This window comes from Duganella rhizosphaerae (genome assembly GCF_040364205.1).
Classification (GTDB): Bacteria; Pseudomonadota; Gammaproteobacteria; order Burkholderiales; family Burkholderiaceae_D; genus Rugamonas; species Rugamonas rhizosphaerae.
Window position 1 is genome coordinate 341,871 of record NZ_BPWK01000001.1, and the last position, 113,010, is coordinate 454,880.

98 protein-coding genes, 9 tRNA genes and 1 pseudogene (2 of these 108 running past the window's edge) are annotated in these 113,010 nt (G+C 65.4%); 61 read left to right on the forward strand and 47 right to left on the reverse strand.

Annotated elements, in window-relative coordinates; genetic code table 11:
* The 3 genes in view from RUGAMON1_RS01520 to RUGAMON1_RS01530 are tightly spaced (at most 22 nt apart) and all read left to right on the forward strand, a layout consistent with a single transcriptional unit that may run on beyond the window.
* A protein-coding gene (locus RUGAMON1_RS01520) for a hypothetical protein (protein WP_445228839.1) crosses the window boundary here: on the forward strand, positions 1–635 show its 3' portion. 319 nt of this gene lie to the left of the window's left edge; 635 of the gene's 954 nt are visible here — the last part of the coding sequence; its start codon lies off the left edge, out of view; it ends in the stop codon at positions 633–635.
* Positions 636–657: 22 nt separating this feature from the next.
* The gene (locus RUGAMON1_RS01525) at positions 658–891 is read left to right on the forward strand and encodes a hypothetical protein (RefSeq protein ID WP_445228840.1); all 234 of its coding nucleotides are present in this window, start codon (positions 658–660) and stop codon (positions 889–891) included.
* Positions 888–1,682, forward strand: a complete 795-nt coding sequence (locus tag RUGAMON1_RS01530) for a hypothetical protein (protein WP_445228841.1) — start codon at positions 888–890, stop codon at positions 1,680–1,682. The genes RUGAMON1_RS01525 and RUGAMON1_RS01530 overlap by 4 nt, the downstream gene beginning before the upstream one ends.
* Here RUGAMON1_RS01530 and RUGAMON1_RS01535 read toward each other — a convergent pair.
* Positions 1,679–2,560, reverse strand: a complete 882-nt coding sequence (locus RUGAMON1_RS01535; RefSeq protein WP_445228842.1) for a helix-turn-helix transcriptional regulator — start codon at positions 2,558–2,560, stop codon at positions 1,679–1,681. The genes RUGAMON1_RS01530 and RUGAMON1_RS01535 overlap by 4 nt on opposite strands.
* A gap of 38 nt (positions 2,561–2,598) precedes the next feature.
* Positions 2,599–3,165 (reverse strand): hypothetical protein, encoded by a 567-nt coding sequence (locus RUGAMON1_RS01540; protein ID WP_445228843.1) that lies wholly within the window; start codon positions 3,163–3,165, stop codon positions 2,599–2,601.
* An 81-nt stretch (positions 3,166–3,246) separates the two neighbouring features.
* On the opposite strand from RUGAMON1_RS01540, the gene RUGAMON1_RS01545 reads away from it, so the two are divergent.
* On the forward strand, positions 3,247–3,450 hold the full coding sequence (locus RUGAMON1_RS01545; RefSeq protein ID WP_445228844.1) for a hypothetical protein: 204 nt from the start codon (positions 3,247–3,249) through the stop codon (positions 3,448–3,450).
* Here RUGAMON1_RS01545 and RUGAMON1_RS01550 read toward each other — a convergent pair.
* The 5 genes from RUGAMON1_RS01550 to RUGAMON1_RS01570 all read right to left on the reverse strand — a co-directional run bounded on the left by RUGAMON1_RS01550 (position 3,434) and on the right by RUGAMON1_RS01570 (position 11,388).
* A complete protein-coding gene (locus RUGAMON1_RS01550; RefSeq protein ID WP_445228845.1) occupies positions 3,434–6,853 on the reverse strand; it encodes a DUF4214 domain-containing protein in 3,420 nt (1,139 codons plus the stop codon). The genes RUGAMON1_RS01545 and RUGAMON1_RS01550 overlap by 17 nt on opposite strands.
* Positions 6,854–6,934: 81 nt before the next feature.
* The gene (locus RUGAMON1_RS01555; RefSeq protein ID WP_445228846.1) at positions 6,935–8,299 is read right to left on the reverse strand and encodes a diguanylate cyclase domain-containing protein; all 1,365 of its coding nucleotides are present in this window, start codon (positions 8,297–8,299) and stop codon (positions 6,935–6,937) included.
* A gap of 256 nt (positions 8,300–8,555) precedes the next feature.
* A complete protein-coding gene (locus RUGAMON1_RS01560) occupies positions 8,556–9,749 on the reverse strand; it encodes an aminotransferase-like domain-containing protein (protein ID WP_445228847.1) in 1,194 nt (397 codons plus the stop codon).
* Between the two features lie 100 nt (positions 9,750–9,849).
* Positions 9,850–10,311: a RidA family protein gene (locus RUGAMON1_RS01565; RefSeq protein ID WP_152803395.1), complete on the reverse strand. Its 462-nt coding sequence runs from the start codon at positions 10,309–10,311 to the stop codon at positions 9,850–9,852.
* A gap of 105 nt (positions 10,312–10,416) precedes the next feature.
* Positions 10,417–11,388, reverse strand: a complete 972-nt coding sequence (locus tag RUGAMON1_RS01570; RefSeq protein ID WP_445228848.1) for a DMT family transporter — start codon at positions 11,386–11,388, stop codon at positions 10,417–10,419.
* 118 nt (positions 11,389–11,506) lie between these two features.
* Here RUGAMON1_RS01570 and RUGAMON1_RS01575 point away from each other — a divergent pair, with 118 nt between their 5' ends.
* The 3 genes from RUGAMON1_RS01575 to RUGAMON1_RS01585 all read left to right on the forward strand — a co-directional run bounded on the left by RUGAMON1_RS01575 (position 11,507) and on the right by RUGAMON1_RS01585 (position 17,220).
* Positions 11,507–13,138 carry an aminotransferase-like domain-containing protein gene (locus tag RUGAMON1_RS01575; RefSeq protein WP_445228849.1) on the forward strand — a complete coding sequence of 544 codons (1,632 nt, stop codon included), beginning with the start codon at positions 11,507–11,509 and terminating at the stop codon, positions 13,136–13,138.
* A 68-nt stretch (positions 13,139–13,206) separates the two neighbouring features.
* Positions 13,207–15,126, forward strand: a complete 1,920-nt coding sequence (htpG, locus tag RUGAMON1_RS01580; protein ID WP_445228850.1) for a molecular chaperone HtpG — start codon at positions 13,207–13,209, stop codon at positions 15,124–15,126.
* A 72-nt stretch (positions 15,127–15,198) separates the two neighbouring features.
* A complete protein-coding gene (locus RUGAMON1_RS01585; RefSeq protein WP_445228851.1) occupies positions 15,199–17,220 on the forward strand; it encodes a CocE/NonD family hydrolase in 2,022 nt (673 codons plus the stop codon).
* On the opposite strand, the gene RUGAMON1_RS01590 is transcribed toward RUGAMON1_RS01585, so the two are convergent.
* The 5 genes from RUGAMON1_RS01590 to kynU form a co-directional block, all read right to left on the reverse strand.
* A complete protein-coding gene (locus RUGAMON1_RS01590; RefSeq protein ID WP_445228852.1) occupies positions 17,221–17,823 on the reverse strand; it encodes a CHRD domain-containing protein in 603 nt (200 codons plus the stop codon). It lies immediately after the preceding gene.
* Between the two features lie 62 nt (positions 17,824–17,885).
* On the reverse strand, positions 17,886–18,431 hold the full coding sequence (locus RUGAMON1_RS01595; protein WP_445228853.1) for an RBBP9/YdeN family alpha/beta hydrolase: 546 nt from the start codon (positions 18,429–18,431) through the stop codon (positions 17,886–17,888).
* Positions 18,432–18,529: 98 nt separating this feature from the next.
* Positions 18,530–19,150 carry a hypothetical protein gene (locus tag RUGAMON1_RS01600; RefSeq protein WP_445228854.1) on the reverse strand — a complete coding sequence of 207 codons (621 nt, stop codon included), beginning with the start codon at positions 19,148–19,150 and terminating at the stop codon, positions 18,530–18,532.
* Positions 19,151–19,311: 161 nt separating this feature from the next.
* The gene (kynA, locus tag RUGAMON1_RS01605; protein WP_445228855.1) at positions 19,312–20,187 is read right to left on the reverse strand and encodes a tryptophan 2,3-dioxygenase; all 876 of its coding nucleotides are present in this window, start codon (positions 20,185–20,187) and stop codon (positions 19,312–19,314) included.
* Positions 20,188–20,216: 29 nt separating this feature from the next.
* Positions 20,217–21,473, reverse strand: a complete 1,257-nt coding sequence (gene kynU, locus RUGAMON1_RS01610) for a kynureninase (RefSeq protein WP_445228856.1) — start codon at positions 21,471–21,473, stop codon at positions 20,217–20,219.
* 600 nt (positions 21,474–22,073) lie between these two features.
* Here kynU and flhD point away from each other — a divergent pair.
* The 17 genes from flhD (at position 22,074) to RUGAMON1_RS01695 (ending at position 37,028) form a co-directional block, all read left to right on the forward strand.
* Positions 22,074–22,391, forward strand: coding sequence for a flagellar transcriptional regulator FlhD (flhD, locus tag RUGAMON1_RS01615; RefSeq protein ID WP_020702278.1), 318 nt, complete (start codon positions 22,074–22,076; stop codon positions 22,389–22,391).
* A gap of 21 nt (positions 22,392–22,412) precedes the next feature.
* Positions 22,413–22,958 (forward strand): flagellar transcriptional regulator FlhC, encoded by a 546-nt coding sequence (flhC, locus tag RUGAMON1_RS01620; protein ID WP_332854820.1) that lies wholly within the window; start codon positions 22,413–22,415, stop codon positions 22,956–22,958.
* A complete protein-coding gene (locus tag RUGAMON1_RS01625; RefSeq protein WP_445228857.1) occupies positions 22,955–23,752 on the forward strand; it encodes a class I SAM-dependent methyltransferase in 798 nt (265 codons plus the stop codon). Before flhC ends, RUGAMON1_RS01625 begins: the two co-directional genes overlap by 4 nt.
* Positions 23,753–23,882: 130 nt before the next feature.
* Positions 23,883–24,743, forward strand: a complete 861-nt coding sequence (gene motA, locus RUGAMON1_RS01630; RefSeq protein ID WP_445228858.1) for a flagellar motor stator protein MotA — start codon at positions 23,883–23,885, stop codon at positions 24,741–24,743.
* Between the two features lie 45 nt (positions 24,744–24,788).
* The gene (motB, locus tag RUGAMON1_RS01635; protein ID WP_445228859.1) at positions 24,789–25,736 is read left to right on the forward strand and encodes a flagellar motor protein MotB; all 948 of its coding nucleotides are present in this window, start codon (positions 24,789–24,791) and stop codon (positions 25,734–25,736) included.
* Between the two features lie 45 nt (positions 25,737–25,781).
* Positions 25,782–26,330, forward strand: coding sequence for a chemotaxis protein (locus RUGAMON1_RS01640; protein WP_116988165.1), 549 nt, complete (start codon positions 25,782–25,784; stop codon positions 26,328–26,330).
* A gap of 65 nt (positions 26,331–26,395) precedes the next feature.
* Entirely contained in the window at positions 26,396–26,761 is a 366-nt protein-coding gene (locus RUGAMON1_RS01645; protein ID WP_026334355.1) for a response regulator, read from the forward strand.
* Between the two features lie 45 nt (positions 26,762–26,806).
* Positions 26,807–29,008 (forward strand): chemotaxis protein CheA, encoded by a 2,202-nt coding sequence (gene cheA / locus RUGAMON1_RS01650; protein WP_445228860.1) that lies wholly within the window; start codon positions 26,807–26,809, stop codon positions 29,006–29,008.
* Positions 29,009–29,027: 19 nt separating this feature from the next.
* Positions 29,028–29,516, forward strand: a complete 489-nt coding sequence (locus RUGAMON1_RS01655; protein ID WP_445228861.1) for a chemotaxis protein CheW — start codon at positions 29,028–29,030, stop codon at positions 29,514–29,516.
* Between the two features lie 124 nt (positions 29,517–29,640).
* Positions 29,641–31,362, forward strand: coding sequence for a methyl-accepting chemotaxis protein (locus RUGAMON1_RS01660; protein WP_445228862.1), 1,722 nt, complete (start codon positions 29,641–29,643; stop codon positions 31,360–31,362).
* Between the two features lie 72 nt (positions 31,363–31,434).
* Positions 31,435–32,304 carry a CheR family methyltransferase gene (locus RUGAMON1_RS01665; protein ID WP_445228863.1) on the forward strand — a complete coding sequence of 290 codons (870 nt, stop codon included), beginning with the start codon at positions 31,435–31,437 and terminating at the stop codon, positions 32,302–32,304.
* A 9-nt stretch (positions 32,305–32,313) separates the two neighbouring features.
* On the forward strand, positions 32,314–32,913 hold the full coding sequence (gene cheD / locus RUGAMON1_RS01670) for a chemoreceptor glutamine deamidase CheD (RefSeq protein WP_020702289.1): 600 nt from the start codon (positions 32,314–32,316) through the stop codon (positions 32,911–32,913).
* A gap of 49 nt (positions 32,914–32,962) precedes the next feature.
* On the forward strand, positions 32,963–34,042 hold the full coding sequence (locus tag RUGAMON1_RS01675; protein ID WP_445228864.1) for a protein-glutamate methylesterase/protein-glutamine glutaminase: 1,080 nt from the start codon (positions 32,963–32,965) through the stop codon (positions 34,040–34,042).
* A gap of 134 nt (positions 34,043–34,176) precedes the next feature.
* Positions 34,177–34,566: a chemotaxis response regulator CheY gene (gene cheY, locus RUGAMON1_RS01680; protein ID WP_008450066.1), complete on the forward strand. Its 390-nt coding sequence runs from the start codon at positions 34,177–34,179 to the stop codon at positions 34,564–34,566.
* Positions 34,566–35,213 carry a protein phosphatase CheZ gene (cheZ, locus tag RUGAMON1_RS01685; protein ID WP_445228865.1) on the forward strand — a complete coding sequence of 216 codons (648 nt, stop codon included), beginning with the start codon at positions 34,566–34,568 and terminating at the stop codon, positions 35,211–35,213. Before cheY ends, cheZ begins: the two co-directional genes overlap by 1 nt.
* A 45-nt stretch (positions 35,214–35,258) precedes the next feature.
* Positions 35,259–36,467 (forward strand): EAL and HDOD domain-containing protein, encoded by a 1,209-nt coding sequence (locus RUGAMON1_RS01690; RefSeq protein ID WP_445228866.1) that lies wholly within the window; start codon positions 35,259–35,261, stop codon positions 36,465–36,467.
* A gap of 63 nt (positions 36,468–36,530) precedes the next feature.
* Positions 36,531–37,028 (forward strand): hypothetical protein, encoded by a 498-nt coding sequence (locus RUGAMON1_RS01695; RefSeq protein ID WP_445228867.1) that lies wholly within the window; start codon positions 36,531–36,533, stop codon positions 37,026–37,028.
* Here RUGAMON1_RS01695 and panC read toward each other — a convergent pair.
* From panC to RUGAMON1_RS01715, 4 genes are all read right to left on the reverse strand, one after another.
* The gene (gene panC, locus RUGAMON1_RS01700; protein ID WP_116988173.1) at positions 37,025–37,864 is read right to left on the reverse strand and encodes a pantoate--beta-alanine ligase; all 840 of its coding nucleotides are present in this window, start codon (positions 37,862–37,864) and stop codon (positions 37,025–37,027) included. The genes RUGAMON1_RS01695 and panC overlap by 4 nt on opposite strands.
* Positions 37,865–37,913: 49 nt before the next feature.
* On the reverse strand, positions 37,914–38,804 hold the full coding sequence (locus RUGAMON1_RS01705; RefSeq protein ID WP_445228868.1) for a segregation and condensation protein A: 891 nt from the start codon (positions 38,802–38,804) through the stop codon (positions 37,914–37,916).
* 17 nt (positions 38,805–38,821) lie between these two features.
* Positions 38,822–39,031, reverse strand: coding sequence for a DUF3460 family protein (locus RUGAMON1_RS01710; RefSeq protein WP_008450053.1), 210 nt, complete (start codon positions 39,029–39,031; stop codon positions 38,822–38,824).
* Between the two features lie 90 nt (positions 39,032–39,121).
* Complete coding sequence (locus RUGAMON1_RS01715; RefSeq protein WP_445228869.1) at positions 39,122–39,955, reverse strand: acyl-CoA thioester hydrolase/BAAT C-terminal domain-containing protein; 834 nt, start codon at positions 39,953–39,955, stop codon at positions 39,122–39,124.
* A 104-nt stretch (positions 39,956–40,059) separates the two neighbouring features.
* On the opposite strand from RUGAMON1_RS01715, the gene RUGAMON1_RS01720 reads away from it, so the two are divergent.
* Together RUGAMON1_RS01720 and RUGAMON1_RS01725 are read left to right on the forward strand one after the other, a co-directional pair.
* Entirely contained in the window at positions 40,060–40,959 is a 900-nt protein-coding gene (locus RUGAMON1_RS01720; RefSeq protein ID WP_445229244.1) for a DMT family transporter, read from the forward strand.
* Between the two features lie 85 nt (positions 40,960–41,044).
* Positions 41,045–42,709, forward strand: a complete 1,665-nt coding sequence (locus RUGAMON1_RS01725; protein WP_445228870.1) for a hypothetical protein — start codon at positions 41,045–41,047, stop codon at positions 42,707–42,709.
* Here RUGAMON1_RS01725 and RUGAMON1_RS01730 read toward each other — a convergent pair.
* Entirely contained in the window at positions 42,687–43,592 is a 906-nt protein-coding gene (locus tag RUGAMON1_RS01730; protein WP_445228871.1) for a LysR family transcriptional regulator, read from the reverse strand. The two genes, RUGAMON1_RS01725 and RUGAMON1_RS01730, sit on opposite strands and share 23 nt — an antisense overlap.
* A gap of 122 nt (positions 43,593–43,714) precedes the next feature.
* On the opposite strand from RUGAMON1_RS01730, the gene RUGAMON1_RS01735 reads away from it, so the two are divergent.
* Both RUGAMON1_RS01735 and RUGAMON1_RS01740 read left to right on the forward strand, forming a co-directional pair.
* Positions 43,715–44,338: a glutathione S-transferase family protein gene (locus RUGAMON1_RS01735; protein ID WP_445228872.1), complete on the forward strand. Its 624-nt coding sequence runs from the start codon at positions 43,715–43,717 to the stop codon at positions 44,336–44,338.
* 12 nt (positions 44,339–44,350) lie between these two features.
* Positions 44,351–46,369: a 2Fe-2S iron-sulfur cluster-binding protein gene (locus tag RUGAMON1_RS01740; RefSeq protein WP_445228873.1), complete on the forward strand. Its 2,019-nt coding sequence runs from the start codon at positions 44,351–44,353 to the stop codon at positions 46,367–46,369.
* A gap of 4 nt (positions 46,370–46,373) precedes the next feature.
* Here the strand turns inward: RUGAMON1_RS01740 and RUGAMON1_RS01745 are convergent, their stop codons facing one another.
* Positions 46,374–48,110 carry an extracellular catalytic domain type 1 short-chain-length polyhydroxyalkanoate depolymerase gene (locus RUGAMON1_RS01745; RefSeq protein ID WP_445228874.1) on the reverse strand — a complete coding sequence of 579 codons (1,737 nt, stop codon included), beginning with the start codon at positions 48,108–48,110 and terminating at the stop codon, positions 46,374–46,376.
* Positions 48,111–48,225: 115 nt separating this feature from the next.
* A complete protein-coding gene (locus RUGAMON1_RS01750) occupies positions 48,226–49,161 on the reverse strand; it encodes a LysR family transcriptional regulator (RefSeq protein WP_116988181.1) in 936 nt (311 codons plus the stop codon).
* Positions 49,162–49,281: 120 nt separating this feature from the next.
* Between RUGAMON1_RS01750 and RUGAMON1_RS01755 the strand changes: the two genes are divergently transcribed.
* The 6 genes from RUGAMON1_RS01755 (at position 49,282) to RUGAMON1_RS01780 (ending at position 57,662) form a co-directional block, all read left to right on the forward strand.
* Positions 49,282–50,094, forward strand: coding sequence for a putative hydro-lyase (locus RUGAMON1_RS01755; protein WP_445228875.1), 813 nt, complete (start codon positions 49,282–49,284; stop codon positions 50,092–50,094).
* Between the two features lie 82 nt (positions 50,095–50,176).
* On the forward strand, positions 50,177–51,448 hold the full coding sequence (locus RUGAMON1_RS01760; protein WP_332854800.1) for an MFS transporter: 1,272 nt from the start codon (positions 50,177–50,179) through the stop codon (positions 51,446–51,448).
* Positions 51,449–51,479: 31 nt separating this feature from the next.
* On the forward strand, positions 51,480–55,115 hold the full coding sequence (locus tag RUGAMON1_RS01765) for a hydantoinase B/oxoprolinase family protein (protein WP_445228876.1): 3,636 nt from the start codon (positions 51,480–51,482) through the stop codon (positions 55,113–55,115).
* Between the two features lie 83 nt (positions 55,116–55,198).
* Positions 55,199–56,275 (forward strand): porin, encoded by a 1,077-nt coding sequence (locus tag RUGAMON1_RS01770; protein WP_445228877.1) that lies wholly within the window; start codon positions 55,199–55,201, stop codon positions 56,273–56,275.
* Between the two features lie 9 nt (positions 56,276–56,284).
* Positions 56,285–56,749: a cache domain-containing protein gene (locus RUGAMON1_RS01775; protein ID WP_445228878.1), complete on the forward strand. Its 465-nt coding sequence runs from the start codon at positions 56,285–56,287 to the stop codon at positions 56,747–56,749.
* 232 nt (positions 56,750–56,981) lie between these two features.
* Positions 56,982–57,662, forward strand: a complete 681-nt coding sequence (locus tag RUGAMON1_RS01780; RefSeq protein ID WP_445228879.1) for a PilZ domain-containing protein — start codon at positions 56,982–56,984, stop codon at positions 57,660–57,662.
* A gap of 4 nt (positions 57,663–57,666) precedes the next feature.
* Here the strand turns inward: RUGAMON1_RS01780 and RUGAMON1_RS01785 are convergent, their stop codons facing one another.
* Both RUGAMON1_RS01785 and metG read right to left on the reverse strand, forming a co-directional pair.
* Positions 57,667–58,146: a GNAT family N-acetyltransferase gene (locus RUGAMON1_RS01785; RefSeq protein ID WP_445228880.1), complete on the reverse strand. Its 480-nt coding sequence runs from the start codon at positions 58,144–58,146 to the stop codon at positions 57,667–57,669.
* A 10-nt stretch (positions 58,147–58,156) separates the two neighbouring features.
* A pseudogene (metG, locus tag RUGAMON1_RS01790) lies at positions 58,157–60,385 on the reverse strand (methionine--tRNA ligase); the annotation flags it as partial.
* A gap of 65 nt (positions 60,386–60,450) precedes the next feature.
* On the opposite strand from metG, the gene apbC reads away from it, so the two are divergent.
* From apbC to RUGAMON1_RS01850, 12 genes are all read left to right on the forward strand, one after another.
* Positions 60,451–61,539, forward strand: a complete 1,089-nt coding sequence (gene apbC, locus RUGAMON1_RS01795) for an iron-sulfur cluster carrier protein ApbC (protein ID WP_116988190.1) — start codon at positions 60,451–60,453, stop codon at positions 61,537–61,539.
* A gap of 28 nt (positions 61,540–61,567) precedes the next feature.
* On the forward strand, positions 61,568–61,960 hold the full coding sequence (locus RUGAMON1_RS01800) for a DUF4399 domain-containing protein (protein ID WP_445228881.1): 393 nt from the start codon (positions 61,568–61,570) through the stop codon (positions 61,958–61,960).
* 163 nt (positions 61,961–62,123) lie between these two features.
* On the forward strand, positions 62,124–62,516 hold the full coding sequence (locus tag RUGAMON1_RS01805) for a VOC family protein (RefSeq protein WP_445228882.1): 393 nt from the start codon (positions 62,124–62,126) through the stop codon (positions 62,514–62,516).
* 30 nt (positions 62,517–62,546) lie between these two features.
* Positions 62,547–63,956 carry a glutamate--tRNA ligase gene (gene gltX / locus RUGAMON1_RS01810; protein ID WP_445228883.1) on the forward strand — a complete coding sequence of 470 codons (1,410 nt, stop codon included), beginning with the start codon at positions 62,547–62,549 and terminating at the stop codon, positions 63,954–63,956.
* 84 nt (positions 63,957–64,040) lie between these two features.
* Positions 64,041–64,116 (forward strand) — tRNA-Ala (locus tag RUGAMON1_RS01815).
* A gap of 23 nt (positions 64,117–64,139) precedes the next feature.
* Positions 64,140–64,215: transfer RNA gene (locus RUGAMON1_RS01820), tRNA-Glu, on the forward strand.
* Between the two features lie 133 nt (positions 64,216–64,348).
* A tRNA-Ala gene (locus RUGAMON1_RS01825) sits at positions 64,349–64,424 on the forward strand.
* 41 nt (positions 64,425–64,465) lie between these two features.
* Positions 64,466–64,541: transfer RNA gene (locus RUGAMON1_RS01830), tRNA-Glu, on the forward strand.
* Positions 64,542–64,616: 75 nt separating this feature from the next.
* Positions 64,617–64,692 (forward strand) — tRNA-Ala (locus RUGAMON1_RS01835).
* A gap of 22 nt (positions 64,693–64,714) precedes the next feature.
* A tRNA-Glu gene (locus RUGAMON1_RS01840) sits at positions 64,715–64,790 on the forward strand.
* A 152-nt stretch (positions 64,791–64,942) separates the two neighbouring features.
* Positions 64,943–65,018, forward strand: a tRNA-Glu gene (locus RUGAMON1_RS01845).
* A 46-nt stretch (positions 65,019–65,064) separates the two neighbouring features.
* Positions 65,065–65,140 (forward strand) — tRNA-Glu (locus RUGAMON1_RS01850).
* A 68-nt stretch (positions 65,141–65,208) separates the two neighbouring features.
* Here the strand turns inward: RUGAMON1_RS01850 and RUGAMON1_RS01855 are convergent.
* The 3 genes from RUGAMON1_RS01855 to RUGAMON1_RS01865 form a co-directional block, all read right to left on the reverse strand.
* The gene (locus RUGAMON1_RS01855) at positions 65,209–67,245 is read right to left on the reverse strand and encodes a S8 family serine peptidase (protein WP_445228884.1); all 2,037 of its coding nucleotides are present in this window, start codon (positions 67,243–67,245) and stop codon (positions 65,209–65,211) included.
* An 11-nt stretch (positions 67,246–67,256) separates the two neighbouring features.
* Entirely contained in the window at positions 67,257–67,550 is a 294-nt protein-coding gene (locus RUGAMON1_RS01860) for a hypothetical protein (RefSeq protein ID WP_445228885.1), read from the reverse strand.
* A gap of 91 nt (positions 67,551–67,641) precedes the next feature.
* Positions 67,642–69,075 (reverse strand): hypothetical protein, encoded by a 1,434-nt coding sequence (locus RUGAMON1_RS01865; RefSeq protein ID WP_445228886.1) that lies wholly within the window; start codon positions 69,073–69,075, stop codon positions 67,642–67,644.
* Between the two features lie 165 nt (positions 69,076–69,240).
* Here RUGAMON1_RS01865 and earP point away from each other — a divergent pair, with 165 nt between their 5' ends.
* The 4 genes from earP to RUGAMON1_RS01885 all read left to right on the forward strand — a co-directional run bounded on the left by earP (position 69,241) and on the right by RUGAMON1_RS01885 (position 74,031).
* On the forward strand, positions 69,241–70,395 hold the full coding sequence (gene earP / locus RUGAMON1_RS01870) for an elongation factor P maturation arginine rhamnosyltransferase EarP (RefSeq protein WP_445228887.1): 1,155 nt from the start codon (positions 69,241–69,243) through the stop codon (positions 70,393–70,395).
* A gap of 132 nt (positions 70,396–70,527) precedes the next feature.
* Positions 70,528–71,103, forward strand: a complete 576-nt coding sequence (locus RUGAMON1_RS01875; protein WP_445228888.1) for an elongation factor P — start codon at positions 70,528–70,530, stop codon at positions 71,101–71,103.
* Between the two features lie 192 nt (positions 71,104–71,295).
* Positions 71,296–72,906, forward strand: coding sequence for an amidase (locus tag RUGAMON1_RS01880; RefSeq protein WP_445228889.1), 1,611 nt, complete (start codon positions 71,296–71,298; stop codon positions 72,904–72,906).
* A gap of 108 nt (positions 72,907–73,014) precedes the next feature.
* Positions 73,015–74,031: an alpha/beta fold hydrolase gene (locus tag RUGAMON1_RS01885; protein WP_445228890.1), complete on the forward strand. Its 1,017-nt coding sequence runs from the start codon at positions 73,015–73,017 to the stop codon at positions 74,029–74,031.
* On the opposite strand, the gene RUGAMON1_RS01890 is transcribed toward RUGAMON1_RS01885, so the two are convergent.
* The 8 genes from RUGAMON1_RS01890 to msrB are packed head-to-tail and all read right to left on the reverse strand — an operon-like array spanning position 74,024 to position 80,759.
* On the reverse strand, positions 74,024–74,773 hold the full coding sequence (locus RUGAMON1_RS01890; protein WP_445228891.1) for an ABC transporter ATP-binding protein: 750 nt from the start codon (positions 74,771–74,773) through the stop codon (positions 74,024–74,026). The genes RUGAMON1_RS01885 and RUGAMON1_RS01890 overlap by 8 nt on opposite strands.
* Positions 74,763–75,521: an ABC transporter permease gene (locus RUGAMON1_RS01895; protein WP_445228892.1), complete on the reverse strand. Its 759-nt coding sequence runs from the start codon at positions 75,519–75,521 to the stop codon at positions 74,763–74,765. Before RUGAMON1_RS01895 ends, RUGAMON1_RS01890 begins: the two co-directional genes overlap by 11 nt.
* Before the next feature lie 9 nt (positions 75,522–75,530).
* On the reverse strand, positions 75,531–75,989 hold the full coding sequence (locus tag RUGAMON1_RS01900) for a cupredoxin domain-containing protein (protein WP_445228893.1): 459 nt from the start codon (positions 75,987–75,989) through the stop codon (positions 75,531–75,533).
* Complete coding sequence (locus RUGAMON1_RS01905; RefSeq protein ID WP_445228894.1) at positions 75,986–76,546, reverse strand: SCO family protein; 561 nt, start codon at positions 76,544–76,546, stop codon at positions 75,986–75,988. The genes RUGAMON1_RS01900 and RUGAMON1_RS01905 overlap by 4 nt, the downstream gene beginning before the upstream one ends.
* A 32-nt stretch (positions 76,547–76,578) precedes the next feature.
* Positions 76,579–77,628, reverse strand: a complete 1,050-nt coding sequence (locus RUGAMON1_RS01910) for an ABC transporter substrate-binding protein (protein ID WP_445228895.1) — start codon at positions 77,626–77,628, stop codon at positions 76,579–76,581.
* Positions 77,629–77,675: 47 nt separating this feature from the next.
* The gene (gene msrA, locus RUGAMON1_RS01915; protein ID WP_445228896.1) at positions 77,676–78,389 is read right to left on the reverse strand and encodes a peptide-methionine (S)-S-oxide reductase MsrA; all 714 of its coding nucleotides are present in this window, start codon (positions 78,387–78,389) and stop codon (positions 77,676–77,678) included.
* A gap of 15 nt (positions 78,390–78,404) precedes the next feature.
* Positions 78,405–80,249 (reverse strand): cytochrome c biogenesis protein DipZ, encoded by a 1,845-nt coding sequence (locus RUGAMON1_RS01920; protein WP_445228897.1) that lies wholly within the window; start codon positions 80,247–80,249, stop codon positions 78,405–78,407.
* 15 nt (positions 80,250–80,264) lie between these two features.
* On the reverse strand, positions 80,265–80,759 hold the full coding sequence (gene msrB / locus RUGAMON1_RS01925) for a peptide-methionine (R)-S-oxide reductase MsrB (protein ID WP_445228898.1): 495 nt from the start codon (positions 80,757–80,759) through the stop codon (positions 80,265–80,267).
* 151 nt (positions 80,760–80,910) lie between these two features.
* Here msrB and RUGAMON1_RS01930 point away from each other — a divergent pair, with 151 nt between their 5' ends.
* Together RUGAMON1_RS01930 and RUGAMON1_RS01935 are read left to right on the forward strand one after the other, a co-directional pair.
* Positions 80,911–81,627, forward strand: coding sequence for a response regulator transcription factor (locus tag RUGAMON1_RS01930; protein ID WP_445228899.1), 717 nt, complete (start codon positions 80,911–80,913; stop codon positions 81,625–81,627).
* Entirely contained in the window at positions 81,624–83,123 is a 1,500-nt protein-coding gene (locus tag RUGAMON1_RS01935) for a sensor histidine kinase (RefSeq protein WP_445228900.1), read from the forward strand. Before RUGAMON1_RS01930 ends, RUGAMON1_RS01935 begins: the two co-directional genes overlap by 4 nt.
* Here the strand turns inward: RUGAMON1_RS01935 and RUGAMON1_RS01940 are convergent.
* Entirely contained in the window at positions 83,120–83,923 is an 804-nt protein-coding gene (locus RUGAMON1_RS01940; RefSeq protein WP_445228901.1) for an AraC family transcriptional regulator, read from the reverse strand. The genes RUGAMON1_RS01935 and RUGAMON1_RS01940 overlap by 4 nt on opposite strands.
* Before the next feature lie 62 nt (positions 83,924–83,985).
* Here RUGAMON1_RS01940 and RUGAMON1_RS01945 point away from each other — a divergent pair, with 62 nt between their 5' ends.
* Positions 83,986–85,191 carry an MFS transporter gene (locus RUGAMON1_RS01945; RefSeq protein ID WP_445228902.1) on the forward strand — a complete coding sequence of 402 codons (1,206 nt, stop codon included), beginning with the start codon at positions 83,986–83,988 and terminating at the stop codon, positions 85,189–85,191.
* A 5-nt stretch (positions 85,192–85,196) separates the two neighbouring features.
* Here the strand turns inward: RUGAMON1_RS01945 and dbpA are convergent, their stop codons facing one another.
* The 10 genes from dbpA to RUGAMON1_RS01995 all read right to left on the reverse strand — a co-directional run bounded on the left by dbpA (position 85,197) and on the right by RUGAMON1_RS01995 (position 92,971).
* Positions 85,197–86,615, reverse strand: a complete 1,419-nt coding sequence (gene dbpA, locus RUGAMON1_RS01950; protein ID WP_445228903.1) for an ATP-dependent RNA helicase DbpA — start codon at positions 86,613–86,615, stop codon at positions 85,197–85,199.
* A gap of 73 nt (positions 86,616–86,688) precedes the next feature.
* Positions 86,689–86,913, reverse strand: a complete 225-nt coding sequence (locus RUGAMON1_RS01955) for a hypothetical protein (RefSeq protein WP_008449983.1) — start codon at positions 86,911–86,913, stop codon at positions 86,689–86,691.
* Between the two features lie 78 nt (positions 86,914–86,991).
* On the reverse strand, positions 86,992–88,656 hold the full coding sequence (locus RUGAMON1_RS01960) for an acid phosphatase (RefSeq protein ID WP_445228904.1): 1,665 nt from the start codon (positions 88,654–88,656) through the stop codon (positions 86,992–86,994).
* 149 nt (positions 88,657–88,805) lie between these two features.
* Positions 88,806–88,882: transfer RNA gene (locus RUGAMON1_RS01965), tRNA-Met, on the reverse strand.
* 107 nt (positions 88,883–88,989) lie between these two features.
* Positions 88,990–89,208 carry a hypothetical protein gene (locus tag RUGAMON1_RS01970; RefSeq protein ID WP_445228905.1) on the reverse strand — a complete coding sequence of 73 codons (219 nt, stop codon included), beginning with the start codon at positions 89,206–89,208 and terminating at the stop codon, positions 88,990–88,992.
* Between the two features lie 110 nt (positions 89,209–89,318).
* Positions 89,319–89,726 (reverse strand): hypothetical protein, encoded by a 408-nt coding sequence (locus RUGAMON1_RS01975; protein ID WP_445228906.1) that lies wholly within the window; start codon positions 89,724–89,726, stop codon positions 89,319–89,321.
* 91 nt (positions 89,727–89,817) lie between these two features.
* Positions 89,818–90,987, reverse strand: coding sequence for a methyltransferase (locus RUGAMON1_RS01980; RefSeq protein ID WP_445228907.1), 1,170 nt, complete (start codon positions 90,985–90,987; stop codon positions 89,818–89,820).
* Positions 90,988–91,092: 105 nt separating this feature from the next.
* The gene (locus RUGAMON1_RS01985) at positions 91,093–92,028 is read right to left on the reverse strand and encodes a hypothetical protein (protein ID WP_445228908.1); all 936 of its coding nucleotides are present in this window, start codon (positions 92,026–92,028) and stop codon (positions 91,093–91,095) included.
* A 77-nt stretch (positions 92,029–92,105) separates the two neighbouring features.
* On the reverse strand, positions 92,106–92,315 hold the full coding sequence (locus RUGAMON1_RS01990) for a hypothetical protein (protein WP_008449977.1): 210 nt from the start codon (positions 92,313–92,315) through the stop codon (positions 92,106–92,108).
* Between the two features lie 41 nt (positions 92,316–92,356).
* Positions 92,357–92,971, reverse strand: a complete 615-nt coding sequence (locus RUGAMON1_RS01995; RefSeq protein WP_445228909.1) for a putative metalloprotease CJM1_0395 family protein — start codon at positions 92,969–92,971, stop codon at positions 92,357–92,359.
* A 147-nt stretch (positions 92,972–93,118) separates the two neighbouring features.
* Between RUGAMON1_RS01995 and RUGAMON1_RS02000 the strand changes: the two genes are divergently transcribed.
* A complete protein-coding gene (locus RUGAMON1_RS02000) occupies positions 93,119–93,274 on the forward strand; it encodes a hypothetical protein (protein ID WP_199538385.1) in 156 nt (51 codons plus the stop codon).
* Between the two features lie 4 nt (positions 93,275–93,278).
* Here the strand turns inward: RUGAMON1_RS02000 and RUGAMON1_RS02005 are convergent, their stop codons facing one another.
* The 4 genes from RUGAMON1_RS02005 to RUGAMON1_RS02020 form a co-directional block, all read right to left on the reverse strand.
* The gene (locus tag RUGAMON1_RS02005; RefSeq protein WP_445228910.1) at positions 93,279–94,400 is read right to left on the reverse strand and encodes a serine hydrolase domain-containing protein; all 1,122 of its coding nucleotides are present in this window, start codon (positions 94,398–94,400) and stop codon (positions 93,279–93,281) included.
* 62 nt (positions 94,401–94,462) lie between these two features.
* Positions 94,463–98,269, reverse strand: a complete 3,807-nt coding sequence (locus RUGAMON1_RS02010) for an AAA family ATPase (protein ID WP_445228911.1) — start codon at positions 98,267–98,269, stop codon at positions 94,463–94,465.
* A complete protein-coding gene (locus tag RUGAMON1_RS02015; protein WP_445228912.1) occupies positions 98,266–99,513 on the reverse strand; it encodes an exonuclease SbcCD subunit D C-terminal domain-containing protein in 1,248 nt (415 codons plus the stop codon). Before RUGAMON1_RS02015 ends, RUGAMON1_RS02010 begins: the two co-directional genes overlap by 4 nt.
* An 87-nt stretch (positions 99,514–99,600) precedes the next feature.
* Entirely contained in the window at positions 99,601–102,258 is a 2,658-nt protein-coding gene (locus tag RUGAMON1_RS02020; protein WP_445228913.1) for a diguanylate cyclase domain-containing protein, read from the reverse strand.
* A 144-nt stretch (positions 102,259–102,402) separates the two neighbouring features.
* Between RUGAMON1_RS02020 and RUGAMON1_RS02025 the strand changes: the two genes are divergently transcribed.
* From RUGAMON1_RS02025 to clpB, 7 genes are all read left to right on the forward strand, one after another.
* Positions 102,403–103,644, forward strand: a complete 1,242-nt coding sequence (locus RUGAMON1_RS02025) for a winged helix-turn-helix domain-containing protein (RefSeq protein ID WP_445228914.1) — start codon at positions 102,403–102,405, stop codon at positions 103,642–103,644.
* Between the two features lie 10 nt (positions 103,645–103,654).
* On the forward strand, positions 103,655–104,644 hold the full coding sequence (locus tag RUGAMON1_RS02030; RefSeq protein WP_445228915.1) for a DUF2804 domain-containing protein: 990 nt from the start codon (positions 103,655–103,657) through the stop codon (positions 104,642–104,644).
* A gap of 27 nt (positions 104,645–104,671) precedes the next feature.
* Positions 104,672–107,080, forward strand: a complete 2,409-nt coding sequence (locus RUGAMON1_RS02035) for a bifunctional acetate--CoA ligase family protein/GNAT family N-acetyltransferase (RefSeq protein WP_445228916.1) — start codon at positions 104,672–104,674, stop codon at positions 107,078–107,080.
* A gap of 151 nt (positions 107,081–107,231) precedes the next feature.
* Positions 107,232–107,957 (forward strand): hypothetical protein, encoded by a 726-nt coding sequence (locus RUGAMON1_RS02040; protein WP_445228917.1) that lies wholly within the window; start codon positions 107,232–107,234, stop codon positions 107,955–107,957.
* Positions 107,958–108,036: 79 nt separating this feature from the next.
* A complete protein-coding gene (locus tag RUGAMON1_RS02045) occupies positions 108,037–110,496 on the forward strand; it encodes a DUF349 domain-containing protein (protein ID WP_445228918.1) in 2,460 nt (819 codons plus the stop codon).
* On the forward strand, positions 110,493–110,969 hold the full coding sequence (locus RUGAMON1_RS02050; RefSeq protein ID WP_445228919.1) for a molybdenum cofactor biosynthesis protein MoaE: 477 nt from the start codon (positions 110,493–110,495) through the stop codon (positions 110,967–110,969). Before RUGAMON1_RS02045 ends, RUGAMON1_RS02050 begins: the two co-directional genes overlap by 4 nt.
* A gap of 100 nt (positions 110,970–111,069) precedes the next feature.
* Positions 111,070–113,010, forward strand: the 5' portion of a protein-coding gene (gene clpB, locus RUGAMON1_RS02055; RefSeq protein ID WP_445228920.1) for an ATP-dependent chaperone ClpB. 642 nt of this gene lie beyond the right edge of the window; 1,941 of the gene's 2,583 nt are visible here — the first part of the coding sequence; its start codon is at positions 111,070–111,072; the stop codon falls past the right edge of the window.

Consider the following 113,010-nt stretch of genomic DNA (forward strand, 5'->3'; position numbering starts at 1 on the left):
TCGAAGACGACTGGCTGCTGTTCGAGCGGCAGTTTTCCGCTGGCGGGAGCGGGGCCAGGCAGCCGCGCAACTTGAAGTCGGTCTCGGTGCGGGTCCGGCCCGACGCCACTAGTCACACTTTGAATTGCGCACCGCGCGGCGAGAGCAAACTGCGAACAGGCCGCGCGCCTGTCAGCTCGTTGGCGCTTACGCTGCCGCCCGGTTGGGAGCCATTGCTAATCGACCCATCTGCCAATGAGGCGCTGCGTTCGGCCGTCAACACCAGTCTTTTTATTGGCGCGTTTGTTCCGGCCGGTACCACCGAATCGCAGTCGAAACCAGTCCAGATGGTGCTCGTCCTCGACGACGTGCGCTATGGGCCGAATCCCATCCGGCCGAAGGATTTTGGCGTCGTCAAGAAGCGCTTCGCCTCCGAACTGGGCACCGTTAAGCTGACCTGCGACGAGCCGGACAGCGTATGCGCATTGCTGCGCGGGGCCAGCGGCAACGAGACATACACCGAACTACTCAACGTGAACGGACGCGTCGCGATGGTGATCAGTTCCATGGCGCGCGCACAAGATGACGCCTTGCCGGTATTACGCAGTTCTGCACAGGCCTTCATAGCGCGGCTTCGGGCCGACAATGCCAATTGACGCAACTTTAGGGAGCAATGAAATGCTAGTGCACATTTTTCGAGGTCCCGGTCGGGTGTTTGGCGTTACCGAGGACGAGAACGGGGCGAATCTGCCGGCAAAGTTTGCGCCGTGGGTTCGCTTCAAGCCGGTGGAGTTGAACCGCGATGTCGCGACCCCGGGGCTTGATGCGAACCAGTGTCTCGATGACATCGCGCAGCATGGGTTCCACATCACCGACGCGCATGTGCGCATCACAGACTCTGTCATCGCATGACGGGCAAAAATTCGTCCCGCTTCGAGACGCTCGGGCAATGGCACGATTTCTGGGCCTCGCTATTGCTATCAGCACCGGACAACTTCCGGGAATATGACACGCAGCAGAGCAAGTTTGTGCGCGTTGCCGACCAAAGCGAGGCGCTGACGGCTGCGTTCGATACCTTGCGGTCGGGGCTCCATTTCGCGGAGCGCAAGCTTAAAGACGACGCTCTGATGCGAATTATCCGCGAGCTTATTGAGATGTCGTTCGAGGCCTACTGCGCAGGCGAGGCGAAGATCGGTGCCCATACGCTGCAGGAATGTGAGGGGATGATCTGGACGGGACGCCAGTTCCCACCGAAATATGCAGTGGAGGCTGAGCGGCGCGCTTTCGGGGAAAATAAACGTTATGCAGGCGTGCGCATTTCTCCTTATCCCTTCGAAGGAAGCAGCAATGACCTCGGCAGCGCTCAGCGAGTCCTGCTCGAGATGGCCGAGAAACGATGCCGCCAATTCTTCATGGAAAAGAAGGTATTCAAATACTTTGCGTACGTCCGGCAAAACGACGCGGTTATTGCCGAGGTTGCCGCAGCTTCGAGAAAGAAGTTACTTCAAAGTCTGACTGAACGCGCCGCGCAGCACGACATTGACGGGGCCGTTGTTGCCGAACTCGTGGTGAGCGCGGTTAACGGACTCATTGTCTTCAACCTTCACCAGCGAGGGCATCCAAGAGTCGAGGCGATTTCGAAGACCAACAATTGGGCGTATGGCGACCTGCGTTTCCATCTGAACGACCCCACCATCTTTTAGCAGCGCTGCCGATATTCCGTCGGACTCATGCCTTCGGTCCGTCGGAACGCGGCGGCGAAGGCGGATGGGGTCTGGTAGCCGACCGCCAGGGCGACCTGGGTCAACGGCATCGAAGGATCGGCCATCAGGGCGCGGGCGCGCGCCATGCGCTGGGTTACCAGCCACTGGTGCGGCGTCAGGCCGGTGCTGCGGCGGAAGGCGGCGCAGAAGTAGAAGCGGGACAAGCCGACCAGCTGCGCCAGATCATCCAGCCGGACCTCTTCTTCGAGCCGCTCCTGTAAATATTCGGTCACGCGGCGGACCTGCCAGTTCGCCAGGCCGCCTTTGGCGCCCGGGCCTTCGGGCCGGCAGGTGGTCGAGTGGCCGCGCACCAGTTGCATGCACAGCAGGTCGATCGCCTGCTCGATAAACAGGCCGTTGCCGGTGTCGTCGCGGCAGGCTTCGGAAGAGAGGATCTCCAGCAAGGCACTGGCGGTGGGATCGGGTAGCGCCACCCGGTCCAGCAGCTGCACGGCGGGACCGCGATGGCCGGTCGCCTCGGCGCAGGCTTGCAGGCGGACGTCCGAAAAATAAACATGTGACACCTCGATGGCGCCGGCGATCATCCATGCGGCCTCGTGGCCGCTGGGGATCAGCGTGATCGACTTCTGCCGCGTGACGCATTGCTGGTAGCGGCCGCCGTCGCGCCATTCGATCCTGCGCGGCGCGCCGTAGTAGGTCATGACCACATGGTCCGCCATCGGCTCGACATGGGACGTGAAGCCACTGTGCGCCCAGCGTTCCGTGATGCAGGCGCCGCTGCCGCAGACGTCGGCGCGCAGGCGCGGGGCGACATCGAGTACGCGATTCATTTCCTGCATGGCGCTGCGGTCGAGCATGGCCTGATATCTCCATTGGCAATGACCGCGTAAGGATATCATTGTTTTACCCCGATCCAGCGCAGGCGCGACGCGGCACACGGCTCCAGCATCAGCAGCTCCGCCTGCGTATTCAGTGCGGCCTCGGTGGCGCACAGGGCCGGATGCAGGGCGGCCAGCGCCTGCATGTCCTGGACGATGCCTATCCAGGCGACGCAAGCGACGTCGACAGCCTGCAGCAGGCCCGCCTCCACCACGCCGGCGCCTCGGTAGCGGCCTACAAGTTCGTCCACGTGCCCGAAGTGGGCGCCGTGGAACAGGTGAACCAGCACCACGCCGCGAGTGCTGCGCGGTGCGTGCGGCGCGACGCTGGGCGGCAGGAGCGGGAGCGCGTACATGCTGTCCGGCGCCTGCAACAGCATCGTGCGTTCGGTTTCCGGCGTCCTTGCCTGCGCGATGCGCGCCTTCGTCATGGTCGGATAGGCCCGCAGTGACAGATGGTTGCCGTGCCGGCCGGCCTCGCGGAAGCAGCCGAGGGCTGCGCCGTTGTGGCAGGGCTGCAACCGTGGCGGACCACGGCGCAGCATGACCACGCCGCCGGTGTTAAACCGGGTTTTTTGTTCCATGCTGTGCTCCTGAATTGGGTGGAGGATTAGGTTGCGTGGAGATTTTCACGCTTCCCGGGCTACCCTGCTGTTCAGGAGTTGTTGGAATTATTCCGAAATTGCCGCGTCGGTGAGCTGGTCCAGTGGATGGGCCGCTGGGACGCGATCCTGTTGCCGCTGCCGGCGCTGGCGGGCGGCGTGCCGCCCGGGCGCAAGGCCCTGCGCGGCCATGGCCGAATCAGCGCATCAGCGGCGCAGGGCAGACTTGCCGACGCCGCGCCACGTCGACTTAACCGGCAAAAATGAAGGGGAAGCCCTGGCCGATCACCGGCAGTAGCGCCGCCTGATTTTCGGCGCTCTCGCTGAAGCCGTTCAGTACATCGGCGCGGTCTACGCCGTTGTGCAGAACATTGAGCCAGAATTCGAAGCCGCCCGGGTCGGGCGCGCGGTGCAGGATATTTTTGTACAGGTTGGTGGCGAAGTCGTGATCGCTGAGGTTGTCGCCATACAGTTGCTTGAATTCCGCGCTGATGAGGAAGCTATGTGCGACCTCTTTCTGCGAAATGCCCTTGTCCAACGCATTGATCCAGAAACCGACTCCGCCCAGATCCGGCGTGCGGTCGAACGCGGCCTGGTACAGCCGGTAGGCTTGGCCGCCATGGCCATCGATATCGAGCGCTAACGCATGATCGGGAAACAGCAATCGTTCGATGCCGGTCAGCGTGTCGCCAGTGGCGGCGCCATGTAGCGAGACGGTGGCCTGGCCTTTCTGCAGCGAGATGTCCAGCGGGCCCTTGCTATCGTCGTAGAACACCGTATCGATGCCGCTGCCGCCGTCGATTTTCTTGCCGGTCGCGCTGCCGGTGAACAGGTCGTTGCCGCCGCTGCCGGTCGCCGCCGGCGCCACCGTGGTAAAGCTGTAGCTGGCATGGCCTGCATAGCGGTTGCCGGCCAGGTCCAGCACGCTGCCCTGCGGCAGTGCCAGCGTGTAGGTCGTGCCGGGACGCAGGTTGATGTGCGGGTCGAGCTGCAGCGCGTTGCCGCTGGCGCCGAACAGCGCCGCGCCGCCGGCCGCGGTGACGGCCACGCCGTGGTCGTCGGTCAGCGTCAGGCCGGCGCCGGCCGCAATCGCTTCGTTGAAGGTCAGCGTGAGTTTGGGATGGAGCGCGACGCCGGTGGCGCCGCTGACGATGGATGCTGTGCTCAGCAGCGGGGCGGTGATGTCGCCCGATCCGAACGTGGCCTTGATTTCATAAGCGGCCGGCACCGGCTTGTCGGCCGGGGTGCCCAGCATCAGGTAGTAGTCGCCGGCTGCGCCCGCCGCGTAGCGTGTGACCGTATGGCCGGCATCGACGCTCTGGCTGATCGCTTGGATTGGGTCCAGGGTTTTGCCTGCGAACACGCTCAATGTTACCGCGCCGTCGGATGCGCCCAGGTCCACGGTGAGCACGCCGCTCTCGTCGACGTGCACCTTGAACGTATCGGTGTCGAAGAGGCTGCTATGGATCTGGCTCTTCACCAACTGGCCGAGGGCCAGCGCGCTGGCATATTCCCGTTGACCGCTGATGTCGTCGCCGGCAATTCCCAGTAACGCTTTCAGCGTGTAGCTGGCCGGCGCGGGCGCGGCGCCGGCATTGACGACCTTGACGTAGTAGTCGCCGTAGGCCCCGGACAGAAAGCCCAGGCGGAGTTCCTGCGGGACGCTGGCGTCGGCATACGAGCGCAGCGCCTTGCCGGCGCTGTCGACGATTTGCAGTGTCGGGCCATTGGCCTGTTGGTCAGCGGCGCCGCTCAGTTGTGGCGAGCTCAAATAGATAGAGAACGACTCGTCCGCATGCAGCGTGATTTTGAATACGTCGGAGGCGCCGGCCGATGCCAGTGTGCCCTGTACCTGTTGGCCGTAGGTGAGCGCGCCGGCATGGGCGTTATCGTTGTCAGGGACGGGGGCGGGGGCGGCGACCGCCTTGGTCAAGTGCAGCTGGTAGGTGCTGCCCTTGGCTTCGCTGGCGGAGGCCACTTCGATATAGTAGGTGCCGCTGGTGGCGGGCGTGTATTCTGGCAGCCTGGTATGCGGCGGCGGACCGGCGAAGTTCAGGGCGAAGCCGTTGGCGAGCTCGGTGCCGGACGCATTCTTCAGGCGCAGTTGGACGCTGCTGTCGGCTTCGAGGTCGACCACATAGGCGGTGCCGGCTTCCAGCGTGACCGCTATCCAGTCGCGGTCGCCGCCGCCCTGGCCCAGCATGCCCTTGATGGCGCCGCCCGCCGCCAGCACGCCGGTGGTGCTGGTGTCGGCGCTGTAGTCGTCGTCGGCGTCCAGACTGGTCTTGATCGAATAGCTGCTGTTGGCTGGCGTGTCGGTGTTGGAAGAAAACGCGGCGCTTGCCGCCAAGTAGTAAGTGCCGCTGGCGATTGGCGTCATGCCGAACGAGATGGCGCTGCCGCTGCCTTTGTGGACGACGGTGCCATCGGCTGCATACAGGGCCACCTGCACATTCGACGCGGTATCGGATGGCGCTGCGAACGCATAATTGAGGCCGGCGGTCAGCTCCAGCTTGACCATGTCGACATCGCGCGCCATTTGCAGCTTGCCGCTCATGGTGGCGCCGACGGCCAGCTTGGTGGCGGCGTCCCTGGTGTCGGCGTAGTCGTCCTCTGCGGCCTGGGCGCTGAGAGTGTAGGTGCGCGATCCGGTCTGCGGCGTCGCGTTGTTGGCGTCGCCGACGTCCAGCGTGTAGGTGCCGGTGCTCTTTGCCTTCATCGCAAACGAGAAGATCTTGGCCGTGCTGCTGATGGCGCCGTAGTCAAAGGCGTTGTTGCCGGCGGGGTCGCGCAGCAGCAGGCTGGCCGAGTGGCCGCCGGCGACGACGCCGGTATTCTGGATAATCACCGAGTAGATCGTGCCGGCCACCATGTCCAACGTGAACCGGTCGACGTCGCCGTCGTATTGCAGCGCGCCTTTGGCCGGTCGGTCCACCGCCAGGTGGCCCGGCTGGCTGTCGTTGCCGCTGTAGTCGTCGACCAGCGTGGTCGCGCTGGCGGTGTAGGCGCCGGAGCCGTGCGCGGTCACGGCGACGTAGAAGTCGGCGTCGGTGGCAGATTCGATCACGCCGGCGTTGGTAGGCAGAAGCTTGCCGTTGGCGTCGTAGGCTTGCACCGAGCCGTAGCTTCGGTTGTCGTCGCCGTTGGCCTTGATCTGGTAGTGCTGGCCGGCTTCGGCGTGGAATTTGAACCAGTCGACATCGTCGGCGCGCTCGAACACGCCGCGGCCCGGGACGCCGGTGCTGATGACGCCGGTGGTGGCGGTGCTGGCCGGCAGATCGTCGGCGGCCGGATAGCTGGCCGACACGGTGTAGCTGCCGCTGAGGTAGCCGGTGAGGCTGGCTTCCAGATAGTAGACGCCGCTGACCGTGGGCGTGAACTGCGTGAGCGGCGGCAGGTAGTAGCGGGCGGAGCCCAAGCTCGCTTGCGCCTCGCCGGCGCTGTTGAAGAGGTTCAACGACGAATACGAATAGTCCGCCAATGTACCCGCGCCATCGGCCTTGCCGGTGAGCGTGAATAAATAGGTGGTGCCGGCCTGGAGCGAGATCTTGAACCAGTCCCGGTCGTGCGTCACGTAGCCGCCGCTTGGGGCCTCGAAATTCCCGGTGGCGGAGCCGCCGGCGGTCAAGAGGCCGGTGGTGCTGGTGTCGGAGCTGTAGTCGTCGGTCATGCGGGGTCGGCGGAAGGGGCGGACCGGCATTGTAACAATATTTCCAAATGGAAAACTATCCGATTATCACCCGCCGCCCGGCTAGCGCATCACCAGCGCCTTGACCGCCTCCATCGCGGCGCTGCCGGTCTGGGTGGCCTGCACCTGGTTGCGGCCGCCTTCCTTGGCGACGTACATGGCGCGGTCGGCGGCGACGAACAGCGATTCGGTGTTGTCGAGCTGGTGCGGGGTGATGGTGGCCACGCCGATGCTCACCGTCAGCCAGGCCGAGGTGGTCGAGCGCGGGTGCGGGATTTGCAGCGATTCGACATGGGCGCGGATCGATTCGGCCAGCAGGTAGGCCGAGTCGCCGTCGGTTTCGGCGAACAGCAGCACGAATTCCTCGCCGCCGTAGCGCGCCGCCAGGTCGGTCGGGCGCAGCGCGTGCGAGGCGATCGCCTGCGCCACCTGCTGCAGGCAGGCGTCGCCGGCCGGATGGCCCAGGGTGTCGTTGTACAGCTTGAAGTGGTCGACGTCGAGCACCACCAGCGACAAGGGCTGGGCGCTGCGCATGGCGCGCTGCCATTCCTTTTCGAGGAAGGTGTCGAAGTGGCGGCGGTTGGCGATCTTGGTCAGCGGGTCGACCATGGCGGCCCGTTGCAGCGCGTCTTCCGACTGCTTATGGTGGGTGATGTCGTGCAGCAGGCCGATGAACAGCGGCTGGCGCAGATACATCGGCGTCAGGGTCAGGTCCATGCACACCGAGCTGCCATTGCGGTGGCGGATGATCACTTCGCGCGTGCCGTGGCTGTGCGCCGTCTCGGGCGCGGCGGCGTAGCGGTCGAAGTAGTCCAGGTATTCCTGCGCCACCAGGGGGTTGAGCAGGTCGCCGATGGCGCGCCCGGCCAGTTCGTGTTCCTGGTAGCCCAGGTATTTGTCGCAGGCCGGGTTGGTGAACTGGATGCGGCCGTCCGCCTCGATGATCAGCAGGCCCTCGGCCATGTTGTTGACGATGGTGCGCAGGCGCTCGGCCTGTTCCTCCTGGGTCTCGCTCTTGCTGCGGATGTGCAGCTGGGTGCGCACGCGGGCGCACACTTCGGCCATGCGCAGCGGCTTGCCGATGTAGTCGACCGCGCCGATGTCGAAGCCGGCCACCACGTCCTCGGTCTCGGTGCGGGCGCTCATGAAGATGACCGGGATGCGCTGGGTGGCGGCGTGGCTTTTCAGCTGGCGGCAGGTCTCGAAGCCGTCCATGCCGGGCATCATGACGTCGAGCAGGATCAGGTCGGGATGGACCCGGCGGGCGATCTTCAGCGCCCGCTCGCCGGAGGTGGCGACGAAGGTCTGGTAGCCCTGCTGGACCATCAGCTTGCGCAGTGCGCTCAGGTTCTCCGGCGCGTCGTCCACTATGAGTATCGCGGCATCGCGCCGCGTGGCAAGGATGGGATGGGGAACTGGGGTGAACAAAGGCTGGCCTGATCTGAAAGTGACTATCCGTTCAAATCATAACGCTTCAGCTCGGCTGCGGGTGAAAAAAAATCCGCTGTTATTTGAGGATTTCTTCGGAAGTGACGGGGATGCCACACCAACGGGGCACTGGCCCGCTTATTGTTGATGGGATGTTACTGCTTGGCCCGGTTTTCGTTACTTTTGGTGATAAAGTTGGCGCGGGGATGTGGGCGGCGAGCGCCGCCCACGAAGGTACGATGACTTGTGCGATGACTTAGATCTTGGCGGCGATCAGCTTGCCCAGGATCTCGATGCCGGTGCGGATGCGGTCCGGCGCCACGGTGACGAAGGACAGGCGCAGCGTGTTGGTTTCCGGTTCGTTGGCGTAGAACGGCGAACCCGGCACGAAGGCGACCTTCTGGGCGATCGCTTCGTCCAGCAGCTTCATGGCGTCGATGTGCTTGGGCAGCGTGACCCAGATGAACATGCCGCCTTCCGGCTTGGTCCACTCGACGCCGGCCGGGAAGTGCTGGGCCATCGCGTCCAGCATGACCTGGCACTGGTCGCCGTACAGGGTGCGGATTTTCGGGATGTGGCGGCCCAGGAAGCCGTCCTTGATCACTTCGTGCACGACCATCTGGGTCAGCTGCGAGGTGTGCAGGTCGGCGGCCTGCTTGGCCAGCTCCAGGCGGCGCACCAGCGGCAGCGGGGCGACCACGTAGCCCAGGCGGATGCCGGGGGTCAGCACCTTGGAGAAGGAGCCCATGTAGATCACGCCGTCCGGGTTCATCGCCACCATCTTCGGCAGCGGGTCGCCCTTGTAGCTCAGGGCGCCGTACGGATCGTCCTCGATCAGCGGCAGGCCGTGGCGGGCGCAGGTTTCCACCAGCTCCAGGCGGCGCTCGACGGACAGGGTGCGGCCGGTCGGGTTCTGGAAGTTCGGCAGCGCGTACAGCAGGCGCGCGCCCTGGGCGACGGCGTCCAGCGACGACGGCACCAGGCCGTGTTCGTCGGTGGCGACCGATTTGAATTCAGGACGGTAGACCGAGAACGCTTGCAGCGCGCCCAGGTAGGACGGCGTCTCGACCAGCACGCGGCTGCCTTCGTCGATCAGCACTTTGCCCAGCAGGTCCAGCGCTTGCTGGGAACCGGAGGTCATCAGCACCTGTTCCGGCACGATTTTGGCGCCGTTGGTCGACAGCGAATCGGCGATCCACTGGCGCAGCGGCAGGTAGCCGTCGGTCGGGCCGTATTGCAGGGCGACCTTGCCGTTTTCGCTGAGCACCTTGTCGAAGGCGGCCTTCATTTCGTCGATCGGGAAGGTCAGCGGCGATGGCAGGCCGCCGGCGAAGGAGATGATCTCCGGTTGCTGGGTGATCTTCAGGATCTCGCGGATGAACGACGATTGCAGCTGGTCGGCGCGTTCGGAGAAGCGCCACTGGATCGGATTAGGGTTTTCGATTTTCATACATGTCTCACTAGAGGATGCCGGCGCTGCCGGCTATTCAACAAGCTCGCTTGTGGCGTGCTCTTATAAAAGGAACGACCCCGGATAAGAGGCCGCCCGCTTACGCGACTTCCGCGATCAGTTCGATTTCGACGCAGGCGCCAAGCGGGATTTGTGCGACACCAAAGGCCGAGCGGGCGTGCTTGCCGGCTTCGCCGAAGACTTCGCCCAGCAGCTCGGAGGCGCCGTTGGTGACCAGGTGCTGTTCGGTAAATTCAGCCGTGGAGTTCACCAGGCTCATGACCTTGACGATGCGCTTGACGCGGGTCAGGTCGCCGCCGACGGCCGCCTGCAGCGTGCCCATCAGGTCGACGGCGATGGCGCGCGCGGCGGCCTTGCCTTCGGCGGTGTCGATGTTCTTGCCCAGCTGGCCGACCCACACGCTGCCGTCGGCGCGCTTGGCGATATGACCCGACAGGAACACCAGGTTGCCGGTTTGGGCGTACATGACGTAGGCGGCGGCCGGGGTGGCGGGTGCGGCCAGGGTGATATCGAGCGCTTTCAGTTTTTCGTAGACAGACATGTGGTTATCCAAAAAGTAAGGGGAATGCGTTAGGCTAAGACCGATATTGTACGTCAGCGGCAGGGCGTGCCCACAAACGCGGCAAAATCAAGATAGTCTACGGTTTTAGCCCCGTTTTACCTGCATTTTGCGGCCGGCACCCACCACGGCGATGACGGCAATTGCAAAAACGACAGTGGGCCATTCCAGCGCCTCGCCCAAAACCACCGCCGCGCCGAGCAGCGACAGGAAGGGCTGGACCAGCTGCACCTGGCCGACCCGGGCCACGCCGCCCAGCGCCATGCCGCGGTACCAGAAGAAGAAGCCGATGAACATCGAGAACACCGAGACGTAGGCGAAGCCGGTCCAGGCGGCGGCGCCGGCGGCGGCCAGCTGCGGGCCTTCCTGCCAGCACAGCCAGCCCACCAGCGGCAGCAGCAGCGGCGCCGACAGCACCAGCGCCCAGCAGATGGTGTGCTGGCCGCCCAAGGTTTGCGACAGGCGGCCGCCGGCGGCGTAGCCCATGGCGGCCAAGAGCACGGCCAGGAAGATCGCCAGGTCGGCCAGGTGCAGGCTGCCGCCGCTCTGGCCCAGCGCGAAGCCGACCACCAGCGCCGAGCCCACGCTGGCCATGATCCAGAAGCCGGCCGACGGTTTCTCGCCGGCCAGCAGGGCGCCGAAGACGGCGGTGGCCAGCGGCAGGATGCCGACCAGCACGGCGCCGTGGGCGGCCGGCAGGCTGCGCATGGCGATCGAGGTCAGCCACGGGAAGCCGATGATGCAGCCGATCGCCACCATCGCCAGCGGCAGCAGGGCGGAGCGCGGCGGCAGCGGCGCGCGCTTCCAGGCCAGCCAGCCGCCGGCCAGTACGGCGGCCACCAGCGCGCGGCCGAGGGCGACGAAGGTGGGGGACAGGCCCGCACTGAGGCCAGTACCGTGGCTGAGCTGCGCGCCGCCGACCGCCAGCCGCGTGAACGGCAAGGTCAGGCTGAAGATGGCGACCGCGATCAGGCCAAGCAGCATGCCGGTGGTTTCGTCGCTCAGCCCCGGGCGGGTGGCGATGGTGACGGCGGCGGATGGCGGGGCGCTGTGGGTCATGCGGGTCTCCGGTGGCGTTATCAATATGGTTATAAGCGGTATGGATGTATGCTACGTGACAAAACCAGTACAGTGCCAGTACACTTGCACACATAATTTCTCATACTGTGACGGTAAAATGACCAATACACGTTCGCGCACTTCACTCTTGGGCGCCGCCGCGTCGGCTGCGGCGGAGGCGGTGGCCGATGCGCTGGCGGCGGCCGACGCGCGCGCGGCGGCCAAGGCGGCTGCGGCGCCGGGACCGGCCGTGACGTCGGTGGCCGTCGCGCCATCGAAGGCTGCGAAGACGGGGACGATGGTGGGGCTGCTGTCGCGCGAGTCGGGCGAGACGCTGATCGACCAGATCGTACGCTCGGTGACGGCGCGCATCGACGACCGCCTGCTGCGCGGCGGCGCGCGCATGCCGTCGATCCGCGCGTTCGCGGCGGCGCACGGCGTATCGGCGTTCACGGTGGTGGCGTCGTACGACAAGCTGGTGGCCTCGGGCTACCTGGAGTCGCGCCGGGGCGCCGGCTTCTTCGTGCGCGAGCCGGCGGCGATGGAGTTGAACCTGGCGCAGCGGCGTCCGGGCGCGCGGCGCCGCTCGGCGGAAGGGGAGCGCGAACACCCCGGCGCCAAGCCGATCGACGTGGTCTGGCTGGTGCGCAATATGTTCCGCCAGATGCCGTACGGGCAGATGCCGGGCACCGGCGTGCTGCCGCCGGACTGGCTGGACGGCGCCGCCATCGCCAACGCGCTGCGTTCGGTCAGCCGGCAGCACCCCAACCTGCTGGTCAGCTACGGCGTGCCGCAGGGCTTCCTGCCGCTGCGCCAGCAGTTGCAGCTGAAGTTCGCCGAGATGGAGATCGCCGCCGCGCCCGAGCAGATCGTCACCACGGCCGGCGTGACGCAGGCGCTGGACCTGGTGGCGCGCGAGTTCACGCGGCCGGGCGACACCATCTTCGTCGACGATCCGGCCTGGTTCCTGATGTTCGGCTCCTTCGCGGCGCTGGGCGCCAAGGTGGTGGGCATACCGCGCCTGGCCGACGGCCCGGACATCGCGCAGCTGGCGGAGCTGGCGGCGCTGCACAAGCCCAAGCTGTACATCATCAATTCGGTGCTGCACAACCCCAGTTCGACTTCGCTGTCGGCGGCCAAGGCCTTCCAGGTGCTGCGGCTGGCCGAGGAGCACGATTTCATCATCGTCGAGGACGACATCTATTGCGACCTGCATCCGGGCAGCGCGGTGCAGCCGGCCACGCGGCTGGCGGCGCTGGACCAGCTGCAAAGGGTGATCTACCTGGGCGGCTTTTCGAAGACGATGGCGGCCAACCTGCGGGTGGGCTATATCGCGGCGTCGCCGGAACGGGCCGAGCGCCTGGCCGACCGCAAGATGCTGACCATGCTGACCACCAGCGATATCGGCGAGCGGGTGGTGTACAAGGTGCTGTCGGAGGGCTTGTTCCGCAAGCACACGGACCGGGTGCGCGCGCGGCTGGACGCGATCCGCGCCAAGACCATCCGCCAGATGGAGCGGGTCGGATTGAAGGTGGATGTGGCGCCGCCGGCCGGGATGTTTGTCTGGGTCGATGCCGGCTGCGACACCAATGTGCTGACCGAAAAGGCGATGGCGCACAACATGCTGCTGGCGCCGGGCAGCCTGTTCTCGCCCAAGCAGCTGCCGTCGACCCGCATGCGGCTGAACGTGGCGGCGGTGCAGGAGCCGGCGGTGTGGCGTTTCTTTGAACGGGAGTTGGGGCGCTCTTGAAAACTCTCTTATAATCCCCACTTTCGTCAGACCCTTGCATCAACCACAAGACTATTAAGGCTCTTAAAATGGCAGACAACGACAAGCAAACCCTGGGTTTCCAGGCCGAAGTGAAACAGCTGCTACAGCTGATGATCCACTCGCTGTACTCGAACAAAGAGATTTTCCTGCGCGAGCTGATTTCGAACGCGTCCGACGCGTCCGACAAGCTGCGCTTCGAGGCGATCAACAACGACGCCCTGTACGGCAACGACCATGAACTGAAGATCAAGGTATCGTTCGACAAGGCCGCGCGCACCATCACCATTTCCGACAACGGCATCGGCATGAGCCGGGACGAGGCGATCTCGCACCTGGGCACCATCGCCAAATCGGGCACCAAGGAATTCTTCGGCAAGCTGTCGGGCGACCAGCAGCAGGACGCGGCCCTGATCGGCCAGTTCGGCGTGGGCTTCTACTCGGGCTTCATCGTCGCCGACAAGATCACCGTCGAGACGCGCCGCGCCGGCGCCGCCGCCTCCGAAGGCGTGCGCTGGGAATCGGCCGGCGAGGGCGATTACTCGGTCGAGCAGATCGAGAAGACCGGCCGCGGCACCGACATCATCCTGCACCTGCGCGAAGGCGAGGACGAGCTGCTGTCGTCGTGGAAGATCAAGTCCATCATCCGCAAGTACTCGGACCACATCTCGCTGCCGATCGTGATGGCGAAGGAAGAGTGGGACGAGGAGAAGAAGGAAACCGTCGTCAAGGACGAACTGGAAACCATCAACCAGGCCAGCGCGCTGTGGGCCCGCAACAAGGCCGACATCACGCCGGAGCAGTACGAGGAATTCTACAAGCACGTGTCGCACGACTTCCAGGCGCCGCTGACGCATACGCACAACCGCGTCGAAGGCCGCAGCGAGTACACGCAGCTGCTGTACATTCCGGCCAAGGCGCCGTTCGACCTGTGGGACCGCAACAAGCGCGGCGGCATCAAGCTGTACGTCAAGCGCGTGTTCATCATGGACGACGCCGAGCAGCTGATGCCGGCCTACCTGCGCATGGTCAAGGGCGTCATCGATTCGGCCGACCTGCCGCTGAACGTGTCGCGCGAGATCCTGCAGGAGTCGCGCGATGTGAAGGTGATCCGCGACGGCTCGACCAAGCGCGTGATCGGCATGCTGGAGGAGCTGGCGAACGCCGACGAGCAGGAGAAGAAGGACAAGTACGTCACCTTCTGGAAGGAATTCGGCCAGGTGCTGAAAGAGGGCATCGGCGAGGACGCGACCAACAAGGACCGCCTGGCCAAGCTCCTGCGCTTCGCGTCGACCGCCAACGACAACGACGAGCAGAGCGTCTCGCTGGAGCAGTATGTGGCGCGCCTGAAGGAAGGCCAGGACAAGATCTACTACGTCACGGCCGACAACTACGTCGCCGCGAAGAACTCGCCGCACCTGGAGATCTTCCGCAAGAAGGGCGTGGAAGTGCTGCTGCTGACCGACCGCGTGGACGAGTGGATGCTGTCCTTCCTGACCGAGTTCGAAGGCAAGGAGCTGGTGTCGGTGGCCAAGGGCGGCCTGGACCTGGGCGCGCTGGAAGACGAGGCCGAGAAGAAGGAGCACGAAGAGACCGAGACCTCGTACAAGGATTTGGTCGGCAAGATGAAGGAAGCCTTGGCGGACAAGGCCAAGGACGTGCGCGTGACGTTCCGCCTGACCGATTCGCCGGCCTGCCTGGTGGCGGACGAGCATGAGCTGTCGGGCAACCTGCTGCGCATGCTGAAGGCCGCCGGCCAAAGTGCGCCGGAGTCCAAGCCTATCCTGGAGATCAACCCGAACCACCCGCTGGTGACGCGCCTGAAGTACGAGGAAGCGGGCAGCGCCTTCAGCGACTGGGCCAACATCCTGTTCGACCAGGCTTTGCTGGCCGAGGGCGGTTCGCTGAGCGATCCGGCCACCTTCGTCAAGCGCCTGAATGAAATGCTGTTGAGCGGCGCGAGCAAGTAAAGTAAGTTGGTAGGACCCGTCCCGGGAGTTGTGCTATTTTTAGGTTTCACTGGCACAATTCCCGGGATACATATGAACAAGATCGTATTGGCGCTGACGGGCGCCTTTGTTTTATCCGCGCAGGCCGTCCTGGCCCAGAATACGCTGCCGGCATCGACGCCGGGCGTCGCGGCCACACCCCTGTATCCCGCATTGCCGAGTGAGACGCCTGATGAGTTCAAGGCGCCGATCGACGGGCTCGACTACGTCAAGCGCAGCGTGATGGTGCCTATGCGCGATGGCGTCAAGCTCAATACCGTGGTCATCGTGCCGCGCAAGGCGCGCAACGCGCCCATCCTGCTGACCCGCACGCCCTACAACGCGGCCGAGCTGACCAGCCACAACGAGAGCTCGCAGATGGAGTCCATCCTGCAGGGCTATGACAATGCGGCCGACGTCATCGCCGAGGGCGGCTATATCCGCGTGGTGCAGGATGTGCGCGGCAAGTACGGCTCCGAGGGCGACTACGTGATGAACCGGCCGCTGAGCGGCAGCGCGCTCAATCCGACGCCGGTCGACCATGCCACCGATACCTGGGACACCATCGATTGGCTGGTCAAGAATATTCCCGAGACTAACGGCAAGGTCGGCATCATCGGCATTTCCTACGACGGCTTCCTGCCGCTGATGGCGCTGGTCAATCCGCATCCGGCGCTGAAGGTGGCGGTGCCGATGAACCCGATGGTGGACGGCTGGCGCGGCGACGACTGGTTCCACAACGGCGCGTTCCGGCAGATCAACCTGTCGTACGTGCTGGAGCAGGTGGTCACGCGGCGCAACGAGGCCAAGTGGTACAGCAGCCATTTCGACGATTACGATACCTTCATCCGCGCCGGGTCGGCGGGCGAGCTGGCGCGCCAGCGCGGGCTGGAGCAGAGCGGCTTCTGGCGCAAGATTGTCGCGCATCCGGCCTACGACGCGTTCTGGAGCGCGCAGGCGATGGACAGGATCCTGGCCCGCCAGCCGGTGACGGTGCCGACCTTGCTGGTGCACAGCCTGTGGGACGCCGAGGATATCTATGGCGCCATCGCGGTGTACAAGGCGATCAAGCCGCTGGACAAGGACAACAAGGTGTTTCTGGTGCTGGGGCCGTGGAACCATGGCGGCGGCATCGGCGACGGCAGCCGGCTGGGCGCGCTGCGCTTCAACAGCGACACGGCGCTGCACTTCCGGCAGGAGATACTGCGGCCGTTCCTGGACCGCTATCTGAAGGACGATGCGCCGGCGGGCGCGCCGGTGGCCGCGCAGTCGAGCGCCATCGCGCCGGTGTCGGCGTTCGAGACCGGCACCAACAAGTGGCGTTCGCTCAATAGCTGGCCGAGCGGCTGCGTCAGCGGCTGCGCGATCGCGCCGGCCAGCTTGAAGCTGGCGGCCAATGGCCGGCTGAGCCTGACCAACGAGGCGTCGCGGCCGGCCTCGGCGCCGGCGCAGCGCAGCGCGTTCGACGAGTATGTGTCCGATCCGGCCAAGCCGGTGCCGTACCGCGCGCGGCCGATCGCGCCGTACGGCTACGACGAGGCCAAGGGCCAGACCTGGCCGCGCTGGCTGGTCGACGACCAGCGCGAGGCGTCGGGCCGCACCGATGTGCTGAGCTACACGACCGAGGTGCTGACGGCGCCGGTGAAGATCAGCGGCGAGCCGGTGGCGCACCTGCTGGCCTCGACCAGCGGCAGCGATGCGGACTGGGTGGTCAAGCTGATCGACGTCTACCCGGACCAGGTGGCGGCGCAGCCGGAGATGGGCGGCTACCAGCTGATGGTGTCGGCCGACATCTTCCGCGGCCGTTACCGCGAAAGCCTGGAGACGGCCAGGCCGATCGCGGCCAACACGGCCTTGCCCTACACCTTCGCCATGCCGACCGCGAACCACGTGTTCCTGCCGGGCCACCGCATCATGGTGCAGGTGCAGTCCAGCTGGTTCCCGCTGTATGACCGCAACCCGCAGACCTTTGTGCCGAATATCTTCTACGCCCAGCCGTCCGACTACAGGAAGGCGACCCAGCGCGTCTACCACGACAGTTATATCGAGCTGCCGCTGGTTGGCGCGGCGCGCTAGCTAGCTCCGGCGGCGGCGCCGCGCCATCAGCAGCACGGCCGGCACGCCCAGGCCCAGCATGCCGAACATGGCTGGTTCGGGCACCGGCGGGGTCGTCGACGTCAGGAAGCCGCGTATTTCTCCGCCGGGATAGAGGCTGCTGTGGATGTTGAGATAGGCTTCGCCGCTGGCCAGGCCGGCGGCGAAGGCCGATTCGGCGCCGGCCGTGGTGCCGCCGTGGCTGCTGACGAAGGCCGGGTTCCAGCTGGCCATCAGCGAGGTGTCGTAGGTGTGGGCGTAGGCGCCGCTGGTCACGCCCAGCGGGAAGCCGCCGAGGGTCGGCGTTTCCGTGGCGATGCCTGCGATGCCGGCGCCCGGCGTGGCGGTGCAGCAGTGGATGTGCGAGGCGGTGGTGGTGCCGAGCAGGCCACCGAAGGCGACGTCCACTTCAAGGACGTGGGTCGTGGCGTCGAACTTGACGAACGCCGCGCCCATGCCGGTTGAGCTGTTGGGGGGGGATTCCTTCGGGCCGGTGAGGATGGCCGAATAGTTGGCGGCACTGGCCGTCACGACGGTGAGCAGCAAGCCCGTGGCTGCCGCGCAATTGCGGATACGCTGGTTCATTTTTCTTCCCTCCTTGGTGCGTGATGCAAAGGTTAGAGGGCCGGACCCGCGCCAGAGTTCCGTCAGCGTTGCAGCCTGGCGCAGAAATTGAGCAGCATTTGCTCGCCTTCGGGCCAGGGGCCGTAGCCGGCGTCGCCGTTGATGTGGCCCGCATCGCCGATCTCGACGTAGTCGCTGCCCCAGGCCTGCGCGAACTGGCGGGCGCGTTGCGGCGTGACGTAGCGGTCGTCGCTGCTGGCGATCACCAGGCTGGGGAAGGGCAGGCGCTCCAGCAGCATGGGCTGGAAGCCGGTGGTGCAGTCGGGGTAGCTGGGGGCGTCGGTGTCGCTGGGGGCGACCAGGAAGGCGCCGGCGATTTTCAGCGGCGAGCCGGAGGCGGCCCAGCGGCCCACCAGCGAGCAGCTCAGGCTGTGCGCGGCCAGCACCGGCGGGCGTTTGCACCGGGCGATGGCGGCTTCCAGGTCGGCCACCCAATCGTCGCGGTCGGGCGTTTCCCAGTCGCGGTGCGGCACGCGGAACCAGTTCGGGTGCCTGCCTTCCCACTGCGTTTGCCAGTGGGCGGGGCCGGAGTTCCACAGGCCGGCCAGGGTCAGTACTTCGTAGTCCATGCTTGATCCTTGCTGAATAAGTTGGGGTTTATCTTACTTCAGCGCGGCGGGAATATTTTGCTGGCGACGGCAGTTTGCGCAGGCGTGGACAATCGTCTTCAATCGAAAGCGACGTCTTCAAGGCGGAAGCGGTATTTTCTGCGCTCGGGCTCAGTCCAGCCTTGGCCGGGGGCGGTGTTGCGAGGCGGGGGCGGTGACGATGGGGCAGCCTCAGGCGGCGCTGCGCACGGCGCGCTGGCAATGAGTGAGGGCGGCGCGGCCGCTGGAACGCCGGCGACTGCGGGCATGGGCGGCGGCGGTGGCGCTGTGGCTCGCGCCAGTTCGCGGCGGCGCACGCCGGCCAATTTCCAGTGCTTTTCACCGGGCATGCGAATGGAGATGTCTTGCCATGCGTTGCGCACGCTGTCGGCGTAGCCGCTGGCGAATTGGTTGGGCGAGACGGCGCGGCCTTTGTACATGATGCGGTCGCCTTCGACGATGGCGTATTCATGGTCGCCGCGGTAGGCCATGCGCAGCCAGGTGCCTTCGGGCAGAAACAGCGTTTTCCATTGGTAGCCGTGTGGAACGGCTGGCGGCGTGTCGTTTGAGCTCGCGAGCCAGAGCCGGATCGCAGCATCGACTGCTTCGGCCGGATCGATGGATGCGCCGGTCTCGCGCAGCCGCTCCATCAGCGCCAGCAGGGTGGAGGGGGAGACATTCACACTCACTGTAGCAACCATGCTGCTCTCCTTGCTGAAACCTACTGAATTCTGCTTCCATTTACTGAATTAGACAGCGGCAGCCCAAGGAAGTTCAATTCAGTAGAATTCAGTAAAAAATTCAGCAGGTTTGCTAGAAGGAGAGTGGGGGGACACCCATGGTGTGTATTCCCGCGGCAATCTCAGAGGGCGGTGCGCAGGGCGAACAGTTCGGGGAACAGCACCACGTCGAGCATCTTGCGCAGGTAGCTGACGCCGGCCGTGCCGCCGGTGCCGGTTTTGAAGCCGATGATGCGCTCGACCGTGGTGACGTGGCGGAAGCGCCAGAAGCGGAACGCGGTCTCCAGGTCGACCAGCTTCTCGGCCAGTTCGTACAGCGCCCAGTGGCGGGACGGGTCGCGGTAGACCTCCAGCCATGCGTCCTTGACGGACTCGTCGGCGGCGGTCGGCTGGGTCCAGTCGGCGTTGAGGCGTTCGGCGGAAACCGGCAGGCCGTTGCGGGCCAGCAGCTTGATCGCCTCGTCGTACACCGATGGTTGGCGCAGCGCCTTGTCCAGCACGGCAAAGGCGTCCGGCGCGGTGGTGTGGACGTTGAGCAGGGCGGCGTTCTTGTTGCCGAGGATGAATTCGATCTCGCGGTACTGGTAGGACTGGAAGCCGGACGACGCGCCCAGGTAGGGGCGGATGGCGGTGTATTCAGGCGGCGTCATCGTGGCGAGCACATCCCATGCGTGCACCAGCTGGTCCATGATGCGGGCCACGCGGGCCAGCATCTTGAAGGCGGGCGCCAGATCGTCCGATTGCAGGTGGGCGCGCACTGCGTGCATTTCGTGCAGCATCAGCTTCATCCACAGTTCGCTGGTCTGGTGCTGGACGATGAACAGCATCTCGTTGTGGTTGGGCGACAGCGGATGCTGGGCGGTGAGGATCTGGTCCAGGCCCAGATAGTCGCCGTAGCTCATCTTGTTGCTGAAGTCCATTTGCGCGCCGTGCCATTGGGTATCGGCGCCGGCGGCGGCGTGCATCGGGCAGCCGGTGGTTTCTTTGGAATCGCTCATATCGTTTATCTCGTTATTAAGTCACGCATTCAGGTCACGGCGTCGCGCTTGGCGTCGACGTTGTAGTCCTTGCGGTCCAGGATGTCGCGCAGGATGTCCACCGCGTCCCAGACATCGGCATAGCTGGTGTACAGCGGCGTGAAGCCGAAGCGCATGATGGCCGGTTCGCGATAGTCGCCGATGACGCCGCGCGCGATCAGCGCCGACATCACCGCATAGCCGTGCGGATGGGTGAAGCTGACCTGGCTGCCGCGGCGCGCATGCTCGCGCGGCGTAACCAGACCCAGCGGGTGAGCGGCGCAGCGCTGCTCGACCAGCTCGATGAACAGGTCGGTCAGGGCCAGCGACTTGGCGCGGATGGCGGTCATGGTGGTCTGGCCGAACACGTCCAGGCCGCACTCGACCATGGCCAGCGACACCACCGGCTGGGTGCCGCACAGCGCGCGGCCGATGCCGTCGGTGGGGGCGAAGTCGGGCGCCATGGCGAACGGCGCGGCGTGGCCCCACCAGCCCGACAGCGGCTGGCGGAAGCGCGCCTGGTGCTTGCGCGGCACCCAGATGAAGGCCGGCGAGCCGGGGCCGCCGTTCAGGTATTTATAAGTGCAGCCCACGGCCAGGTCGGCGCCGTCGGCGTTGAGGTCGACCGGCACCGCGCCGGCCGAATGCGCCAGATCCCAGACGACCAGCGCGCCGGCGGCGTGGGCGAGGGCGCTGGTGGCGCGCATGTCGTGCTGGTAGCCGGTGCGGTAGTTGACGTGGGTGAGCATGACGACGGCGGTGTCGGCGCCGATGGCGGCCGGCAGTTCTTCCACGCTGTCGACCAGCTTGACGGTGTAGCCGCGTTCCAGCCAGCCGCTCAGGCCCTGGGCCATATAGATATCGGTGGGGAAGTTGGAGCGTTCGGTGACGATCACGCGGCGCCCGGCCGTGGCCGGGGACGGGTCGGCGGCCTGCATGTGCAGCGCGGCGGCCAGCGCCTTGAACAGGTTGACCGAGGTGGTGTCGGTGACCACCACTTCGTCGTCGGCGCCGCCGATCAGCGGCGCCAGGCGGTTGCCGAGCCGCTTGGGCAGGTCGAACCAGCCGGCGCTGTTCCAGCTGCGGATCAAATCATGGCCCCATTCCTGGGCGATCACCTGCTGGGCGCGGGCCAGCGCGGCCTTGGGGCGGGCGCCTAAAGAGTTGCCATCCAGATAAATCACATTGGGGGGCAGGTCGAACTGGTCGCGCAGGGCGGCGAGCGGATCTTGCGCGTCGCGGCCCAGGCAGTCGTTGCGAGTTGTCATTATGTAACTTTCTTGCAAGGGTGGTGGAATGCTTTAGGCTTCAATAAGTTGCCAGTGTAACCCGAAAAACCGGGGTCTGACCCCGTACGGGGTCAGACCCCAGGCGGGCGGGGTGGCCGCAAACCCGCATGTTTGCTGGCTTTACGGCTTTTTTTAAATTATTTTCGATTTTTTCAAAAAAACCCTAAAGTTCCCGCAAACGCTGCCGTTACCAGTTTCATGATGAGCGGAAAAGCGCCATCGGGTAGCAAGTTGAAGTCGAAAATAATTCAAATTATTTTCACCGGAACCCTAAAGTTCCTGGAATTGCTGCCGTAACTGGGTTAGATGTAGCAAAAAAGAGTCGCTGAACTGCACTATTTTTCGTTTCATGACAGGACTTTTTTGAAGATCTTGGACCTTACAAAGCCTGCGCCGCAAGGGCGTGGATGAGCGATCTGCGAGTGTTTGTCAGACAAACACCGACGGGTCGTGTCCGCTATTTCCGGACGGAAAATACGGAGAACCTCCTCTACTCGTATTTTTGTTGCTCCCGCAGAATGTATCTCACTGGAAACGCAATTGTGTTCCGCAGTGCAGATAACGGACTAGGAGATGGAAATGACCGCTAACGATATGATGGCTGAAATTCGCGACGCCAACCTGAGCTACCTGATGTTGGCCCAGCAGATGATACGCGCCGACAAAGTCACCGCGATCTTCCGCCTTGGCATCGCCGCCGACATCGCCGAGCTGATCGAAGGCATGAGCAACGCGCAAATCCTGAAACTGGCAGGCGGCAACATGATGCTGGCCCGCTTCCGCTTCGACGACAGCGCCATCCTGTCGATGCTGACCAACTACAATAAAGACCGCGTGCTGGCCCAGTCGCACGCCGCCATCCTGATGGCCGGCCAGGCCGTCGAAGAAATCGCCTGATCACCCAGCCGGAGCCGGATCATGTCCAAGAAAAGCGTAGTGACGGAAGCCCAGGAAATCCAGCTGGCCATCGAACTGATCCAGCTGGGCGCGCGCCTGCAGCTGCTGGAGTCCGAAGTGTCGCTGTCGCGCGAGCGCCTGCTCAAGCTGTACAAGGAGCTGAAGGGGGTGTCGCCGCCGAAGGGCATGCTGCCGTTCTCCACCGACTGGTTCCTGACCTGGCAGCCGAACATCCACTCCTCGCTGTTCATCAATATTCATCGTTTCCTGACCGAGCACGCCGGCGCCACCGGCATCGAGGCGGTCATGAAAGCCTACAAGCTGTACCTGGAGCAAATGCCGCCGGAGGCGGGCGAGGAGCCGCTGCTGTCGCTGACGCGCGCCTGGACGCTGGTGCGCTTCTTCAGCGGCAAGATGCTGGAACTGGCGCCGTGCGGCAAGTGCCAGGGCAAGTTCGTGGTCAACTGCATGGACCTGAACGGCAGCTATGTCTGCGGCCTGTGCCACATGCCTTCGCGCGCCGGCAAGACCAAGAAGGCGCGCGACGCCGACGCCCTGGCCGCGTGAGCCGGCCCGGCCCCGACCCCTACCTGAAGCGCATCGCCCGCGCGCCCGCCGTGCGGGCGCTGCTGATCCAATGCGGCGCCGCGCCGCTGACGCTGGCCATCATTTATCTGATGGCCAGTTGCCGTTTACCGGTCGGCTATTGGAGCGTGGCCGTGGTGCAGGGCCTGCTGGCGGCCGGCCTGACCTGGAGGCTGGGCCTGGCCGTGTGGTGGCGCGCGATCCAGCTGCTGTTCCCGTCCGCCTTGCTGGCCGCGCAGGCGCTGCAGCTGCCGCCGTGGCTGTTCCTGGCCGTGTTCCTGGTGCTGCTGGGCTGGTATTGGTCGACTTTTCGTACGCAAGTGCCGTATTACCCGTCCAACCCGGCGGTGTGGGATGCGGTACGTCAAATCCTGCCGCCGCCGGCGGCCGACGGCCGGCCGCTGCGCGTGATCGACATCGGCAGCGGCCTGGGCGGGCTGGTGCTGTACCTGGCGCGCCAGCGGCCGGACGCCGAGTGCAGCGGCATCGAGCTGGCGCCGCTGCCGTGGCTGGCGAGCCGGCTGCGCGCCGCCGCCAGCGGCAGCCGCGCCCGCTTTACGCTGGGCGACTACGAACGGCTCGACTTCGGCCGCTACGACCTGGTGTTCGCCTACCTGTCGCCGGCCGCGATGGCCGGCCTGTGGCGCAAGGCGGCGGCCGAGATGCGGCCCGGCGCCATGCTGGCCAGCTACGAATTCGCTATCGACGCCCGTGCGCCCGACCGGACCATCCGCGCCACAGAGGCTGAGGATGCCCTCTACATATGGTACTTTTAAGCATCATTTCGCGTTATTCTCTTGCCCGCTCCCCCCTAGTCACGCTATTGTAGTTCTACATGTAAATTTATTGAAATCGGGCGATTGTTAGCTTGCCGCCGGCCGATTTCATACCGGGGAGTCAGGGCGCTTGTTAGTCATAATTGGATATGTAGTGGTCTGCGTCGGCGTGTTCGGTGGCTTCGCCCTGAACGGCGGGCATCTGGCCGCGCTGTTGCAGCCGCTGGAATTGCTGATGATCGGCGGCGGCGCGCTGGGCGCCTTCCTGGTCGGCAACAACGCCAAGGCGATCAAGGCCACGCTGGCCGCGGTGCCGACCCTGTTCAAGGGCTCGCGCTACACCAAGGACTTGTACATGGAGCTGATGTCGCTGCTGTTCGACGTGCTCTCCAAGGTGCGCAAGGAAGGCTTGATGTCGATCGAAGGCGACATCGACAGCCCGGAGCAGAGCCCGCTGTTCAGCAAGTACCCCAGCGTGCTGCAGGATCATCACATCGTCGAATTCATGACCGATTATCTGCGCCTGATGGTGTCGGGCAATATGGATGCGTTCCAGATCGAGAACCTGATGGACAACGAGATCGAGACCCACCACCACGAACACGCGGTGCCGGCGCACGCGCTGGCCAAGCTGGGCGACGGCATGCCGGCCTTCGGCATCGTGGCGGCGGTGATGGGCGTGGTGCATACGATGGAGTCGGTGGGCTTGCCGCCGGCCGAGCTGGGCATCCTGATCGCGCACGCGCTGGTCGGCACCTTCCTCGGCATCCTGCTGGCCTACGGCTTCGTCGGTCCGCTGGCCAGCCTGCTGGAACAAAAACTCGACGAGTCGACCAAGATGTACCAGTGCGTCAAGGTCACCTTGCTGGCCAGCCTGAACGGCTACGCGCCGGCGCTGGCGGTGGAGTTCGGCCGCAAGGTCTTGTACTCGACCGAGCGCCCCAGCTTTGCCGAGCTGGAAGACCACATCAAGAAATCGAAGGCCAAGTGAGCGCGCGCATGACAGGCGGCGCCCGCGCAACCATAAGGAATCGCCATGGCTGAAGAAGGCTTGCGGCCGATTATCGTCAAGCGCATCAAGAAGGGCGGCGGCGGCCACCATGGCGGCGCCTGGAAGATCGCGTACGCCGACTTCGTGACGGCGATGATGGCCTTCTTCCTGCTGATGTGGCTGCTCGGCTCGACCACCAAGGGCGACCTCAACGGCATCTCCGAATACTTCAAGACGCCGCTCAAGGTGGCGCTGCAGGGCGGCTCGGGCAGCGGCGACAGCTCCTCGGTGATTCCCGGCGGCGGCAAGGACCTGACCCGGCGCGACGGCCAGGTCAAGGCCAGCGACGACCCGGTGATCAAGAAAACCTTCAACCTGACCGCCGCCAAGGCCGCGCTGGAGGCCGAGGAAAACCAGCGCCTGAAGGCGCTCAAGGAAAAGATCGAGGCCAAGATCGAGGCCAACCCGCTGCTGAAGAAGTACAAGGAGCAGCTGCTGCTCGACATCACCAGCGAAGGCTTGCGGATCCAGATCGTCGACGAGCAGAACCGCCCGATGTTCGCGCTGGCCAAGGCCGAGCTGCAACCGTACACGCGCGACATCCTGCACGAGATCGGTTTCGTGCTGAACGACGTGCCCAACCGGATCGGCCTGTCCGGCCACACCGACTCGACGCCCTACCTGAGCGACGCCGGCTACAGCAACTGGGAACTGTCGGCCGACCGCGCCAACGCCTCGCGGCGCGAGCTGATCGCCGGCGGCATGGCCGACAGCAAGGTGCTGCGGGTGGTCGGGCTGGCCTCGGCCGCGCACCTGGACAAGGCCGACCCGTTCAACCCGATCAACCGCCGCATCAGCATCATCGTGATGAACAAGCGCACCGAGGAAAACGTGATGCGCGACGGCGCCCGCCAGCTGGACGTCGGCGCCGAAGCGGAGGCGGCCGCCGCGGCGGCTGCGCCGGCGCCGGCCGGCCCGCCGGTGCGCAAATAGGCGGGTGTACCAAGCAGGGAAGACCAGCGGAACAACGAGACTGTTATGACGAGAAAAAAAATCCTGGGCTCACATGTAAAACGCCTGCTGTCGGGCGTGTCTGACCACGGGCGCAAGCATTTGACCGAAGTCGAGACCGATCTGATCCAGACCGGCCTGCTGCTGGAGGAGGCGATCGAAAAGCTGTCCTTCAACTTCATGGCCATCCATCAGGCGGTCGAGGCCGAGCAAGCCACCATCCAGCTGCTGCTCGAGGGCGGCACCGCCACGCCCGAGCAGCGCAGCCAGCTCGAAGCGCTGCAGGGCCAGGTGGGCGGCTATGTCAACGCCGCCATCACCAGCCTGCAATTCCAGGACATGACCAGCCAGCTGCTCGACCGCACCCTGAAGCGGGTCACCGGCCTGCGCGAATTCCTCGGCACGCTGGGCGCGCACGGCGCCGAGATGCTGCCCGAGAGCGACAACGAGGAAATCGTCGCGCTGCTGGGCAAGGTCAGCATGGCGCTGGCGATCCAGAGCCTGGAGCTGCGCAGCGTGCTGCGCAAGGCCGTCAGCCAACAACACCTGGAGAGCGGCGACATCGAATTATTCTGAACGCCGCAACCTGCCGATTGATACAAACGGGGCCCGTGTCCCGCATTTAATGAGTGAGAGCAAAGATGGCCAAGACAATACTTGCAGTTGATGATTCCAGTTCCCTGCGCCAGATGGTGGCCTTCAGCCTGAAGGCGGCCGGCTACCTGGTGGTGGAAGCGGTGGACGGCCAGGACGGGCTGGAAAAAGCCAAGCTGCAAAGCGTCGACCTGGTGCTGACCGACCAGAACATGCCGCGCATGGACGGCTTGCAGCTGATCAAGCTGCTGCGCGAACTGCCGACCTACCAGAAGACCCCCATCCTGATGCTGACCACCGAATCGTCCGACGAGATGAAAGCCAAGGGCCGCGCCGCCGGCGCCAACGGCTGGCTGGTCAAGCCTTTCGATCCCCAGCGGCTCATCGAGGTAGTGAAGAAGGTCATCGGCTGATAAGGCGCATGCAATGAAGCTGAGCGAAACTTACGGAGTATCCCCATGACCATCGATATAAGCCAGTTCTTCCAGGTCTTTTTCGATGAGGCCGAGGAGCTGCTGGCTGAAATGGAGCGCCTGCTGCTGGCGGTCGACGTCGCGCAGCCGGACGCCGAAGACCTCAACGCGATCTTCCGCACCGCCCATTCCGTCAAGGGCGGCGCCTCCACGTTCGGCGTGACCGACATGACCGAGGTCACCCACATCCTCGAGACCCTGCTCGACCGCGTGCGCAAGGGCGAGATGGCGCTGACCTCGGAGCATGTGGACGCCTTCCTGGCGGCCAAGGACATCCTCAAGATGCAGCTCGACGGCCACCGCCACGGCAGCACGGTCGACCAGGATGCGGTCGGCGACGTGCGCATGATGCTGCAGTCGCTGGCGCAGGACGTGCCGCTGGCGGCCATGGCCGCCGTGGCGCCGTCGTTCCACGCGGCCGAGACCAGGGCGGTCGACCACAGCGGCGGACGGCGCTACCGGCTGGAACTGCCGGCCATGGTGCACCGCGAAGTGACCGCGCTGGGCGCCGAGCTGGGCCTGATGGGCCATGTGGCGATCACGCCGCTCGACCGCGACCGCAACGCCATGGTGGTCACCACCCACGAGAGCCTGGACGACATCATCGCCATCTGCTCCTTCGTGCTGAACCCGGACGACATGGTGGTGACCGAACTGCCGGCGCTGGACGCCAAGCAGGCCAAGCTGGAAAACGCCGAGCGCTCCAAGGTCGAGAAGGACTTGGGCTACGGCTTCTTCGACGAGGCCGAGCTGCACCCGGCCGCCGCCGGCGGGACGGACGGCTACGGCTTCTTCCAGCCGCTCGACGAGATCCGCGCGGCCGCCCAGGCCGGCAGCGAGGACGCGCAGGGCTATGGCTTCTTCCAGCCGGTCGAGCAGATCCGCGCCGCCGCCGGCATCGTCATCGAGGCGCCGGCCGCGCAGCAGCAGGCCGCCGAAGAGGAAAAGAAAGCCGCTAAGAAGGAAGAGAAGGGCGGCGGCGGGGCTGGCCCCGGCGCCGAATCGTCGTCGATCCGCGTGTCGATCGAAAAGGTCGACCAGCTGATCAACCTGGTGGGCGAGCTGGTCATCACGCAGGCGATGATCGAGCAGCGCGTCGACACGCTCGACCCGATGGTGCACGAGCGCTTATTGAACAGCGTCAGCCAGCTGACCCGCAACACCCGCGACCTGCAGGAAGCGGTGATGTCGATCCGCATGATGCCGATGGACTTCGTGTTCTCGCGCTTCCCGCGCATGGTGCGCGACCTCGCGGCCAAGCTGGGCAAGAAGGTCGACTTCATCACCAACGGCGCCGCGACCGAACTGGACAAGGGGCTGATCGAGCGCATCGTCGACCCGCTGACCCACCTGGTGCGCAACTCGATCGACCACGGCATCGAGATGCCTGAGGTGCGCCGCGCCGGCGGCAAGAGCGACGCCGGCCGATTGTTCCTGTCGGCCTCCCACCAGGGCGGCAACATCATCATCGAAGTGTCCGACGACGGCGGCGGCCTGAACCGGGAGCGCATCCTCGCCAAGGCCGAGCAGAACGGCCTGCCGCTGCACGAGAACATGAGCGACGCCGAGGTCTGGCAACTGATCTTCGCGCCCGGCTTCTCGACCGCCGAGCAGGTGACCGACGTCTCCGGCCGCGGCGTCGGCATGGACGTCGTCAAGAGGAATATCACGGCGATGGGCGGGGTGGTCGACATCCGCTCGGCCAAGGGCTTCGGCACCACCATCTCGATCTCGCTGCCGCTGACGCTGGCGATCCTGGACGGCATGTCGATCCGGGTCGGCGAGGAGGTCTACATCCTGCCGCTGGGCTTTGTCATCGAATCGCTGCAGCCGGCGCCGGAAGACGTCAAGGAAATCTCCGGCAAGGGCCGGGTCATCAAGGTGCGCGGCGAATACCTGCCGCTGGTGCCGCTGTACCAGATGTTCGGCATCGCCCCGCGCTTCACCGACCCCTGCCAGGGCATCGTGGTCATCATCGAGACCGACGGCCGCAAGGCCGGCCTGTTCATCGACGACCTGGTCGGCCAGCAGCAGGTGGTGGTCAAGAACCTGGAATCGAATTACCGCAAGGTGGCCGGCATCTCCGGCGCCACCATCCTGGGCGACGGCGGCGTGTCGCTGATCCTCGACGTCGCCGCCCTGATACGCTCATCCCGTCAGCTCGCTGACGAACAGATTTTTAGCTAATCCCACCAAGGAAACCATCATGGCAGACGTACTAACCAGCGGGGCCAACGAGATCGCCGGCCACGAATACCTGGCCTTCACGCTGGGGTCGGAGGAATACGGCATCGACATCCTCAAGGTGCAGGAAATCCGCGGTTACGAAACGGTGACCCGGATCGCCAACGCCCCCGCCTTCATCAAGGGCGTGATCAACCTGCGCGGCATCATCATCCCGGTGGTCGACATGCGCATCAAGTTCAATCTCGGCGAGCCGGTGTACGACCAGTTCACCGTGGTCATCATCCTCAACATCGGCGGCCGCATCGTCGGCATGGTGGTCGACTCGGTGTCGGACGTGACCACGCTCACGCCCGAGCAGGTCAAGCCGGCGCCGGAGATGGGCACCGCCTTCAGTTCCGACTACATGATTGGACTGGGCACCATTGATGAGCGTATGCTGATCCTGGTGAACATCGACAAGCTGATGTCGAGCGCCGAGATGGGCTTGATGGAACAGATCGCGGCCTAAGCAACGCCGCGGCACCGGAGCACGGCAGCGCCCAACAGAGTGCGCGCCTACAACTACACGATAACGGGGTCCGCAGGCAGTACCCGGCGGACAATAGAACAGACAGCATAGGGGAGAAAACACCATGAATTTACGCGACTTCAAAATTGGCGCACGGCTGCGCATCGGCTTCGGCAGCATTCTGCTGATCCTGGTGGCGATGGTCCTGATGACCAATTACCTGAACTACAGCAACAAGAGCAAGCTGACCAAGGGCCTGGAGCTGTCGACCGCCAAGAACCTGCAGGCCGGCGCGATGAAGAGCTCGATGCTCGAGACCGGCATCGCCATGCGCAACATCGGCCTGCAATCGGACGTCAGCCTGATGCAGAAGGAAGAGCAGAAGGTCAAGGACCAGCGCGCCCGCTACGACAAGGCGCTGGCCGACCTCAAGGCGCTCGGCCTGAACGACGCCGAGAAGAAGGCGCTGGCCGACATCGCCGCGCTGGACGCCGACGTCGACAAAGCCTTCAAGGAAGCCATCGGCCAGGTGCTGGCGTTCAACAGCGAAGGCGCGGCCAAGGTGATTTCCGGCCGCATCGATCCGCTCAACCAGCAGACCCTGACCCTGATTAACAAGCTGGTCGACATGCAGCAGGCCAACGCCAAGGACGTGATGGATGGTTCCGTCACCGCCGACCGCAGCCTGATGATGGTGTTGTTCGTGCTCGGCGCGGTCGCCGTGGCGCTGGGCATCCTGTGCGCGGCCGTCATCACCCGTTCGATCACCGTGCCGCTGTCGGGCGCGGTCGAGGTGGCGCAGAAGGTCGCGGCCGGCGAGCTGACCTCGCAGGTGTTCGTCGAAGGCAAGGACGAGACCAGCGAGCTGCTGCAGGCGCTCAAGGACATGAACGACAGCCTGGCCAAGACCGTCGGCGACGTCCGCAACGGCACCGAGCTGATCTCGACGGCCTCGCAGGAAATCGCCTCCGGCAACGCCGACCTGTCGGCGCGCACCGAGTCGCAGGCCAGCTCGCTGGAGGAGACCGCCTCGTCGATGGAGGAGCTGACCTCCACCGTCAAGCAGAACGCCGACAACGCCCGCCAGGCCAACCAGCTGGCCGTGACCGCCTCGTCGGTGGCGGAAAAGGGCGGCACCGTGGTGTCGCAGGTGGTCGAGACCATGGGCTCGATCAAGGCCAGCTCCAGCAAGATCGTCGACATCATCGGCGTCATCGACGGCATCGCCTTCCAGACCAACATCCTGGCGCTGAACGCCGCCGTCGAGGCGGCGCGCGCCGGCGAGCAGGGCCGCGGCTTCGCGGTGGTCGCCTCCGAGGTGCGCAACCTGGCGCAGCGCTCGGCCGGCGCCGCCAAGGAAATCAAGGAACTGATCGGCGACTCGGTCAACAAGGTCGACGCCGGCAGCAAGCTGGTCGACGAGGCCGGCCAGACCATGGACCTGATCGTCACGTCGATCCGCCAGGTGGCCGACATCATGGGCGAGATCACCGCCGCCACCCAGGAGCAGAGCAACGGCATCGAGGAAGTCAACCAGGCCATCACCCAGATGGACGAGATGACCCAGCAGAACGCCGCGCTGGTGGAAGAGGCGGCCGCGGCCGCCGAGAGCATGCAGGAACAGGCCGAGCTGCTGGCGCAGGCGGTCAGCATCTTCAAGCTGAACCAGGACGACACCCGCCGTCCGGCCGCCCGCGCGGCCGCCCCGGCGCCGCGTCCGGCGCCGGCGGTGAGCGCCCGTCCGGCCGCCCCTGCGCGTCCGGCGGTGGCCGCCGCCAAGCCGGCCGCGCCCAAGAAGCTGGCCAGCGCCGCGCCGTCCGCCGGCGAGGAGTGGGAAGAGTTTTAAGCAGTCCGCAGCAAGGCGGCGCCCGCGGCGCCGTCGCAGGCATTGTTAGCTTTAAATGAAGGAATACAGAACATGCCGCAAACCAAAGACACCGTCAAAGAGTTTGATTTCAACGCCAAGGACTTCGAACGCGTCCGCGGCCTGATCTACAAACGGGCCGGCATCTCGCTGGCCGACAGCAAGCAGGAGATGGTGTACAGCCGCCTGGCGCGGCGTTTGCGCGCCACCGGCATCGGCTCGTTCGGCAAGTACCTCGACGACCTCGAGGCCGGCCGCCTGGGCGAGGAATGGGAGTCGTTCACCAACGCGCTGACCACCAACCTGACCTCGTTCTTCCGCGAGGCGCACCACTTTCCGCTGCTGGCCGAACACGTCAAGCACAAGCGCGAGCCCATCACCATCTGGTGCTCGGCCAGCTCGACCGGCGAAGAGCCGTACTCGATCGCCATGACCGTGTGCGAGGCGTTCAACACGCTCACGCCCAACTGCCACATCATCGCCACCGACATCGACACCAATGTGCTGGCCACGGCCGCCAACGGCGTCTACACCATGGACCGGCTGGACAAGATGTCGCCCGAGCGCTCGCGCCGCTTTTTCCTCAAGGGCAAGGGCGACCGCGAGGGCATGGCCCGCGTGCGGCCCGAGCTGCGCAACATGATCACCTTCAAGCCGCTCAACCTGCTGGCCGACAGCTGGCCGCTGAGCGGCCAGTTCGACGTGATCTTTTGCCGCAACGTCATGATTTACTTCGACAAAGCCACCCAGCGTAAAATACTGTCCCGCTTTGTCCCGCTGATGAAACCGGACGCCTTGCTGTTCGCGGGCCATTCGGAGAATTTCCTCTACGTGTCGGAGTCGCTCAAACTACGCGGCAAGACGGTGTATGAGCTGGACGAACAACACCGTGGCGCTGCCCTCAAAGCAACGCAACGCACATGAGAGTAAAACATGGACCTCGAACAATTTGCCACGAACGTATATTTCGATAGAACGTTCGACTGCGAAGCCGCCAAGATCCTGCCGGGCGAGTATTACTTCACCAACAAGGACATGTTGATCGTCACCGTGCTCGGGTCGTGCGTGTCGGCCTGCATCCGCGACCGCGTCACCGGCCTGGGCGGCATGAACCACTTCATGCTGCCCGACGGCGGCAGCGACACCAACAGCCCGGTGTCGGCCTCGGCCCGCTACGGCACCTACGCGATGGAAATCCTGATCAACGATTTGCTCAAGGCCGGCGCCAAGCGCGAGAACATGGAGGCCAAGGTGTTCGGCGGCGGCGCGGTGCTCAAGGGTTTCACCGCCATCAACGTCGGCGAACGCAACGCCGCCTTCGTGCTGAACTTCCTCAAGGTCGAGAAAATCCGCGTGGTGGCCGAAGACTTGAACGACATCCACCCGCGCAAGGTGTATTTCTTCCCGCGCAGCGGCAAGGTGCTGGTCAAGAAGCTGATGCAGACCCACAACGACACGCTGGCCAAGCGCGAGATCGAGTACGCCAGCCGCCTGAAGAAGGCGCCGGTGGGCGGCGAGATCGACCTGTTTTAATCCGTTTTGAGAGTGTAGTCAGGGCCTTTTGCCCGGAAAGTAGCGTTTTATGAAGATCAAAGTCCTGATCGTCGACGACTCCGCGCTGATCCGCAGCGTGATGAGCGAGATCATCAACAGCCAGCCCGACATGGAAGTGGTGGGCGTGGCCCCCGATCCGCTGGTCGCGCGCGAGCTGATCAAGCAAACCAACCCCGACGTGCTGACCCTGGACGTCGAGATGCCGAAGATGGACGGCCTGGATTTCCTGGAAAAGCTGATGCGGCTGCGGCCGATGCCGGTGGTGATGGTGTCCTCGCTGACCGAGCGCGGCTCGGAGATCACCATGCGCGCGCTGGAACTGGGCGCGGTCGACTTCGTCACCAAGCCGAAGATCTCGATCCAGGCCGGCATGCGCGAGTACACCGAGCTGATCACCGACAAGATCCGCGCCGCCTCCAAGGCGCGCGTGCGGGCCCGCACCCTGCCGCAGCCGGGCGCCGACGGCCAGGCTGGGCAAACCCAGCTGCCGCAGCTGCGCAATCCGCTGACCTCGTCGGAAAAACTGATCATCATCGGCGCCTCCACCGGCGGCACCGAGGCGATCCGCGAATTCCTGATGCAGATGCCGTCCGACTGCCCCGGCATCCTGATCACCCAGCACATGCCGGAAGGCTTTACCCGCTCGTTCGCCAAGCGCCTCGATTCGCTGTGCAAGATCTCGGTGCAGGAAGCGGCCGGCAACGAGCGGGTGCTGCCCGGCCACGCCTACATCGCGCCCGGCCACTCGCACCTGTACCTGACCCGCAGCGGCGCCAACTACATGACCAAGATCGACCAGGCCGAGCCGGTCAACCGCCACCGGCCCTCGGTCGACGTGCTGTTCCGTTCGGCCGCCCAGTGCGCCGGCAAGAACGCGGTCGGCGTGATCCTGACCGGCATGGGCAAGGACGGCGCGGCCGGCATGCTGGAGATGAAGGGGGCGGGAGCGTATAATTTCGCCCAGGACGAGGCCAGTTGCGTGGTGTTCGGCATGCCGCGCGAGGCGATCGCCATCGGCGCCGCCCACGAAGTGGGGGCCTTGCAAGCCTTGCCCGGCATGGTGCTGGGCTACCTGGCGGCCCACGGCATGCGCGCATTGAGGGTTTAAAAAGGTTTAAATCGCCAAGTGTGACGTTTTACTGCTACTTTGTTCGCCTTAAAGCAACGAAAATGCTATCCTACAACTTGCTGGCACGTAGAACTTATTAACAACCACCGCGTAGAGAAACAACGGAGTAATTCATGGCTGATCCAAAGATGAAATTTTTAGTCGTTGACGATTTTTCGACGATGCGCCGCATTGTCCGGAATCTGTTAAAAGAACTGGGTTATGCCAATGTCGACGAGGCGGAAGACGGCGTGATGGCGCTGGCCAAGCTGCGCGCCGAATCGTTCGACTTCGTCGTGTCCGACTGGAACATGCCGAATATGGACGGTCTGACGATGTTGCAGAACATTCGTGCCGATCCCGCGCTGGCCAAGCTGCCGGTGCTGATGGTGACCGCCGAAGCCAAGAAGGAAAACATCATCGCGGCGGCCCAGGCCGGCGCCAACGGCTACGTGGTCAAGCCGTTCACCGCTGCCACGCTGGATGAAAAGCTGAACAAGATCTTCGAGAAGCTCGGAGCTTGATGATGGTTGAGCAACAAAGCGGCGCCATCGCGGCTGCGGTGGAGCCGAATGAAGAGTTTTTGTCGCGCATCGGTCACATGACGCGCGCCTTGCATGAAAGCCTGCGCGGCCTGGGCCTGGATAAATTGATCGAGAAGGCGGCGTCGGACATCCCGGACGCCCGCGATCGGCTCGACTACGTGGCGCGCCTGAGCGAAGACGCGGCGCAGAAAGTGTTGAACGCCACCGACGCCGCCAGTCCCTTGCAGGACCAGATCGCCGGCGACGCCAAGCAATTGAGCGCTTCGTGGAACGGCCTGCTGGCGGCCGGCGCCTCGGACGAACAGTGGCGCGCGCTGGCGCAGCAGACCGTCGCCGCGCTGGACGGCGCATCGGCCGGGACCTCGCAGACCAAGGCGCATCTGATGGACATCATGATGGCGCAGGACTTCCAGGACCTGACCGGACAGGTGATCAAGAAGGTCACCTCGATCGCGCAAAACCTCGAAAAGCAGCTGGTGCAGATGCTGATCGACTTTGCGCCCGAACAGATGAAGAAGGAAATCGACAACGGCTTGCTGAACGGACCGCAAATCGATCCGACCCGCGAGAACGTGGTGGCTGACCAGGAGCAGGTGGACGACTTGCTGGATAGTCTGGGCTTCTGATCTGTACCGGCCCGTTCGCCGCGGGCCTACTCCGATACGAGCATCATGCATCAAACCAATTTCCTCGTCCGTGAGCCGCTGCTCGATCCCAAGCAGCGTGTGGTTGGGTATGAACTCTGCTGGCAGCGGCAGGGCGCGGCCCCGTCCACGCCGGCCGAGCTGGAAGCGCTGGTGGCCTTCGTCGCCGGCCAGATGGTCGACGGCGACGACAACTGGCTGCTGCGCGACAAAACCCTGTTCCTCGAAGCGGTGCCGGCCATGCTGTCGACCGACGCGCTGCACCAGCTGCCGCCGGAACGCACCGTCCTGTCGATCAAAACCTCCGAACTGGCCCAGCCCGACACCTTGAGCGCCGTGCAAGCCTTGCGCGCCGGCGGCGTCGGCATCCTGCTGCGCGAGGCCGACCTGGCGCGCATCGGCGCCCGCCTGCCGACCATCGCCTCGTATGTGGAAGTGCGCTTTTCCGGCGCCGACGTCGGCAGCCAGGCGCGCGCCTACGCGGCGCTGAAGCAGTCGACGGTGGCCATGGTGGCGCGCCCGGTCAGCAACTGGGCCGACTTCGACGCTTGCGCCGCGCTCGGCCTGAACGCCTTCGTCGGCAAGCTGCACCTGACGCCGCGCCCCAGCAGCGACAGCAAGGGCATGAACCCGGCCCAGACCATCATCATGCAGCTGATGCAGATGGTGCGCCAGAACGCCGACCTGCCGCAGCTGGAGGCGGTGCTCAAGCGCGACGCCACGCTGTCCTACAAGCTGCTGCGCTTCATCAACTCGGCCGGCTTCGGCGCCGGGCGCGAGATCCAGTCGCTCAAGCAGGCGCTGACCCTGCTGGGCTACACGCCGCTGTACCGCTGGCTGACCCTGCTGCTGGCCACGGCCAGCACCTCGGGCTATTCGCCGGTGCTGCTGGAGACGGCGGTGGTGCGCGGCCGCCTGGCCGAGCTGCTGGCGCTGGCGGCGCTGGGCAAGGGCGAGGCGGAAAACGTCTTCGTGGCAGGCATGTTCTCGCTGCTGGACCGGCTGCTGGGCATCGCCATGCAGGAGGTGCTGGCCAACATCCAGCTGTCCGACGACGTGGTCGCCGCGCTGCTGACGCGCAGCGGCAAGTACGGGCCGTATCTGGCGCTGGCCGAGGCCTGCGAACTCAATTCCGACCTGGTGGCCTCGCTGGCCGCGTCGCTCAAGCTAAGCCCGGAAGACGTCAACAAAGCCCACCTGTCGGCGTTGGCCTGGGCGCAAAACGTCGCCGCCTGACCGGCCTCAAGCGGCGCCCGTGCGGGCGTTGACAGGGCGGGACGGCGGGCGGATTATCGGCTTATGAACTCCAATTCCGACAAAGACTATATCGACGCCAAGGTGGAGAGTTACGACGCCAGGCTGGCTGCTGCCGATAGCAAGGTGGACACCAAGTTCGGCGCGGTCGACACCAAGTTCGGCGCTGTCGACGCCCGCTTCGGCGCTGTCGATGCCCGCTTCGACGCTGTCAACGCCCGCTTCGACGCCACCGACGCCAAGCTTGAAGCCATCATAGCGATGATGGTGGAGATGCGCGCTGCGCTGGAAGCCAGGATCGAAAGCGCCTTTGAACGGGCTACTTCGCAGATGGTCAAATGGATGGTGGGTGTGCTGGCTGCGGGGATCACCATCGTTGTCACCGTGATGAGCTTCGTGCTGAACAACGCGATTCCCAAGGCGCAGCCTGCCGCGCCGGTTGTGGCGCCGGCTGCCGCCGTGCCAGCCGTCATTATCCAGGTCACGCCGCAGGGCGTCAGCGTATTGCCGGTGGCGCCTGCGGCCCCGCCGCCTAAACCTTAAATCTCCAGATTGTCGATCAAGCGGGTCGAGCCCAGCTTGGCGGCCGCCAGCACCACCAGCGGCGTGCCTTGCGCCAGGTCGCCGGCGCTCGGCGGTTGCAGGTCGATGCGGCGGCGGATCGAGATGTAGTCCGGCTGCCAGCCGCGCTGGGCCAGGTCGTCCATCGCCTTGTGCTCCAGCTGGAACACGTCCAGGTGGCCGGCGCGCACTTCGGCCGCGACCGAGTTCAGGCTCTGGTACAGGGCCGGCGCCTCGGCGCGCTCGGCCGGCGACAGATACATATTGCGCGACGACAGCGCCAGGCCGTCGTCGGCGCGGTAGGTCTCGGCGGCGATGATCTCGGTCGGCAGCGCGAACTGGCGGCTCATGTTACGCACGATCATCAGCTGCTGGTAATCCTTCTTGCCGAACACCGCCACGCGCGGCTGCACGCAGGAGAACAGCTTGAGCACCACGGTGGTGACGCCGGTGAAGAAGCCGGGACGGAACTCGCCCTCCAGCGTGTTGCCCAGGTCGTCGGGCGGACGCACGCGGAATTCCTGCGGCTCCGGATACAGGTCTTTCTCGGTCGGCGCGAACAGCACGTACACGCCTTCCTTCTCCAGCTTCTCGACGTCGGCCTGGAAGGTGCGCGGGTATTTGTCGAAGTCTTCGTTCGGGCCGAACTGCAGGCGGTTGACGAAGATCGACGCCACCACCGGGTCGCCGTGCTTGCGCGCCAGGCGCATCAGCGACAGGTGGCCCTCGTGCAAATTGCCCATGGTCGGGACGAAAGCGGTGCGCAGTTGGCCGCTGAGTTGGTCGCGCAGTTCTTCTATGGAGGTGACGATTTTCATGACGTGCTCGCTGTGGGCGTAATGGGAATAGGGTGGGTGCGGTGGGGGCTCAGGCCGGCGAGTACGCCAGCCGCACGTAGATCGGCGCGAACGGCTCGGCCTGGGTAATCTCGATCAGCGTTTCCTTGGCCAGCTCCAGCAGCGCGACGAAGTTCACCACCACCACCGGCACGCCGCCGGCGATGTCGAACAGGTCGGCGAACTCGACGAAGCGGCTCGACTGCAGGCGCCGCAGGATGCCGGTCATGTGCTCGCGCACCGACAGTTCCTCGCGGCTGATCTTGTGGTGCTGGGTCAGCTTGGCGCGCTTCATCACGTCCAGCCAGGCTTGCTGCAAATCGATGGCCTCGACCTCCGGCCAGGCCGGCACCAGGCTTTGCTCGATGAAGATCTGGGTGCGGACGAAGTCGCGGTCCAGCTGCGGAATCGTGTTCAGGTCGTAGGCGGCCAGCTTGATTTGCTCGTATTCCAGCAGGCGGCGCACCAGCTCGGCGCGCGGATCGTCGCTCTCGATGTCGAGCTCGGACTGGCGCTGCGGCAGCAGCATGCGCGACTTGATCTCGATCAGCATGGCCGCCATCAGCAGGTACTCGGCGGCCAGCTCCAGGTTGGACAGGCGGATCTGGTCGACATATTTCAGGTACTGCAGCGTCAGCTGCGCCATCGGGATGTCGAGGATGTTGAAGTTTTGCTTGCGGATCAGGTAGAGCAGCAGGTCGAGCGGGCCTTCGAAGGCGTCGAGGAAGATTTCCAGCGCGTCGGGCGGGATGTACAGGTCGTTGGGCATCTTCAGCAGCGGCTCGCCGTACAGGCGGGCGAGGGCGGCGACTTCGGTGGGCGCGACCTCCGGCGGCAGCTGCACCGACGGCAGTGCCATCGCCTCGGCGATGCCGTCGTCGGCCACAGTCGGCTGGGCTTCAGCCGTATCGTCTGGCAACATCCTTGCCGCCCCGGTGCTTAGACTTTGTTCTGATAAACGTAGGCTTGTTGCTTGATGGCCGATTTCAGCTGGCGCTCCTGCTCATCGAGCGACACCGGCGGACGATCCCACAGCAGGGCGCGGCCCTGTTGCTGGCCAGCTTCCATGCCCGGATTCTTTTCCTTCAGCGCCTTGATGAACAGGGTGTGCTCGGATTCGTACATCGAATGTTGTTTGGAGAGTTTCATATTTTCTAAGTGGGTGGATCAGCAAGGCGTATTTTACCGCGCCGCGGCGGCCGGCGGTAATTCTATCGTTGGCCGCCGCGCCCGCCCGGGCTACAAGGTGTGCAAAAAGTGGTCGATAATGCTTTGCTTGATGTGCGGCGCCAACTCCTGGCTGAAACCATGGCCGGTCGGGTAGGTGTCGTGCGTCACCGCGTGCGGGAAGCGCTGCTCCTTCAAATAAGCCACGATATCGTTGGACATCTGGAATGACGGCCATATCTGGTCGTTTTGCGCCGAAATCAGCAGGATAGGGCCGTTGATCCTTTCCACCGCGATGAGTGCCTGCCGCACCACTTGCTGCTGCTCCAGCGCCGCCAGGAAGCGGCCGATCTGGGGCAGCTTCTCGTCCTGCGCGGGACTCATGGCCGGGATATCCTTGCCCCGCCAGGTCCAGGCCGACTTGGGCAGGGTACGGCCGTACCATGCCACCGAGCTGGGCGTGGTCGCCACCACCGACTTGATGCGTTTGTCCATGGACGCCACCAGCAGGGCCGCTTCGGCGCCGCGCGAGCCGCCGACGAAGCCGATGCGCGTGGCGTCCACTTCGGGCAGCGTCTGCAGGAAGTCCAGCGCGCTGATGAAATATTCCAGCGGGATCTGGTCCAGCGTGGCCGGCAGCCCCGATTCCTTGAAATAGGCCAGGCCCAGCACGGCGATGCCGTGCGGTGCCATCATCTGGCCGTTGGCGTCGCCGGTGCCCAGCCCGCCCTCGGAACCGCCGATCGCCACGACGACCGGGACTTTGGCGGGTGTCTTGGGCAGGTAGAGATGGGCCACCAGGTCATGGTAGGCGACCTGTCTCACTTCATATTCGTAGCTGGCGGCGCGCGCTGTCCCGAAAAAAGATACATACAGTATCAAAATGCCCATCACTATGCGTTGCATCGCGTTCCCCGGTATGATTATGTGCCTTGGCAAATCGGCAAGGCGCCATGCTAGCAGTGCGTCGGCATGGCGACAACTCATTCCTCAACAACTCTCCACCATCGATGACCCAGCGCCTGACGCCCCGCACCGTATTCCTGCTGACCCTGCCGCCGCTGCTGTGGGCCGGCAATTCCATCGTCGGCCGGCTGGTGCACGACCAGCTGCCGCCGGTGCTGCTCAACTTCCTGCGTTGGGCGCTGGCCGGCGCCATCCTGCTGCCGCTGGCCGGGCCGGTGTTCGGGCGCGCGGCGGGCATGTGGCGCTACTGGAAGCAGTATGCGCTGCTGGGTCTGCTGGGCATCGGCCTGTACAACACCTTGCAGTACATGGCGCTGCAAACCTCGACCCCGATCAACGTCACCCTGGTGGCCTCCGGCATGCCGGTGTGGATGATGCTGACCGGCTGGCTGTTCTTCGGCGTGCCGGTCGGCCGGCGCCAGGTGGCCGGCGCCGTGCTGTCGATCGCCGGCGTGCTGCTGGTGCTGGCGCGCGGCGAGTGGGCGCATCTGCTGGCGCTGCGGCTGGTGGCGGGCGACCTGTTCATGATCCTGGCCACCATCGCCTGGTCGCTGTACAGCTGGCTGCTGACGCGCGCCCGCGAGCCGGCCGCGCTGCGCGCCGACTGGGCCGGCTTCCTGCTGGCGCAGGTGGCGTTCGGCGTGCTGTGGTCGGGCGGTTTCGCGCTGGGCGAGCAGGCGCTGGGCGCGATGCCGGTGCAATGGAGCTGGTCCCTGGCGGCGGCGCTGGCCTATGTGGCGGTCGGCCCGGGCGTGATCGCGTTCCGCTGCTGGGGCGCGGGCGTGCAGGCGGCGGGACCGTCGATCGGCGCCTTCTTCGTCAACCTGACGCCCTTGTTCACGGCCGTGTTGTCGGCCGCCTTCCTGGGCGAAGCCCCGCACGGTTACCACGTGGCGGCGTTCGCGCTGATCGTCGGCGGCATCGTGGTGTCGGCGCGGCGCTAACGCAAGAAATATTGACCAGGCGTAACAAGCAGCAAAACCTGCCGCCGTACACTGCAGCTTCGCCATCACTCAGCGGAGCGACACCATGCGGCTCACCCCATTCAAACCAAGCGGCATTCTGGCCGCGGCGGCCCTGATCGCCGCCGCGCAGCCGTGGCAAGCGGCGCGAGCCGTCGATTCCAGCGTACGGGACGCGCTCGCGCCCGGCTTGCTGGGTCTCTATCCCAGCGACCGTTTCAGGCTGGCGACCGGCCGTTGCCAGGACTGCGCGGCGCCCGGACAGGCGCTGTGGTACTTCAGCGACGACATGATCGCCGTGGCCAAGGCCGATGGCGCCGGCTATGCGCCCCGGCTGCGGGCCCAGGAAGACGTCAAGGCCTGGCTGGCCGCAGGCGGCGGGCAGGCGCGCGACCAGACGCCGCCGCTGGTATGGATAGGATCGCCCCATGTGGCCGAGGGGCGGCTGGAGCCGGACGCGCGGCTGACACGCCCAAGCGCCGCCGCACCGCTGAACGTCGAGTTCACGCCCAGGCTGTCGTCCAACCGTTCGTATGCGGATCGCAGCAGCCTGGCGTTTTTTGCCGGCGGCGAGGTCAAGGCCCGCGGCGCGCTGACCGAGGAACGCTTCGTGATGCGCACGCTGTGGCCCAAGCGTTACGCGCTCGGCGCGGCGGCGCCCAGCCAGCCGCTGGCCGCTGGCGAGACCGTCGAAAGCCTGGTCCGCGCCCAGCACGGCGGCGCCACCGCGCCATACGCCAGCCGGACCCTGTGGCGCCGCGACGGCGGCCGCGCGCCCTTGCCGCTGGCGGGCAAGCCGGTGCTGGCCTTCATGCTCAACGGCGCGCAGGGCGACGACGATGAATCCTATGGCGGCCACTTTGCCGTCGCCACCGGCCGCTTCGGCGCCGCCGGCGAGTGGGACAACTGGCTGGTGAACAATTTCTACAGCCTGGCATCGATCAGCGAAAAGGGCATCGTCGCCTCGATTCTGCCGATGGACGCCTACATGGGCGACCTCAACAGCGGCCAGGCCTGGTACCGCCCGTCCTACATGCTGGTGGCGGTGCTGAAGGACCAGCGCGCGCCGGCCTTGTACCAGGAAGCGATAGCCCGGGTGTTCAACCACTTCTACCGGCAGGATTTCCATTACCGCCACGCCAGCACCAACTGCGCGGGCATCAACGTCGAAACCCTGCGCACGCTGGGCTGGAACATTCCGCGCCTGGGCGGCGAAAGCCCGCTGAAAGCGGCGGTGGCCTTGCCGTACATGGCGTTGAAGGAAGTCAGCCTGGCAAGCGGCCAAAGCGCCTACGACTACCTGAAGACCGAGCGCACCGAGTTGCTGCCCTTCGTCGCCTTCAACACCATCGCCGACGACCTGCTCAAACGCCTGGCGGCGCCGGGCAGGGCGGCTGGCGGCACGCTGGAGGCGCAACTGAGCGAGGACCTGGAGGCGCTGCTGTTCGTGCGGATACCGCAGTTCCCGTCGTCGCGCGCCTTCGGCCACGATCCGGTGTTGTCGCTGCGCGAATACCAGCAGCGCGCGCCGGCCAACCGCGCGGACTGGCAGATCGTGCCGGTGGCCCCGCGCGTGCTGCCGGCGGCGTTCACGGATGGCGCCGCGCCCAGCGAGCGCAAGCCGCCGTCGGTGATCGCGACCTGGCTCTGGTTCGGCTTTGCGGCGGTGCTGGCGATGGTGTTGTTGACAGCTTGCCGCCGCTGGCGGGCTAGTCGCCGGCCGCCAGCTTGAGTGCGTCGATGAACACGCGCACCTTTTGCGGCAGGTGCGGCGTGGCCGGGAACACGGCGTGGATGTCGCCCTCCGGCAGCGACCAGTCCGGCAGCAGCCGCACCAGCCGGCCGTCCGCCAGGTCCTCCCGCACCGAAAACCAGGTCGCCCGCAGCACGCCGTCGCCGGCCAGCGCGGCGGCGCGGCAGGCGGGCGCGGTGTTGGTCGAGAACACGATGTTGCGCATCCGGACTTCGTTGTGCCGGCCGGCGCCGTCCACCAGCGTGAAGGTGTTGGGCTGGCGCAGCACCGTCAGCGAGATGTAGGGCAGCGGCGCCAGCGCCTGCGGATGGTCCGGCATGCCGTGTCGCGCCACGAAGTCCGGGCTGGCGACCAGCAGGCGCACCATGCGGCCGACGCGCGCCGCCATGTAGCCCGAATCGGCCAGCTTGCCCAGCCGCACCGTCACGTCGATGCCTTCGGCGATCAGGTCGATCAGGCTGTCGCCGCACACCAGTTCCACCTTCAGCGCCGGATAGCGCAGCCGCAATTGCGACAGCACCGGCGCCACCACCATCACGCCGTAGTCGATCGGCGCGGCCACCCGCAGCGTGCCCTGCGGGACTGCGCGGCCGCTGCGGGCCTGCTCGATGGCCAGCTCGGCCTGCTGCAACAGCTGGCGGCTGGCGTCGTAGAAGTCGCGCCCGGCCTCGGTCAGCGACAGCTTGCGGGTCGAGCGCAGCAACAGCCCGACGCCGACCTCGGCCTCCAGCAACTGTATGTGCTTGCTGACCATGGATTTGGCCAGCCCCAGGCGCTCGGCGGCGGCCGTCAGCGAGCCGGCGTCCACCACGGCGACGAAAGTGATCAGGCGGTTCAGGTTGACGGTGCTTAAATCGGCCATGGCGGGTGCGGGAGAGTAATTGTCCACCTAGAGTGAACTTAGTATCCGGTTTTGTCCAGCTTATCAGCACGATTGCAGCTGAATATACTGGCCGGACCATCCATCGTCACAGGACATCCATCATGAAGTTATACGGCTCCCCCCTTTCCGGCCACACCCACCGCGTGCGCCTGTTTCTCAGCCTGCTGAACTTGCCGTACGAATTCGTCCAGCTCGACATGCGGGCCGGCGAGAACCGCACGCCCGCGCATCTGGCGCGCAGCCCCTTCGGCGAAATACCGGTACTGGAAGACGGCGACCTGACCTTGCCCGATTCGACCGCGATCCTGGTCTACCTGGCCTTGAAATACGACGACAGCGGCCGCTGGCTGCCGCGCGAACCGGTGGCGGCGGCCACGGCGCAGCGCTGGCTGTCCAACGCCTCGGGCAAGATCGCCTACGGCCCGTGCGTGGCGCGGCTGGTGGTGGCGTTCGGCATGCCGTTCGATCACGAGCGTGCCAAGAGCATCGCGGTGCGGCTGTTTGACGCGATGGAGGTGGAGCTGGCCGGCCGTCGCTTTGCGCTGGGCGAGCAGCCCAGCATCGCCGACGTCGCCGCCTTCAGCTACATCGAGCATGCGCCGGAAGGCGGCGTGTCGCTCAAGCCGTATCCGAACATCCGCGCCTGGCTGGGCAATGTGCGCGCCTTGCCCGGCTTTGTGCCGATGACCGCCACGGCATGCGGCCTGGCGCCCGAAACCTACTGAACGGAGGCCATCATGAGCGCCACCCCATTCCATGCGGGCGAACTGGCGATCCAGCAGCGGGTGGGCGTGCGCGAGCAGATGGCCGGCGCCGGCGCGGCCGGTGTGCGCGACTACATGCCGGACCAGCATCGCCAGTTCTTCGGCGAGCTGCCGCTGTTCTTCATCGGCGCGCTCGATGGCGCGGGGCAGCCGTGGGCCACCATGCTGGTCAACGACGCGGGATTCGTCTCGACGCCGGATGCGCGCACGCTGCACATCGACGGCGGCATGCTGGCCGGCGATCCGCTGCAAGGCCAGCTGCGCGAGGGCGCCCATATCGGCGGGCTGGGACTGGTGCCGACCACGCGGCGGCGCAACCGCGTCAACGGCGTGATCGCGGCGATCGACGAGGGCGGCATGCGGGTGGCGGTCACGCAGAGCTTCGGCAACTGCCCGCAGTACATCCAGGACCGGGTGCAGACGCCGGTGCCTGCCGTGCCCGTACCGCAGGTGCTGCGGGCCGCCGTGTTAAGCGCGCATGACCGCGAGCTGATCGCCCGCGCCGACACCTTCTTCATCGCCAGCGCCAACCTGGAGACCGAGGCCGGACGGGGCGTCGATGTCTCGCATCGGGGCGGCCGGCCCGGCTTCGTGCGGGTGGACGACGAGCGCACGCTGACGTCACCCGAATTCGTCGGCAACTTCTTCTTCAACACCATGGGCAACCTGCTCGGCTATCCGCGCGCGGGCTTGCTGTTCATCGACTTCGAACGCGGCGACATGCTGCATGTGGCGGTGGAGGCGGAGATCATCTGGGAAGGCGCGCAGCTGCGGGCCTTTGCCGGCGCCGAGCAGCTGCTGCGCTTCCACGTGCGCGAAGTGGTGCGCAATGTGGGCGCGCTGCCGTTCCGCTGGAGCGCGCCCAAGCCGGCCGCGCAAGTGGCGCGCACCGGCGTGTGGGAGGAGGCGGACCGCGTGCTGCAAGCGGCCGCGCTGACCAGCGCCTGGCGTCCGTACACCGTCACCGAGGTGGTGCGGGAGAGCTCCACGGTGCAATCGTTCCATCTGGAGCCGGCCGACGGCATGGGCGTCGCCGCGCATGTGCCGGGCCAGTTCATCTCGCTGCGCGCACCGGTGGACGGCGCGCCGCGCATCCGCAGCTACACCCTGTCCGACGCGCCGAACGGCCGCAGCTACCGCATCAGCGTCAAACGCGACGGCGCCGTATCCGGCTGGCTGCACGATAATCTGGCGCCTGGCGCGCGCATCGAGCTGCTGGGGCCTGGCGGTGATTTCACCTTCGAGCAAGGCACGCGGCGGCCCGCCGTGCTGCTGTCGGCCGGCATCGGCATCACGCCGATGATCGCCATGCTGAACGGCTTGCTGGTGAACGGCAGCCGCACGCGGCATCGCCATCCCATCCACTTCTTCCACGGCGCCCGCAGCCGCGACGAGCACGCGTTTGCCGAACGCCTGCAAACGCTGGCGGCGGGTCATCGCAACCTCAACGTCCACATACGCTACAGCGGTGGCGAGGCCGAGGCCTGCGACATCGTCAACTGGCATGCCAGCAGCGGCCGCATCGACCTGGATTGGTTGAAGACGCAACTACCGTTCGACGACTACGATTTCTACCTGTGCGGTCCGGCGGCGTTCATGCAGCAGATGTACGACGGCCTGCGCAGCCTGAACATCGCCGACGCGCGCATACGCTTCGAGGCCTTCGGTCCGGCCAGCGTGCGGCGCGACGCGGCAGTTGCCACCAGCGCGGCCAAGCCGGCCGGCCCGCCGGTACCGGTGCAGTTCGCGCGCTCGGGCATGTCGGCGCTATGGGACGGCAGCGCAGGCAGCCTGCTGGAGCTGGCTGAAGCCAAGGGCGTGCCGGTTGAATCGAGCTGCCGCTCGGGCCAGTGCGGCGCGTGCGCGGCCGGCCTGCTGTCCGGCGCCGTCGAATACACGCGCACCTGCGGCGCCGAGGTCGCGGCGGGGCAGGTGCTGATGTGCTCCGCCATCCCCGCCGCCGGCAGCGCGCCTGTCGTGCTGGCGCTGTGACGCATCAGGGGCAGGCGCCGATCACGTAGTAGCCGGCCGCCGTCTGCGCCAGTAAGGTGATGAAGAACAGATTGTTCAGTCCCATGTTCTGGTTGGAGCCGTTGGCCAGTGCATAGCCGCCGCTGTCGTGCGCGCGTCCCGCATGCACATGGGCGTAGTTGCTGGCGCTGACGGCGGTGCAGGTCCACGCCGATGCGGTGGTGACGTTGATCGCCGGCGACAGCGCACTCTCGCCCGAAGCGCCGACCGCCGACACCGCGAAGCTGTAGCCGGTGCTGGCCGCCAGCCCGCCGGCGGTGTAGCTGGTGGTGCCTAGCGGCGACGCGGTCAGCTTGGCGCCGTTGCGATACACGTTGTAGCCGGTGGCGCCGCTGACGGCGTTCCAGCTCAGCGCCACGGCGCTGGCGGTCGGCGTGCCCGCGCTCAAGCCGGTCGGCGGCGGCAGCACCGGCGCGCTGCCGACCAGGAATTGCGCGAGAGGGCAGCCGGTCGAGACCTGGCCCAGCGTGTCGGTGGCGCTGACGCTGCCGGTGTAGTAGCCGCTGGCGACGTTGTAGCTCTTGCTGAAGCTGGCGCCGCTGCCGGCCGCCGCATCGTTGATCGCGGTCGGACCGTTCAGCTGCACCGCGTAGCTGGCCACGCTGCCGCTGGCCGTGGCCGCGCCGCTGATGGTGACGCCGCTGTTGCTGACCACCGTGGTGCCGCAGGACGTCATCACCGGCCCCGGCGTCGCCGAAGCGCGCAGATTATTCTTGAACCAGAAATCCATGACGAAGGCCGGGTAGTTGACCCTGGTGCTGTCGACATAATTGGTGTTCTGGCCGCCGCTGCCGGCCGGCCATGCATGGCCCATGCCGCTCACCGTGATCTCGTGCGTGCGCAGCTTGCCGTTGCTGTCGGTGTAGGGCACGTTGCTGCCGCCGCCAGCCACCGCGACCGCGGCGCCCTTGCTGTAGCTGCCGCCGTAGGCCAGGCGCATGCCGGCCGTGTCGATCGGGCCGTAGCCCTGCGCCACCGTGAAGTCCGAAGTGCCCCAGACGGCGCCGGCGATCTGCGTGGCGAAGGCGCCGGCGTTGGCGCCCGCCATGGCCTTGCACTGGTTGCCGGCCGTGGTGGCGGTATAGCCGGAGGGCACGGCGCCGATCTGCAAGGTGGTGGTGCCCGGCGGCGGCCCGGCGTTGATGCCGACGCCGGCGAAGACGTCCGGCGCCAGGCAGCCCAGCACCATGGTCTCGCCGCCGCCGGACGACAGGCCCGTCACATACACCTGCTTGGGATCGATGGCGTACTGCGGATCGTTGACGAAGCGGCTCACCAGGTCGAGCAGGACGGCGTCGTGGCCTGCGGCGCTGCGGTTGTGAGTGGTGTTGGCGTAGTCCCAGCAGTGGTTGTTGTAGACATTGCCGGTGGCGTTGGGCGCCAGGATCACGGCGCCGTATTGATCGGCCATCGCCTTCCAGTTGAAGCCACCGTCGCCGCCGCTGTTGATTACGTCGCCGCCGGCCGTTTGCAGGCAGCCGTGCAGCACCAGCACCAGCGCGCGCTTGCCGCCCAGCGTGGGCTGCGAGGCGGGCCAGTAGAAATAGCCGGTGAGATTGCCGCCGTTGACGCTGTCGGCGGCCCAGGTCTGCTGCGCGCTCCACGTGCCGGGACCGGCCGTCACCGCCTGCGCCAGGCAGGCCGCCAGCAGGATCGTACAGACGAATGCGTGCGACACCAATCGCTTGATGTTGATTGCCATGATAGTCTCCGTTGTTGTTTGTGGGTGCGCCGGCGGCAGGAAAATAGTAGATCAAATCAGCGCGCGCACGCGCACCCCAGTATTTTTACTGTTGCGCAATCATCGGGACAGGCGCTCAGCCCAGCGACTTGATGTAGCGGGGATCGATCTGCGCGCAGTAGCCGGCGCAGGCCTGGCGGGCGGCGTTGGCGGCCGCGTGCACTAGCATCTCGGCATTGGAGTGGAAGCACATCGAGACGATGATGGCCGGCGGCTCCGGCTGCACCGGCAGTTCGATGAACTCGCCGTTCTTGAGCGCGTCCACCACGAACAGGCTGGGGATGGCGGCCACGCCGTAGCCGTCCTTCACCAGCTGGACGATGGCCGCCACCGACGGCGAGCAGGTGATGCGGGTCTGCTCCAGCGGCACCATCGCCAGGTTGGCCATCTTGCTGACGATTTCCTCGATCATGCGCTGCGGCGCCGTGCCGCGCCCGAAGGTCAGGATGGGCAGGGCCAGCAGGCGCTGGTTCAGGCCTTCCTTGCGCGTATCGATCAGGCCCTTGCGGGCGATCCAGTGCAGCGGATACACGGCCAGCGCCTCGGAGACGATGTCGCTGCTTTCGACGCCCTCGACCTGGATCACCAGATCGAGCTCGCGCGCGCGCAGGCGCCGCTCCAGCACATTGCTCATGTCGACCGTCAGGTCCACTTCCAGCTCCGGGTACATGGTGTTCAACTCGCGGATGTACTGCGCCAGCCAGCTGTGCACCACCGATTCGATCACGCCCACCCGCAGGCGGCCGCGGATCGCGCTGTCCTTCTGTGCCGCCGCCATCAGCCGGCGCGTGGCGTCGACCACCGCCTTGGCGTGGGCCAGCAGGTATTCGGCGTTGGCGGTGAGGCGGAAGTCCTTGCTGGCGCGGTCGATCAATTCCGTTTGCAGCTCTTCCTCCAGCGTCTTGATGCGCAGCGAGATGGCGGCCGGCGTGGCGTGCAGCGCCCGGGCGGTGGCGCGGAAGCTGCGCAATTGGGCGAGGGTGACGAAAGTCTCCAGGAATCGGGTGTTCATGGCAAACAAGAATACCTTAACCCGACGCACCAAGATAGCGCAGAGTGGTAAGAAAAACTATACAACAACAGCAAAAATAACTAGATGGCGTGTAGGGTTATTCAAGTTTATTCTTAACTCATGCAAGTTATTCATGATTTGAACAACGAGACCAGCGCCATGAACCCACTCGAATTACGACACAAAGTACGCAGCGGCGAATTCCGCCTGCCGACCGCCGGCTATTGCGGCCCCTACGCCCAGGCCAACCTGGTGATCCTGCCGCAGGCGCATGCCGACGAGTTCCTGCGCTTCTGCCAGCGCAACCCGCGCGCCTGCCCGCTGCTGGCGGTGGGCGAGCCTGGCCAGTGGAACGTGCCGCGCCTCGGCGCCGACATGGACCTGCGCAGCGACATCCCGGGCTACAACATCTATCGCGGCGGCCAGCTGGCGTCGCAAACCTACTCGCTGCACGACGTCTGGCGCGACGACCTGGTGGTGTTCGCGATCGGCTGCTCGTTCTCGTTCGAGCAGATGCTGATCGAGGCCGGCATCAAGCTGCGCCACATCGAGCAACGCCGCAACGTCGCCATGTACCGCACCAATATCCGCAACCAGAGCGCCGGCCCGTTCGGCGGCGAGATGGTGGTGTCGATGCGGCCGATGAAGGCCGCCGACGCCATCCGCGCGATCCAGATCACCAGCCGCTATCCGGCGGTGCACGGCGCGCCGGTGCACCTGGGCGACCCGTCGCTGATCGGCATCGCCGACATCGCGCGGCCCGAATACGGCGATCCGGTCGAGATCATGCCGGACGAAATACCGGTCTTCTGGGCATGCGGCGTGACGCCGCAGGAAGCCATCCGCCACGCGCGCCTGCCGCTGGCGATCACCCACCAGCCGGGCTACATGCTGGTGACCGACATACTGAATTCATCTTTAGCAGCGTTCTGATTTAAAACCAAAGTAGCGCCCGCGACGGACCCGCACAGCGCGTCCGCAGGGGAGCGCTACGCCTGACAAAAAGGGGACCACCATGAATACCAGAGCACTATCAACCACACAGCCGGAGGGATTTTTCTCCTGGTTCCACGCCTTGACCGGCAAGGAGCGCCGCACCTTCTGGAGCTGCAAGATCGGCTACGCGCTCGACGCCATGGACACGCAATTCCTCAGCTTCGTGATCCCGACGCTGATCGCCACCTGGGGCCTGTCCAAGGGCGACGCCGGCTTGATCGGCACCGTCACCTTGCTGACCTCCGCCGCCGGCGGCTGGATCGCCGGCATCCTGTCGGACCGCATCGGCCGCGTCAAGACGCTGCAACTGACCATCCTGTGGTTCGCCTTCTTCACCGTGCTGTGCGGACTGGCGCAGAACTTCAACCAGCTGCTGCTGGCGCGTGGCCTGATGGGCTTCGGCATGGGCGGCGAGTGGACCGCCGGCGCCATCCTGATCGGTGAGGTAATCCGCGCCAAGGACCGCGGCAAGGCGGTCGGCATGGTGCAGGCGGGATGGGCGATCGGCTGGGGCGTGTCGGCGCTGCTGTATGCGCTGATGTTCTCGCTGCTGCCGCCTGAATGGGCATGGCGCTCGCTGTTCCTGCTGGGGATACTGCCGGCGTTGTTCGTGATCTTCATCCGCCGCTTCGTCGACGAGCCGGAAGTGTTCGTGGAACAGCAGAAGAAGGTGGCGCCGGAGGACCGCGCCTCGTTCGCCCAGATCTTCGCACCGAAGATGCTGAGCACCACGCTGCGCGCCGTGCTGTTGACCACCGGCGCCCAGGGCGGCTACTACGCCATCACCACCTGGCTGCCGACCTTCCTCAAGACCGAGCGCCACCTGACGGTGCTGGGCACCGGCGGCTACCTGGCGATGGTGATCGTCGGCTCCTACGTGGGCTACATCGTCAGCGCCTTCCTGACCGACTACCTGGGCCGCAAGAAGAACTTTATCCTGTTCGCCACCGGCTCGCTGTGCATCGCCCTGGCCTACACCCGCTTGCCGGTGACGGATGGCGTGATGCTGTTCCTCGGCTTCCCGCTGGGCTTCTGCGTATCGGGCGTCTTCAGCGGCATGGGCGCCTTCCTGACCGAGTTGTTCCCGACTTCGATCCGCGGCTCGGGGCAGGGCTTCAGCTACAACATGGGCCGCGCCATCGGCTCGCTGTTCCCGCTGATGATAGGCCTGAGCAGCCAGTCGATGGCGCTGGGCGAGGCGATCGGCGTGTTCGCCGGCACCGCCTACGGCGTGATGATCCTGGCCGCGCTGACGCTGCCCGAGACCGCCGGCAAACAACTTGAATCCTGATACAGCTAACAGCAACAGCAGAGGTTACACCATGAAAAACGACATCCCCGCTCAACAACTTCGCTGGCAGTTCTGGGTCGATCGCGGCGGCACCTTCACCGACATCGTCGCGCGCCGCCCGGACGGCAAGCTGGTCACGCACAAGCTGCTGTCCGAATACCCGGAGCGCTACGACGACGCCGTCACGCAAGGCATGCGCGACCTGCTCGGGCTGAAGACGGGCGATCCGCTGCCGGCCGACCAGATCGAAGTGATCAAGATGGGCACCACCGTCGCCACCAACGCGCTGCTGGAGCGCAAGGGCGCGCGCACCGCGCTGGCCATCACGCGCGGCTTCGCCGACCAGCTGCGCATCGGCTACCAGGACCGGCCGGACATCTTCGCCATGCGCATCGAGCTGCCGGACCTGATCTACGAGGAAGTGATCGAGATCGACGAACGCATCGGCGCACGCGGCGAGGTGCTGCAGGCGCCGGATGAAGCGGCGTTGCGCGGCCAGTTCGTCGCGGTGCGCGCCAAGGGCATCGACGCCATCGCCATCGTGTTGATGCACGCCTACCGCTATCCTCAGCACGAGCAGCGGCTGCGGGCGCTGGCCGAGGAGGCGGGCTTCACGCAGATCTCCGTCAGCCACCAGGTCAGCCCCTTGATGAAGATCGTCGGCCGTGGCGACACCACGGTGGTGGACGCCTACCTGTCGCCGGTGCTGCGCGACTACGTGTCGCGGGTCTCGGCCGATACGGGCGACGTGCGCATCATGTTCATGCAGTCCAACGGCGGCCTGACCGACGCCGGCCGCTTCCAGGGCAAGGATGCGATCCTGTCCGGCCCCGCCGGCGGCATCGTCGGCGCGGTCAAGAGCTGTGAGGCGATCGGCCTGAAACAGGTGATCGGCTTCGACATGGGCGGCACCTCGACCGACGTCGCCCACTACGACGGCGCCTACGAGCGCGTGTTCGAGACCGTGGTGGCCGGCGTGCGGGTGCGCGCGCCGATGATGCACATCCATACCGTGGCGGCGGGCGGCGGCTCGATCTGCAGCTTCGAGAACGGCCGCTTCAAGGTCGGGCCGGAATCGGCCGGCGCCAACCCTGGCCCGGCCAGCTACCGCAAGGGCGGTCCGCTGACCGTCACCGACTGCAACGTGATGCTGGGCCGTATCCAGCCGGAGCACTTCCCGCGCGTGTTCGGCCCGAACGGCGACCAGCCGCTGGACCGCGACGTGGTGGTGCGCGCCTTCGGCGAACTATCCGAGAAGATCGCCCGCGAAACCGGCACCCGCTTGTCGCCGTCCGCCGTGGCCGACGGTTTCCTGGCGGTGGCGGTCGATAACATGGCGCAGGCGATCAAGTCGATCTCGGTGGAGCGCGGCTATGACGTCAGCCGCTACGCCATGTGCTGCTTCGGCGGCGCCGGCGGCCAGCATGCCTGCCGCGTGGCCGACGTGCTGGGCATGACCAAGATCGTGATCCACCCGTTCGCCGGCGTGCTGTCCGCATTCGGCATGGGCCTGGCCGACATCCGCGCCATGCGCGAAGGTGCGGTCGAACAGCCGCTCAGCGACGCCACGCTGGCCGAGCTGGGACCGCAACTGGTGGCGCTGGCGCGCGACGCCGCCACCGAACTGCTGGAGCAGCAGGTGGCGCAGGAAGACATCCGCGTCGAACTTTGCGCGCGGCTGAAATATCAGGACAGCGATTCCGCCTTCGTCATCCCGCTGGCCAGCATGGCCGAGATGAGCGAGGCCTTTGCGGCGCTGTATCGCGGCCGTTTCGGCTTCGTCATGGAAGGCCAGCCGCTGGTGATCGAATCGGTATCGGCCGAAGCGATCGGCGCCGGCGATGGCGCCGACTTCGTCATCGAAGTGCCGGCCGGCGGCGGCGCGGATTCGCCAGGCCGCGTCTACAGCTATGTCGACGGCCAGACCGTGCCGATCGCGCTGCACGTGCGCGCCGAGCTGCCGGTGGGCAGCCGCGTCGCCGGTCCGGCGCTGATCCGCGAGGAGATCGCCACCACCGTGGTGGACGCCGGCTGGAGCGCGCGCGTCCTGCCCGACCACTCGCTGCTGCTGGAGCGCAGCGTGGCCGCCGGCAGCGCGCACAAGATGACCACCGCCGTGCATCCGATCCACCTGGAGATCTTCAATAATTTGTTCATGGCGATCGCCAAGCAGATGGGCACCACGCTGGAGAACACCGCCTACTCGGTCAACATGAAGGAGCGGCTGGACTTCTCCTGCGCCATCTTCGACCGCGAGGGCAACCTGATCGCCAACGCGCCGCACATCCCGGTCCATCTGGGCTCGATGAGCGACAGCGTGCTGTGCGTGATCCGCCAGCACGCGGCGACGATGGCGCCGGGCGACGCCTATGTGCTCAACGTGCCCTACAACGGCGGCACCCACCTGCCGGACATCACCATCGTCTGCCCGGTGTATGGCGACGCCGGCGCGCCGCCGTTCGCCGTGCGGCCGGAGCCGCTGTTCTACGTCGCCGCGCGCGGCCACCACGGCGACGTCGGCGGCATCACGCCCGGCTCCATGCCGCCGAACAGCACCAGCATCCTGGAGGAGGGCGTCCTGCTCGACAACATCAAGATCGTCGACAAGGGCGTATTCCTCGAGCCGCTGGTGCGCGAGCTGTTCGGCGCCGGCCCCTGGCCGAGCCGCAATATCGACCAGAACATCGCCGACCTGATCGCCCAGCTGGGCGCCTGCGAGACCGGCGCCAATGAACTGCTGAAGGCCACCGCCTGCTACGGCGAAGGCGTGGTGCTGGCCTACATGCAGCACGTGCAGGACAACGCCGAAGCGGCGGTGCGCAAAGCCATCGGCGGCCTGCGCGACGCCAGCTTCGCCTACGAGATGGACGACGGTGCGATGTTGAAGGTGAAGCTGACCATCGACCATGCCAGCCGCAGCGCCACGGTGGACTTCACCGGCACCAGCGAGCAGCGGCCGACCAACTTCAACGCGCCGCTGTCGGTCTGCAAGGCGGCCGTGCTGTACGTGTTCCGCACGCTGATCGACAGCGACATTCCGATGAACGAGGGCGTGCTCAAGCCGCTCAAGCTGATCATCCCGGAAGGCTCGATGCTCAACCCGCGCTACCCGGCGGCGGTAGTGGCTGGCAATGTGGAAGTGTCGCAATATGTCACAGATGCGCTGTACGGCGCCCTGGGCGTGATGTCGGCGTCGCAGGGAACGATGAATAATTTCACCTTCGGTAATGCCGAGCACCAGTACTATGAGACTATTGCCGGAGGCTCCGGCGCGGGACCTGGCTTCGACGGCACGGCCGCCGTGCAGACCCACATGACCAACTCGCGCATGACCGATCCGGAGGTGCTGGAGTGGCGCTTTCCGGTGCTGGTGGAAACCCACGCGATCCGTCGCGGCAGTGGCGGCGAGGGTGCGCAACGGGGCGGCGATGGCGCCTTGCGCCGCATCCGCTTCCTGGAGGCGATGACGGCCAACATCCTGGCCGGCCACCGCCGCATCGCGCCGTTCGGGCTGGAGGGCGCGATGCCCGGAGCGCTGGGCCGCAACTGGGTCGAGCGCGGCGACGGCACGGTGGAGGAGTTCGGCGCCACGCACACCGCCGAGATGCAGGCAGGCGACGTGTTCGCCATCGAAACGCCGGGCGGCGGCGGCTTCGGAATCAAATAAACGATATAAACGCCAAGCAGGCGGGATAGCCAGGGCTCGTTATCCCGCCTCCAACATCAGAGCCTGTACAACTGGGGACAACAATGAATAAAACTATGTTTGCGCTGGCGCTGAGCGCATTGGCCGGTACGGCTGCGGCCCAATCGAACGTGACGGTGTACGGCATCGTCGACATGGCGGTGGTGCGCGAAAGCGGCGGCGTCGGCGCGGCCGCTTCCAGCACCAAGCTGACCAGCGGCGTCGAGTCGGGCTCGCGCCTGGGCTTCAAAGGGACCGAGGATCTGGGCGACGGCTTGTCCGCCATCTTCCTGCTGGAGAACGGCTTCCAGGCCGACACCGGCGCGATGGGGCAGGGCGGTTTGCTGTTCGGCCGCCAGGCCTACGTCGGCTTGCAGAGCAAGACCGCCGGTACGCTGACCCTGGGCCGCCAGTACACGCCGCAGTATCTGGCGGTGGCGGCGGTCGATCCCTTCGGCTCCGGCACGGCGGGCGACACCAAGAACCTGATGGCCTCCACCGGCAATAGCGCCAGCCGCATGGACAATGCGGTCAAGTACGCGTCGCCGGTGGTCAACGGCTTCAATGCGGAACTGGTCTACGGCGTCGGCGAAGTGGCGGGCGACAGCACGGCGCAGCGCCAGTTCGGCGGCGCGGTCGCCTACACCAGCGGCCCGCTGGTGGTGCGACTCGCGCATCACAACCGGAATAACGATACGGCCACCGTCAAGAACAACAGCAGCGCGAAAAACACCGTGCTGACGGCGCTGTACGATTTCGGCGTGGCGAAGGCGCACTTTGCCTACGGCGTCGACAAGGGCTTGAACAGCGCCTTGCCGCGCAACCTGAACAACCCGTTCGGCTACGCCGTGGCGCCGACGCCGTCCATCGACAGCAGCGTGGTGCTGCTGGGCGTGACGGTGCCGCAAGGGATGGGCACGTGGCTGGCCTCCTACATCCGCAAGAACGACAAGACCAGCTTCAACCAGGATGCGCAGCAGCTGGCGGCGGGCTATCGCTACTATTTGTCGAAGCGCACGGACTTGTATGGGGTGTATGCTTACATCCGCAACAAGAACGGCGCCGGCTACACGGTCGGCAGCGCGATCGAAGGCGGTACCGGCAATCGCGGCCTCAATCTCGGCATTCGTCACGTTTTCTAAGGAGCGGTCATGAAAAAACTATTCGCGGGTATGTTGGCTGGGCTGATGATGTTTGCGGCGCTGGGTGCGAGCGCGGCGGAGAAGGGGACGGCCGATGAAGCGGTGGCGATGGTCAAGAAAGCCGCCGAGTTCATGAAAAAGAACGGCAAGGAAAAGGCGCTGGCCGAGTTCAATAATCCCAAGGGGCAGTTCATTCAGAAGGACCTGTACATCTTCGCCTTCGGCGCCAATGGCGATGGCGTCGAACTGGCCAACGGCGCCAACATCAAGCTGGTCGGCAAGAACGTGCTGGAGATGAAGGATGCCGATGGCAAGTTCCTGATCAAGGACATCCTGGCGCTGGGCATGAGCAAGGAAGGCAAGGGCTGGGTCGATTACAAATGGCCCAACCCAAGCACCGGCACCGTCGACGGCAAACGCACCTACGTCGAGCGCGTGGACGACGTCGTGATCGGTTGTGGTATTTACAAGTAAAAATGGCTGGCGGGAGTGGGTTGTTTCCACTCCTATATTTCAAAATGTAAAAAATAGGTTGCAATGGAGCAATTCACAAACTATGATGAAGTCATAAAGAGACCCAGATAACGTCTACATCATAGGTGGTGATATGCTACTCACTGAGCACACTGCCGTCACGATCCGCAGAGGACCGCCACGGCCACAAGACGCGATAGCCCAGATCCCAGCCGCCGCGAATTCGTATGACATGACGACCGAGGACGATATCGGCGATGCATTCACTTCCCTGGCCGCGAGCGGCGATGCGATCTCGATGTACGTGAGCGGTGTCCGCGAGCCGGTGCTTGGACGCATACTGTCAGTCGATCCCGAGAACCCGCATTTCGTGATGGAATTGAACGAAGGCTCGACCCTGCCGCCTGGCAAAGTCACCTTTGTCACCGTCCTGAGCAACGCCAAGATTCAATTTCGCCTGACGGATCCGGATTGGAACTCGCTTCCCGGCCAGCCGCAGCTGATCCCGATGAAATTCCCGGAAACCTGCGCGGTGCTGAACCGGCGCACATTCGAACGCGTGGAGACACCGCTCGGTGTCACCTTCATGGCCTCGTTCGAGGTGAACGGCAAGATGTACGAGCTGCCCATCTACGATTTCGCGCAAGGCGGCATGGGCCTGCGCTGCACCAAGAGCGCGACCAAGGGTTTGCTCAAGGGCCGCAAGCTGGTGGAGGTGCGGCTGGAACTGGAGACGGAATCGGAGTCGGAATCCGTGGTCGTCGCGGAAATGGAAATCCGGGTCACGCGCGCCGTGCGCTCCTTCCTGCTGGGCGAACAGCTGCATGTCGGCTGCATGTTCACCCAGGTGTCGCCGGAGGCGGAAGCCGATATTAAGACCCTGCTCAAGCACGTCATCCACGCCTCGGCGTAGCGGTTTAGTACTTGAGCGAACGCCGCATCACCAGCGGCGGCGGTTCCATCGGATTGGCGTGGGAGTATTCAAGCTCTTCAGCCAGTTCGAATTCGAAGGCGGTGTAGAAGTCGATCAGCTTGGGTTGGTCGCCGCGCACGGCCAGCCGCACTTCCTCCACGCCGCTCGCCAGGCCGTGATGGATCACCGCCTCCAGCAGATGCTGCGACAGATTGCCGCCCCGGTACTGCGGCAGCACGCCCATGCGGCAGATCTCCCACACATCCGGCTCCGCATCGAGCGGCAGCCAGCGCACCGAACCGACCGGCTGTTCATCGACCAGCAAAACAAAACCGCCGCCATCGCGCAGGTGTTCTGCAACGAGGACGGCGGTTTCGCGGTGGCCGCTGGAAGTGACGCTGACCTTGCCGGCCCACGCGGCGCGCGTGAGGTCGGCAATCAGCTTGGCATCGTCATTCCTTGCTTCCCGAACCACGATGTTCATCGGCCGGCCCTTAGCGGATGCGCATGCCTGGCTCAGCGCCCGGCCATGGGTTGAGGATGTAGATGCCCGGATTGGCTTTCTCGTCCTTGGCCGAGCCGGCCAGCACCATGCCTTCGGACACGCCGAACTTCATCTTGCGCGGCGCCAGGTTGGCGACCATCACGGTCAGCTTGCCGACCAGCTCTTCCGGCTGGTACATGGACTTGATGCCGGAGAAGACGTTGCGCAGGCGGCCTTCGCCCACGTCCAGGGTCAGGCGCAGCAGCTTGTCCGAACCGTCGACGTGTTCGCAGTTGACGATCTTGGCCACGCGCAGGTCGATCTTGACGAAGTCGTCGATGCTGATCTGCGGCGCCAGGTCTTCCACGCCTTCCGGCATCGGCAACGCAGGCGCGACAGGCGCGGCGGCTTGCTTGACCGGCTTGGCGGCCGGCGCTGGCGCCGCTGCGGCGGCTTGCTGCGCCGGCGCGTCGAACAGGTCCTCGATCATCTTCGCATCGACGCGCGTCATCAGGTGCGCGTAGGCGCCGATGGTGCGGCCCAGCATCGCGCTCGACACCACGCCGCTGGCGACGTCGGTATCGGCCCACACCAACTGATCGTCGTTGAGGAACTTGGATACGTTGGCGGCCACGCCCGGCAGCACCGGCGACAGCAGGATGGTCAGCTGGCGGAACAGGATCAGCGCGGTGGTGCAGACGTCGTGCAACTCGGCCAGTTTGGCGTCGTCCTTGGCCAGGATCCACGGCTTGTTCTCGTCGACGTACTGATTGGTGATGTCGGCGATCTCCATGATCTCGCGCAGCGCCTTGCCGAACTCGCGCGCCTCGAAATTGGCGGCGATGCTGGCCTGGCGCTCGACGCCGTCAGCGGTGATCAGCGCGCGCTTGATCCAGCCCTGCGCGCCGTCGGACAGCGACGACGCCAGCTTGCCGTCGAACTTCTTGGCGATGAAGCCGGCGCAGCGCGAAGCGATGTTGACGTACTTGCCGATCAAGTCGCTGTTGACGCGGGCCACGAAGTCGTCGCCGGTGAAGTCCAGGTCTTCCACCTTGGAGTTCAGCTTGAAGGCGATGTAGTAGCGCAGCCATTCCGGGTTCATGCCCAGGTTCAGGTAGCGCAGCGGCGAGATGCCGGTGCCGCGCGACTTCGACATCTTCTCGTTGTTGACGGTCAGGTGGCCGTGCACGTTGACCTTGAGCTTGTCGATCACCGGGTGGCCGGCGAAGTTCAGCATGGCCGGCCAGAACAGCAGGTGGAAGGAGACGATGTCCTTGCCGATGAAGTGGATCTGTTCGGTGCCCGGGTCTTGCAGCAGGGCCTCGTAGTCGATGCCCTTTTTCTCGCAGTAGTTCTTCAGGCTGGCCAGGTAGCCGACCGGCGCGTCCAGCCAGACGTAGAAGAACTTGCCCGGCGCGTCAGGAATCGGGATGCCGAAGTAGGGCGCGTCGCGCGAGATATCCCAGTCGGCCAGCTTTTCGCCGGCTTCGCCCAGCCATTCGCTGACCTTGTTGACCATTTCCGGCTGCAGGCGGCCAGGCGTGTTCAGCCAGTCCTTGAGGAACTGGTAGCAGCGCGGGTCGGACAGCTTGAAGAAGTACTGCTCCGAATCCTTGAGGATGGGCGTGGCGTTGGTGAACACCGAGAACGGGTTGATCAGCTCGGTCGGCTGGTAGGCCGCGCCGCACACTTCGCAGTTGTCGCCGTACTGGTCCTTGGCGTGGCAGGTCGGGCACTCGCCCTTGATGTTGCGGTCCGCCAGGAACATGCCTTTGACCGGGTCGTAGAAGCGCGGCACGATCTTGGTCTGGATCAGGCCGTTGTCGCGCAGCTTGCGGTAGATGCCCTGCGACAGTTCGACGTTTTCCGGCGAATCGGTCGAATACCAGTTGTCAAAGGCGATATGGAAACCGTCCAGGTACTGGGCGCGGCCGGCGGCGATCTTGGCCACGAATTCCTGCGGCGTGATGCCTTCCTTTTCGGCGGCGATCATGATCGGCGTGCCGTGGGTGTCGTCGGCGCCGACAAAGTGCACCACCCGTTGTTCCCCGCTCGCGCCGTCGCGCTGCATTCGCTGGAACCGGACCCAGATGTCGGCCTGGATGTACTCCATCATGTGGCCAATATGGAAAGCGGCGTTAGCGTAGGGCAGGGCAGTGGTGACGAACAGCTTGCGGGTCATGGTTGATGCACTTTGTGGGTGGAAAAAGAACATTTTAACAGTGGAAGCCGCAACTGCACACGTCTGAGGGGTTTTCTGTCGCTATGCGCTAGAATGAGGGCACATTTTACGGAGAGAGTTACATGAGCATCACAGTAGAAGACGTCAAAGCCGCGCTGTCCCAAATCGTTGACCCAAATACAACGAAAGACTATGTGTCCGGCAAGGCCGTGAAGAATTTGAAGGTCGAGGGCGGCGATATCTCCCTCGATATCGAGCTGGGCTACCCGGCCAAGAGCCAGTTCGACGCCATCCGCGCCAGCGTCATCGCCGCCCTGCGCGTGCTGCCGGGCGCCGGTAATGTCAGCGTCAACGTGCACAGCAAGGTGATCTCGCACACCGTGCAGCGCGGCCTGAAACTGATGCCCAACGTGAAGAACATCATCGCCGTGGCCTCCGGCAAGGGCGGCGTGGGCAAATCGACCACCGCCGTCAACCTGGCGCTGGCGCTGGCCGCCGAGGGCGCCTCGGTCGGCCTGCTGGACGCCGACATCTACGGCCCGTCGCAGCCGATGATGCTGGGCGTGTCCGGCCGTCCTGAAACCAAGGACGGCAAGACCATGGAGCCGCTGGAAAACTACGGCGTGCAAGTGTCGTCGATCGGCTTCCTGATCGACCCGGACGAGCCGATGGTGTGGCGCGGCCCGATGGTCACGCAGGCGCTGCAGCAGCTGCTGGAGCAGACCAACTGGCGCGACCTCGACTACCTGATCGTCGACATGCCGCCCGGCACCGGCGATATCCAGCTGACGCTATCGCAAAAGGTGCCGGTCACCGGCGCCGTCATCGTCACCACGCCGCAGGACATCGCGCTGCTGGACGCGCGCAAGGGCCTGAAGATGTTCGAGAAGGTCGGCATTCCGATCCTCGGCATCGTCGAGAACATGAGCACCCACATCTGCTCCAACTGCGGCCATGCGGAGGAAATCTTCGGCGCCGGCGGCGGCGCCAAGATGTGCAAGGACTTCAACGTCGAGTTCCTCGGCGCCTTGCCGCTGACCTTGTCCATCCGCGAGCAGGCCGATTCCGGCAAGCCGACCGTGGTGGCCGAGCCGGACGGCCAGGTGGCAGCCATCTACAAGGACATCGCCCGCAAGATTGCAGTACAGGTGGCTGAAAAGGCCAAAGATATGACCAGCAAGTTCCCCAGCATTGTTATTAAGAATGACTAACTAAGACGACTAAACCGGAGATCACTTCATGATGAAAAACCTTGTAGCCGCAGCAGCCTTCCTGGCCCTGAGCGCCAGCGCCTTCGCCCAGCAATCGGTCTCGTTTGTCGAGCCGGCCGACGGCGCCACCGTCACCAGCCCGTTCAAGGTCAAGTTCGCCGTCACCGGCATGGAAGTCAAGCCGGCCGGCGACATGACGGCCAACACCGGCCACCACCATTTGCTGATCAACGCCGCGCCGGTCAAAGCGGGCGAAGTGGTGCCTGCCGATGAGCACCACATTCACTTCGGCAAGGGCCAGACCGAGACCGAAGTCAAGCTGGCGCCCGGCACTTACGTGTTGTCGATGCAGTTCGCCAACGGCCTGCACCAGTCCTACGGTCCGGGTATGAGCAAGGACATCAAGATCACCGTCAAGTAAGGAAAAAGCGAATAGTCATTTCGCGCGTTTCCTGATCTAAGCCGTAAGTCTTTGTTTTTACTCCGGCTATTCGCCGCGGCGCAGCTGTGCCGCGGCGAATAGCCGGCGCCCGGCAGGTTCCGTATTCTGTGGTCTCCACCAACCCACGCAACCGGAGTCCACCATGCGTTTAAACCACCTGAGTTTCCCCTCCAACGACGTCGCCGCCAGCGTCGCCTTCTTCGAGCGCCAGCTGGGCTGCCGGGTCGAACTGGCCGGCCCGACCAGCATCCTCAAGCGCGACGGCTTCGACATCGTCATCGAAGACTGCGGCGACCGCAGCACCGTCTGGCCGCACAACTTCCACCTCGGCTTCGAGCTGCCCAGCGCCGACGAGGTGCGCGCCTTGCACGCCCGATTCAAGGAGGAGGGCGTGACGATGAAAACCGAGGTCTTCTATCACGAGCGCGGCTCGCGCTTCTTCTGTGTAGCGCCGGGCGGGCTGCTATTTGAGATCAACACCCGCGCCGATGCGGAAGAGCGCTATCGCCGCACCTTCGCCGACGCGGTAAAATAGCTTCTTTTACACATAAGCACTCCTACTTCGATGACTACTGCACCAGCCAAGCCAGTCCGTACCCGTTTCGCACCGAGCCCGACCGGCTACCTCCACCTGGGCGGCGCCCGCACGGCGCTGTACTCCTGGGCCTACGCCCGTCACTTCGGCGGCACCTTCGTGCTGCGCATCGAAGACACCGACCTCGAGCGTTCGACCCCGGAAGCGGTGCAAGCCATCATCGAAGGCATGCAGTGGCTGGGCCTGAGCCACGACGAAGGCCCGTTCTACCAGATGCAGCGCATGGACCGCTACCGCGAAGTGGTGGCGCAGATGCTGGAGGCGGGCACCGCCTATCATTGCTACTCGTCGCCGGAAGAAGTCGAGGCGATGCGCGAGCGCATGCGCGAAGCCGGCGAGAAGCCGCGCTACGACGGCACCTGGCGTCCGGAGCCGGGCAAGACCCTGCCGGCCATCCCGGCCGACCGCAAGCCGGTGGTGCGCTTCAAGAACCCGCTGGACGGCGAAGTGACGTGGGACGATTTCGTCAAAGGCACCATCACCATCGGCAACAAGGAACTGGACGACCTGGTCATCGCCCGTCCGGATGGCACGCCGACCTATAACTTCTGCGTGGCGGTCGACGACTGGGACATGGAAATCAGCCACGTGCTGCGCGGCGACGACCACGTCAACAACACGCCGCGCCAGATCAACATCCTGCGCGCCATTGGCGCGCCGCTGCCGCTGTACGGCCACCTGCCGATGATCCTCGGCGCCGACGGCCAGAAGATGTCCAAGCGTAAGGACGCCGTCAACGTCATGGACTATCCGGCGCAAGGCTATCTGCCGGAAGCGATCCTGAACTACCTGGCGCGCCTGGGCTGGAGCCACGGCGATGACGAAGTGTTTTCGATGGAGCAGGTGTGCGCCTGGTTCGACGGCACCCACCTGTCCAACTCGGCCGCGCAGTTCAACATCGAAAAACTGAACTGGCTCAACAACCACTATATCAAGCAGGCCGACAACGAACGCCTGGCCGCGCTGGCCCAGCCGCGCATGCTGGCCGCCGGCGCCGTGTTCGACGGCGCGCCTGCGTTGCCGGCCGTGCTGGCGCTGATGAAGGAGCGCGTCAACACCGTCAACGAACTGGCCGACGCCGCCATGCTGTTCTACCGCGCGCCGCAGCCGGACGCCGCGCTGCTGGCCCAGCACCTGACCGACGCCGTCAAGCCGGCGCTGGCGCAGTTCGCCGAACGCTGCGCCACGGTGGAGTGGACCAAGGAAGCGCTGGCCGCGATGATCAAGGAAGTATTGGCCGCCAACACGCTGAAGATGCCGCAGATGGCCATGCCGCTGCGTTTGATCGTCACCGGCCAGCTGCAAACCCCGGCCATCGACGCCGTGTTGCAGATCTTCGGCCGCGAGGCGATTGTGGCGCGCCTGGCGAAATTTCTCTGATTCTGACTTGAATCCTGAGCAAAGTTGCAAAAGGGTATTTGCATAGCGCGTCTTCTTTGCTATACTCTTGTTTCTGCAGCAAACGGGGGTATAGCTCAGCTGGGAGAGCGCTTGCATGGCATGCAAGAGGTCAGCGGTTCGATCCCGCTTACCTCCACCACGTTGCAGAATTGGTTGTTCGCAGTCCCCATCGTCTAGAGGCCTAGGACATCACCCTTTCACGGTGAGTACGGGGGTTCGAATCCCCCTGGGGACGCCAAGGTTGTAATGCGTTGTAGATGTTGTAGTTGACGTTGTTTGTACTGATTTGTTTGATGTTTGGCTTTACGCTGGATAGATACAAGTAGTGAAAACAAAAGTCGCGCAAGCGGCTTTTATTATTTCTGCGCCCGGGGGGTATAGCTCAGCTGGGAGAGCGCTTGCATGGCATGCAAGAGGTCAGCGGTTCGATCCCGCTTACCTCCACCACTGCGCGGAGATGATAGCGATTGTGTTACCGTAGTTCCGAGGTCCCCATCGTCTAGAGGCCTAGGACATCACCCTTTCACGGTGAGTACAGGGGTTCGAATCCCCTTGGGGACGCCAGCTTTGCCAGGCTGATGAGAGCAGTAAAAGTAGTACCTGCAGCACCGTAGTACGACAGAAGACTTTCTGCGCCCGGGGGGTATAGCTCAGCTGGGAGAGCGCTTGCATGGCATGCAAGAGGTCAGCGGTTCGATCCCGCTTACCTCCACCATTAGCGCAGGAAGCACCGACATGTCCCCATCGTCTAGAGGCCTAGGACATCACCCTTTCACGGTGAGTACGGGGGTTCGAATCCCCCTGGGGACGCCAGCATTGCAAAAGCCGCCTTGAGCGGCTTTTTTGTTTTTGCGCTTGTTGCAGCCGTGTTGCAAGCTCGACTATGTTTCGACTTTTTCCCGTAAAAACAAGGGTTTGCTATTGCCAAGCGCGATAGAGACTGCTATGATTCGCGCCTTGGAAAAGTCCCCATCGTCTAGAGGCCTAGGACATCACCCTTTCACGGTGAGTACGGGGGTTCGAATCCCCCTGGGGACGCCACAGGATTTTTCCAAAACGTAGCACCGGCCAGTACGGACAGATTTCTGTCCCCATCGTCTAGAGGCCTAGGACATCACCCTTTCACGGTGAGTACAGGGGTTCGAATCCCCTTGGGGACGCCAGATACGCAGCGAGTAAATAAAAAGTATATGCAAAAAGCCGCCTTGTGCGGCTTTTTGCATTTCCGGAGCTACCACATGATGGGGTTGTACGGCTGCGGCAGCGGGAAACGGCCCACGTGCAGCTGCGGCCATTGCGTGCCGTAGGCGGCCATCTGCGCCGCCCGCGCCACATCCAGCCCCAGCGGATCGTAGACCGCGCCACCGCCCATCAAGTTGCTCATTGCGCCACCCAGCGCGCCACCGATGGCCCCGCCCAGCTGCGGCGACGCCATCAGCGGCGACATCACGCCGGCCTGCTGCGGCGCCACCTGCGCCGGCTGCTGGTTGACCTGCGTCTGCAAGCCCACCGCCACCAGCACGTCCGGCAAGCCGAAACCGGTGCGGCTCTGGTCGGCCAGGCTGACCCGGTGCGCGCTGGCGCGGATGATCTGGAACAGCCGCTCGACCCGCTCGGCCCCGCGCGCCTTGTACTGCGGCGACTGGAAGTCCGGATGGTGCGCCAGCGTCAGCGCCGCCAGTCCGGTCACGTGCGGCGTCGCCATCGAGGTGCCGTCCCAGGCCGCGAAATTATTCGGCGGCACGCAGGAGGTGATCGCCACCCCTGGCGCGCACACCGCCACCTGCGGTCCGAAGCAGCTGAACTTGGCCGTGAAATAACCGTAGGCGTCGACATTCTGGTCCAGCGTCTGCGCGTGATAGCTGTCGGCCGGGAACTCGTCGAGCTTGCCCACCGCCGCCACCGCCAGCACGTTGGGCGACGAGGCCGGGTACTGCACCGCGCCGCCCGAATTGCCGGCCGCGACGATGCAGGCGATGCCGGCCCGCTTGGCGCGCACGATCTGCTGCTCCAGCGCTTCCGACACCTCGGCGCCGCCCAGGCTCAGGTTGACCACGTCGATCTGCTTGTCGATGCAGTATTCCAGCGCATCGATCAATTGGCTGATCTGGCCGCCGGGGAACAGCTTGCAGGCATGCACCTCGGCGTCCGGCGCAAAGCCGCGGATGCCGGAGGCGATGTCGGCCGCCGCGATCACGCCGGCGCAGTGCGAGCCGTGGCCCAGCGTGTCCTGGTCCCAGCTGTCGGGATCGGTCTTCTTGTTGAGTACGTCGAAGCCGGCCTTGATGCCGCGCAGGTTGGCGTGGGTGGTGGCCGCGCCCGAATCGACGATGGCGATCTTGATGCCCTGGCCGCGGTAGTTGCCCGGCAGCTGATCGAGCCGCATCGCCTTCTGGCCCCAGCCGTAGGCGCGCTGGCGCGGGAAGCCGGCCAGCGACGGCCAGTCCGACAGCGCCCGCAGCGCCACCACGTTGGTCTCGTCGGTGCTGATGTCGGGGTCGCGCTGGTAGAAGCTCCAGTAATCGGACTTGGGCTTGACGTACAGGCCGCGCACCGATTCACGGGTTTCGCCGAACAGCGACAGGGTGACCTGGCCGTTGGCGTCCGTCACGCCGCTGGCCGGCAGCATGCTGCCGAACAGCGACACTTCCGCGTCGGCCTGCGGCGCGCCATCCTTGCCGATCACGTTGATGACTGCGTTGAGCACGGGGCCGGCGCCGGCCGGCATCACGCCGGTCACCATCGACGGTTGGCGCGGCGACGCGTCCATCAGGGTCAGATGCTGGTCGCTCTCCACCAGCAGCCGGCCTTGGCCTTGTTGATGCAGTATGGTGGCTTTCTGTTCTGTCATGCGCGCCACCAGCACGCCCTGCGAGCCGCCCATGCCATCGGCCAGCGCGCCGAGCACCGATTTGGGGCCGACCGTGTCGATCACCTCGATGTCGGTGCTGCTGCGCAGCGCCTGTTCCAGCGCCGAGAATTGCAGCGGCTGGAAACTCATCGCCTGCAAGCCGTCCGGCTGGCGCGGCGCGATCACATACTGTTTCTTGCGCGCGGTGACTGTGCGGCCGCCGCCGTCGGTACGTTTGCCGGGATCGCCGGCGGCGCTGGGCGCCGCGTCGCTGGCGGCAGAGGCCGGGCCGTTGCCGCTGGCGCCTGAAGCGCGCGCCGAGCGGCCTGGGTTTTCCGTGGAGCTGGCGGATTCGCTGCTACCGGAGAGCGTGGGATCCGGTAGAGACGAGGCGCCGTCGTTAGGGGTTTTGGCCATGGACTTTCCTTTCAAATCGGGTCGGCCTGCGCGTCGTCGAATAGCGACAGCGGCTGGTCCGGTTCTATCGTCAATTGGTGGGAGGGTGTGGCGGTGCTGCGGAAATGCAGCTCCAGCACGCGGGCTTTGTCGGGACTGATTTCAACCACCGCCGTATGTGGCTGGTCGCGCGGACCGATGACGTCGACCAGATTGATCTCGGGATCGACATCGGCCAGCGCTAGAAAATCGGCCAGCGGCGCGCCGTCGGTGGCGTGGATCAGATACCTGGACTTCTTGGCTTGCGCGCCTTGCGCTTCTAACATGGAGATCTCCTTAAAAAGTGCAGCGCCCTCCGCGGCCGCCGCCGCTGGAGGGCAGGGGGCGACGCCGCCCTGTCGGCGTCTCAGCGCGTGATCAGTGCAGCAGTTGACCACCGTACAGCGCGGTGTTGCCGGCGTTGGCCATTTGCGCCTGCTGCGTGAGCTGGGCCAGTTGCGCTTGCTGCGCCTGCTGCTGTTGCTGTTGTTGCAGTTGCTGTTGCAGCTGTTGTTGTGCGTAGGCCGCAGTTACCGGGTCGGCGGCGAACGGCAGCATGCCGCCCAGTTGCCCGGCGATGCCGCCGATGGTGTTGCCCAGTCCTGCATTGCCGAAGGCGCCGCCGATCGCGCCGCCCAGCGGCTGCGCCACGCTCTTGATGATGTTGCCGAACCAGCCCTGTGGCGCCAGGCCTTGCAGCTGCGCGTCCTGTGCTTGTTGCGCATAGGCTTGCGTCACCGGATCGACGGCGAATGGCAGCATGCTGGCGATATTGGGGCTCGAGTAACCGATGCCGGGGCTGCCGATGGGCCGGCTGAAGATGGGTGGGCTGATGATGCCGGTGTTGGCGCGGTTGCGCAGCAGATCGTTGAAGAAGCCCTGCGGCGCCAGGCCTTGCGCTTGCAGCTGCGCCGCCTGCTGTGCATAGGCCTGCGTCACCGGATCGGCCGAGAAGGGCAGCATGCCGCCCAGTTGGCCGGCGATGCCGCCGATGGTGTTGCCCAGGCCGGCGTTACCGAAAGCGCCGCCGATGGCGCCGCCCAGCGGTTGCGCCACGCTCTTGATGATATTGCCGAACCAGCCCTGCGGCGCCAGGCCTTGCGCTTGCAGCTGTTGAAGCTGGGCTGCCTGCTGCGCATAGGCTTGCGCCACCGGATCGGCCGAGAAGGGCAGCATGCCGCCCAGCTGGCCGGCGATGCCGCCGATGGTGTTGCCCAGTCCCGCATTGCCGAAGGCGCCGCCGATCGCGCCGCCCAGCGGCTGCGCGACGCTCTTGATGATGTTGCCGAACCAGCCTTGCGGCGCCAGGCCTTGTGCTTGCAGCTGTTGTAGTTGTTGGAGCTGCGCCGCTTGCTGGGCGTAAGCTTGCTGCACCGGATCGGCCGCGAACGGCAGCATGCCGCCCAGCTGGCCGGCGATGCCGCCGATGGTGTTGCCCAGGCCGGCGTTACCGAAAGCGCCGCCGATGGCGCCGCCGAGCGGTTGCGCCACGCTCTTGATGATGTTGCCGAACCAGCCCTGTGGTGCGAGCTGGGCCTGTTGCAGTTGCTGCAGTTGCTGTTGTTGTGCTTGTTGTGCGTAGGCGGCGGTCACAGGGTCGACGCCCAGTGGCAGGAAGGAGCCGCCGATGCCGCCGGCCGCCTGGCCGATCTGGCTGCCGAGATGGGAATTGCCGAACAGCCCGCCGATACCGCGCCCGATCAGGCCGCCCAGCGGTGCGCCCAGCAAGCTGCCGAAGAAACCTTGCGGCGCCAGGCCGCCCAGTTGTTGCGGTGCTAGTTGTTGTCCATAGTATTGTTGATACTCGTTCATGACATCTCCTTGTTGTGGTTGCTATTGCCCAGCGCTGTCCATGTGCCGCGTGGACCTGCGCTGGAAGGGATTGGACTGGGCCAGCGGGTGGAAGTTTTGGTATTCTTGGTGGCCCTCGCACGTTAATCAGGTATCATCCAGCCTCACTTTTTTTCCCGGCCTGTCATGAAGAAATTCCGCCGTCTCGATCTGTTCTGCCGTGTCGTCGACAACTACGGCGACATCGGCATCTGCTGGCGCCTGGCGCGCCAGCTGCGGCGCGAGCACGACATCGCGGTCACGCTGTGGGTCGACGACCTGGCCAGCTTCCGCCGAATCTGCCCCGAGGTCGACATCGCCGCCGACCGCCAGCAGCTCGACGGCGTGCAGGTGCGCCACTGGCGCGACCAGGACGGCGTCTACACGCCGGCCGACGTGGCCGACATCGTCATCGAATTCTTCGCGGTCGACATCCCGCCCGGCTACATCGAGGCGATGGCGCAGTGCGAGCCGCGCCCGGTATGGTTCAACCTGGAAGGGCTGACGGCCGAGGAGTGGGTCGAGGGCTGCCATCGCCTGACGTCGCCGCATCCGCGCCTGTCGTTGACCAAGCATTTCTTCTTCCCCGGCTTCACCGACAAGACCGGCGGCCTGCTGCGCGAAGCCGAGTTGGAGCAGCAGCGTGCCGAGTTCCAGTCCTCGCCGGCGGCGATGGCGCAGTTCCTGGCGCGCTTCGGCGTCACGCCGGCCGAGCTGGCGGCCACCAAGGTCTCGCTGTTCTGCTACCCGCACGCGCCGGTCTCGGCGCTGCTGGACGTCTGGCGCCAGGGCGACCAAGCCGTCACCTGCCTGGTGCCGGAAGGCGTGGCGGCCGAGACGGTGCAAGCCTTCCTTGGTGCGGAGGCCAAGGCCGGCGCCAGCGCCACCGACGGCGCGCTGACCTTGCGCGTGCTGCCCTTCGTGCCGCAGCCGGACTACGACAAGCTGCTGTGGGCCTGCGACCTGAACTTCGTGCGCGGCGAGGATTCCTTCGTGCGCGCGCAGTGGGCCGGCAAGCCCTTCGTCTGGCACATCTACCCGCAGGACGAAGACCTGCACCACAAAAAACTGCGCGCCTTCCTGCAGCGCTACGCCGTCGGGCTCGACGCGCTGGCCGAATTTTCGCTGCGCTGGAACGGCGCGCCGACGGCGGGCGAGGGCAGCGGCTGGCCGACGCTGTGGCAAGCGTTCGCGCGCCAGATGCCGGCGATGCAGGCGCGCGCCGGCCAGTGGCAGGCGCAAATGCAGGCCAACGGCGACCTGGCCGCCAATCTGATGGCATTCGCCGCCACGCTGAGATAGGCGGTGCGGGAAAAACAAGGTATAATGCCGGGTTAATCTCTAGCGCATTTTTACCCGATCAACCGTGAGCTTTGGGCGTTCAGCCTGGCGACAGATGATTTTTACGCAACCTACTTTTTACGTACACTCTCTATGAAACCTGCAAAAGAAATTCGTGTTGGCAACATCATCATGGTTGACAGCAAGCCTATGATCGTTCTGCGCTCCGACGTCAACGGTTCGAGCCGCACGGGCTTCACGTACAAATGGAAGATGAAGAATCTTCTGACCAACACCCCAATGGAAAACGTGTTCCGCGGCGACGACAAGTTCGACGTGGTGGTTCTGGACAAGAAGCCAGTGACCTACTCGTACTTCGCCGATCCGCTGTACGTGTTTATGGACAGCGACTACGAGCAATACGAAATCGAAGAAGAAAACCTGGGCGAAGCGCTGAACTACCTGAAAGACGGTATGGAATGCGAAGCCGTGTTCTACGACGGCAAAGCGATCTCGGTTGAGCTGCCAACCACCATCGCCCGCCAGGTCGTGTACTCGGAGCCTGCGGTCAAGGGCAACACTTCGGGCAACGTCCTGAAAGAAGCCAAGATCGAAAACGCCATCGAAGCCCACCGCCACACCGTGCAAGTGCCGCTGTTCGTGAGCCAGGACGACGTCATCGAAATCGACACCCGTACCAACGAATACAAGCGTATCGTTCGTAACTAATCGGTTTTAGTGCTAAAAAAGCACGCCAGCGCATGTTAAACACATGCCGGCGTGCTTTTTTTATTGGAAGTTAGTAATTATTTGCTGATTTGTAATAATTTTTGTGGTGTAGGTGGCAACACGCTGATATATTTATGTGACGCAACAAATAGTGCGCATTGGTGATCAGTTCAAACCACTCACGAGGATGGCATGGATCGCAGGGAATTCGTTCGGATCGGCGTGGCCGCAGGGGCCATGGCGGGCAGCAGCAACCGGGTGCTGGCGGCGCCGGCCGGTGCGGCCTCCAAGCTCGGCCCCGGCGGCATCCTCGATGCCGGCGTCTGGGAACAGCAGCAGATGATGGAGGCCGGCAAGCTGACCTCGCATTCGCTGACCTCGCAATACCTGGCCCGCATCAAGACCATCGACAAGGCCGGACCCCGCCTCAACGCCATCATCGAAATCAATCCCGAAGCGCTGAAGATCGCGCTGGACATGGACCGCGAGCGCAAGCTCAAGCGCGTGCGCGGCCCGCTGCACGGCATCCCCGTCCTCCTCAAAGACAACATCGCCACCGGCGACCGCATGAGCACCACCGCCGGCTCGCTGGCGCTGAACGGCATCCGCGCCGCGCGCGACGCCCACGTCGCCGCCCAGTTGCGCGCGGCCGGCGCCGTCATCATCGGCAAGACCAACCTGAGTGAATGGGCCAATATGCGCTCGACGCATTCGGTCAGCGGCTGGAGCGGGCGCGGCGGACTGACCTTGAATCCGTATTCGCTGGACCGCAATTGCAGCGGCTCCAGCTCCGGCTCGGGCGCGGCGATCGCCGCCGGCCTGGCCACGCTGGCGGTCGGCACCGAGACCGACGGCTCGATCGTCTCGCCGGCCTCGATCTGCGGCCTGGTCGGCATCAAGCCGACGCTGGGACTGGTCAGCCGCAGCGGCATCATTCCGATCGCCCACTCGCAGGACACGGCCGGCCCGATGGCGCGCAGCGTCGCCGACGCCGCCCTGATGCTGGCCGCGATGACCGGCGTCGACGCCAGGGATCCGGTCACGCAAGAGGGCGCCGGCAAGGCCGGTGACTACCGCGCCGCGCTGGAGAAGGGCGGCTTGAAGGGCAAGCGCATCGGCGTGGCCCGCAACTTCTTTGGCAGCAACGACGAGCTGGACGCGGTGATCGAAAAAGCGCTGCTGGACCTGAAGGCGCAGGGCGCGATCCTGGTCGACACCGAAGTGCCCAACGTCAGCAAATACGGCGACAGCGAGACCGAAGTGCTGCTGTACGAATTCAAGGCCGACCTGGCGGCCTACCTGAAGGAGTACGCGCCGCATGCGTCGGTGTCCAACATGGCCGACGTCATCGCCTTCAACCAGAAAAACCACCAGCAAGAGCTGCCGTACTTCGGCCAGGAATACCTGGAGCGTGCGCAGGCCAAGGGCGATCTCGACACCCCGGCCTACCGCGACGCGCTGGCCAACAACCAGCGCTACTCGCGCGCCGAAGGCATCGACCAGGTGATGCGCGAGCACCAGCTCGACGCGCTGGTGGCGCCGACCGGCGGCCCCGCCTGGCTGACCGACTTCATCAACGGCGACCATTTCGGCGGCAGCTTCTCGTCGCCGGCGGCGGTGGCGGGCTACCCGCACATCACGGTGCCGGCCGGGTATGTGCACGGCCTGCCGGTGGGTTTGTCGTTCGTCGGCGCCGCCTACAGCGAAGCCACGCTGATCCGCATGGCCTACTGCTACGAACAGGCGACGCTACATCGCCGCGCCCCGCAATTCCCCGCCAGCGTCTCCCTTGCCGTCCGCTAAAAGAGGGTCAGATCTGACATTCGGACACGTGCACAGCTGTAGTAAATTTGATAAGCTTGAGCCCGTGTCCGAATGTCAGATCTGACCCCATTTTTTAGGATGAACTGAATGACCCAACCTTTGTTTCGTCTTGCACTGCTGGCGCTGGCCGCCGGTGCGGTTTCCCCTGTATTGGCGGCTTCCGCCGCGAAGAGCGATGGCGGCCGTGCGTTTGCCAAGCCGCAGCAGTTGATCGATGTCGGCGGCCGTAAGATGAATTTGCATTGCAGCGGCGAGGGCGCCACCACCGTGTTGTTCGACTCGCCGTCCGGCGACGCTGGCTGGGCGTGGTTCAAGGTGCAGCCGGAAGTGGCCAAGCATACGCGCGCCTGCGTGTTCGACCGCGCCGGCTACGGCTTCAGCGAGCCCGCTACGCGCCCGAACACGTCCGAAAACGTGGCCGAGGATTTGCACAAGCTGTTGGCCGGCGCCGGCGTCAAGCCGCCGTATATCCTGGTCGGTAATTCGCTCGGCGGCGCCAACGTGCAGGTCTACACCTATCGCTATCCGGACGAGGTCAAAGGCCTGGTGCTGGTCGAAGCGCAGCATGAGGACGAAACCGCGCGTCTCGACAAGGCCACCGATGGCAAGATCAAGCAGATCTACGGCATGGTCGAGCAGCAGAACCAGTACTGCCTGGCCGCCGCCAGCAAAGGCAAGGGCATCGCCGCCGGCAGCGAGCAGCAGAAGAACTGCATCGGCGATCCGTCGACCTTCTTCGGCCCTGCGCTTGGCCCGGTGGTGCTGGCGCACGAGCGCAAGCCGGCCTACTGGCGCACCACGGTGGCGGAATGGAATGCGATGAAGGATAGCGACGAGCAGTTGCGCGCCTTGCGCCGCCCGCTCGGCGACCTGCCGCTGGTGGTGCTGACGCGCGGCGTGAGCCCGTATGCGGTGCCCAACCAGCCGCAAAGCGCGCTGAATAAAGCGATGGAGGACGAGAACGTCGCGATTCAGAAGCAGATGGCCGCACTGTCCACGCGCGGCACGCAGCGCATCGTGGCCGGCGCCGGCCACGGGATTCAGGCCGACAAGCCTGAAGCCGTGACCGAGGCCGTGCTGGAAGTGCTCAAGCAGGTCAAATAGTCACGCCCAGTTCGCGCAGGATCTGTTCCTTCATCTCCTGGAATTCGGGGCGGGACAGCTTGCGCGGATGCGGATGCGGCACGTCGAACGACGCCTGTATCCGCGTCGGACGCGGCGACAGCACCAGGATGCGGTCCGCCATGAACAGCGCTTCCTCCACATCGTGCGTAATCAGGATGACCGTGTGGCGTTCCTCGGAAAGGATGCGCAGCAGTTCGGTGCGCATCTTCAGGTTCATCAACGCATCCAGCGCGGAGAAGGGCTCGTCCATGTACAGGATCTCCGGCTTGACGACAAAGGCCCGCGCCAGCTCCACCCGTTTCAGCATGCCGCCCGACAGTTCGTGCGGATAGCTGTTCTCGAAACCCTTCAAGCCCACCATCTCGGCATAGTGATCGGCCAGCGCCGATTTGTCGCCATGGCCGTTGCCGGTCAGGCCGAACATCAGGTTCTGCTGCACCGTCAGCCACGGGAACACCGAGCCATGCTGCGAGATCGCGATGCCTTTGGGGCTGGGCCCGCGCCGCACCATGCCGTCGATGCGCACTTCGCCCTCGCTGGGCTGCTCGAAGCCGGCGATGATCTTCATCAGCGTCGACTTGCCGCAGCCGGAAGGCCCGACGATGGCGACGAATTCGCCATCCTTCACGTCCAGGCTGACGCCGCCGACCACCGCCAGCTCCTTGAAGTTTTTCTTGATATCGTTGACGACGATTTTGGCGTCCATAGTTTTAGCGTCCATAGCGCCACCTTACCGATTTGAGGCCTTCGAGTTTGCGCATCACCGCGTCCAGTATCAAGCCGATGATGCCGATGATGATCATGCCGGCGATGACCAGGTCATAGCGGTTGCCGGCGTTGCGCGAGTCCATGATCAGGTAGCCCAGGCCGGAGCGCAGCGCGATCATCTCGGCCGCCACCACCACCAGCCACGCCACGCCCAGCGCGATGCGCATGCCGACGATAATCTCCGGCAGCACCGCGGGAATGATCACCTGCCGGAACAGCGTAGTCTTCGAGACGCCGAAGTTCTCCGCCGCCCGCAGGTAGCGCCGTTCGATGGTGTGCACGCCGGACGCCGTCTGCACGATCATCGGGAACACGGCGGCGATGAAGATCAGGAAGATCGGCGACACGTTGCCGACGCCGAACCACAGGATCGCCAGCGGTATCCAGGCAATCGGCGAGATCGGCCGCAGGATCTGGAAGATGGGGTTGAGCGTGATGTAGGCGCCGTCCACGCGGCCCATCCACAGCCCCATCGGTATGGCGACCAGCGCCGCCAGCCCGAAGCCGGTGCCGACGCGGAACAGCGAGGCGCCGATATGCTCCCACAGCGTGCCGTCTTCGGCCAGTTCCAGCGTGCCGGTCACCACTTGCAGCGGCGTGGGGAAGATCACGCTCTCGGTCTGCACCACGACGATCCACCACAGGGCGATCAGCGTGGCCAGCACCGCCAGCGGCGGCAGGATTTTCTTGAGTTTTTCCATAACGTCCAATCAGGTAGAAAACAGATGCGGCGCGCGCGCCCAGGCGCGCAGGGCGCGCCACTTCAGGCGCGGCCAGCCGGCGGTTGGCATGGCGTCGACCACCACCCGCATTTGCCCGCTGGCGTGTGCGGTGCAGGCGAAGTCGTTGACGGAGACGGTTTCGAACGGCAGCCGGAAGCTCTGGCCCGGCATGATCAGCACCGGCCCGAAAATCTGCGGCACGCTGTCCTTGTTGCGCAGCAGGAGCACGTCGTTCGCGCCGTGCGTCAGATGGATCTCGGAAGGCAGGATCTCCACCTTGTCGCCGGCCATGCGGCGCGCCCAGGTGCCGTTGGGGATTTCAAACAGCTCGTCGCGCGAGGGCAGGGCGAGCGGCGCCAGCGCGGCCCACGCGCAAAATGCCACTAGGCCGGCGGCGGCAAGACCCAGCGCGATGGCGGCCGGTTTGTATAGACGCAGCGTACTCAATTCTTCAACAGCAGCGTGGCGTCGTGCACCACATCGGCGGCGGTGCGTCCGAACGGCAGCAACGCGCGCAAGCTTCCCTTGCGGTCGACGAAGTACAGGTACGAGGAATGGCCGACGATGTAATCGGTCTTGCTACCGTCGATCATTTTTTTGGTGGCGGTGATGCCGTAGTCCTGGCGCACGCGCGCCATTTGCTGCGGCGTGCCGGTGGCGCCGATGAAGGTCGGATCGAAAGCGCGCAGGTAGTTCCGCATGCGCTCGGGCGTATCGCGCTCGGGATCGACGGTGACGTAGATGACCTGCAGCTGGCTGGCCTGCGCGCCCATCTGCCGGCGCGCCTCCGCCAGCATCCCCAGCGACACCGGGCAAACATCCACGCACGACGTGTAGCCGAATTCCAGCAGCACCAGCTTGCCGCGGTACTGGCTCAGTTTCAGTTCCTTGCCGTCCGAGCCGCGCACCGTGAAGTCGGGCGCCATGCGCGGCGGATCGAACACGCCGGCCTTCAGTCCCAATGTGTCGGCAGCTTGCACACCGAACGCGATCGACATCGCCATCGCGTTCGCCAGTAAGGCTATCCTCAACTTGCTCATATGTTGATGGCGACCGGCTTGATGGCCTTGACGAAGCTCTCGTCCACATAGGACTCGTAGGCGATGGGGTGCTTGATGGTGCCGGCCTCGATCGACAGCTGCATCAATTCGTCGAACTCGGCGCGTATCATGCGCAGGTCGCCGTAGGTCACGCGGTCGGCCGGATTCTGCATCACGAAGCGCAGGATGTTCGGATCCTGGTTGAAGTACTTGCGGCCGGCGGCGATGGTGACCGCCTTCTCGCGGCTGACCGGGGTGGAATCGAGCCAGGTTCCGGCGGCCTGCACGTAGTTGACCAGCTCCTGTACCAGCGGGCGGTTTTCCTTGATCAGTTCTTCGCGCACCGTCAGCACGCAGCAGATGTAGTTGCGCCACTCGTCGCGGGTCATCGCCAGCGGACGGGCATAGCCGGCGCGCTGCGCGGCGGCGCCGAAAGGCTCGCCGGTGCAGTAGCCATCGACCGCCTTGGCGTACAGCGCGGCCGGCATGTCCGGCGGCGCCATCTCGACGATCTCGATATCCTTGGGCGTCATCTTCTCGCGCGCCAGCATTTTGCGCAGGAACAGGAAGTCCACCGCGAAGCGGCTTGGTATGGCGATGCGCTTGCCGCGCAGGTCGGCGAATTTTTTATAGGCCGAATCGGTGCGCACCATGATGACGGCGCCTGAACGGTGGCCCAGCGAGACGATCTTGACCGGGATGCGCTTGTCGGCCAGGTCCATCACCAACGGCGCCAGCATGTAGGCGGCCTGGATGCGGCCCGTCATCAGCGATTCCTTGACCTCGGGCCAGCCATTGTATTTGCTGTACTCGAAGCCGCGTGGCAGGGCGCCCGGCTTGCCGATAGCGGCGGCCTTCGCCATGCAGGCAACCGGCAGCGTCAGATTGCAGGTGACGGGCAGGCCGCCGACCTGGATGGGCGCGTCGGCCGCGCGTGCGCTGGACGGCAAAATCAGCGGCAGCGCGGGCGCGGCGGCGGACAGCAAGCCGCCCAGTAGCCGGCGCCGCAGCGGTGAATCGGGGGTGGGATCGTCTCTGGTGTCCATGGCGCCTGGCCGTATAGTATTTTGCTGTAATTGTACTACAGCCCGTACTACAGCCCTTTACGGACCAGCACCGGATCGGCGCGATACACATCAGGCGCGATACGTTTCAGGTTCTCGACCTTCGGCAAGTCGTTGAAGGCGATGTACGGATGGCTGGGGTGCAGCGTCAGGAAGTTCTGGTGGTAGGTTTCGGCCGGATAGAAGGCCTTGTTCATTTCGATCCTGGTCGCCAGCGGCTTCCTGAACACGTGCGAGGCATCCAGCTGGGCGATGTACTTTTCCGCCACGCTGCGCTGCACCGGCGATTGCGGGAAGATCGCCGAACGGTATTGGGTGCCGCTGTCCGGCCCCTGGCGATTTAATTCCGTCGGATTGTGCGCCACCGAGAAGAAGATTTGCAGCAGCTTGCCGTAGCTGACCTGCGCCGGATCGTAGGTGATCTTCACGCTCTCCGCGTGGCCGGTGTCGCCGCCGCTGACGGCGTCGTAGTTGGCGCTGCGGCTGTCGCCGCCGGCATAGCCGGAGACGGCGTTGCTGACGCCCTTCACGTGCTGGAACACGCCCTGCACGCCCCAGAAGCAACCGCCGGCGAAGATGGCGGTGGCCGTGTGTTCGGCGCCGGCCGGTTCATCGACCGCCGGCGGTGCGATCACCACCGCGACTTCCGCCGATTCCGCCGGCTGCTGCCACAACGCCACGCCGAAGATGGCCGCGCCGACCAGCGCCGCTGGGCCGCCCCAATTTTTCAGGATACTGTTCATGATGTGCTCTCCGTTTCAACCAAAGGTAAAGGCGTAGGCTTGCACGCCGGGATCGAGGAATTCAATGCTGAAGGTGCGGTCGGCGACGCTGCCGGACTGCCGCACCAGCTGATACAAACGCTGGCCGGTGATGGTGCCGCTGCCATCGGCGCCGACATCGGTGCCGTGGCTGGTGCCCGGCGCGGCGCCGTCTATCGTCACGCGGAAGCGCACCGGTTTGCCGTCCTTGCCGGGGCCCAGCACCAGGTGCAGGTCGCGCGCATGGAAGCGGTAGACGATGCGGCCCATGCCCTGGCTCAGCGTGACCTGGTCCGGCTGCGACAGCCAGTTGCCGGCCAGGCCCCATTGATTCAGCGCCGGTTGCGATGGGACGGTGTAGCTGCGCGCCTTGTCCGTCGCCTGGCCTTCCGGCGATGCGAAGTTCCGTGCGCGCTCGTAGCCCAGGTAGGTCTCCGGCGAGGCGACTTGGCCCATGTCGGCGGCCTGCTGCACGCCCTTGGCGTCTTCCGCGCTGACCACCGTGTTGGCGACGTCCTTGTGGCCCGCTTCCTCCAGCAGTTGCTGGATCACCTGCTCGGACTGGGCGTATTCGCCTTCGCCGAAATGGTGGTGACGGATCTGGCCCTTGGCGTCGATGAAGTAGTGCGCAGGCCAGTACTGGTTGCCGAAAGCGCGCCAGATGGCGTAGTCGTTATCGACGGCGACAGGGTAGGTGATGCCGAGGTCCTTGATTGCCTTGCGGACGTTGCCGACATCGCGTTCGAAGGCGAATTCGGGAGCGTGCACGCCGATCACCACCAGGCCCTGGTCGCGATATTTTTCCGCCCACGCTTTCACGTAAGGCATGGTGCGCAGGCAGTTGATGCACGAGTAGGTCCAGAAGTCGACCAGCACCACTTTGCCTTTCAGCTGGGCTGCGGTCAGCGGCGCGGAGTTGAGCCAGTCGACGGCGCCGGTCAGCGGCGGCAGTTTGCCTTCCACCGGAAGTGCGTCGTCGGCAGGCGCCGCGCCATGCATGGCCATCATGGCCGGGCCTTTGCCGGTCATCGCGGTGCGCGACATCATCGCGCCGCCGGCCATCATGGCGCCCGAGCCGCGCATTGCGTCGCCCTGCGGATCGCGCGGCGACAGTTTATCGATCAGCTTCTGCTCCAGCCCCGCCGTCGCCACGGTCGACACTCGCGTCAACAGTCCGGTATCGAGCCCGCTGGCAATCGCCGCCACGCCGCCGAGCATGGCCACGCCCAAGCCGCGCCGTATCCATTCGCCCGCGCCCAATGAGCGCTTCATCGCACTGAAGACCTTACCGCCGATGAGCAGCGCCAACGCCAGCGAAGTCGCCGCGCCCGCCGCATAGGCCAACAGCAGCAGCGTCGTCCCGGCACTAGCGCCGTTCAGCGCCGCGCCGGTCAGCACCAGACCGAGTACCGGACCTGCGCAGGGCGCCCACAGCAGACCAGTCGCAATCCCGAGCAGGAACGATGCTCGCGCCCCCGACCATGCGCTGTCCGTCGTCGCATCGGAGGCCTGCGCCTTGTTGGACAGCTTATCGCCCAGCGCCACCAGCGGCTTGGTCAGGCGATCCGCCAGATGGGGCAGCATCAAGGTCAAACCGAAGAAAGCCATCAGCGCCATCGCCAGCCAGCGTCCATACTGGTTGGCCTGCACCACCCAACCGCCGCCGACGGCCGCCAGCGTCGCCACCAGCGCAAAAGTCAGCGCCATCCCGGCCAACATCGGCAGGCCGCTGCGCACGAACGGCTGCCCCGTGCGGGCAAACACAAACGGCAGCACCGGCAAAATACAAGGGCTGAGTATCGTCAGCGCCCCGCCCAGATAAGCAAGAAGTATCAACAACATGATGTTCAACCTCCGTCAGGCCGCGCCGGGCGTGAAAGTCAGCGCCAGGCCGTCGATGCAATAACGCAGGCCGGTCGGTTCCGGGCCGTCGTCGAACACATCGCCCAGATGCCCGCCACAGCGGCGGCACTGCACCTCCGCCCCACGGAAACCCAGCGACGTCGTGCGGCTGGTGTAGACGCCGCGTTCCAGCGGCTTCCAGAAACTGGGCCAGCCTGTGCCGCTGTCGAACTTGGTCGCGGACGAGAACAGAGGATTCTGGCAACCGGCGCAGGAGAATTTACCGGCCCGATGCTCCTTGTAGAGCGGGCTGCTGAACGGACGCTCCGTGCCGCCGCGCCGCAAGATCTCGTACTGCGCGGGCGAGAGCAGGGCGCGCCATTCGGCGTCCGTGTGGGTTACTTCCCAGGCCGGAGCCGGCGCGGCATGGACGGCGCGCCATTTTAAAGCTGCGGCGCCTGCCATCAGGGCGGCGCCGCTAGTGAGGAGAAATTTGCGTCTGGAAGTCATATGAACTCCATAAAGTGGAATGTCGATGCAGCCATTGTGGCCGGGAAGGGCTGGCAAAATCCTCACGTAAACTTCAATTAAATGTGATACTTTCCAAGGCAGGAATCCCGCACAATGGCGGCACCCAGACTTTTACCCGGCCCGACTGACTATGGATTTACCAAAACGCGTCCTGATCGTTGAGGATGATATGCCCATCGCCGACCTGCTGCGCCTGCATTTGCAGGACGAGGGCTATCAGGTCACCCACTGCGCCGACGGCAACCAGGGCCTGGCCCAGCTGCGCACCGGCGGCTGGGATGCGCTGATCCTCGACCTGATGCTGCCCGGCGTGGATGGGCTGGAGATCTGCCGCCAGGCGCGTGCCATGGCGACCTATACGCCCATCATCATCACCAGTGCCCGTTCCAGCGAAGTGCACCGCATCCTCGGCCTGGAGCTGGGCGCGGACGATTACCTGGTCAAGCCGTTCTCGGTGCTGGAGCTGGTGGCCCGCGTCAAGGCGCTGCTGCGCCGTGCCGACGCCATGGCCCGCAACCAGCGCAATGAATCCGGCGCGTTGGAGCTGAACGGTGTGCGCCTCGATCCGCTGACCCGGCAAGCCCAGGTCGAGGGCCGCCCGCTGGACCTGACGCCGCGTGAATTCGACCTGTTGTACTTCTTCGTCAAGCATCCCGAAAAAGTGTTCTCGCGTCTGGACCTGCTCAACCAGGTGTGGGGCTACCAGCACGACGGCTACGAACACACGGTCAACACCCACATCAACCGCCTGCGCGCCAAGATCGAAGCCGATCCCGCCGACCCGGCCCGCATCCTGACTGTGTGGGGCAAGGGCTACCGCTTTGCCAACGGCGGACCGGCGGCATGAACCTGAGCTTATCGCAGCGGCTGTCGCTGGTGTTCTCGGTGCTGCTGCTGGCTTGCTGCGGCGCTTCCGCGTGGTTGCAGATCCGCGCCAACATCATGCATGAGAAGGAAGTGGTGCAGGGCCTGTCGCGCGGACTGGCCCGCAGCATCGCGCTCGACGCGCAACTGATGCATGCGAACAGCGATCCCGCTCCTGCGCCCGGCGTGCCGGCCAGTGTGGGCCTCGGTCCCGAAACGGTGCGCCGCCTGTTCGGGCAGCTGATGGTGGTCAATCCCAATGTCGAAGTCTACCTGCTGGACATGGACGGCCGCATCGTCGGCCACGCGGCGCCGGCCGGCCACCTGAAGCGCGACCATGTGGATCTTGAGCCGATCCGCCGCCTGCTGGACAACCAGCCCTTGCCGATCCAGGGCGACGACCCGCGCAGCGGCACTGGCCGCAAGGTGTTCAGCGCGGCCGTGCTGCGCATGGATGAGCGCAAGGTCGGCTACATCTACGTCATCCTGCAAAGCGAGGAGCATGACCGCCTCGCCGCCCGCGCCACCGCCAGCTCGGTGCTGCGCACGACCTTGTGGTCGATGGCGATCGTGGCTTTGCTAGGCCTGCTGGCCGGCCTGGTTGCCTTCCGCCTGATCACGCGTCCGTTGCATCGCTTGGCCGCGAACATGCGCCAGCTCGACACCAAGGCCGAACAACTGGTGCTGCCGCCGCCCAATGCCGGCGGGCGGCGCGACGAGATCGCGATCCTGGAGCGCACCTACGGCGAGATGGCCGAGCGCATCAACGAACAATGGCAGACCATGCGCCAGCTGGATCACGAGCGCCGTGAAGTGGTGGCGAACATCTCGCACGATCTGCGCACGCCGCTTGGCTCGCTGCACGGCTATCTGGAGACCTTGTCGCTGAAGGACGAAACGCTGGACGCGGCGGGCCGCCAGCATTACCTGGGCATTGCGCTGGCGCAGAGCCGCAAGGTGGGGCGCCTGGCGCAGGCCTTGTTCGAACTGGCGCGCCTGGAGCATGGCGCGGTGGCGCCGGAGATCGAAGCCTTCTCGCTCAGCGATCTGATACAGGACGTGTTCCAGAAATTCGAACTGCGCGCCGAGGAAAAGCAGCTGCACCTCAACGCCGTGCTGCCGCATCCGGCGCCGATGGTGCGTGCGGACTTGGGCATGATCGAGCGCGTGCTGACCAATTTGTTCGATAACGCGATCCGCCATACGCCGGCCGGTGGCACCGTGGAAATCACGGTGGAGCCGGATGTGCAATTGCCGGGCCACGTCCACGTCACCGTCAGCGATACGGGGCCGGGCATCCCGGCGGATATGGAGGAGGTGCTGTTCCGCCGCCCGTTCGCGCTGCGCGGCGAACACCGGGAAGGGGGCTTGGGGTTGCTGATCGTCAGCCGCATCCTGCAACTGCACGACAGCACTATCGAATTGGTCCGCGTTCCGCAGCGCGGCGCTGTGTTCCGCTTTGCGTTGGCGGCGGCTTAAGCCTGCTGCAGCGGCGCGCGCCAGCCGTTCAGATAATGCTGCGGCGTCTTGCCGAGTATGCGACGGAACATCGCGCTGAACGCGCTCGGACTGGCGTAGCCCAGCGCCGCCGCAATCTCGCCCACGCTGTCGCCGCGCGCCAGCCGGCCGAACGCCTCGGCCAGATGCACCTGCTGCACCCACTGGCGGTAATGCAGCCCGGTCTCTTTTGGGAACAGGCGTATCAAAGTGCGCGCGCTGGCGCCGGCTTCGGCGGCCCAGTCCTCGATGGTGCGCGGGCTGCCCGGATCGTCCACGATGGCTTCGCACACGGCCAGCAGGCGCCGGTCGCGCGGCCAGGGGATCGCGATCGGCACCGTCTCCGCCGCCGCCAGCTCGGACAGGATCAGCATCGCCAGATGTTCGCCGCGCCCGGGCAGCGGATATTCGATCGGCTCATCCAGCAGCGACAGTATCAGCTCGCGCAGCAGCGGGCTGACTTCGATCACGCGGCAGCTGTCGCCGAAAGCCTGCGCCGTTTTGGCCTCGATGTAGATGGTCCGCATCGTCACGCGGCTCAGCGAGGTCCATTGATGCACCACGCCGGGCGGGATGAACAGCGCGCGGCGCGGCGGCAGTATCCACACGCCGAAGTCGGTCTTCACCTTCATCAGACCTTCGGTGGCATACAGCAGCTGCGCGCGTTCATGACTGTGCGGGACCACTGACACACCGTGCATCTCGTCGCGCGCCATCGCCGTGACCACGCGTGGCACGCGCTGGTAATCGCGATGATCGCTGCTGCGTTTGAGAGCCTTCATTTGTCACTTATTCGACGAAAAATGGAATATATCGGGTTTTTGACCATATTACACTGGCTGGCATGAATACTTCCACACTTGCTCCCGCCAGTCGCCCCCACGGCGACACCGTTATCTCCATCCTTGGTGCAGTCGCCCTGGTCCATCTGCTGAACGACCTGACGCAGGCGATGCTGCCGTCGATTTATCCGATGCTGAAAGCGCAGTTCGGCCTGACGTTCGCGCAGGTCGGCCTGATCACGCTGACCTTCCAGTGCACCGCCTCGCTGCTGCAACCGTGGATAGGCCTGTACACCGACCGTCGCCCGCTGCCGTTCCTGCTGCCGCTGGGGATGGTCGCCACGCTGATCGGTGTGCTGATGATGTCCGTCGCCGCCAGCTTCCCGGCCTTGCTGGTGGCCGCTGCGCTGATCGGCGTCGGTTCCTCGACCTTCCACCCGGAGGCTTCGCGCGTGGCGCGCATCGCCTCGGGTGGGCGGTTCGGTTTTGCGCAGTCGCTGTTCCAGGTTGGCGGCAATGTCGGCTCGGCGCTTGGGCCTTTGCTGGCTGCGGCCATCATCATCGGCCGCGGGCAGGCCAATATCGCCTGGTTCGCGTTGTTGGTGATGGCGGCGATTGTGGTGCTGGTGCGCGTCGGCCGCTGGCATAGCGCGCACCTGGCCGGCCTGCCGCGCAAAACCACATCGCATGCCGTGTCGCCTTTATCCAAAGGCCGTGTTTATGGCGCGCTGACGGTGCTGGCGCTTCTGGTCTTCTCCAAGTACGTCTACATGTCCAGCTTGAGCAGCTACTACACCTTTTACCTGATCGATAAATTCGGCCTGTCGGTTTCGTCGGCGCAGCTGTATCTGTTCCTGTTTTTGGCGGCGGTGGCGGCGGGCACCTTCATGGGCGGGCCGATCGGCGACCGCATCGGCCGCAAGCGCGTGATCTGGATATCCATCCTCGGCGCCGCGCCGTTCACACTGATGCTGCCTTACGTCGGCCTGGCCTGGACGGCCGTGCTGTCGGTGGTGATTGGCTTCGTGATCTCGTCGGCGTTTTCCGCCATCGTCGTGTTCGCGCAGGAGCTCATGCCGGGCAAGGTCGGCATGATTGCGGGGATCTTCTTTGGATTGATGTTTGGCGTGAGCGGCATCGGCGCCGCCGCCATGGGGCATGTCGCCGACGTGGCCGGCATCGCCTATGTGTACAAACTGTGTTCGTTCCTGCCGCTGCTGGGCATCCTGACGGTGCTGCTGCCGCATATCGAGCAGCCGCACCGCTAAACCACTCAGGATTCGATGAAGCGCATCTTGAAGTTGCGGCCTTTGATGGCGCCGAAATCGCCGCCCAGCGGGTTGTTCTTGCTGAGGCGCTCGAACGCATCGTAGGCCACGCGGCGATCGATCGCCACGTAGGTCTGGAACTCGAATACGTTGATCTTGCCGACTTGTTCTTTCGAGAGGCCGGCGTCGCCGGTCAGTGCGCCCAGCAGGTCGCCCGGACGCAGCTTGTCCTTCTTGCCGCCCGAGATCACCAGCGTCATCATCGGCGCTGGATCGACGCCGTATTCGTTGTCGTCCAGGCTTTTCAGGTCGAACCATTCGACCGGCGCCTTCTGGTATTCCTCGATCAGCTTGACCCACTTCTTCTCGTTCGGCGCGCACAGCGACAAGGCCAGGCCTTGTTCGGCGCCACGGCCGGTGCGGCCGATGCGGTGGATGTGCACTTCGGTGTCCTTCGACACGTCGACGTTGATCACCGCTTCTAGGTTGGGGATGTCCAGGCCGCGCGCGGCGACGTCGGTGGCTACCAGCACGGAGCAGCTGCGGTTGGAGAACAGCACCAGGATTTCGTCGCGCTCCTTCTGTTCCAGTTCGCCGTACAGCGCCATGGCGGAGAAGCCCTTCGCTTGCAGCTCTTCCACCAGCTCGCGGCACTGCACCTTGGTGTTGCAGAAGGCGATGGCCGATACCGGCTTGTAGTGGCCCAGCAGGCGCGCCACGGCGGAGGTGCGCTCGTCGAAGCCGATCTCGAAGAACAGCTGTTCGATCTGGCTGTTGTCGTGCTGCGCTTCGACCGTCACTTCAACCGGATCGACCAGGAAGGAATCGGTGGCGCGGCGGATGTCGTCCGGATAGGTGGCCGAGAACAGCAAGGTCTGGCGACGCTTCGGGCAGGCGCTGACGATGCCGGCGATTTCGTCGTAGAAGCCCATGTCGGTCATGCGGTCCGCTTCGTCCAGCACCAGCGTTTCGACTTTCGACAGATCCAGCGTGGCGCGGCCCAGGTGGTCGCGCACGCGGCCCGGCGTGCCGACCACGATGTGGGCGCCATGCTCCAGCGAGGCGATCTGCGGACGCATCGGCGAGCCGCCGGTCAGAACCAGCACCTTGACGTTACCGGTGGCGCGCGCCAGGCGGCGCAGCTCATTGGCCACCTGGTCGGCCAGTTCGCGGGTAGGGCACAGCACCAGCGCCTGCACGGCGAACCAGGCGGGATTGAGCTTGGCCAGGATGCCGATGCCGAAGGCGGCGGTCTTGCCGCTGCCGGTCTTGGCCTGGGCGATCAGGTCGCGGCCTTCCAGCACCGACGGCAGGCTTTGCGCCTGGATCGTGGTCATCTCCTTGTAGCCGAGCGATTCGAGATTGTCCAGGAGGGCGGTGGTCAGCGGCAGGCTGGAAAACGCGGTGGAGGCGGTGGATGTCATGGTGTCAGACCTGTTCAAAAAGGACGTGGTCACAGTCTAACAGGCTCGCTGACGCTGTGATAATCGGGTTGTTTTAGTTTGGCGCCCACACCGGCAAGCCGGTGAGGTCCAGGTTTTCGTCGCGCACCCAGACCGGCAATCCGGAGGTGTCGGTCGGTTCCAGCAGTTCCAGTTGCACTTGCTTGAGGGTGGCGCGCTTGCCGCGTGGCGGCGGCGGACGCTTTGCTTCCGGTTCGAGCGGCGCGGCCGGGCTGAAGCCGGGCAGGTCGAACGTAGCGTTATCTTTTTTATCTCTCATCTGAAAAAAAACAAAAGCCCGGCTGCAGCAGTCGGGCTCAGTGTAAGTTAGGGGCGAAGTGTAACACAAAGCCCAAACTCAACGGAAGCTCAGCGCTCCCGTCAGGTCGCCCGGTGGCAGCGCGTTGCGGGCGGCGAAGGCGTCGTTGCGCAGCTTCAGGCCTTCCAGCAGCGGCAGGCCGTGCAGGCGGGTGATGAAGCGCATGATCGAGGTGGTGTCGTAGAAGCTGTGGTCGACCTGGCCTTTTTTCGCGTACGGCGAGACCACGATGGCCGGAATGCGCGAGCCCGGGCCCCAGCGGTCGCCTTTGGGGGGCGCCACGTTGTCCCACCAGCCGCCGTTTTCGTCGAAGGTGATCACGATGACCATGTCCTTCCACTGCGGGGACTTCTTCAGGTGCTCGATCACGTTGGCGATGTGGGCGTCGCCCGACTCGATGTCCGAGTAGCCGGCGTGCAGGTTCAGGTTACCTTGCGGTTTGTAGAAGGTCACCGCAGGCAGCTTGCCGGCGATGGCGTCGGCCAGGAATTTGTTCGAGATCGGGCTGTCGCCCAGGCCACCGTCGCGCAAGTGTTCCGCTCGCGCGGCGGTGCCGGGCGCGAACTGCTTGAAGTAGTTGAACGGCTGGTGGTGGTACTGGAAGTTGGGTTTCTCGCCGCCGCCGCGCGCGTCGAGCGCCGCCTGCCACGCGCCGCCGTACCACGCCCAGCTGACCTTCTTGGCCGACAGCAGGTCGCCGATGGTGTCGTAGGTTTGCGGCGGCAGGGTGCCGGCATCCTTCGGATCGGCCAGCAGCGGATCGCCGTCGAAGGCGGGGCGGATGTAGCTCGGCTGGTAAGGCGGGGCCATGGTGTTGACCGCGTAGCCGTCCGGCGTGATGGCGCCGTTGTTGGTGTAGATGGGATGACCATCCATCGCCGAGGCCGGGCTGTCCTTGGTGACGGACAGGCGCATGCCGGTCGGGCCGTCGTCCAGCACCGCGATTTTCTTTTTCGCGGCGGTGTCCTTGGCGTTGAAGTATTCGGGCGTGCGGCCGGAGATCAGGAACTGGTGGTTCAGGTAGGAGCCGCCGAAGGCCGCCATGAAGAAGTTATCGCACAGCGTGTACTGTTCGGCGATCTTCCACAGGCCGAGGTTTTTGCTGGTCTCGCCGTAGTAGCCCATGACCATGCCGCCGGTGTTGCCCCAGGCCGCGAAGCCGTCGTTCTTGCCGCCGTTGATCTGCATCTGGTTCTGGTAGAACAGGTGCCACAGGTCGCGCGTGATGACGGCTTCCGGCAGCGGCTTGCCTTCGGTGTCGACCAGTTTGAACGGGCCGTTCGGCAGGTTCTTGATGTCGTCTTCCTTCAGCACGTATTTTTTGCCGCCGATATCCTGAGTGTTGGGCACCATGCCGCCCCAGACTTTCGGCAGCGTTGGCAGCACGGAGCCGTCGAAGTCGCGCTGCTGGCAGGCGGCTGCGGTGGCGGCCGACAAAGGCGCGGCGGTGCCGGGGAAGTTGGCGAACAGGTTGTTGAAGCTGCGGTTTTCCAGGTAGATCACCACCACGTTCTTGACGTGCGCTTGCAGCTTGGCGTCCAGCGATCCTTTGACGGCGGCCGGTTTGGCGGTGGCGGCTTCGCTGACGGCGGGCAGGGAGGCTGCCATGCCGGTAGCGGCTGCGGCCTGGAAGATGCGGCGGCGCGATGGACTGGCGGGAGCATCCTGCTCCTGCTGAGCTGAAACCTGAACTTGATCCTTCACACGCGTCTCCCTGGGTAACCAAAAAGAGCAATTGTGACAGTTTTATGACGGCTTGGGTATATCGGGGATAAGGCTGCACGCCAAGGGAATCGGCGCCGTAAACAGAAAAAGCCGTTGATTCCTGAAAGAAATCAACGGCTTATCGAATCTGGTTGCGGGGACAGGATTTGAACCTGTGACCTTCGGGTTATGAGCCCGACGAGCTGCCAGACTGCTCCACCCCGCGTCTGAGGCCCGAATTATACATAGGCCTTTTGCGTTCCGCAAGGGGTAAAATAAGAGCCACTTATATTTTGCAAGATTTTTTAAGTGGAGCTTATGTTTATCGCATCATTACGGGGACTTGTCGATGTCTGCATGGGTTCCGCAATCTCTCAAATATGCACAGCCGCCTTCAAAGGTGAAGTTCGCCTTGTAAGCGTCGTTGCTGGTGAGGTGAACCGTGTAGACGTTGACTTTTTTCGTCGGGTCCAGCACCGAGGTAACTTGCCTGTTGGTTAGCGTGTGCAGGTGCAGCTTAGCCGGAGGGGCGTCGATGTCGATCAGAACCATTTCACCGAGGGCGCGCCTTGCCTCCTTCTCGATGTCCGGTTTAAGCCGCTGAAAACTGCTTTTAAACCGAGGGAGGTCACAGTTGAGCGTTCGGATAAGTCTCTCCGAGCTCATCTCTCGGACTCAATCCGGTCCAATAGCTGATTTACTTCCTCTGCCGTGCTTGCTACATACCCGGGTTTGCGGGGAGAGAACGGTATGTCGTGCTCGCCAAGTTCCCACTGCAGATTGGTGGCGGAGGCATAGGCGGCTCTCGCAGCTTCCCTGGGGAGCGGCAAGACAGTTCGGTTGTAGATTTCTTGAATAATTTGCTTGGCCAGTGTCAGCGCATCGTCGATTTTGAAGTCGAGGTCGAGAGCGTCTTCGGCTTCGCCGGAGTGAATGCGCGAAAGTGTGGCGTCAAAATACTCCTGCATTTGACTCAACCGCCTCGACAACTCCGCAAAATTATCGGATTTTGTCTCCTGAAGTTGCTCCAGGAGGCGGCGTATCGCTTGAAGGATTTCAACTGTCTGCATGAGTGGTCCCGCTTTGCAGGGAAAGTCTGCTCTGGATATTAAACAGAGTCAAACGCCACTCAATACAAGTCTGATCTGGCGCAAAGCGGTTTTACACGGCAGCCAGACGCCACAGCGACGTCACCTCGGCGGCGCGGGCGGCGTGCAGCGGATCGGTGGCGTCGGTGGCGCGCGGGTGGGTAGGGCGCACGTCGTGGCGGTCGATGACTTTCAGGCCGGCGGCGGCGATCCATTCCATCAGATCTACACGCGGACGCAGGCCCAGGTGCTCGGCCAGGTCCGACAGGATCAGCCAGCCCTCGCCACCCGGCGTCAGATGGGCCGACAGGCCGGCCAGGAAACCGCGCAGCATGCGGCTGTCCGGATCGTAGACCGCGTATTCAATCGGCGAACTCGGACGCGCCGGCACCCACGGCGGATTACACACCACCAGCGGCGCCCGGCCTTCCGGGAACAGATCCGCCTCCAGCAGCTCGACCTGGCCGTCCAGATCCAGCCGCGCCAGGTTCTCGCGCGCGCAGCTCAGCGCCCGCTGGTCCTGGTCGGTGGCGATCACGCGCGCCACGCCGCGCTTGGCCAGCACCGCCGCCAGCACGCCGGTACCGGCGCCGATGTCGTAAGCCAGCTTGACGCCGGCCGGCAGCGGCGTATTCGCCACCAGTTCCACATACTCTCCGCGCACCGGCGAGAACACGCCGTAGTGCGGGTGGATGCGCGCGTCCAGCGCCGGGATCTCGACGCCGGTGCGGCGCCATTCGTGCGCGCCGATCACGCCCAGCAGCTCGCGCAGCGAGGCCACGAACGGTTCCTCGAAGCGGCCGTAAGCCTCGTTGCAGGCCAGCTGCACGTCCGGCGCGCGGCGCAGCGGGATGGCGTAGGCGGCGTCGAAAGGAATCAGCAGCATGGCCAACGTGCGCGCGCGTTGCGATTGCGCCTGGCGGTGCAGGTGGAACGCTTCGGTCGGGGTGGCGGGCACTTTGGCCGGCTTGGCTTTCTTGGCCGGCTTGGCCTTGTGGTCGGCGCGGCGCGCCAGCGCCTGCAGCAGCTGGCGGGCGTTCTGGAAGTCGCCGCGCCACAGCAGCGCCGTGCCTTCGCAGGCCAGGCGGTAGGCCACGTCGGCGTTGGTGCGGTCGTCGGCGATGACGACGCGCTTCGGTGGCGGCATGCCGGCTTCGGAGCGCCAGCGCGCGGCGCACTGCACGCCGTTCTCCTCCCAGTGGATCTGTTGCGGCGTAGGGGAGGCGGTGGTTTGTGCGGACATGTCGGGGCAATCGGTAGGTGTAATAAGCGGAAGCACAAAAAACGCCGGGGATGGTGTCCATCCCTGTCGGCGTTTTGGTGTTGAGGCGCTTATTATACTTGGCGCTTAGCTGGTGGCGTCTTTGGCGGTGGTCGAGATCGGATCGTCGGCCGGCGCTGGCTGTGCGCTGACGCCTGCCGGACCCACCTTGATGGGCTCCGGTGCGGCCTGCGTGTCGGTGGCGTCGGCCGTCGGTTTGGCCTTGTCGGCGGCGGTCGGCGCGCTGTAGGTGTTGGTGTCTTTGCTGTTGACCAGGCTGAGAAGACGCAGCGACAGGTTGCGTAGCGTGTTGCGGTCGATGCCGTTGCTGGCCTGGCTCGGCGAGCTGTCGCCGGTCGACAGCGCCGAGTGCAGGTCGCGGCCGATCAACTGGAACAGGTCGGCCAGCGTGCCCGGGAAGTCGATGTTCGGCACCTGCACCGACGGCAGGTTGTCGGTGCTGGCGCCGTTGGCGGCCACCGGTTTCTTGCTGTCGGCGTCGCTGCTTGGCTTGCTGGCGTTGGTGCTGGTGCTGTTGCCGGTGCTCTGGCTGGCGGCGCCGCTCAGCTCAGCGTCGTACTGCACTTCCACTTCGAAATCGAACTTGCGGCCATCGGCGGTGGTGATCGTGCCCTTGCCGACGAAGTGCGAGCTGTCGGTCAGGTCGAAAGCGGCGGCGTCGCTGCTGCCGTTCGGCCCCGAGCTATGCTGCACGCCCACGCCGAAACTGGACGAGGTGTCCAGGCTGGCCGAGTCGAAACTGATGGTCGCACCCTTGCCTGCGTCGCCGAACAGCGATGTGGCGAACTTATTGACGAAATCCTGCGCGAAATCGACCGTCGCATTGCCGACCGAGGCCACATGCTGCGCCAGCGCGTCGTTGGACAGCGACGCCGGCGAAGAATTAGCCGCTTTCACTGGCGTGGCGGCGGTCGCGCCGGTCGTCTTGCCGTCATTGCGGGTGTTGGCGCCGTAGAGGGACGCTGGCAAAGCGCGGGGGCCGAGGGCAGGTAGGATAGACATGGCAGGTTCCAGCGGATTTCGTTTGATAGTACTTCTATAACGGTCCCGCTGGCGATTTCTTGAGGCCTGCGCAAAGATTAATGATGGTGGGTCCAGCCTTCCGGCGCCGCCAGGTAGGAAGCGACGGCGTCTTTCTGGCCGATGGCGTGGTGTTTGACTTCGCCGCAGGCGCAAATTCCCAGGTAGGGCTGGATGTGCGAGCAGGCCGATACCTTTTGCAGGCGGACTTGCACGGCTTTGGCGCATTTGGCGCATTTGAAGGTCAGGGTGCGTGGTGCTTTTAACATGGTTGCTCTTTGTTGGACTGGCAAAGGCGGGATTTTATCACTCACGCATAGATATCCAGCTTGGGCGGCACCAGCGGCGGCGTTTCGTAGGTGCGCCGGACTTTGGCGGCATCGTCCGATCCCTGTCCGTGGACCTTTGCCGCCGCCTGTTCCACCTGCTGCGTCGCCAGTTCGGCGCGGGCTTGCAGTTCCAGTTGCGCCGCCTGGGCCGCCACCGCGCGGTCGGCGCCGGAGGGATCGGCCGGCGCCAGAGCCGCCGCCTGTATCGTGTGGGCCCGTTCAATGGTCTCTTGTGGCGTGCGGCCGGGCGAGGTATCGATTTGCACCTCGCCGCCGATGGCGTAATCGACCCCGTTCGGTCCGCGCTGGTAGGTGTAGGTGGCGCCGGAAGTGGCCAGGCCGCCGGCGGTGGCCAGGTGCGCCTGCTCGTGCTGGCGCACTTCGGTGTCGCGGGTTTTCAGCTGGGCGACCAGGGCCAGCGCCTCCGGCGTCAGGTTGGTGACGGAGTCGCTACCGGAAAAATTGGTGTTCGGGGATGAGCTGGTCGAGGCGGAAGCCGGACCGGCGGGCGTGACCGACGACGTCACCTGCACCGGCGGCGTCGCGCGCGCCGGCGGCTGGCTGGCGGAACTCGGTGATATGGCGCCTGTGCTCATGATGGTGCGCATTGCCTCCTGCTCGTCTGAATGATAGCAAATCTGTAGCAAATGGTTGCAAATTAGCGGTGGCCCACCGGTCAACTGGCGCGGCGCGCCCGCGTTGAAGGTCTACAGGGGATCATCTTCCACCAAAGAGGCAAGACCATGGACCAAAAGAAGCAACCGAGCAAAGAATCTGTGCGGCAGTGGTTGCAGACGCAAATCGCGGAACGGCGCCCGCCGCCGGACGCCCAGCAAATCCGCCGCGAGCTGGGGTGGGAGATGCTCAAGCTGGAGCGAAAGGAGCGCCGCGAACGCTAGGATCCTACTCGCTGACGGTGGCGATCAGCGTGTGCAGCAACTGGTTGACCTTCGCCCCCATCGCATCGGAGCCGTAGTCGCCGGCGGTGATGACCACCGTCAGGTCCAGCTCCGGCACGATGAAGATGCGCTGGCCGCCGTTGCCGAAGGCGGCGCTCCACGGCGTGCGGTGGCCGTGCCAGGCCGCCGTGCCGTCCCACCACTGGTAGCCGTAATGCAGCTCGTCCGGCTGGTTGCCCGGACTCCTGAAGCCGACGCTCAGGCGCGGCTTCAGCGATTCGGCCACCCATTCCTCGGCCACGATCTGGCGGCCGTTCCAGCGGCCGTGGTTCAGCATCAGCCGTCCCAGCTTGGCCATGTCGCGCGGACGCAGGCGCAGTCCCGCGAACGGCGCCGGCCGGCCGCGCAAGTCGGTCACCCATTCCCACTGCAGGATGCCCAGCGGTTCGAACAAGTCCTTGCGGGCCACCTCGATCCACGGCTGGCCGCTGACGCGGCTGACGATGTCGGCCAGGATGGTGGTGCCGCCGCCGTTGTAATTCCATACGGTGCCCGGCGGCGTGATGATGGGGCGCTCCAGCACGTAGCGCAGCTGGTCGGTTTTCCAGAACAGCCGCAGCTCGTTGTTGGGCTGCGCGCCTTCGTCCCACTTCCAGCCGCCGCTCATGGTCAGCAGGTGTTCGAGGTTGACGGCGTTCAGCAGCGGTGACCGCAAATCCTGGTATTCGGGGTAGTAGTCCAGCACCGGCGTGGTGAGCGCGCCGATTTTACCGCGCTGCTTCTCGATGCCGACCAGCAGGCTGATGACGCTCTTGCCGATCGAGCGCACGTCGTGCAGCGTGTCCGGCCCGAATTGGACGGTCGGCGCGAACGGCGGCCACACGCCCAGCCCGCGCCGGATCGAATGGTCCTTGCCGGTGCGGTACATCTCCGCAACCAGCTTGCCGTGGCGTTCAATCACGATGCCATGGATATTGTCCTTGCCCTGGGCCAGCGCGGTCAGCGTGACGCACAGCGCGTTGGCGTTGAAGCCCGATGCTTCGGGCGCCGCGAGTTCCCAGCCATCGCCTTGCGCGAATGGCGCGGCGCAAGGCGCGGCATGCGCCGGCGGCAGTACGGTCGACAAGCAAAAACACAGACAAAGCAACAATTTCATGAGCCGGCCTGAATTAACAATAAAACACCATTCTACTGCACTGTGACCGCGCTTTTGCCGCCTGCCGAAGGTTGTACCAATATTTTTACCGCGATCCGTTCCGTCATTTCCTGCACGTGCGAGATGACGCCGACCTTGCGGCCCATCGCCTGCAGGCCGTCCAGCGCATCCATCGCCACGCGCAAGGTTTCCGCATCCAGGCTGCCGAAGCCTTCGTCGATGAACAGCGACTCGACGCGCACGCGGTTGGACGACAGCGAGGCCAGTCCCAGCGCCAGCGCCAGCGACACCAGGAACGATTCGCCGCCGGACAGCGAATGCACCGAACGCATCTCGCCGCCCATGTCCTGGTCGCGCACCAGCAGGGCCAGCGAGGGGCTGGCCGGGTTGTCGATGCGTTCCAGCTGGTAGCGGCGCGCCAGGTGGTTCAGGTGGGCGTTGGCGTAACCCAGCAGGACGTCCAGCGTGAATTGCTGGGCGTAGTTGCGGAACTTCTTGCCGTCGGCCGATCCTATCAGGTCGTTCATGCGCGCCCAGCGCTGTTCGACCGCTTCCTGCTGCTCGATCTCGGCCAGCATGGCCTGCGATTGCTGGCGCTTGGCGTCGTCCTGCGCCAGCGCCAGTTGCAGGGCGGTGGCGTGGTCGTGGGCTGTCTTGCGTTCGACCGCCAGCTCGTTCAGCGCGGCGGCCAGCAGCGCGATCGGCGTTTGTTCGTCCGCCGGCTCCCGCTCCGGTGGCGCGGACAATTGGTGTTGCTGGCGCTGGCGCTGGCGTTCATTGAGCACGGTGGCGGCGTGGTCGGCCGCGCGGTCGATGGCTTGCAGGGCGGCGCGTTCGGCGTCGACTTCCTCGGCGGAGTGGGCCAGCAGCGCGTGCAGGTGCTCCAGGTCGCGCAGGCCGGCATCGGGCTGGCGCTGCTGGAATGCGGTGATCCAGTCGGACAGCCTGGCCGCCGCCAATGCCGACGCTTCGTGCAGCGCCGCCAGCCGTTGCGCGGCCTGGGCCAGTGCTTCGTCCGCGCGGGCGCGGGCGTGTGCCGCCTGCTGTGCAGCGGTTTGCAGACCGGCCAGGCGCTCCCTGGCGGTGTCGATGGCGGCGATGAGCGCCGTTTCGACATCACGCACTTCCTTGCCGCCCCACAGCGCCATGCGTTGCTGCTGCATGTCCTTGAGCGCGGTGTCGGCGCTGCTGTAGATAACACGGGCGTTGACGGCGTCCAGGCCGGCCTTGGCCTGTGCTTCGGCGAGCGCCTTCACCTCCACGTCGACGGTGGCGATGGCGGCGGCGCGTTCGTCATAGGCGGCGCGCTGCGCCAGCCATTGCCGGCTCTCGGCCTGGCGGGCTTCGTAGAATCGGGCGGGGCCGGCCTTCCAGTCGTCTTTCCACTCGTCGCTCGGGATGTCGCCGCCGCTGAAGGCCGGATCCAGGTCGGCGAGCAGGGCGCTCAGCGTCAAGGCGACTTCGATGCGCTGGTCGTCCAGCGCCTTGTGTTCCGTATTCGATTGCGCCAGCGCGGTCTGGGCGTGCGAGGCGGCGCTCTGCAAACGCGTGTGCTCGGCCGCCGCCAGGTCGTAGGCGGTTTGCGCCTGGTCGCGAGCGATGCGGGCCCCACGCAGGGCGTGCTCCTGCCGCTCGATGGCTTGCAGCGCGTCGCGCACCAGTTCCAACTGGGCGACGAACCAGCCGGTGCGCTCAGACTCCGGCGGCAGCGATGCCGCAAGCTGCGACGCGGCCTCGCCTTGGTCCGCGGCGTGCAGGTGGCTGTGCCACGCGGCGGAGACGCGCTCCAGCGCCTGCGCCACGGTGCGGCCTTCGCTGGCCAGCGCGTTCAGTTGCTCAAGGCTGGCCTGCTCGGTGGCCCGTTGCGCCGCCTGCTGGTTGACATTGGCCTCCATCTGCTGGCGGCAGCGGGTGACTTCCGCCTGGAACTCGGCCAGCATGTCGTGCAGGCCGTCGTTATCGTGGCGATACGGATGCTGGTTCGATCCGCATACCGGGCAAGGCGTATCGTCTTCCAGCGCGGCGCGCAGCGATTCCACGTTCCTGGCGCAGGCGGCTTCCGCCAGCTTCAGCGAACGTTCCGCCTGCGAGAAGGCGGCCAGGATGCCGACGCCTTCCTGCTGCGCCGCCTTCAGCTGGATCTCGGCCGCTTCCACCGCCTGCCGCAGCTGCGCGGACTGCGCCTGGATATGCGCATGCCGCGATTGTCGCGCATCGAGTTCGATCCAGATTTTTTCCGCCGACGCCAACTGATCGCGGCGCCGTTCCAGGTCGTGGCGCGATGTCTGCAACTGCTCGGCCGGAAAGGCCGCCAGTGCACGCGCCGCTTCCTGCCGTTGCGCTTCCAATGTTTGCAGGGCGACGCTGGAGGCGGCCAGCTTGGCGCTGGCGTCAGCCTCGTCCTCGCGGTGCGCCTTGGCGTTGCGTTGCACGCGGGCCAGCGCGCCGCTCAGCTTCTCGGCTTGCGCGGCGGCTTGGCCGGCCTGCACGAACAGCACATCCCAGCGCTCCCACGACTGCGCCATCGTCTGCCATTGCTTATGCTGCGCCAGCCAGGCGACGCCCGCTTCATGCTGCGCGCCCAAGCGCTTGCGCTCGTCCTGACGTTTTTGCAGCGCCGACCTGGCGATGGCGTCCGCCTGATCGGCCTTTTCGCATACTGCGGCGGCTTGGCGGTAAGCGGGCAGCATGGCTTCGATGCGGGCGTCGAGCGCCTTGGCCTGGTCCAGCTGCGGCGCGGCGGCGCGTTGAGCGGCTTCCGATTCCTGCACTTGCGATGCGGCCTGGCCTTGCGCCGCCGTGGCGCGCTCCAATGCCTGCGCCGCCAGTGCAGCATCTTGCGTACTGGCGGCGATGGCCGCTTGCGTGGCGGCGATGTCGGCGGCGATGCGCTCGATCTCGGCGGCCAGCGGACGCGCCGCTTGCACGGCGCCGATGCGCGCCAGTGCGGTGCGGCGCGGCGCCGATGCTTCCACTTCGGCGACGGCGGCCTGGCAGGCCTGCTGCGCTGTCTGTTCGTCTTCGGCCAGTTTCTCGGCCTGCTTGTGCCAGCGCAGTTCCTGTTCCAGTTCTGCTTTGCGCTGTTCCAGCATCTGCAGCTCGGCGGCGGCTGTCGCGCTGTGCGCTTCCAGCTCGCCGCGTTGTTCCGCGCTCAAGGGCTTCTGGTCGGCCAGGCGGGCGCTCAGCCTTTGCAGCGCGGCCTGTTCCAGCTTGGCGCGTTCGAACGCCCGCATCGAGATCTCGCTATAGACGGTGCTGCCGGTCAGGGTCTCCAGCAGCTCGCCGCGTTCATTGTCCTCGGACTTGAGGAAGGCGGAGAACTCGTTCTGCGCCAGCAGCACGGCGCGCGTGAACTGCTCGAACGACAGGCCGATGCGTTTCTCGATTTCCACCTTGACTTCGGTCTTGGTGCCGCCGATGGCTTGCAGCGACGGCAGCAGGTGCAGCGTCATGGCGGTCGGCTGCAGCGCGCCTTCGGCCTTGGTACGCGAGCGACGCACGCTCCAGCGGGCGCGGTACGAGGCGCCGTCGTTGCCGACGAAATCCACTTCCGCGTAACCCTCGGCCGTGCCGCGACGCAGCAGCGTGCGCGTGTCCTGCGTGGAGATGGTCTCCGCGCCGACGTCGGTCAGGTAGCTGCGGCCGGCGACTTTCAACAGGCGCGGCGTGGCGTCGTACAGCGCCAGGCAGAGCGCGTCGAGCAGGGTGCTTTTGCCGGCGCCGGTCGGGCCGCTGATGGCGAACAGGCCGGTCGACGCCAGCGGCTCCTGCTCGAAGTCCACGCCGAATTCGCCCGCCAGCGACGCCAGGTTCTTACCGCCGATTTTCAGGATTCTCATGGCTGCCCCGGCGTCAACATCAGTTCCGCGAAGGCGCTCAACTGGTCGGTCGGCGCATCGTTGTCGAACCTTTGCCGGTACAGCTGGCGGAAGATATCGTCCGGCTTGAGCTGTTCCAGCTGGTCCAGCGTCATCACCTCGTCGTCGATGGAGGTGCTGCGCGCCGCGCTGGAGGTCTCGATCTTGGCCAGCCGCACCGGCTTGCCGTCCAGCGCCGCCTCGATGCGCGCGCGCAGGCCCGGCTCCGGCGCATCCAGCCGCACCCGCACCTCCAGGAAGGGCTGCTGCTCCGGTTCCGCCGGTTGCGCATCCGGCACATCCAGCGCCGCCAGTTCCTCCAGCACCTGCGCCAGCGGCGCCGGTTTGGCGGGAATACGCAGCAGCTGCACTGCGCGCGGCACCATCAGCGGTGCGATCTCGCGCACCTCGCCGCCGTCGATGTCGATGCGCAGGATCTGGTGCTGATAGCCCACCTCCGCAAACGACAACGGAATCGGGCTGCCGCAATAACGGATGTGCTGCTGCTTGCCGACGCTCTGCGCCAGGTGCAAATGCCCCAGCGCGGCGTAGACGATGGCCGGGTCGAAGATCCCCGCCGGCAGCATCTCGGTGCCGCCGATGACGATGCGGCGCTCCGAATCGTTGGACATCTGGCCATCGACCATGTGGCAATGGCCCATGGCCAGTATCGCCTGGCCTGGCTGGCGCCTGGACAGCGCCAGTTCCAGCGCCTGTTTGTAGAGCAGGGCGATGCCGGCCAGGTAAGGATCTGCGCCTTCCTCGGTCGCCACGCGCGGCACGTCGCCGGGACGCAGGAAGGGCACGGCCAGGCACCAGGCTTCCACCGCGCCGCCACGGCCGGTCAGCGGCAGCACCAGTTGTTCCAGGTCGATCTCGCCGTCCGCCTTGAGCTGCACGCTGCCGACCACCCGCGTGCCGTGCGCTTCCAGCAGCGGTCCGGGCGCCTCCAGCCGTCCCGGCGAATCGTGGTTGCCGGCGATGACCACCAGGTTCAGGTGCGGCACGCGCTCCCTGGCCTGCTGCAAAAATCGATACAGCTGCTTCTGCGACGCGGCCGAGGGATTGGCGTTGTCGAAGATGTCGCCGGCGATCAGCAGCGCGTCGGCCTGTTCGGCGGCGACGGTGTCGAGCAGCCAGTCCAGGAAGCGCTGGTGCTCGTAGCTACGCTCGAAATTATGCAGGGATTGGCCGAGATGCCAGTCGGAGGTGTGCAGCAGACGCATGAAGATGTGTAATCAAAACAGCCGGGAAGCGCACAATATAGCGCAAGATGGCGCCGGATGAGTTGATAAAAGTGGATCGGCCTCCGGCTAGGCCGCGTTGCTGGCCGTCGTCGGCAGGGCCGGGCCGGCGCGGAAGGTGTTGCGGCCGCCCTGTTTGGCCTCGTACAGCAGCACGTCGGCGCGGTTCAGCAGCTCGGCCGGGGTGACATCCTCGCCGCGGTAGTAGGCCAGGCCGATGCTGGCGGAGATCGACACCACCGTGCCATCGAGGTCGAACGGTGCCTGCATCGCGCTGACGATCTTGGCCGCCAGCGCATCGGCGGCGTCGACCCGGGCGATGCGCTCCATGATGATGGTGAACTCGTCGCCGCCCAGCCGGGCGACGGTGTCGCTGGCGCGCACGGCGTGCGTGAGCCGCCCCGAGAAAGCCCTCAGCAGCGCATCGCCGACGCTATGGCCGAAGGTGTCGTTGACCGGCTTGAAGCGGTCGATATCCATGTACATCACCGCCATCAGGCTCTGGCTCTCGCGGCAGTCGGCCATGGTGTCCTGGAGCTTTTGCAGGAAGCCGGCGCGGTTGGTCAGCCCGGTCAGCGCATCGACCTGCGACAGCTTGAGCAGGCGCTGCTTCTCGCGCTTTTGCGCCGTGATGTCCTGCCGCATGACGTGGAAGCCGTTCACGGTGACGCCGTCTTCGTCCATCTGCGGGATGTAGACCACCTCGAAGGTGCGGCCGACGGTGGTGTCGGGATCTTCCTCTTCGAAGGTCAGCGTCTGGCCGGCCAGCGCGCGCTTGATGTAGGGCGCCAGGAACCGGTAGCGCTCTTCGCCCATGGTCGCCTCGACGGACTTGCCCAGCACCGTCACGCCGGTGCGGTTGAACTCCCGTTCGTAGGCGACGTTGTGGAAGCGGTAGATCTGCTCCGAGTCGACATATGCCACCATCGCCGGCAGCGTGTCGGCGATGGTGCGCAGCCGCGATTCGCTTTCGCGCAGCGCCATCACCGATTTGCGCACGTGGGTGATGTCGTCCACCGTGCCGACGTAGCCGTAGATATGGCCGTCCACCACCATCGCCGCGACCTTGAACGAAACCCAGACTATCATGCCGTCCGGGTGCACGCAGCGCACCGTGTCCTGGTAGGGCACGCGGGTTTTCGCCATGCGGCTCAGGGCCGCCTTCAGCACTGGGCGGTCGTTGGGATGGATGGCGCGCATCCACTGGTCGCCCAGCGCCTCTGCGCGCGTCAGGCCGGTGATGAATTCGAAAGTGCGGTTGACATAGGTGCAGTGGCCGGCGGGATCGGCGCGTATCAATCCGAGCGGCGAGGCGTCGTTGACGGCCGCCAGTTCCGCCTGGTTCTTGCGCATCGCCAGTTCGCTTTCCTTGCGCGGCGTGATATCGCGGGTGGTCACGGCCACGCCGTCGTCGATGGCGACGATCTGATGGTGCAGCCACAGATGGCCTCTGCCCGGCAGGAAATCGACTTCGAACTCCTCCTCCAGCGGCCGGCCGCTGGCCAGCACCGTCTTGTATTTTTCGAGGAAACCCTTGGTGTGCAGCGCCGGCAGGACTTCGATCAGGCGCTTGCCCCTGACTTCTTCGGTGGTGGAACCCAGCAGCGCGGCGCCGCGTTCATTCAGGTCGGCGATGGTGAAGTCGACCACCTCCTTGCCCGGACCGCGCATGTGGCAGGCCTTTAGCAGGTAGACCGCGTCCATGCTGGCGTCGGCCGCGGCCCGCAGCATGGTCTGCGCTTCGGTGATCATGCGCGCGCTGCGCCGCAGGCGGTGCGCCTGTTGCATCAGCAGTCCGACAAACAGCAGCACCAGCACCGAGGCGACGGCCACCGCCCTGTAATAGATGTCGCGCCGGTGCTCGAAGGTCGCCATCGCCGAGGTGACAGGGTTGCCGACCACCGCCAGCATCAGGTAGCGCGGCATCTCGGTGTAGCCGTAGATGCGTTCGACGGCGTCGAACGGATGCGCCAGCAGCAGCTCGTCCGACTGCTGTCCGCCGCCTTGCGCCGCGGTGAAGTCGATCGAGTCGCTGATGATCAGCTGTTCGTCGACGCGGGCGGTGGACATGCCGTTTTCGCGGCTGATCAGCAGCACCGCGCCGCCCGGGTCGACGTTCAGGCGGTCGTAGTCCTCGACGAAGGCGGCGGGGTCGATCATCACCATGATGATGCCGGCGAACTCGCCGCGACTGTTGTTCAGACGGCGCGAAATCAGGATCTGCCATTTCTTGGTGCGCGGCTCGACCACCGGGGTCGACACCAGCGGCGTATCGGCCGGATTGTTGGCGTGATGGAGCAACAGCGGCTGCTCGCGCAAGTCCGGCGCGAAGTAACCGTTGCGGCTGTCGATCAACTTGCCGTCGGCGCCGATCAACGCCAGCGGCAGGTCCAGCTTGGACGGCAGCAGCGAATCGAGCAGGCCGTTCCTGCGGGTGAATTCGGCCAGCCGCAGTGTGCCGCCGGTTTCCTCGTATTTGAGCTTGAACAGCTGCGTCGCGTGGTCGATCTGGCGCAGCAGGTGGTTGGTGTGTTCGGCCAGCGTGCGCGCCAGCGACTGGCTATGCAGCACCGCCTCGTAATGGGCGCTCTGTTTTTCCTGGCCGATCTGGTAGGCGGCGGCCGCCCACATGGCTGCCAGCAGCGCCAGTGCAAACACGGGCAGCAGTATCGCGCGATACAGGCGGCGTAAGTACATCACGATCGGGCGAGTGGCGAAATAGTTCATCGAAAATCAACGTTCCCCGCGAAATGAAAGCTGCTTGCCATGTGTGGATATTCTGCACGGAAATGTCACGTTTGTGGCTGGCGGGTCAAAAAAAACCGCTTTCCGATCACAGGCAATGTTGATTTCTTTATTAGAATAGCGTTCATGAACGAATCGATCATCAGCCTGGCCGCGGCACGGGCGCTGCACCTGGCGGCGCAGGGATTGCTGCAACCGCGCCGCCGCAAGGCGCGCCAGGCCGATGTGGTGGACGCGATCCGGCAAATGGGCGTGCTGCAGATCGACACCATCCACGTGGTGGCGCGCAGTCCCTACCTGGTGCTGTGGAGCCGCCTGGGCGATTATCCGCAGCCGTGGCTGGAGCAGGCGCTGGCGGCGGGACAGCTGTTCGAGTATTGGGCGCACGAGGCCTGCTTCGTGCCAATCGAGGACTACGGCCTGTATCGCCACCGCATGCTCGACCCGGCCGCGATGGGCTGGAAGTATTCCGCGACCTGGATGGTCGAGCGCCGCGCCGACGTCGACGCCGTGCTGGCCCACATCCGTACCAACGGCCCGACCCGCTCCTCGGACTTCGAGCGCACCGACGGCCAGAGCGGCGGCTGGTGGAGCTGGAAGCCGGAAAAGCGTTCGCTGGAAGTGCTGTTCACGTCCGGCGCGCTGATGATCGCCGCGCGCGAGAACTTCCAGCGCATCTACGACCTGGCCGAGCGCGTGCTGCCCGGTTGGGACGACAGCCGCACGCCGCACATGGACGACACCCGCCGCACGCTGGTGCTGAAGGCGGTCAAGGCGATGGGCTGCGCCCGCGCCGGCTGGATCAGCGACTACTTCCGCACCAAGCCGCCGCGCCTCGATCCGGCGGAGCTGGTGGAGCAGGGCCTGCTGCTGCGGGCCTGGGTCGACGACTGGGACGATCCGATCTACGTCCATCCAGACCACGCCGAACTGCTGGCCGCCGCTGTCGCCGGCACGCTGGCGCCGACGTTGACCACCATCCTGTCGCCGTTCGATCCGGTGGTGTGGGACCGGCGGCGCGCGCTGGAACTGTTCGGCTTCGACTACCGGCTGGAGTGCTACACTCCGGCGGAGAAGCGCCGCTACGGCTACTTCACGCTGCCGATCCTGCGGCGCGGCGCGCTGGTTGGCCGGGTGGACGCCAAGGCGCATCGGCGCGGCGGCGTCTTCGAATTGAAATCGCTGGTGCTGGAGCCGGGCGTGCGCGTCAGCGACCGTTTCGTGCGCGACGTCGCCAGCGCCTTGCAGCGCCTGGCCAACTGGCACGGGTGCCCCGATGTACAGATCGCCCAGGCCACGCCGGACGGTTTCGCGCCGCTGCTGCGCGCCGCGCTGGACAACAACACCAAGGAAATGGAAGCTGCATGATGGGAGTTCAATGAGTTTGCCCGCCGCCCCCGCCAGCCTGCTGAGCCCCGACGGCCAGCCGCTGTTCGGCCGCTACGCCGGCCAGGTTGGCCATATCGACTGGAGCCAGCTGGCCGCGCCGTTTGCGCGCAGCCGCTTCTGGCGCCGCTTCCACCACAAGCGCTGGCACTACGTGGCGCTGTGCACCGAGCAGATTTTCTGCGCGGTGGCCATCGTCGACCTGGGCTGGACCAGCACCGCCTTCGCCTACGCCTTCGACCGCAGCGACGGCGACATGCTGGCCAACTTCGGCCAGGACGGCTTGCCCGGCCTGTCGGCGCGGCTGGCCGACCATGCCGGCGCGTCGAGCAGCTTCAAGACGCGCAAGAGCAGCATCGCCATCGACAGCCGCGACGACGGCAGCTACGGCCTGACGCTGCGCTGCGACTACCTGGAGATCGACGCCGAATTCGGTCCCGGCGCCTCGCCGCTGCTGCTGGCCACCGGGCCGGTGGCGCAAGGCTCGGTGCACGCGACGCAGAAGTCGTCCGGCCTGCCTTTGACCGGCGAGGTGCGCACCTTCCGCGAGGACTACAACCTGGCCGGCGGCGTCGCCAGCTTCGATTACTCCAACGGCCTGCTGGCGCGGAATACCGCCTGGCGCTGGGCCTCGGCGCACAACCTGGAGCTGGGCTTCAATCTGCAGTCCGGCTACTTCGGCGGCAACGAGAACGCGCTGTGGCTGGACGGCCAGGTGCATGCGCTGGCGCCGGTGCACTTCATCTACGACAGCAGCGATCCGCTGTCGCAGTGGCACATCTTCACCGAGGACGATCTGCTGGAGCTGTACTTCACGCCGGAAGGCGCGCGCCGCGACAACAAGAACCTGGTGGTGGCGGCCAGCCGCTACCTGCAGCCGATCGGCACCTTCACCGGTTGGGTGCGCAGCGCGCCCGATCAACCGAAACGCATGGTCACGCAGATGATGGGCGTGACCGAGGACCACGCTTCACGCTGGTAATTCACGCTGGTAAAAAGGCAGGCTGCCATGAGCATCAGGAATCTCGATCGATTGTTCCAACCGCGCTCGGTGGCCGTGATCGGCGCATCGGACAACCCGCAGCGCATCGGCACCCGCGTGCTGGCCAATTTGCTGGAAGCCGGCTTTGGCCGCGACGGCGGCGCCGTCTGGCCGCTCAATCCCAAGCACCAGGTACTGCAGGACATGCCGTGCTACGCCAGGGTGTCGGCCTTGCCGGCGGCGCCGGACCTGGCCATCCTGTGCACGCCGCCGTCGACGATACCGGGCCTGATCGCGGAACTGGGCGCGCGCGGCACCCGCGCCGCCATCGTCATGACGGCGGGGCTGGCCGACATCAAGGCCGGCAGCCGCAGCCTGCAGCAGGCGATGCTGGAGGCGGCCAAGCCGCACCTGTTGCGCATCCTGGGGCCGGGCAGCGTCGGCCTGCAATCGCCGGCGCTGGGGCTCAACGCCAGCTTCACCCATCTGGCCGCCGATCCCGGCAAGCTGGCCTTCGTGTCGCAATCGGGCGCGCTGGGCGCGGCGGTGCTGGACTGGGCCAGTCTGCGCGGCATCGGCTTCTCGCGCTTTGTCGCGATGGGCGAGGGCGCCGACGTCGATTTCGGCGACCTGCTGGACTACCTGGCCGGCGATCCCGAGACCGAGGCCATCCTGCTGTGCATCGAGGACGTGCGCTGCGCGCGCAAGTTCATGTCGGCCGGACGGCTGGCGGCGCGCGGCAAGCCGGTGATCGTGCTGAAGGTGGGGCGCGACGCCGCCCCCGGCGCCGACCTGGTGTTCGACGCCGCGATCCGCCGCGCCGGCATGCTGCGCGTGCACTCCACCGAAGACCTGTTCGACGCCGTCGAAACGCTGGCGCGCCAGCGCCCGCAGCGCGGCGAACGGCTGGCGGTGCTGACCAACGGCGTCGGCCTCGGCCTGATCGCGGCCGACGCGCTGGCATGCGGCGGCGCGCAACTGGCGCCGCTGTCGGCCGAGACCCTGCGTCTGCTCAAGCGCGCCGACGCGCCGCTGACCAACCCCGTCGACCTGCTGGCCGACGTGCCGGTCGAGCGCTACACCAGCGCGGTGGAAGCGCTGCTGCGCGAAACCCAGGCCGACGCGCTGCTGTTCCTGCATGCGCCCACCGCCATGGTGCCCAGCAGCCTGATTGCGGCGGCGGTGGCGCCGATGATGCGCAACGCCTCCAAGAACGTGCTGTCCTGCTGGCTGGGCGGGCGCTCGGTGGCGGCCGCGCGCCAGGTGTTCGCCGACGCCGGCCTGCCGACCTACGACACGCCGGAAAAGGCGATCCACGGCTTCCTGCAAATCGCCCAGTACCGGCGCAACCAGGAGCTGCTGATGGAAGTGCCGGCGCGCCTGCCGGCCACCGCGGCGCCCGAGCGCGCGGCGGCGCAGGCGCTGGTGATCGCCGCGCTGGCCGCCGGCCGCGGCGAGTTGTCCGACCAGGAGGCGCGCGAGCTGCTGTCGGCCTACGGCATCGCGCTGGCGACGCCGCAGCAGGCCGCGCTGACCGGTGCCACGCTGGCGGCGGCCTGCATCCAGATCGCCACCGATCCGGTGTTCGGGCCGGTGGTGTTCTTCGGCCAGGGCGGCATCGCGGCCGAGGTGGCGGCCGACCGCGCCGCCGGCCTGCCGCCGCTGAACATGGTGCTGGCGCGCGACATGGTCGGCCGCACCCGCGTGGCGCGCCTGCTGGCGCAAGGCCAGACCGCCGCCGACGCCGAGGCGCTGTGCCGCACGCTGGTGCAGGTGGCCGACATGGTGGCCGACCTGCCGCAGCTGGCCGAACTCGATCTCAATCCGCTGCTGGCGATCGGCGGCGGCGTGGTGGCGCTGGCCGCGCGCGTGCGACTGGCGCCGGCGCGCAGCGACAACACGCTGGCGATCCGTCCCTATCCGCTGGAACTGGAGCAGGAGCTGGACTGGCGCGGCGGCCGCATCCTGCTGCGGCCGATCCGGCCGGAGGACGCGCCGCAGCACCAGGTGTTCTTCGCCGCGCTCGATCCGGACGATGTGCGGCTGCGTTTCTTCACCGCCATGCGCGAGCTGCCGCCGTCCCAGCTGGCGCGGCTGACGCAGATCGACTACGACCGCGCGATGGCCTTCATCGCCACCCGCAACGGCCCGGGCGGCGAACCGGAGACGCTGGGCGTGGTGCGCGCCGTGGCCGATGCGGACAATCAGTCTGCTGAATTTGCCATCATCGTGCGTTCCGACCTGAAGGGGCAGGGCTTGGGCTACATCCTGTTCCAGAAACTGGTCGATTATTTCCGCAGCCGGGGCACGGCGGAGATCGTCGGCGACGCCTTGTCGGAAAATCTCGGCGTGCAAAAACTGGTGCGCCATTTCGGCGGCGTGGTTTTGCCGCACCCGGAGGCGGGAATGGTGCGGCTTCAATTGTCTTTACGATAGCGTTCGCGGCCGGGTTGTTATATATTGATATGGATAACGCTACGGCCTGTATTTGTTCTAGCTCAAAGCGTGTTTGTCGGCTTTATTTACACTTTTACTTCCGGTCTTGCCGCTCATCCGGGCGCGCGCAACTTCAGTTTTGGGAGTCAGAATGTTAACTGCCACATATACTCTGGTAGCACTGTCGGTGGAACACGCTAGTGTCCGCCTCAGTTTGTTATCGTTCCAAAAGTATGTGCGCTCCACGCTGATGCATCAGAACAGCATCACCCTGTCGCAGCTGGAATATGCCTGCGAGAACTTGAACAGCCTGTACCAGGCCTGCCACTGGCGCAAAACCGAGATGTACCTGATCCCCGCGCTGCGCGAGGCGACCGAGCGCGCCGACCAGCTGCTGGACGAGCTCAACCGTCTGAACCAGTCGGCGCTGTTGTCGATCCGCATGCTGCAAGACAAGCTCGGTTCGGTGGCCGAGGTGCGCGACGAGCAGGTCAACCTGATTTGCGACAGCATCGAAACCTTTTGCGCCTCGCTGCTGAAGCGGCTGGAAAAGGAAGAGCAGGAACTGTTCGCCATCGCCCGCAACGCCATCGCCGGCGAAACGTGGTTTTCCATTGCGAATCAATTGATGATGCACGACAAGCATCTGGAAGAAATGAAACGCGCGGGCCTGACGGCGGTCGAGGCGGTCGAGGCCGCCAAGCCCAAGGCGGTGGCCGCGCGCAACCTGGCCGGCGCGGTCCGCGTGGTGGACGACGGCCAGATCAGCATCCCCGGTTTGCAGGTGTTGCCGATAGTAAGTACCGAGGAAAGCGCGGAGCAAACGGCGCCCGCGACCTTTGTCCGACCGACCCGGCAGCTGCCGGCGATGAAATAACCGCCCAATTAGCATACGCATCGGGCAAATTCCCCTCGCTTTGCTATGATGGTGGTTTTAGCCATCTCATAGCGCATCCATGTTCGATTTCATCTTCAAGCGAACTACCGACCAGGCGGCCGATCAGCAGGCCGCCGTGGCCACTCCCGAGCAGGGCGCCGCCGCTGCCGCATCGGCCAGCCGCCGCGAGGAGCAGGCGCAGCGCGCCGCCGCGCTGGCGGGGGACGAGGCCGCCGCCGTCGAACTGATCCTGCACAGCGAGTTTGCCGGCGTACGCCTGGCGGCCGCCGAACATGTGCAGTCCCAGGCCCATCTCGAACAGGTGTTGCAGGCGATGCGCAACACCGACCGCCGCGTCGCCAAGCTGATGCAGGGACGGCTGGACGCGATCCGCTATCAGCTGGCCGAGCAGCACAAAGCCCAGGCCTGCCTGGACCAGGCCCAGCGTTTGTTGCAGGATGAGAAGCTGACGCCCAACCAGGTCGCCGACCTGGACCGCCAGTGGCAGGTCACCGCCGCCGTGCCGGAGCTGGCCGAACCGTTCGCCACCGCGCGCGCCGCGCTGGCTGCGCGGCTAGAGGCGCAAGTCAATTTGCAGCGGACCATCATCGATGCGATGGCGGCAGTGCGCCAGCTGCCGTCCGCCGGCTTGCCGCCGGAGGAAGCGCAGCAGGTGCTGGAGCGTCATGCCGCCGCCCAGGCCGAATACCGGCAAGCGCCCGAGCACAACGCCTTGCCCAAGCATTTGCTGAGCGATTTCGCGCAGGCGCTGGAGCAGAGCCGCGCCGCGCTGGCGGCCGCCAGCCAGCGTCCCGCCGCCGTGCCGGAAGCCGCGCCTGCGGCCGACTCGCCGGCAGCCGCGTCAGCCGACGCTGTGCCTGCATCCGCGCCCGCCGCCCGTGAACCGAAGAAACCGGCCGCGCCCAAGGAAACCGACAAGAAATTCCTGGAAACGCTGGATGCGATGGAAGCCGCGCTGGAGCAGGGTTTGCTGCACGCCGCCGCCGATCACGACAAGTGGCTCAAGGAACACAAGACCCGCCTGACACCGGCCCAGACCGACCGCCTGAACCACGTCCGCGCCGAATTGAAGCGCCTGGGCGACTGGGCCCGCTGGGGCGGCAACGTCTCGCGCGAGGAACTGGTCAAGGCGGTGGAAGAGCTGCCCGCGCTGGGCCTGGCGATGAGCGAGCTGGCCAAGAAGGTCGGCAGCATGCGCGAACGCTGGAAATCGCTGGACGCCGTTTCCGGCCACGCGCCCAAGAGTCTGTGGGAGCGCTTCGACAGCGCCTGCACCGCCGCCTACGCGCCGGCCGCCGCCCACTTCAAGCAACTGGCCGACGAGCGTCACGCCAACGCCGCCAAGGCCCAGGCGCTGATCGACGAAACCCGCAACATGGCCGCCACGGCGGCCAGCGAGGGCGCGGACCTGAAGAACGTGGCCGCCGCCGGCCAGCGCCTGCGCCAGGTGTGGGGCCGGCTGGGCACCATCGACCGCAAGGAAAAACGCAAGCTCGACCAGGCCTTCGACAAGGCGCTGGGGCAGATGCTGGCGCCGTTGTCCGAGCAGCGCAAGATCGAAAGCGCCAAGCGCGAACTGCTGATCGCCGAGGCCGAGCAAATGCAGGCCAGCGACCGTCACACGCTGGATAATCTGCGCCGCCTGCAGGAGCGCTGGCAGGAGCAGGCCAAGGCGCTGCCGCTGGAGCGCAAGATTGAGCAAGCCTTGTGGCAACGCTTCCGCGCCGCCTGCGATGCGATCTTCGCCAAGCGCAAGGAGTCCGCGCACGCCGCCGACCACGAGCGCAAGGCCCACCTGCACGCGCGCGAAGCGTTGTGCAATGAACTGGAAACGGCCACCTTCAGCGGCGACGACAAGGCGCAACTGGCGGCCATCGCCAAGCTGCTGCGCGACACTGCCGCGGCCTGGCATGCCGCCGGGGGCGTGCCGCGCGCGTCCGAAGCGCGCATCACGCAACGCTATCAGGCGGCGGTGGCGAAGGTGCAGGGCCAGGCCGACGCCATCAAGCGCCGTGCGGGCGCCGCCCAGGCCAACGCGCTGCGCGACAAGCTGCGCCTGTGCCAGGCGCTGGAGAGCGCGATCGGCGCGCCGGCCGACGGCGCGGCCATCGACGGCGCGGACTGGCAGGCGCGCTGGTCGGCGCTGCCGCCGCTGGCCGCCGAGTACGAGCGCGCCTTGCATGGCCGCTTCAACGCGGCGCTGGGTGCGCTCGACAAGGTTGACGAAAAGCGGCGCAGCGCCTACGCCGAGCAGCTGGAGCGCAACCGCGCCAAGCTGCTCGATGAAGTGTTGCGGCTGGAGATCGTGGCCGGCGTCGACAGCGGCGCCGAGTTCGCGCGCGAGCGCCTGAAGATGCAGGTCGAGGTGCTGCAATCGTCGTTGAAGTCCGGCCAGAAGCCGCAGAGCGCCGGCAGCGCCTACCTGCAACTGTGCGCGATGCCGGCCCTGGCCGACGACCGCACCGCCAGCCGCATCGAACAACTGTTCCGCCGCATCGGCGCCGCGGAGCGTGCATGAGCGCGGGCGATAGCTTCCAGGTCCGCATCCAGACCGAAGACTTCGACCTGAGCACCGAGCTGGCCCAGCTGCGCGCGGCCAATCCCAAGGTCGGCGCCATCGTCAACTTTGTCGGCACGGTGCGCGACCTGAACGAGGGCGCCAGCGTGGCGGAGATGGAGCTGGAGCACTACGCCGGCATGACCGAGCAATCCATCCTTGCCATCATCGAACAGGCCCGCCAGCGCTGGCCGGTGTTCGGTGCGCTGGTGATCCACCGGGTCGGCCCGCTCAAGCCGATGGAGCAGATCGTGCTGGTGGCGGTGACGTCGGCGCATCGCGGCGAGGCCTTCGCCGCCTGCGAATACATCATCGACTTCCTGAAGACCGAAGCGCCGTTCTGGAAAAAAGAGCAAACCCCGGCCGGTTCGCGCTGGGTCGACGCCCGCGTCAGCGACGATGTCGCGCTGAAAAAATGGAGCACTGAGGTCTAATTGATGTAGCGCATGGATTTGTGATTTAAATAGGTGTCTCCTTGAAAACGGATCGCATACCCCTATGTATGCGATAAGTTAAATTAATCGGAGCAATTCCATGCGGCAAGACAAACTCACCACCAAACTCCAGGAAGCCTTGTCCGACTCGCAGAGCCTGGCCGTAGGCAATGACAATCAGTACATCGAGCCGGTCCACCTGCTGACCGCGCTGCTGAACCAGGACGACGGCAGCGCGCGCTCGCTGTTGCAGCGCGCCGGCGTCAATGTCGGCGGCCTGACCAAGGCGCTGGGCTCGGCGCTGGAGCGGCTGCCCAAGGTCTCCGGCACCGGCGGCGACGTGCAGGCCGGCCGCGAGCTGGTCTCCGTGCTGAACCTGGCGGACAAGGAAGCGCAGAAGCGCGTCGATCAGTTCATCTCCAGCGAGATGGTGCTGCTGGCGCTGACCGAGGATAAATCCGACGCCGGCAAGCTGGCGCGCGAGAACGGCCTGACCCGCAAATCGCTGGAGGCGGCCATCGACACCGTGCGCGGCGGCGCCAAGGTCGACAACCCCGAAGCCGAAGGCCAGCGCGAAGCCCTGAAAAAATACACGCTGGACCTGACCGAGCGCGCCCGCGCCGGCAAGCTCGACCCCGTGATCGGCCGCGACGACGAGATCCGCCGCGCGATCCAGGTGTTGCAACGCCGCACCAAGAACAATCCCGTGCTGATCGGCGAACCCGGCGTCGGCAAGACCGCCATCGTCGAAGGTCTGGCGCAGCGCATCGTCAACAACGAGGTGCCCGATTCGCTCAAGGGCAAGCGCGTGCTGTCGCTGGACATGGCGGCGCTGGTGGCCGGCGCCAAGTACCGCGGCGAGTTCGAGGAGCGCCTGAAGTCGGTGCTGAAGGAGCTGGCCATGGACCAGGGCCAGACCATCGTCTTCATCGACGAGATGCACACGATGGTCGGCGCCGGCAAGGCCGACGGCGCCATGGACGCGGGCAATATGCTCAAGCCGGCGCTGGCGCGCGGCGAGCTGCACTGCGTCGGCGCCACCACGCTGGACGAATACCGCAAGTACATCGAAAAGGACGCCGCGCTGGAGCGCCGCTTCCAGAAGATCCTGGTCGATGAGCCGTCGGTCGAGGCCACCATCGCCATCCTGCGCGGTTTGCAGGACAAGTACGAGCTGCACCACAAGGTCGCCATCTCGGACGCCGCCATCATCGCCGCGGCCGAGCTGTCGCACCGCTACATCACCGACCGCTTCCTGCCCGACAAGGCGATCGACCTGATCGACGAGGCCGCGTCCAAGATCAAGATCGAGATCGATTCCAAGCCGGAGGTGATGGACAAGCTGGAACGCCGCCTGATCCAGCTGAAGATCGAGAAGGAAGCCGTCAAGAAGGAAAAGGACGAGGCCTCGCGCCGCCGCCAGGACCTGATCGAGGAAGAGATCGTCAAGCTGGGCCGGGAACTGAACGACTACGAGGAAATCCTCAAGGCCGAGAAGGCGGTGGTGCAGGGCAGCACCCACATCAAGGAAGAGATCGAGAGCGTCAAGCTGCAGATGGAACAGGCCACGCGCGAGAGCAACTGGCAGCGCGTGTCGGAGCTGCAGTACGGCCGCCTGCCCGAGCTGGAAGCCCAGCTCAAGCAGGCCGAGAGCGCCAACCTGAAGGCCGGCGAGGCCGCCAAGCCCAAGCTGCTGCGCACCGAAGTCGGCGCCGAGGAGATCGCCGAGGTGGTGTCGCGCGCGACCGGCATCCCGGTCTCGCGCATGATGCAGGGCGAGCGCGACAAGTTGCTGCACATCGAAGAGAAGCTGCACGAGCGCGTGGTCGGCCAGGACGAGGCGATCGCCGCCGTGTCCGACGCCATCCGCCGTTCGCGCGCCGGCCTGTCCGATCCGAACCGTCCGTACGGCTCCTTCATGTTCCTGGGGCCGACCGGGGTCGGCAAGACCGAGCTGTCCAAGGCGCTGGCCGGCTTCCTGTTCGACACCGAGGAGTCGATGATACGCATCGACATGAGCGAATTCATGGAGAAGCATTCG

Excerpts from the sequence above, each read along its gene's own strand:
- RUGAMON1_RS01525 (WP_445228840.1), top strand. The coding sequence starts at position 658 with ATGCTAGTGCACATTTTTCGAGGTCCCGGTCGGGTGTTTGGCGTTACC.
- RUGAMON1_RS01530 (WP_445228841.1), top strand. The coding sequence starts at position 888 with ATGACGGGCAAAAATTCGTCCCGCTTCGAGACGCTCGGGCAATGGCAC.
- RUGAMON1_RS01535 (WP_445228842.1), bottom strand. The coding sequence starts at position 2,560 with ATGCTCGACCGCAGCGCCATGCAGGAAATGAATCGCGTACTCGATGTC.
- RUGAMON1_RS01540 (WP_445228843.1), bottom strand. The coding sequence starts at position 3,165 with ATGGAACAAAAAACCCGGTTTAACACCGGCGGCGTGGTCATGCTGCGC.
- RUGAMON1_RS01550 (WP_445228845.1), bottom strand. The coding sequence starts at position 6,853 with ATGACCGACGACTACAGCTCCGACACCAGCACCACCGGCCTCTTGACC.
- RUGAMON1_RS01560 (WP_445228847.1), bottom strand. The coding sequence starts at position 9,749 with ATGAAAATCGAAAACCCTAATCCGATCCAGTGGCGCTTCTCCGAACGC.
- RUGAMON1_RS01565 (WP_152803395.1), bottom strand. The coding sequence starts at position 10,311 with ATGTCTGTCTACGAAAAACTGAAAGCGCTCGATATCACCCTGGCCGCA.
- RUGAMON1_RS01570 (WP_445228848.1), bottom strand. The coding sequence starts at position 11,388 with ATGACCCACAGCGCCCCGCCATCCGCCGCCGTCACCATCGCCACCCGC.
- RUGAMON1_RS01575 (WP_445228849.1), top strand. The coding sequence starts at position 11,507 with ATGACCAATACACGTTCGCGCACTTCACTCTTGGGCGCCGCCGCGTCG.
- htpG (WP_445228850.1), top strand. The coding sequence starts at position 13,207 with ATGGCAGACAACGACAAGCAAACCCTGGGTTTCCAGGCCGAAGTGAAA.
- RUGAMON1_RS01585 (WP_445228851.1), top strand. The coding sequence starts at position 15,199 with ATGAACAAGATCGTATTGGCGCTGACGGGCGCCTTTGTTTTATCCGCG.
- RUGAMON1_RS01590 (WP_445228852.1), bottom strand. The coding sequence starts at position 17,823 with ATGAACCAGCGTATCCGCAATTGCGCGGCAGCCACGGGCTTGCTGCTC.
- RUGAMON1_RS01595 (WP_445228853.1), bottom strand. The coding sequence starts at position 18,431 with ATGGACTACGAAGTACTGACCCTGGCCGGCCTGTGGAACTCCGGCCCC.
- RUGAMON1_RS01600 (WP_445228854.1), bottom strand. The coding sequence starts at position 19,150 with ATGGTTGCTACAGTGAGTGTGAATGTCTCCCCCTCCACCCTGCTGGCG.
- kynA (WP_445228855.1), bottom strand. The coding sequence starts at position 20,187 with ATGAGCGATTCCAAAGAAACCACCGGCTGCCCGATGCACGCCGCCGCC.
- kynU (WP_445228856.1), bottom strand. The coding sequence starts at position 21,473 with ATGACAACTCGCAACGACTGCCTGGGCCGCGACGCGCAAGATCCGCTC.
- flhD (WP_020702278.1), top strand. The coding sequence starts at position 22,074 with ATGACCGCTAACGATATGATGGCTGAAATTCGCGACGCCAACCTGAGC.
- flhC (WP_332854820.1), top strand. The coding sequence starts at position 22,413 with ATGTCCAAGAAAAGCGTAGTGACGGAAGCCCAGGAAATCCAGCTGGCC.
- motB (WP_445228859.1), top strand. The coding sequence starts at position 24,789 with ATGGCTGAAGAAGGCTTGCGGCCGATTATCGTCAAGCGCATCAAGAAG.
- RUGAMON1_RS01640 (WP_116988165.1), top strand. The coding sequence starts at position 25,782 with ATGACGAGAAAAAAAATCCTGGGCTCACATGTAAAACGCCTGCTGTCG.
- RUGAMON1_RS01645 (WP_026334355.1), top strand. The coding sequence starts at position 26,396 with ATGGCCAAGACAATACTTGCAGTTGATGATTCCAGTTCCCTGCGCCAG.
- cheA (WP_445228860.1), top strand. The coding sequence starts at position 26,807 with ATGACCATCGATATAAGCCAGTTCTTCCAGGTCTTTTTCGATGAGGCC.
- RUGAMON1_RS01655 (WP_445228861.1), top strand. The coding sequence starts at position 29,028 with ATGGCAGACGTACTAACCAGCGGGGCCAACGAGATCGCCGGCCACGAA.
- RUGAMON1_RS01660 (WP_445228862.1), top strand. The coding sequence starts at position 29,641 with ATGAATTTACGCGACTTCAAAATTGGCGCACGGCTGCGCATCGGCTTC.
- RUGAMON1_RS01665 (WP_445228863.1), top strand. The coding sequence starts at position 31,435 with ATGCCGCAAACCAAAGACACCGTCAAAGAGTTTGATTTCAACGCCAAG.
- cheD (WP_020702289.1), top strand. The coding sequence starts at position 32,314 with ATGGACCTCGAACAATTTGCCACGAACGTATATTTCGATAGAACGTTC.
- RUGAMON1_RS01675 (WP_445228864.1), top strand. The coding sequence starts at position 32,963 with ATGAAGATCAAAGTCCTGATCGTCGACGACTCCGCGCTGATCCGCAGC.
- cheY (WP_008450066.1), top strand. The coding sequence starts at position 34,177 with ATGGCTGATCCAAAGATGAAATTTTTAGTCGTTGACGATTTTTCGACG.
- cheZ (WP_445228865.1), top strand. The coding sequence starts at position 34,566 with ATGATGGTTGAGCAACAAAGCGGCGCCATCGCGGCTGCGGTGGAGCCG.
- RUGAMON1_RS01690 (WP_445228866.1), top strand. The coding sequence starts at position 35,259 with ATGCATCAAACCAATTTCCTCGTCCGTGAGCCGCTGCTCGATCCCAAG.
- RUGAMON1_RS01695 (WP_445228867.1), top strand. The coding sequence starts at position 36,531 with ATGAACTCCAATTCCGACAAAGACTATATCGACGCCAAGGTGGAGAGT.
- panC (WP_116988173.1), bottom strand. The coding sequence starts at position 37,864 with ATGAAAATCGTCACCTCCATAGAAGAACTGCGCGACCAACTCAGCGGC.
- RUGAMON1_RS01705 (WP_445228868.1), bottom strand. The coding sequence starts at position 38,804 with ATGTTGCCAGACGATACGGCTGAAGCCCAGCCGACTGTGGCCGACGAC.
- RUGAMON1_RS01710 (WP_008450053.1), bottom strand. The coding sequence starts at position 39,031 with ATGAAACTCTCCAAACAACATTCGATGTACGAATCCGAGCACACCCTG.
- RUGAMON1_RS01715 (WP_445228869.1), bottom strand. The coding sequence starts at position 39,955 with ATGCAACGCATAGTGATGGGCATTTTGATACTGTATGTATCTTTTTTC.
- RUGAMON1_RS01720 (WP_445229244.1), top strand. The coding sequence starts at position 40,060 with ATGACCCAGCGCCTGACGCCCCGCACCGTATTCCTGCTGACCCTGCCG.
- RUGAMON1_RS01725 (WP_445228870.1), top strand. The coding sequence starts at position 41,045 with ATGCGGCTCACCCCATTCAAACCAAGCGGCATTCTGGCCGCGGCGGCC.
- RUGAMON1_RS01730 (WP_445228871.1), bottom strand. The coding sequence starts at position 43,592 with ATGGCCGATTTAAGCACCGTCAACCTGAACCGCCTGATCACTTTCGTC.
- RUGAMON1_RS01735 (WP_445228872.1), top strand. The coding sequence starts at position 43,715 with ATGAAGTTATACGGCTCCCCCCTTTCCGGCCACACCCACCGCGTGCGC.
- RUGAMON1_RS01740 (WP_445228873.1), top strand. The coding sequence starts at position 44,351 with ATGAGCGCCACCCCATTCCATGCGGGCGAACTGGCGATCCAGCAGCGG.
- RUGAMON1_RS01745 (WP_445228874.1), bottom strand. The coding sequence starts at position 48,110 with ATGGCAATCAACATCAAGCGATTGGTGTCGCACGCATTCGTCTGTACG.
- RUGAMON1_RS01750 (WP_116988181.1), bottom strand. The coding sequence starts at position 49,161 with ATGAACACCCGATTCCTGGAGACTTTCGTCACCCTCGCCCAATTGCGC.
- RUGAMON1_RS01755 (WP_445228875.1), top strand. The coding sequence starts at position 49,282 with ATGCAAGTTATTCATGATTTGAACAACGAGACCAGCGCCATGAACCCA.
- RUGAMON1_RS01760 (WP_332854800.1), top strand. The coding sequence starts at position 50,177 with ATGAATACCAGAGCACTATCAACCACACAGCCGGAGGGATTTTTCTCC.
- RUGAMON1_RS01765 (WP_445228876.1), top strand. The coding sequence starts at position 51,480 with ATGAAAAACGACATCCCCGCTCAACAACTTCGCTGGCAGTTCTGGGTC.
- RUGAMON1_RS01770 (WP_445228877.1), top strand. The coding sequence starts at position 55,199 with ATGAATAAAACTATGTTTGCGCTGGCGCTGAGCGCATTGGCCGGTACG.
- RUGAMON1_RS01775 (WP_445228878.1), top strand. The coding sequence starts at position 56,285 with ATGAAAAAACTATTCGCGGGTATGTTGGCTGGGCTGATGATGTTTGCG.
- RUGAMON1_RS01780 (WP_445228879.1), top strand. The coding sequence starts at position 56,982 with ATGACGACCGAGGACGATATCGGCGATGCATTCACTTCCCTGGCCGCG.
- RUGAMON1_RS01785 (WP_445228880.1), bottom strand. The coding sequence starts at position 58,146 with ATGAACATCGTGGTTCGGGAAGCAAGGAATGACGATGCCAAGCTGATT.
- apbC (WP_116988190.1), top strand. The coding sequence starts at position 60,451 with ATGAGCATCACAGTAGAAGACGTCAAAGCCGCGCTGTCCCAAATCGTT.
- RUGAMON1_RS01800 (WP_445228881.1), top strand. The coding sequence starts at position 61,568 with ATGATGAAAAACCTTGTAGCCGCAGCAGCCTTCCTGGCCCTGAGCGCC.
- RUGAMON1_RS01805 (WP_445228882.1), top strand. The coding sequence starts at position 62,124 with ATGCGTTTAAACCACCTGAGTTTCCCCTCCAACGACGTCGCCGCCAGC.
- gltX (WP_445228883.1), top strand. The coding sequence starts at position 62,547 with ATGACTACTGCACCAGCCAAGCCAGTCCGTACCCGTTTCGCACCGAGC.
- RUGAMON1_RS01855 (WP_445228884.1), bottom strand. The coding sequence starts at position 67,245 with ATGGCCAAAACCCCTAACGACGGCGCCTCGTCTCTACCGGATCCCACG.
- RUGAMON1_RS01860 (WP_445228885.1), bottom strand. The coding sequence starts at position 67,550 with ATGTTAGAAGCGCAAGGCGCGCAAGCCAAGAAGTCCAGGTATCTGATC.
- RUGAMON1_RS01865 (WP_445228886.1), bottom strand. The coding sequence starts at position 69,075 with ATGAACGAGTATCAACAATACTATGGACAACAACTAGCACCGCAACAA.
- earP (WP_445228887.1), top strand. The coding sequence starts at position 69,241 with ATGAAGAAATTCCGCCGTCTCGATCTGTTCTGCCGTGTCGTCGACAAC.
- RUGAMON1_RS01875 (WP_445228888.1), top strand. The coding sequence starts at position 70,528 with ATGAAACCTGCAAAAGAAATTCGTGTTGGCAACATCATCATGGTTGAC.
- RUGAMON1_RS01880 (WP_445228889.1), top strand. The coding sequence starts at position 71,296 with ATGGATCGCAGGGAATTCGTTCGGATCGGCGTGGCCGCAGGGGCCATG.
- RUGAMON1_RS01885 (WP_445228890.1), top strand. The coding sequence starts at position 73,015 with ATGACCCAACCTTTGTTTCGTCTTGCACTGCTGGCGCTGGCCGCCGGT.
- RUGAMON1_RS01890 (WP_445228891.1), bottom strand. The coding sequence starts at position 74,773 with ATGGACGCTAAAACTATGGACGCCAAAATCGTCGTCAACGATATCAAG.
- RUGAMON1_RS01895 (WP_445228892.1), bottom strand. The coding sequence starts at position 75,521 with ATGGAAAAACTCAAGAAAATCCTGCCGCCGCTGGCGGTGCTGGCCACG.
- RUGAMON1_RS01905 (WP_445228894.1), bottom strand. The coding sequence starts at position 76,546 with ATGGCGATGTCGATCGCGTTCGGTGTGCAAGCTGCCGACACATTGGGA.
- RUGAMON1_RS01910 (WP_445228895.1), bottom strand. The coding sequence starts at position 77,628 with ATGGACACCAGAGACGATCCCACCCCCGATTCACCGCTGCGGCGCCGG.
- msrA (WP_445228896.1), bottom strand. The coding sequence starts at position 78,389 with ATGAACAGTATCCTGAAAAATTGGGGCGGCCCAGCGGCGCTGGTCGGC.
- RUGAMON1_RS01920 (WP_445228897.1), bottom strand. The coding sequence starts at position 80,249 with ATGTTGTTGATACTTCTTGCTTATCTGGGCGGGGCGCTGACGATACTC.
- msrB (WP_445228898.1), bottom strand. The coding sequence starts at position 80,759 with ATGACTTCCAGACGCAAATTTCTCCTCACTAGCGGCGCCGCCCTGATG.
- RUGAMON1_RS01930 (WP_445228899.1), top strand. The coding sequence starts at position 80,911 with ATGGATTTACCAAAACGCGTCCTGATCGTTGAGGATGATATGCCCATC.
- RUGAMON1_RS01935 (WP_445228900.1), top strand. The coding sequence starts at position 81,624 with ATGAACCTGAGCTTATCGCAGCGGCTGTCGCTGGTGTTCTCGGTGCTG.
- RUGAMON1_RS01940 (WP_445228901.1), bottom strand. The coding sequence starts at position 83,923 with ATGAAGGCTCTCAAACGCAGCAGCGATCATCGCGATTACCAGCGCGTG.
- RUGAMON1_RS01945 (WP_445228902.1), top strand. The coding sequence starts at position 83,986 with ATGAATACTTCCACACTTGCTCCCGCCAGTCGCCCCCACGGCGACACC.
- dbpA (WP_445228903.1), bottom strand. The coding sequence starts at position 86,615 with ATGACATCCACCGCCTCCACCGCGTTTTCCAGCCTGCCGCTGACCACC.
- RUGAMON1_RS01955 (WP_008449983.1), bottom strand. The coding sequence starts at position 86,913 with ATGAGAGATAAAAAAGATAACGCTACGTTCGACCTGCCCGGCTTCAGC.
- RUGAMON1_RS01970 (WP_445228905.1), bottom strand. The coding sequence starts at position 89,208 with ATGGTTCTGATCGACATCGACGCCCCTCCGGCTAAGCTGCACCTGCAC.
- RUGAMON1_RS01975 (WP_445228906.1), bottom strand. The coding sequence starts at position 89,726 with ATGCAGACAGTTGAAATCCTTCAAGCGATACGCCGCCTCCTGGAGCAA.
- RUGAMON1_RS01980 (WP_445228907.1), bottom strand. The coding sequence starts at position 90,987 with ATGTCCGCACAAACCACCGCCTCCCCTACGCCGCAACAGATCCACTGG.
- RUGAMON1_RS01985 (WP_445228908.1), bottom strand. The coding sequence starts at position 92,028 with ATGTCTATCCTACCTGCCCTCGGCCCCCGCGCTTTGCCAGCGTCCCTC.
- RUGAMON1_RS01990 (WP_008449977.1), bottom strand. The coding sequence starts at position 92,315 with ATGTTAAAAGCACCACGCACCCTGACCTTCAAATGCGCCAAATGCGCC.
- RUGAMON1_RS01995 (WP_445228909.1), bottom strand. The coding sequence starts at position 92,971 with ATGAGCACAGGCGCCATATCACCGAGTTCCGCCAGCCAGCCGCCGGCG.
- RUGAMON1_RS02000 (WP_199538385.1), top strand. The coding sequence starts at position 93,119 with ATGGACCAAAAGAAGCAACCGAGCAAAGAATCTGTGCGGCAGTGGTTG.
- RUGAMON1_RS02010 (WP_445228911.1), bottom strand. The coding sequence starts at position 98,269 with ATGAGAATCCTGAAAATCGGCGGTAAGAACCTGGCGTCGCTGGCGGGC.
- RUGAMON1_RS02015 (WP_445228912.1), bottom strand. The coding sequence starts at position 99,513 with ATGCGTCTGCTGCACACCTCCGACTGGCATCTCGGCCAATCCCTGCAT.
- RUGAMON1_RS02020 (WP_445228913.1), bottom strand. The coding sequence starts at position 102,258 with ATGAACTATTTCGCCACTCGCCCGATCGTGATGTACTTACGCCGCCTG.
- RUGAMON1_RS02025 (WP_445228914.1), top strand. The coding sequence starts at position 102,403 with ATGAACGAATCGATCATCAGCCTGGCCGCGGCACGGGCGCTGCACCTG.
- RUGAMON1_RS02030 (WP_445228915.1), top strand. The coding sequence starts at position 103,655 with ATGAGTTTGCCCGCCGCCCCCGCCAGCCTGCTGAGCCCCGACGGCCAG.
- RUGAMON1_RS02035 (WP_445228916.1), top strand. The coding sequence starts at position 104,672 with ATGAGCATCAGGAATCTCGATCGATTGTTCCAACCGCGCTCGGTGGCC.
- RUGAMON1_RS02040 (WP_445228917.1), top strand. The coding sequence starts at position 107,232 with ATGTTAACTGCCACATATACTCTGGTAGCACTGTCGGTGGAACACGCT.
- RUGAMON1_RS02045 (WP_445228918.1), top strand. The coding sequence starts at position 108,037 with ATGTTCGATTTCATCTTCAAGCGAACTACCGACCAGGCGGCCGATCAG.
- RUGAMON1_RS02050 (WP_445228919.1), top strand. The coding sequence starts at position 110,493 with ATGAGCGCGGGCGATAGCTTCCAGGTCCGCATCCAGACCGAAGACTTC.